The 112831-nt window shown below is 64.3% G+C and carries 93 protein-coding genes and 2 pseudogenes (1 of these 95 running past the window's edge); 51 read left to right on the top strand and 44 right to left on the bottom strand.

Features of this window, described 5'->3' with window-relative positions; all coding sequences use genetic code 11:
• The first annotated feature begins 223 nt into the window (after positions 1-223).
• The 6 genes from QCM77_RS12240 to QCM77_RS12215 are packed head-to-tail and all read left to right on the top strand — an operon-like array spanning position 224 to position 6510.
• The gene (locus tag QCM77_RS12240; protein ID WP_279683821.1) at positions 224-1099 is read left to right on the top strand and encodes a branched-chain amino acid ABC transporter permease; all 876 of its coding nucleotides are present in this window, start codon (positions 224-226) and stop codon (positions 1097-1099) included.
• Positions 1096-2094, top strand: a complete 999-nt coding sequence (locus QCM77_RS12235; RefSeq protein WP_279666997.1) for a branched-chain amino acid ABC transporter permease — start codon at positions 1096-1098, stop codon at positions 2092-2094. The genes QCM77_RS12240 and QCM77_RS12235 overlap by 4 nt, the downstream gene beginning before the upstream one ends.
• A complete protein-coding gene (locus QCM77_RS12230; protein WP_279683820.1) occupies positions 2091-2834 on the top strand; it encodes an ABC transporter ATP-binding protein in 744 nt (247 codons plus the stop codon). The genes QCM77_RS12235 and QCM77_RS12230 overlap by 4 nt, the downstream gene beginning before the upstream one ends.
• 9 nt (positions 2835-2843) lie before the next feature.
• Positions 2844-3581, top strand: coding sequence for an ABC transporter ATP-binding protein (locus QCM77_RS12225; RefSeq protein ID WP_279666994.1), 738 nt, complete (start codon positions 2844-2846; stop codon positions 3579-3581).
• A 2-nt stretch (positions 3582-3583) separates the two neighbouring features.
• Entirely contained in the window at positions 3584-4642 is a 1059-nt protein-coding gene (locus QCM77_RS12220; protein ID WP_279683830.1) for a Gfo/Idh/MocA family protein, read from the top strand.
• Positions 4639-6510 carry a bifunctional sugar phosphate isomerase/epimerase/4-hydroxyphenylpyruvate dioxygenase family protein gene (locus tag QCM77_RS12215; protein ID WP_279683818.1) on the top strand — a complete coding sequence of 624 codons (1872 nt, stop codon included), beginning with the start codon at positions 4639-4641 and terminating at the stop codon, positions 6508-6510. Before QCM77_RS12220 ends, QCM77_RS12215 begins: the two co-directional genes overlap by 4 nt.
• Positions 6511-6577: 67 nt before the next feature.
• On the opposite strand, the gene QCM77_RS12210 is transcribed toward QCM77_RS12215, so the two are convergent.
• On the bottom strand, positions 6578-7750 hold the full coding sequence (locus QCM77_RS12210; protein ID WP_279666991.1) for an ABC transporter substrate-binding protein: 1173 nt from the start codon (positions 7748-7750) through the stop codon (positions 6578-6580).
• 316 nt (positions 7751-8066) lie between these two features.
• Here QCM77_RS12210 and QCM77_RS12205 point away from each other — a divergent pair, with 316 nt between their 5' ends.
• Positions 8067-9332, top strand: a complete 1266-nt coding sequence (locus QCM77_RS12205) for an NAD(P)/FAD-dependent oxidoreductase (protein ID WP_279683817.1) — start codon at positions 8067-8069, stop codon at positions 9330-9332.
• A 174-nt stretch (positions 9333-9506) separates the two neighbouring features.
• Here QCM77_RS12205 and QCM77_RS12200 read toward each other — a convergent pair whose 3' ends face one another.
• From QCM77_RS12200 to QCM77_RS12190, 3 genes are all read right to left on the bottom strand, one after another.
• On the bottom strand, positions 9507-10718 hold the full coding sequence (locus QCM77_RS12200) for an ABC transporter substrate-binding protein (protein ID WP_279683816.1): 1212 nt from the start codon (positions 10716-10718) through the stop codon (positions 9507-9509).
• Between the two features lie 89 nt (positions 10719-10807).
• Positions 10808-11131 (bottom strand): 2Fe-2S iron-sulfur cluster-binding protein, encoded by a 324-nt coding sequence (locus QCM77_RS12195; RefSeq protein WP_279683815.1) that lies wholly within the window; start codon positions 11129-11131, stop codon positions 10808-10810.
• 11 nt (positions 11132-11142) lie between these two features.
• Positions 11143-12363, bottom strand: a complete 1221-nt coding sequence (locus QCM77_RS12190) for a cytochrome P450 (RefSeq protein ID WP_279668826.1) — start codon at positions 12361-12363, stop codon at positions 11143-11145.
• A gap of 83 nt (positions 12364-12446) precedes the next feature.
• On the opposite strand from QCM77_RS12190, the gene QCM77_RS12185 reads away from it, so the two are divergent.
• Entirely contained in the window at positions 12447-12953 is a 507-nt protein-coding gene (locus tag QCM77_RS12185; RefSeq protein WP_279683814.1) for a MarR family winged helix-turn-helix transcriptional regulator, read from the top strand.
• 390 nt (positions 12954-13343) lie between these two features.
• Here the strand turns inward: QCM77_RS12185 and QCM77_RS12180 are convergent, their stop codons facing one another.
• A complete protein-coding gene (locus QCM77_RS12180; RefSeq protein WP_279683813.1) occupies positions 13344-15194 on the bottom strand; it encodes a feruloyl-CoA synthase in 1851 nt (616 codons plus the stop codon).
• 152 nt (positions 15195-15346) lie between these two features.
• Between QCM77_RS12180 and QCM77_RS12175 the strand changes: the two genes are divergently transcribed.
• Together QCM77_RS12175 and atzF are read left to right on the top strand one after the other, a co-directional pair.
• Positions 15347-15841 (top strand): MarR family winged helix-turn-helix transcriptional regulator, encoded by a 495-nt coding sequence (locus QCM77_RS12175; RefSeq protein ID WP_279668824.1) that lies wholly within the window; start codon positions 15347-15349, stop codon positions 15839-15841.
• Between the two features lie 207 nt (positions 15842-16048).
• Positions 16049-17854 carry an allophanate hydrolase gene (atzF, locus tag QCM77_RS12170; protein ID WP_462804315.1) on the top strand — a complete coding sequence of 602 codons (1806 nt, stop codon included), beginning with the start codon at positions 16049-16051 and terminating at the stop codon, positions 17852-17854.
• 60 nt (positions 17855-17914) lie between these two features.
• Here the strand turns inward: atzF and QCM77_RS12165 are convergent, their stop codons facing one another.
• The 12 genes from QCM77_RS12165 to ugpB all read right to left on the bottom strand — a co-directional run bounded on the left by QCM77_RS12165 (position 17915) and on the right by ugpB (position 30292).
• Positions 17915-18610 carry a hemerythrin domain-containing protein gene (locus QCM77_RS12165; RefSeq protein WP_279683811.1) on the bottom strand — a complete coding sequence of 232 codons (696 nt, stop codon included), beginning with the start codon at positions 18608-18610 and terminating at the stop codon, positions 17915-17917.
• A gap of 44 nt (positions 18611-18654) precedes the next feature.
• A complete protein-coding gene (locus QCM77_RS12160; RefSeq protein WP_279683810.1) occupies positions 18655-18870 on the bottom strand; it encodes a hypothetical protein in 216 nt (71 codons plus the stop codon).
• Positions 18871-18965: 95 nt separating this feature from the next.
• Complete coding sequence (locus QCM77_RS12155; protein WP_279668820.1) at positions 18966-19688, bottom strand: GntR family transcriptional regulator; 723 nt, start codon at positions 19686-19688, stop codon at positions 18966-18968.
• A 4-nt stretch (positions 19689-19692) separates the two neighbouring features.
• A complete protein-coding gene (gene hpxZ / locus QCM77_RS12150; RefSeq protein WP_279668819.1) occupies positions 19693-20085 on the bottom strand; it encodes an oxalurate catabolism protein HpxZ in 393 nt (130 codons plus the stop codon).
• A 1-nt stretch (position 20086) separates the two neighbouring features.
• On the bottom strand, positions 20087-21481 hold the full coding sequence (locus QCM77_RS12145) for an AtzE family amidohydrolase (RefSeq protein ID WP_279668818.1): 1395 nt from the start codon (positions 21479-21481) through the stop codon (positions 20087-20089).
• Positions 21482-21488: 7 nt separating this feature from the next.
• Positions 21489-21668, bottom strand: coding sequence for a DUF4089 domain-containing protein (locus QCM77_RS12140; RefSeq protein ID WP_279668817.1), 180 nt, complete (start codon positions 21666-21668; stop codon positions 21489-21491).
• 19 nt (positions 21669-21687) lie between these two features.
• Complete coding sequence (locus QCM77_RS12135; protein ID WP_279683808.1) at positions 21688-23433, bottom strand: dipeptide ABC transporter ATP-binding protein; 1746 nt, start codon at positions 23431-23433, stop codon at positions 21688-21690.
• 109 nt (positions 23434-23542) lie between these two features.
• Positions 23543-24442, bottom strand: coding sequence for an ABC transporter permease (locus tag QCM77_RS12130; RefSeq protein WP_279683806.1), 900 nt, complete (start codon positions 24440-24442; stop codon positions 23543-23545).
• A gap of 215 nt (positions 24443-24657) precedes the next feature.
• Positions 24658-25671, bottom strand: a complete 1014-nt coding sequence (locus QCM77_RS12125) for an ABC transporter permease (RefSeq protein ID WP_279668814.1) — start codon at positions 25669-25671, stop codon at positions 24658-24660.
• A gap of 215 nt (positions 25672-25886) precedes the next feature.
• On the bottom strand, positions 25887-27509 hold the full coding sequence (locus tag QCM77_RS12120) for an ABC transporter substrate-binding protein (protein ID WP_279683804.1): 1623 nt from the start codon (positions 27507-27509) through the stop codon (positions 25887-25889).
• Positions 27510-27789: 280 nt separating this feature from the next.
• On the bottom strand, positions 27790-28749 hold the full coding sequence (locus tag QCM77_RS12115; RefSeq protein ID WP_279683802.1) for an aminoglycoside phosphotransferase family protein: 960 nt from the start codon (positions 28747-28749) through the stop codon (positions 27790-27792).
• 217 nt (positions 28750-28966) lie between these two features.
• Positions 28967-30292 (bottom strand): sn-glycerol-3-phosphate ABC transporter substrate-binding protein UgpB, encoded by a 1326-nt coding sequence (ugpB, locus tag QCM77_RS12110; RefSeq protein WP_462804313.1) that lies wholly within the window; start codon positions 30290-30292, stop codon positions 28967-28969.
• A gap of 202 nt (positions 30293-30494) precedes the next feature.
• Here ugpB and QCM77_RS12105 point away from each other — a divergent pair, with 202 nt between their 5' ends.
• The 10 genes from QCM77_RS12105 to QCM77_RS12060 all read left to right on the top strand — a co-directional run bounded on the left by QCM77_RS12105 (position 30495) and on the right by QCM77_RS12060 (position 41994).
• Entirely contained in the window at positions 30495-31490 is a 996-nt protein-coding gene (locus QCM77_RS12105; RefSeq protein ID WP_279683800.1) for a TRAP transporter substrate-binding protein, read from the top strand.
• Positions 31491-31544: 54 nt separating this feature from the next.
• On the top strand, positions 31545-33575 hold the full coding sequence (locus QCM77_RS12100) for a sensor histidine kinase (RefSeq protein ID WP_279683828.1): 2031 nt from the start codon (positions 31545-31547) through the stop codon (positions 33573-33575).
• Positions 33545-35290, top strand: a complete 1746-nt coding sequence (locus QCM77_RS12095; RefSeq protein ID WP_279683799.1) for an ATP-binding response regulator — start codon at positions 33545-33547, stop codon at positions 35288-35290. The genes QCM77_RS12100 and QCM77_RS12095 overlap by 31 nt, the downstream gene beginning before the upstream one ends.
• 10 nt (positions 35291-35300) lie before the next feature.
• Positions 35301-36038, top strand: a complete 738-nt coding sequence (locus QCM77_RS12090) for a response regulator (protein ID WP_211395338.1) — start codon at positions 35301-35303, stop codon at positions 36036-36038.
• A 412-nt stretch (positions 36039-36450) separates the two neighbouring features.
• Positions 36451-37062 (top strand): sigma-70 family RNA polymerase sigma factor, encoded by a 612-nt coding sequence (locus tag QCM77_RS12085; RefSeq protein WP_279665132.1) that lies wholly within the window; start codon positions 36451-36453, stop codon positions 37060-37062.
• A 447-nt stretch (positions 37063-37509) separates the two neighbouring features.
• A complete protein-coding gene (locus QCM77_RS12080) occupies positions 37510-38208 on the top strand; it encodes a cytochrome c biogenesis CcdA family protein (RefSeq protein WP_279683797.1) in 699 nt (232 codons plus the stop codon).
• A 31-nt stretch (positions 38209-38239) separates the two neighbouring features.
• On the top strand, positions 38240-38803 hold the full coding sequence (locus tag QCM77_RS12075) for a thioredoxin family protein (protein ID WP_279683795.1): 564 nt from the start codon (positions 38240-38242) through the stop codon (positions 38801-38803).
• An 85-nt stretch (positions 38804-38888) separates the two neighbouring features.
• Positions 38889-39863 carry a hypothetical protein gene (locus QCM77_RS12070; RefSeq protein ID WP_279683793.1) on the top strand — a complete coding sequence of 325 codons (975 nt, stop codon included), beginning with the start codon at positions 38889-38891 and terminating at the stop codon, positions 39861-39863.
• Between the two features lie 445 nt (positions 39864-40308).
• On the top strand, positions 40309-40902 hold the full coding sequence (locus QCM77_RS12065; protein ID WP_279665138.1) for a L,D-transpeptidase: 594 nt from the start codon (positions 40309-40311) through the stop codon (positions 40900-40902).
• 54 nt (positions 40903-40956) lie between these two features.
• Positions 40957-41994 (top strand): amino acid ABC transporter substrate-binding protein, encoded by a 1038-nt coding sequence (locus QCM77_RS12060; protein ID WP_279683827.1) that lies wholly within the window; start codon positions 40957-40959, stop codon positions 41992-41994.
• 257 nt (positions 41995-42251) lie between these two features.
• Here QCM77_RS12060 and QCM77_RS12055 read toward each other — a convergent pair whose 3' ends face one another.
• Both QCM77_RS12055 and QCM77_RS12050 read right to left on the bottom strand, forming a co-directional pair.
• Positions 42252-43391 carry an acyl-CoA dehydrogenase family protein gene (locus QCM77_RS12055; protein WP_279683791.1) on the bottom strand — a complete coding sequence of 380 codons (1140 nt, stop codon included), beginning with the start codon at positions 43389-43391 and terminating at the stop codon, positions 42252-42254.
• 174 nt (positions 43392-43565) lie between these two features.
• Positions 43566-44777, bottom strand: coding sequence for an acyl-CoA dehydrogenase family protein (locus QCM77_RS12050; RefSeq protein WP_279683789.1), 1212 nt, complete (start codon positions 44775-44777; stop codon positions 43566-43568).
• A gap of 136 nt (positions 44778-44913) precedes the next feature.
• On the opposite strand from QCM77_RS12050, the gene QCM77_RS12045 reads away from it, so the two are divergent.
• Both QCM77_RS12045 and QCM77_RS12040 read left to right on the top strand, forming a co-directional pair.
• Complete coding sequence (locus QCM77_RS12045) at positions 44914-45459, top strand: carboxymuconolactone decarboxylase family protein (protein WP_279683787.1); 546 nt, start codon at positions 44914-44916, stop codon at positions 45457-45459.
• Positions 45460-45549: 90 nt separating this feature from the next.
• The gene (locus QCM77_RS12040) at positions 45550-46044 is read left to right on the top strand and encodes a VOC family protein (RefSeq protein ID WP_279683785.1); all 495 of its coding nucleotides are present in this window, start codon (positions 45550-45552) and stop codon (positions 46042-46044) included.
• Here the strand turns inward: QCM77_RS12040 and QCM77_RS12035 are convergent.
• Both QCM77_RS12035 and QCM77_RS12030 read right to left on the bottom strand, forming a co-directional pair.
• Positions 45995-47287, bottom strand: a complete 1293-nt coding sequence (locus QCM77_RS12035; RefSeq protein WP_279683783.1) for an MFS transporter — start codon at positions 47285-47287, stop codon at positions 45995-45997. The genes QCM77_RS12040 and QCM77_RS12035 overlap by 50 nt on opposite strands.
• 141 nt (positions 47288-47428) lie before the next feature.
• Positions 47429-48676, bottom strand: coding sequence for an MFS transporter (locus QCM77_RS12030; protein ID WP_279665147.1), 1248 nt, complete (start codon positions 48674-48676; stop codon positions 47429-47431).
• Positions 48677-48884: 208 nt separating this feature from the next.
• On the opposite strand from QCM77_RS12030, the gene QCM77_RS12025 reads away from it, so the two are divergent.
• Positions 48885-50954: a prolyl oligopeptidase family serine peptidase gene (locus QCM77_RS12025; RefSeq protein WP_279683781.1), complete on the top strand. Its 2070-nt coding sequence runs from the start codon at positions 48885-48887 to the stop codon at positions 50952-50954.
• 185 nt (positions 50955-51139) lie between these two features.
• On the opposite strand, the gene QCM77_RS12020 is transcribed toward QCM77_RS12025, so the two are convergent.
• Positions 51140-51811 (bottom strand): DUF938 domain-containing protein, encoded by a 672-nt coding sequence (locus QCM77_RS12020; protein WP_279683779.1) that lies wholly within the window; start codon positions 51809-51811, stop codon positions 51140-51142.
• Between the two features lie 259 nt (positions 51812-52070).
• Here QCM77_RS12020 and soxX point away from each other — a divergent pair, with 259 nt between their 5' ends.
• From soxX to QCM77_RS11970, 10 genes are all read left to right on the top strand, one after another.
• Positions 52071-52424 (top strand): sulfur oxidation c-type cytochrome SoxX, encoded by a 354-nt coding sequence (gene soxX / locus QCM77_RS12015; RefSeq protein ID WP_279665150.1) that lies wholly within the window; start codon positions 52071-52073, stop codon positions 52422-52424.
• 25 nt (positions 52425-52449) lie between these two features.
• Entirely contained in the window at positions 52450-52941 is a 492-nt protein-coding gene (gene soxY / locus QCM77_RS12010) for a thiosulfate oxidation carrier protein SoxY (protein ID WP_279683777.1), read from the top strand.
• Between the two features lie 15 nt (positions 52942-52956).
• Positions 52957-53268, top strand: a complete 312-nt coding sequence (soxZ, locus tag QCM77_RS12005) for a thiosulfate oxidation carrier complex protein SoxZ (protein ID WP_279683775.1) — start codon at positions 52957-52959, stop codon at positions 53266-53268.
• Positions 53268-54131 carry a sulfur oxidation c-type cytochrome SoxA gene (gene soxA / locus QCM77_RS12000; RefSeq protein ID WP_279665156.1) on the top strand — a complete coding sequence of 288 codons (864 nt, stop codon included), beginning with the start codon at positions 53268-53270 and terminating at the stop codon, positions 54129-54131. The genes soxZ and soxA overlap by 1 nt, the downstream gene beginning before the upstream one ends.
• Positions 54128-54433 carry a hypothetical protein gene (locus QCM77_RS11995; protein ID WP_279683773.1) on the top strand — a complete coding sequence of 102 codons (306 nt, stop codon included), beginning with the start codon at positions 54128-54130 and terminating at the stop codon, positions 54431-54433. Before soxA ends, QCM77_RS11995 begins: the two co-directional genes overlap by 4 nt.
• Before the next feature lie 55 nt (positions 54434-54488).
• The gene (gene soxB, locus QCM77_RS11990) at positions 54489-56240 is read left to right on the top strand and encodes a thiosulfohydrolase SoxB (RefSeq protein WP_279683771.1); all 1752 of its coding nucleotides are present in this window, start codon (positions 54489-54491) and stop codon (positions 56238-56240) included.
• Positions 56237-56695, top strand: a complete 459-nt coding sequence (locus tag QCM77_RS11985) for a DsrE family protein (protein ID WP_279665342.1) — start codon at positions 56237-56239, stop codon at positions 56693-56695. Before soxB ends, QCM77_RS11985 begins: the two co-directional genes overlap by 4 nt.
• 257 nt (positions 56696-56952) lie before the next feature.
• Positions 56953-57990 carry an MBL fold metallo-hydrolase gene (locus tag QCM77_RS11980; protein ID WP_279665163.1) on the top strand — a complete coding sequence of 346 codons (1038 nt, stop codon included), beginning with the start codon at positions 56953-56955 and terminating at the stop codon, positions 57988-57990.
• A gap of 87 nt (positions 57991-58077) precedes the next feature.
• Positions 58078-58251, top strand: coding sequence for a hypothetical protein (locus QCM77_RS11975; RefSeq protein ID WP_279683769.1), 174 nt, complete (start codon positions 58078-58080; stop codon positions 58249-58251).
• 182 nt (positions 58252-58433) lie between these two features.
• Positions 58434-59639: an MFS transporter gene (locus QCM77_RS11970; RefSeq protein WP_279683767.1), complete on the top strand. Its 1206-nt coding sequence runs from the start codon at positions 58434-58436 to the stop codon at positions 59637-59639.
• Positions 59640-59795: 156 nt separating this feature from the next.
• On the opposite strand, the gene QCM77_RS11965 is transcribed toward QCM77_RS11970, so the two are convergent.
• Positions 59796-61121: an MFS transporter gene (locus tag QCM77_RS11965; RefSeq protein WP_279665167.1), complete on the bottom strand. Its 1326-nt coding sequence runs from the start codon at positions 61119-61121 to the stop codon at positions 59796-59798.
• A gap of 145 nt (positions 61122-61266) precedes the next feature.
• Between QCM77_RS11965 and QCM77_RS11960 the strand changes: the two genes are divergently transcribed.
• The 4 genes from QCM77_RS11960 to QCM77_RS11945 are packed head-to-tail and all read left to right on the top strand — an operon-like array spanning position 61267 to position 65865.
• A complete protein-coding gene (locus QCM77_RS11960; RefSeq protein WP_279683765.1) occupies positions 61267-61920 on the top strand; it encodes an ABC transporter ATP-binding protein in 654 nt (217 codons plus the stop codon).
• Positions 61917-64379: an FtsX-like permease family protein gene (locus tag QCM77_RS11955; RefSeq protein WP_279683764.1), complete on the top strand. Its 2463-nt coding sequence runs from the start codon at positions 61917-61919 to the stop codon at positions 64377-64379. Before QCM77_RS11960 ends, QCM77_RS11955 begins: the two co-directional genes overlap by 4 nt.
• Positions 64369-65451, top strand: a complete 1083-nt coding sequence (locus tag QCM77_RS11950; RefSeq protein WP_279683762.1) for a lipocalin-like domain-containing protein — start codon at positions 64369-64371, stop codon at positions 65449-65451. Before QCM77_RS11955 ends, QCM77_RS11950 begins: the two co-directional genes overlap by 11 nt.
• Positions 65452-65478: 27 nt before the next feature.
• On the top strand, positions 65479-65865 hold the full coding sequence (locus QCM77_RS11945; protein ID WP_279665173.1) for an MAPEG family protein: 387 nt from the start codon (positions 65479-65481) through the stop codon (positions 65863-65865).
• A gap of 61 nt (positions 65866-65926) precedes the next feature.
• On the opposite strand, the gene QCM77_RS11940 is transcribed toward QCM77_RS11945, so the two are convergent.
• From QCM77_RS11940 to QCM77_RS11930, 3 genes are all read right to left on the bottom strand, one after another.
• The gene (locus tag QCM77_RS11940; protein WP_279683761.1) at positions 65927-67120 is read right to left on the bottom strand and encodes an ABC transporter substrate-binding protein; all 1194 of its coding nucleotides are present in this window, start codon (positions 67118-67120) and stop codon (positions 65927-65929) included.
• 275 nt (positions 67121-67395) lie between these two features.
• Positions 67396-70560, bottom strand: coding sequence for an efflux RND transporter permease subunit (locus tag QCM77_RS11935; RefSeq protein WP_279683760.1), 3165 nt, complete (start codon positions 70558-70560; stop codon positions 67396-67398).
• Entirely contained in the window at positions 70557-71774 is a 1218-nt protein-coding gene (locus tag QCM77_RS11930) for an efflux RND transporter periplasmic adaptor subunit (RefSeq protein ID WP_279665178.1), read from the bottom strand. The genes QCM77_RS11935 and QCM77_RS11930 overlap by 4 nt, the downstream gene beginning before the upstream one ends.
• A 271-nt stretch (positions 71775-72045) precedes the next feature.
• On the opposite strand from QCM77_RS11930, the gene QCM77_RS11925 reads away from it, so the two are divergent.
• The 7 genes from QCM77_RS11925 to QCM77_RS11895 all read left to right on the top strand — a co-directional run bounded on the left by QCM77_RS11925 (position 72046) and on the right by QCM77_RS11895 (position 80548).
• Positions 72046-73200: an iron-containing alcohol dehydrogenase gene (locus QCM77_RS11925; protein WP_279683758.1), complete on the top strand. Its 1155-nt coding sequence runs from the start codon at positions 72046-72048 to the stop codon at positions 73198-73200.
• Between the two features lie 18 nt (positions 73201-73218).
• Positions 73219-74769, top strand: coding sequence for an AMP-binding protein (locus QCM77_RS11920; protein WP_279683757.1), 1551 nt, complete (start codon positions 73219-73221; stop codon positions 74767-74769).
• A 297-nt stretch (positions 74770-75066) separates the two neighbouring features.
• The gene (locus tag QCM77_RS11915) at positions 75067-76665 is read left to right on the top strand and encodes an ABC transporter substrate-binding protein (RefSeq protein ID WP_279683756.1); all 1599 of its coding nucleotides are present in this window, start codon (positions 75067-75069) and stop codon (positions 76663-76665) included.
• 42 nt (positions 76666-76707) lie between these two features.
• Positions 76708-77655: an ABC transporter permease gene (locus QCM77_RS11910; RefSeq protein WP_279683755.1), complete on the top strand. Its 948-nt coding sequence runs from the start codon at positions 76708-76710 to the stop codon at positions 77653-77655.
• A gap of 9 nt (positions 77656-77664) precedes the next feature.
• Positions 77665-78558, top strand: coding sequence for an ABC transporter permease (locus QCM77_RS11905; RefSeq protein WP_279665185.1), 894 nt, complete (start codon positions 77665-77667; stop codon positions 78556-78558).
• A complete protein-coding gene (locus QCM77_RS11900; protein WP_279665187.1) occupies positions 78558-79565 on the top strand; it encodes an ABC transporter ATP-binding protein in 1008 nt (335 codons plus the stop codon). The genes QCM77_RS11905 and QCM77_RS11900 overlap by 1 nt, the downstream gene beginning before the upstream one ends.
• The gene (locus QCM77_RS11895) at positions 79562-80548 is read left to right on the top strand and encodes an ABC transporter ATP-binding protein (protein WP_279683754.1); all 987 of its coding nucleotides are present in this window, start codon (positions 79562-79564) and stop codon (positions 80546-80548) included. Before QCM77_RS11900 ends, QCM77_RS11895 begins: the two co-directional genes overlap by 4 nt.
• Positions 80549-80693: 145 nt before the next feature.
• On the opposite strand, the gene QCM77_RS11890 is transcribed toward QCM77_RS11895, so the two are convergent.
• From QCM77_RS11890 to QCM77_RS11860, 7 genes are all read right to left on the bottom strand, one after another.
• Complete coding sequence (locus QCM77_RS11890) at positions 80694-82670, bottom strand: acetyl/propionyl/methylcrotonyl-CoA carboxylase subunit alpha (RefSeq protein ID WP_279683753.1); 1977 nt, start codon at positions 82668-82670, stop codon at positions 80694-80696.
• Entirely contained in the window at positions 82667-84283 is a 1617-nt protein-coding gene (locus QCM77_RS11885; RefSeq protein WP_279683752.1) for an acyl-CoA carboxylase subunit beta, read from the bottom strand. Before QCM77_RS11885 ends, QCM77_RS11890 begins: the two co-directional genes overlap by 4 nt.
• A 96-nt stretch (positions 84284-84379) precedes the next feature.
• Positions 84380-85246 carry a beta-keto acid cleavage family enzyme gene (locus tag QCM77_RS11880; protein ID WP_279683750.1) on the bottom strand — a complete coding sequence of 289 codons (867 nt, stop codon included), beginning with the start codon at positions 85244-85246 and terminating at the stop codon, positions 84380-84382.
• Positions 85247-85389: 143 nt separating this feature from the next.
• On the bottom strand, positions 85390-86190 hold the full coding sequence (locus tag QCM77_RS11875) for a helix-turn-helix domain-containing protein (RefSeq protein WP_279683749.1): 801 nt from the start codon (positions 86188-86190) through the stop codon (positions 85390-85392).
• A 286-nt stretch (positions 86191-86476) separates the two neighbouring features.
• Positions 86477-87133 carry a glutathione S-transferase family protein gene (locus QCM77_RS11870; protein WP_279683748.1) on the bottom strand — a complete coding sequence of 219 codons (657 nt, stop codon included), beginning with the start codon at positions 87131-87133 and terminating at the stop codon, positions 86477-86479.
• Between the two features lie 62 nt (positions 87134-87195).
• Positions 87196-88356 carry an acyl-CoA dehydrogenase family protein gene (locus tag QCM77_RS11865; RefSeq protein ID WP_279683747.1) on the bottom strand — a complete coding sequence of 387 codons (1161 nt, stop codon included), beginning with the start codon at positions 88354-88356 and terminating at the stop codon, positions 87196-87198.
• A 15-nt stretch (positions 88357-88371) separates the two neighbouring features.
• Positions 88372-89508, bottom strand: a complete 1137-nt coding sequence (locus tag QCM77_RS11860) for an acyl-CoA dehydrogenase family protein (RefSeq protein WP_279683746.1) — start codon at positions 89506-89508, stop codon at positions 88372-88374.
• 281 nt (positions 89509-89789) lie between these two features.
• On the opposite strand from QCM77_RS11860, the gene QCM77_RS11855 reads away from it, so the two are divergent.
• Positions 89790-91340 (top strand): acyl-CoA synthetase, encoded by a 1551-nt coding sequence (locus tag QCM77_RS11855; protein WP_279683745.1) that lies wholly within the window; start codon positions 89790-89792, stop codon positions 91338-91340.
• A 160-nt stretch (positions 91341-91500) separates the two neighbouring features.
• A pseudogene (locus QCM77_RS11850) lies at positions 91501-91743 on the top strand (ABC transporter substrate-binding protein); the annotation flags it as partial.
• A gap of 72 nt (positions 91744-91815) precedes the next feature.
• On the opposite strand, the gene QCM77_RS11845 reads toward QCM77_RS11850, so the two are convergent.
• On the bottom strand, positions 91816-93354 hold the full coding sequence (locus QCM77_RS11845) for a glycosyltransferase family 2 protein (protein ID WP_279683744.1): 1539 nt from the start codon (positions 93352-93354) through the stop codon (positions 91816-91818).
• 20 nt (positions 93355-93374) lie between these two features.
• Positions 93375-94145, bottom strand: coding sequence for a helix-turn-helix transcriptional regulator (locus QCM77_RS11840; protein ID WP_279683743.1), 771 nt, complete (start codon positions 94143-94145; stop codon positions 93375-93377).
• Positions 94146-94330: 185 nt separating this feature from the next.
• Between QCM77_RS11840 and QCM77_RS11835 the strand changes: the two genes are divergently transcribed.
• The 5 genes from QCM77_RS11835 to QCM77_RS11815 all read left to right on the top strand — a co-directional run bounded on the left by QCM77_RS11835 (position 94331) and on the right by QCM77_RS11815 (position 101897).
• Entirely contained in the window at positions 94331-96592 is a 2262-nt protein-coding gene (locus tag QCM77_RS11835; protein ID WP_279683742.1) for a marine proteobacterial sortase target protein, read from the top strand.
• 200 nt (positions 96593-96792) lie between these two features.
• Complete coding sequence (locus QCM77_RS11830) at positions 96793-97362, top strand: class GN sortase (protein ID WP_279683741.1); 570 nt, start codon at positions 96793-96795, stop codon at positions 97360-97362.
• Positions 97363-97512: 150 nt separating this feature from the next.
• A complete protein-coding gene (locus tag QCM77_RS11825) occupies positions 97513-98493 on the top strand; it encodes a glycosyltransferase family 2 protein (RefSeq protein WP_279683740.1) in 981 nt (326 codons plus the stop codon).
• Positions 98494-98652: 159 nt separating this feature from the next.
• Positions 98653-100872, top strand: coding sequence for an acetate--CoA ligase family protein (locus QCM77_RS11820; protein WP_279683739.1), 2220 nt, complete (start codon positions 98653-98655; stop codon positions 100870-100872).
• Between the two features lie 194 nt (positions 100873-101066).
• Positions 101067-101897, top strand: a complete 831-nt coding sequence (locus tag QCM77_RS11815) for an MlaD family protein (protein WP_279683738.1) — start codon at positions 101067-101069, stop codon at positions 101895-101897.
• Between the two features lie 3 nt (positions 101898-101900).
• Here the strand turns inward: QCM77_RS11815 and QCM77_RS11810 are convergent, their stop codons facing one another.
• From QCM77_RS11810 to urtA, 9 genes and pseudogenes are all read right to left on the bottom strand, one after another.
• Positions 101901-104990 (bottom strand): autotransporter outer membrane beta-barrel domain-containing protein, encoded by a 3090-nt coding sequence (locus tag QCM77_RS11810; RefSeq protein ID WP_279683737.1) that lies wholly within the window; start codon positions 104988-104990, stop codon positions 101901-101903.
• Positions 104991-105273: 283 nt separating this feature from the next.
• Positions 105274-106314, bottom strand: coding sequence for an aliphatic amidase (locus QCM77_RS11805; protein ID WP_279683736.1), 1041 nt, complete (start codon positions 106312-106314; stop codon positions 105274-105276).
• Between the two features lie 59 nt (positions 106315-106373).
• Entirely contained in the window at positions 106374-106751 is a 378-nt protein-coding gene (locus tag QCM77_RS11800; protein ID WP_279665229.1) for an FmdB family zinc ribbon protein, read from the bottom strand.
• 92 nt (positions 106752-106843) lie between these two features.
• Entirely contained in the window at positions 106844-108073 is a 1230-nt protein-coding gene (fmdA, locus tag QCM77_RS11795) for a formamidase (protein WP_279665232.1), read from the bottom strand.
• A gap of 28 nt (positions 108074-108101) precedes the next feature.
• Positions 108102-108791, bottom strand: a complete 690-nt coding sequence (gene urtE, locus QCM77_RS11790; protein ID WP_279683735.1) for an urea ABC transporter ATP-binding subunit UrtE — start codon at positions 108789-108791, stop codon at positions 108102-108104.
• A 69-nt stretch (positions 108792-108860) separates the two neighbouring features.
• Positions 108861-109616, bottom strand: a complete 756-nt coding sequence (urtD, locus tag QCM77_RS11785) for an urea ABC transporter ATP-binding protein UrtD (RefSeq protein WP_279683734.1) — start codon at positions 109614-109616, stop codon at positions 108861-108863.
• 64 nt (positions 109617-109680) lie between these two features.
• Positions 109681-110823 carry an urea ABC transporter permease subunit UrtC gene (gene urtC / locus QCM77_RS11780; protein ID WP_279683733.1) on the bottom strand — a complete coding sequence of 381 codons (1143 nt, stop codon included), beginning with the start codon at positions 110821-110823 and terminating at the stop codon, positions 109681-109683.
• A gap of 19 nt (positions 110824-110842) precedes the next feature.
• Positions 110843-111769 carry an urea ABC transporter permease subunit UrtB gene (gene urtB, locus QCM77_RS11775; RefSeq protein WP_279665242.1) on the bottom strand — a complete coding sequence of 309 codons (927 nt, stop codon included), beginning with the start codon at positions 111767-111769 and terminating at the stop codon, positions 110843-110845.
• A 132-nt stretch (positions 111770-111901) separates the two neighbouring features.
• Positions 111902-112831: pseudogene (urtA, locus tag QCM77_RS11770) on the bottom strand (urea ABC transporter substrate-binding protein) (it continues 328 nt past the right edge of the window).

Below are 112831 nucleotides of genomic sequence, written 5' to 3'. Positions count from 1 at the left end.
GTCAAAACCCGCCGGAAGCTGCGCACTCACCTCCGGCCAATGATCCAAAATCTCAGGACGAATCTTCATCCCAAGCTTGAATCATATCGAGATTCTTTGTGTCCAGAGCTAAACCTAGCGCGAATGACCCCAACCCTCTCCCCGTAAGAACGGGGAGAGGGAAAAAAAAGAGAACGGGGAGAGGGAGAGGAAAGAGCCGGGGCGAGGGATAAGAGAGGGGAAAATGTCCAATCTGTTCGATCTTCTGGTCGCGGGACTTGCCACCGGCGCGATCTATGCGCTGGTCGCGGTCGGCTTCACGCTGCTGTGGCAGACCTCGCAGACCATCAATTTCGCGCAAGGCGAGTTCGTGATGCTGCCGGCGTTCCTGATGCTGGCGGCGATGCATGCCGGCGCACCGTTCTGGCTCGCGATCATCCTCGGCATCCTGCTCTCGATGATCCTGCTCGGCCTCGCCTTCAAGATGCTGCTGGTCGATCCGATGATGCGGCACGGCGTATTGCCGCTCGCGATTGCGACCATGGCGCTGGCGATCGGCATCAAGGAGGCCGTAAAACAGTTCTTCAGCGCGGAGGCCTCGCCCTTCCCGTCGATCGTACCGACGGGCGATATTGCAATCCTCGGTCACAACGTGTCGCTGCAAAGTATCGGCGTCCTCGTCCTCGCCATCCTTGCCGTCTTCGGCTTGACCGCGCTTCTCAACCGCACCTCGCTCGGCCACCAGATGCAGGCGGCGGCGCAGAACCCGACTGTGGCACGCATCATCGGCGTGCCGGTCGAGCGGATGATCCTGCTGACCTTCCTGATCAACGCGTTCCTGGTCGCTCTCGCCTCGCTGTTGATCACGCCGATCTACCTCGCGAAATTCACATCCGGCGAGGTGCTGGGCCAGGCCGCCTTCATCGCCGCGATCGTCGGCGGGTTCAACCAGGTGCGCGGCGCGATCGCGGGCGGGCTCCTGATCGGCGTGCTCGACAATCTCGCGGCCGCCTACATCTCGACGCAATACCGCGCCGCCGTGCCGATGATCTTCCTGATCGCCGTCATCCTGTTCCGGCCGCAGGGCTTGCTCGGCCGCGCCGAGGAGCGCACCGTATGAGCGGCTTCGCCAAACCTCTGAAGATCGCGCTCGGCCTCATCGTCATCGCTGCGCTGATCGTCGTCCCCATGAACTTCAACCGCTATGGCCTGTTCATCCTGAGCCAGTGGGCGGTGATGGCCATCGCCGCAATGGGCCTCAACCTCACGCTCGGCTATGCCGGCCAGGTCTCGCTGGCGCAGGGCGCCTTCGTCGGCATCGGCGCCTACGCGGCAGCGATCATGACCACCCATGGCTGGCCGCTGCCGGCGGCGATCGTCGTCGCGATTGGCTTGAGCTTCGCGGTCGGCTGGGTGCTCGGCTATCCCGCGCTGCGGGTGCAGCACCACTACCTCGCCTTCGTCACGCTCGCCTTCTCCACCCTGGCCTTCCTGGTGTTCCGCAATGAGAGCTGGCTCACCGGCGGCATCTACGGCATCTCCAATATCCCCCGCCCCCATATTTTCGGGATCGCGACCAGCAAGCCGCTGCCGTTCTACTATGTCTGCCTCGGCTCGCTCGCGATCGTCTCGCTGGCGGTGTGGTGGCTGATCCGCTCGCCCTGGGGCCGCGCCTTCATGGCGCTGCGCGAAAATCCGCTGCGCGCGCAATCGCTCGGCGTCGACACGCGCCGCTATACGCTGATGGCGTTCGCGATCGGCTCGGCGCTCGGTGGCGTCGCCGGCGCGCTCTATGCACCGCTGACGCAATATATCGATCCCGTGCCGTTCAACCTGTCGCTCTCGCTCGACCTGCTGATGATGGTGATCGTCGGCGGCGCCGGATTCTTCCTGGGTCCGTTCCTCGGCGCGATGATCGCCGTGCTGCTGCCGGAATGGCTGCGCTTCACCGAGGGCTATTATCTGATGCTCTACGCGATCGCGGTGATGGGGCTGCTGATCTGGTCGCCGACCGGCATTTTGGGAATCCTCGATCGCTATCTCGCCGAACGCCGCACCAAGGCGGCCTCCGCGCTGCGCGCCGTCGCGAAATCCCGGCTGGAGACGGTGCAATGAGCGCGGTCCTCGAAGTCACCGACATCAAGAAGAACTTTGGCGGGATCAGCGCCGTCGGCGGCGTCTCTTTCGACGTCCGTGAGGGTGAGATCCTCGGCCTGATCGGGCCGAACGGTTGCGGCAAGTCGACCCTGTTCAACTGCATCCTCGGCCAGCTCACGCCAAGCGGCGGCGAGGTCAAGCTCGACGGCAAGGTCGTCACGGGCTTGCGCCCCGCCGAGCTCAACAAGCTCGGCGTCAGCCGCACCTTCCAGCTGTTGCAGGTGTTTCCAAAACTCTCGGTGCGCGAGAACCTGATCCTCGCAGGCCAGGAGCACCAGGGCAACATGGCCTCGCGCCTGATCGGCCGCTCCGATGCCGGACTGACGGAGGCCGCCAACCAGATGATCGGATTTTTCAAGCTCGATCATCTCGCCGACGAGCCGGCCGGCGGTTTGTCCTATGGCCAGCAAAAACTGCTCGACGCCGCCATGGCCTTCATGGGCGGACCGCGCCTGGTGCTGCTCGACGAGCCCGCCGGTGGCGTCAACCCGTCGATGCTGACGGACCTGAAGGAGCGGCTGGTCGCGATCAACCGCGAGAAGAATGCCACGTTCGTCGTGATCGAGCACAACATGGAATTCGTGATGTCGCTGTGCTCGCGGGTGATGGTGATGGCGGAAGGCAAGGTGCTGGCGATGGGACGGCCGGACGAGGTCCGCAAGAACCCCGCCGTGATCGAAGCCTATCTTGGACATTGAGGAGTGGAGATGAGCGACACGATCCTCTCGGTTCACAATCTCGTCGGCGGCTACGGCAAGATGACGATTTTGAACGGCACCACCTTCGCCGTGCCGCAGGCGACCATCACCACCATCATCGGCCCGAACGGCGCCGGCAAGTCGACCGTGTTCAAGGCGATCTTTGGCCTGTTGAAGCTGCGCGAGGGCAAGATCAGCTTTGCGGGCCGCGACGTCACCAATTTGAGCCAGCGCGCGCTGCTCAACGCCGGCATCTGCTACGTGCCGCAGGGGCGCAACATCTTTCCCGAGCTGTCGGTGCGCCACAATGTCGAGCTCGGCGGCGTTTCCGCGGACAAGGGCATCGACCTGCAGAGCCGGATCGAGGCCGCGCTCGACCTGTTCCCGGCGCTGCGGCGGAAATCGACGCAGCAGGCTTCCACGCTGTCCGGCGGCGAGCAGAAGCAGCTCGAAATCGCCCGCTCGCTGCTGCTCGAGCCAAAGCTGGTGCTGATCGACGAGCCCTCGATCGGCCTGTCACCGTTGATGGTGCAGCAGACTTTCGATATCCTGAAATCCCTGCGCGACCGCGGCGTCACCATTCTGATGATCGAGCAGAACGCCCGCTCGGCGCTGGAAATTTCCGACATCGGCATCGTGCTCGAGCTCGGCCAGACCCGCATGATCGACAAGGCCGAGCGTATCCTGAACGATCCGCGCATCGGCCAGCTCTTCCTCGGCGGCGCCATGGAGGAGAGCGCGGCATGAGCATGAGCATGCGCTTGCGCATCGGCGTTGCCGGCGCCGGCCTGATCGGCCGCCGCCATATCGCGCTGATCGACGCCTCTCAGGATTGCGTGCTCGCCGGTATTGCCGATCCCTCACCGGCCGCGAAGGACCATGCGCAGGCGCGCAACACGCCCTGGTTTGCGGACCATCGTGCGCTGCTCGCGGAGGAGAAGCCGGACGGGCTGATCATCGCCTCGCCGAACGCACTGCATCTCCAGATGGCGCTCGACTGCGCGGAGGCCGGCGTGCCGGCGCTGATCGAGAAGCCGGTGACCGATACGGTCGCGGCCGCGCAACGACTGTGCACCACGATCAAGCGGAGCGCCGTTCCGATGCTTGTCGGCCATCACCGCCGGCACAACCCGATCATCAAGGCCGCGCGCGAGACGGTCGCGAACGGCAGGCTCGGCCGGCTCACCACAATCGTCGGACTGTGGCTGCTCAGGAAACCCGACGACTATTTCGAGGTCGCCTGGCGGCGTGAGCAGGGCGGCGGGCCGCTACTCATCAATCTCATCCATGACATCGACAATCTCCGCTTCGTCTGCGGCGAGATTGTCGAGGTGCAGGCGCTGACCTCGAACATGGTCCGCGGCTTTGCCGTCGAAGACACCGCCGCATTGCTGTTGCGCTTTGCCAATGGCGCGCTGGGGACAGTGACGGGGTCGGACGCGACCCCGGCGCCGTGGAGCTGGGAACTGACGTCGGGCGAGAACCCCGCCTACACCCAACAGGACCAGCCCTGCTACATCCTCTCCGGCACCGCGGGCTCGCTCGCCGTGCCGACCATGGAGCTGTGGTCTTATTCCGGCAATTCCGGCTGGCACACGCCGCTGTCACGCGAGACCATTGCTCCCCCGTCATTGGATCCGCTGGCCGAGCAGCTTCGGCATTTCTGTGCCGTGATTGCTGGCCGCGAGCAGCCTCTGATCTCAGTTGAAGATGCGATGGGAACGCTCTCCGTCGTCGAGGCCGTCAGCGAAGCCGCGCGCACGGGCCAAAAGGTATCACCAGGGCGGATCATGGAGCAGGCAGCATGAACAAGCGCTCGATCGCAACGGTCTCCCTCTCCGGCGCCCTGGACGAAAAGCTCCGCGCCATCGCGTCCGCCGGCTTCGACGCGGTCGAAATTTTCGAGAACGATCTGCTGTCGTTCGGCGCAAGCCCGCGCGAGGTGGCGCAGCTGTGCAAGGACCTCAATCTCGAGATCTGTGCATTTCAGCCGTTTCGGGATTTCGAGGGTATGCCGGAGCCGCAGCGGTCGCGCAATTTCGCCCGCGCCGAGCGCAAATTCGACGTGATGCAGGAGCTCGGCACCGATCTGCTGCTGATCTGCTCCAACGTGTCCCCCAGCTCGCTCGGCGGCATCGACCGCGCCGCGGATGATTTTCGCGAGCTCGGCGATCGCGCCGCAAAACGGTCTTTGCGGGTCGGCTACGAGGCATTGGCCTGGGGACGCCACGTCAACGACTACCGCGACGCCTGGGAGATCGTGCGGCGCGCCGATCACCCCGCGATCGGCATCATTCTCGACAGCTTTCATGCGCTGGCCCCGGGCTTTCCGGTTCGCGCGATGGCCTCGATCCCCGGCGACAAGATCTTTCTGGTCCAGCTTGCGGATGCGCCGAAGCTCGAGCTCGACATCTTGTCGTGGAGTCGGCACTTCCGCTCCTTCCCCGGCCAGGGCGATCTGCCGGTCGGCGAGTTCATGGCGGCGATCGCGGCGACAGGTTATGCCGGGCCGCTGTCGCTGGAGATCTTCAACGACCAGTTCCGCGCCGGCTCGGCCGTGCAGACCGCGGTCGACGGCCTGCGTTCGCTGATCCTGCTGGAGGACCAGCTTGCACCGGATTGGCCAAAGCTCATCAGCGAGCCCTTGGCGCCGAAGGCCAAAAGCCGCGGCACGGGCTTCATCGAGTTTGCCGTCAACGAGACCAAGGCCGGCGAGCTCGCCCGCCTGCTTTCGCAGCTCGGCTTCCGCAGAAGCGGCAAGCACCGCAGCAAGGCGGTGGAGCGCTGGTCGCAAGGCAAGGTCGAGCTCGTCATCAACTCCGAGACCGATGGCTTTGCGCACTCGCACTATGTCACGCATGGCCCCGGCGTCTGCGCCATCGCGCTCGATGTCGACAATGCCGGCCTCGCGATGCAGCGCGCCGAGACACTGAAAGCGCGCACCTTCTACCAGCCGGTCGGGCCGGGCGAGCTCGAGATTCCCGCGATTCACGGCGTCGGCGGCAGCCTGCTGTATTTCCTGGATCAGGCCGGCAAGAACTGGGACACGGATTTCGAACAGGTACCGAGCGATGCCGGCGTGGACGCCCTACTGGCCGTCGATCACATCGCGCAGTCGATGCCCTATGACGAGATGCTGTCCTGGCTGCTGTTCTACACCGGCATACTCGACCTCAAGCGGCTGCCGCAGATGGAGATCGCCGATCCCAGAGGCCTCGTGCAGAGCCAGGCCGTCATCAACGGCGACCAGAGCCTGCGCTTCGTGCTCAACGGATCATCCGCCAACCGCACGCTGCCGGCCCGCTTCATCTCGGAGTTCTTCGGCTCGGGCGTGCAGCACGTCGCGTTCACATGCCGGGACATTTTTGCGACGGTCGCGGAGATGCGCAAGCGCGGCGCGGACTTCCTGGATATCCCGGATAATTACTACGACGACATCGAAGCCAAATACGACCTCCCGCCGGAGCTGATGGCGCAGCTACGCGCCAACCACATTCTCTACGATCGCGAAGGCGACGGCGAATTCTTCCAGGTCTATACGCACATCTTCGACGAGCGATTCTTCTTCGAGATCGTCGAGCGAAGGGATTATCAGGGCTTTGGCGCGGCAAACGCCGGGATCAGGCTCGCCGCGCAGGCCCGCGAAGTGCGGCCTGCGAGCATGCCAAGAGTGTAGGAGCCTCTTCTCTTCTTCCCTCTCCCCTTGTGGGAGAAGGGCAGCGTGCATCGCGGCTACTCCGAGCTCACTTCATCGCGCATTTGTCGTGGAAGCGATCCTGATCGTTTTCGACGATGGTCGCGACCGTCTTCAGCGAGAGCTGGCCTTCGCCGTCCTTGACCACGTCCTGGAGGTAGAAGCTCTGCACCGGGATGTGGTTCTTGCCGTACTTGAAGGGACCGCGCAGCGACTTGAAGTTGGCCTTCTCCATCTCGGCCTTCATCGCGTCCTTCTTGCTGGTGTCGCCCTTCACCGCGACCACCGCGCTGTTGATGAGCTGGGCCGCGTCATAGGCTTGCGCGCCGTAATAGGTCGGGCGGAGGCCGGTGTACTTCTTGCGATAGTCGGCGACGAAGCGCTTGTTCTGCTCGTTGGGCAAATCGTTCACCCATTCCTGCGCGCCGGGAACACCGAGCGCGTTCTCCTTCTGCAGCGGCAGCGACAGCTCGTCGACGGTGAAAGCCGTGTAGAGCGGCATCGTGCTCTTCAGCCCGGCCTGCGTATATTGGTTGAGGAATTGCACGCCGGCCGCACCGGGATAGAACACGAAGATCGACTCCGCGCCCGAGGCGCGCGCTTTGGACAGCTCGGCGGAGAAGTCGAGCTGGCTCGGCCAGACCGTGTATTCCTCACCCTTGACCTCGCCCTTGAACGTGCTCTTCACGCCCGCGAGCATGTCCTTGCCGGCCGCATAGTTCGGCCCGATCAGGAAGACGCTCTTGACGCCCTTCTGGTTCATGTAGAGGCCCATGGCGGCCGGCGTCTGGTCGTTCTGCCAGGATGTCGAGAACACGTAGGGCGAACAAAGATCGCCCGCGAGCTGCGACGGGCCGGCATTGGCCGAGATCAGGAAGGTCTGCGAATCCACCGCGGTCTTGAGCGAGGCCAGCAGCACGTTCGACCAGATATAGCCGACGATGAAATCGACCTTGTCGGACTGCACCAGCTTCTCGGTCTTCTGCTTGCCGACGTCGGGCTTCTGCCCGTCGTCCTCGTAGATCACCTCGACCGGCTTACCGCCCATCTTGCGGCCGATGTGATCCAGCGCGAGCTCGAACGAGTTGCGCATGTCGTTGCCGATCACGGCGGTCGGGCCGCTGAAGGTCGAAACGAAGCCGATCTTGATGGTGTCGCCGGCGAATGCCGGGCTTGCCAGCACCAGCGCCGCTGCGCCCGCCAGCCAGAATGCCGTCCTCATAGCCACTCCCCTCCGTATTATCATGCCCGGAAGCGGGGTGATCGCCGCCCCGGGTCGTCTCTTTAGAGCGCATAATCCGTCGAGCCGCCAATGGCTCAGCGCCTGCCCTGCACCATATTTCGCCCCAATCGGCGATAGCAAGAAATATAATTCTACTCACTTCGATCGAGGCTGCGGCGCTTTTTCGCGGAATATCGATACACTCGATACACTCGATGCCCTTGGCCTATTCGGCGATTGATGACCGCTATTGGACCGCGGCGCCCAGTTCGCACTTAAATGGAAGAGCACAGCAGCGAGATTCGAGGGCCGCATCATGACCACGACACCGCACCGCGTCGTCATCGTCGGAGCCGGCTTCGGCGGGCTGGAGACGACCTACCGGCTGGCCGGCAGCCCGGTCGAGATCACGCTGATCGACCGCCGCAACCATCATTTGTTCCAGCCGCTGCTCTACCAGGTCGCGACCGCCTCGCTCGCCACCAGCGAGATCGCCTGGCCGGTCCGGCACCTGATGCGCGACCGGCGCGACGTGACGACGCTGTTTGCGACCGTCAGCGGCGTCGATGCCGACAGACGCTGCGTGCTGATCGACGACGGCAGCGAGGTGCCTTACGACACGCTGGTGCTCGCCACCGGCGCGCGGCACGCCTATTTCGGCCACGACGAATGGGAGCAGTTCGCGCCGGGGCTGAAGACGCTGGAGGACGGCACCACGCTGCGCCGTCACATCCTGGTGGCGTTCGAGCGCGCTGAGCGCGAGACCGATCCGGAAAAACGCGCGGCGCGGCTGACCTTCGTCATCGTCGGCGCCGGCCCGACCGGCGTCGAGCTCGCCGGCACCATCGCCGAGATGGCGCATCACACCTTGCCCGGCGACTTCCGCAACATCGACACGACCAAAGCGCGCGTGGTGCTGATCGAGGCGGGGCCGCGCGTGCTCGCAGGTTTCGCCGACGACCTCTCGGCCTACGCACAGGAGTCGCTGGAAAAAATCGGCGTGGAGGTCATATTGGGACAGCCCGTCACCGAGATCAATCGCGAGGGCGTGGTATTCGGCGGCAAGCTGCTCGAGGCAAAGACACGAATCTGGGCCGCCGGCGTCCGCGCCTCGCCCGCGGCCGAGTGGCTGGGCGCGCCGGCCGACCGCGCCGGGCGCGTGCAGGTCGAAGACGACCTCACGATATCAGGTCGTCCCGAAATCTTTGCGATCGGCGACACCGTTGTGATCAACGCCTGGGAGGGCAAGCCTGTGCCCGGCATCGCGCCGGCCGCCAAGCAGCAGGGACGTCATGTCGCCGACACCATCAAGGCGCGGCTGCGCCAGGAGCCGACCGGCCCGTTCCGCTACAAGCACTCCGGCAGCCTCGCGCAGATCGGCAAACGGCTCGCGGTGATCGACTTCGGCCGCATCAAGCTGCGCGGCACCATCGCGTGGTGGATCTGGGGCATCGCCCACATCTACTTCCTGATCGGCTTGCGCCACCGCCTCAGCGTCGCCCTGAGCTGGCTCTGGATCTACGCCCGCGACCAGCGCGCCGCGCGGCTGATCACGCAGGGATCGAGCAAGGTGGTGGGGTGACGCCTCTTCTCCCTCTCCCCGCTTGCGGGGAGAGGGTCGGGGTGAGGGGGAGTCTCCGCGGGGACGATGAGATTTGAACACGCGGAGAGCCCCCCTCACCCGGATCGCAAGAGCGATCCGACCTCTCCCCGCAAGCGGGGAGAGGTGAAGGGAGAGCGGCGCTCGCGGCTACGGCTACTTCACCAACTCACACCCACCCTCTCCGAGCGGACGGAACGCCTGCTCCGCCGAAATGGTCGAGACCAGCTTGTAATAGTCGTACGGATATTTCGACTCCTCCGGCTTCTTCACCTCGAACAGATACATCGGATGCACGACGCGGCCGTCCTGGCGGATCGTGGTGTCGCCGAACAGCTTGTCCTTGCCCCTGAACTTCTTCATCTCGGGCACGGCGTCCTTGGCATTGTCGCTGCCGGTCGCGGCGACCGCGTTGAGATAAGCGAGCGTGGATGCATAGACCCCGGCCTGGTTGCCGCTCGGCATCTTGCCGTTCATGCCGGGTCGCGCGGCGAAACGCTTGGCGAAGGCGCGGGTGTCGTCGTTCATGTCCCAGTAGAAGGCTTCCATGAGCTGCAGGCCCTGGGCAACCTTGATGCCCATGCCGTGGACGTCGTTGATGAAGAGCAGGAAGGCGACGAGCTTCTGTCCGCCCTGCTGGATGCCGAACTCGGCGGCCTGCTTCACCGCGTTGATGGTGTCGCCGCCGGCATTGGCGAGCCCGATCACCTGCGCCTTCGAGCTCTGCGCCTGCAACAGGAACGACGCGAAGTCGGACGTGCCGAGCGGATGCTTGCTGGATCCGATCACCTTGCCGCCATGCGCTTCGATGTATTTCTGCGCCTCCGCCTCGATGCCCTTGCCGAGCGCATAGTCGACCGTGAGGAAATACCAGTCCTTGCCGCCTCGCGACATCATCGCGGCAGCCGTGGTGTTGCCCGTGGCCCAGGCGTCGTTGACCCATTGAATAGTATTGGGCGAGCAGGCCTTGCCGGTGAGATCGGAGCTCGCGGTGGACGATGCCAGGAACGTCATGCGGCTGTCGCGCAGCAGCGTGTTGATGGAGAGACCAACGGCCGAGTTCGGCACGTCGACGATGGCGTCGACGCCCTCGATGTCGAGCCATTTGCGCGCGATGGCGTTGCCGACATCGGCCTTGTTCTGGTGATCGGCATAGACGATCTCGACCTTGATGCCTTTGCCGCCGCCGTTGAAATCCTCAGCCGCCATGCGCGCGGCCTCGACCGAGCCCATGCCATTGGTGTCCTGGAAGATGCCGGAGATGTCGTTGAGCACACCGACGCGCACGACATTGTCCGAGATCTCGGCAGTTGCCGCGCCGCCAATCAAGCTCGCGGCCAGCGCAAGCGTCCACTTCAGATATTTCATGATTCCCTCCCCTGTTGATGTGTTGCCGCGCCGGTCGTTGCCGGCGCGTCTGAAAACTTAGACTTCTCGAAAATCGGACCTGTCGAAAATCAGACTTGTCGTTCCGGCAGTTTCAGCACGAGCCCGTCGAGCGCGGGCGTGATCATGAGCTGACAGGACAGCCGGCTATTCGGCAGCCGCTCGGTCGCGGTGCCGTCGAGCAGCGCGTCCTCGTCATCACCCACCGCCGGCAGGCGCGCGAGCCAGGCGTCGTCGACATAGACGTGGCAGGTCGCGCACATGGCGTTGCCGCCGCATTCGGCCAGAATGCCGTCGAGACCGTGACGGGTCGCGGCCTGCATGGCGCTCTCGCCGTCGCTGGTTTCGATATGGTCGGACTTGCCGTCGGGATGGATGAAGGTGATGGCGGGCATAAAACTCCTCGTCAGGCCGGGGTGATGGTCACAGGCAGGCTGTCGAGCCCGCGCAGCGTGTTGTTGAAGCGGCGTTTCGGCTCGCCCGTGATCTCGATCCCAGCGATGCGCTTCGCCAGTGCGGTCAGCATCACCTCGCCCTCGAGGCGCGCGACGAGCTGGCCGACGCACATGTGGATGCCGGAGCCGAAGCCGACATGGCCGGAGCTGCGACGCGTGATGTCGTAGCTGTCGGGCTTGTCCCAGCGCCGCGGATCGCGGTTAGCGGCGGCGAGGAACATCAGCACCTTCTCACCCTCGCCGATCGTCGCGCCGGACAGTTCGACCTCGCGCGTGGTGGTGCGAAAGAACGTCTGCACCGGGCTCTCGAAGCGCACCGCTTCCTCGAAGGCGTTGCGCGCGAGCGTGAGATCATCGCGCAAGCGCTGCCACTGGTCGGGAAAGCGCGCGAGGCAATAGACGGCAGCACCAATGCCGTTGACGGTGGTGTCGAGGCCGGCGGACAGCAGCGAGCGCACCAGCAGCGGCGCCTCGGTCGCGGTGATCTCGCCGTCGTCGACACGGGCGTGAATGCAGGCGCCGAAGCCACCAGGCGCGAGATTGTCCCGCTGGCACTGCTCGGTGACATAGGCCTGATGCGGCGCCGAGCGCGCGATCGCGTCCTGCCGCAGCTGGTTGGGCGGACCGAAGGCGTTGAACACCAGGCTTGCATAGGGAATGAGATGCTCGCGACCTTCGGGCTTCAGGCCCAGCGCATCCGGGAAGATCGAGAGCGGATAGGCCTCCGCGAGATCGGTGATTGCATCGAAGCTCCGCTTCTCCAGCAGCGCGTCCACCCGTTGCTCCGCCGCGGCGGCAAAACGATCGCGCACCTGCTTCATCACGGTCGGCGACAGCACTTTTGACAGCACGGCGCGGGTGCGGGTGTGCGCGGGCGGATCGGCCTCCAGGATCAGGCTCGGCGGCCGCCATGGCGTCTCCTTCTTGAAGTCGGAGAGGCCGACGCCGCGGCTGGAGCAGAAGGTCGCGGGATCATTCAGGACGGCATGAACTTCGGCATAGCGCGCCACGCCATAGACGTTCCACTTGTCGAGATAGACGACAGGTCCCGCCTCCCGCAGCAGCTCATGCGTGGGATAGGGGTCGGCAAAAAAATCCATCGCGAAGGGATCGACGTCGAGATGCGGGACAGCGGACGAACCGGTGATTTCCGGGGAGCTGGAAGTGCTCATTGAGGTCCTCCGTCATTTTGATCTTGTGAAAGGGCCGCGCTTACCCTTAGGTCTTCCGGCACGCAGCGAGACAGAATCCCGATATGCCGCCGTCTTCGACCAGAGCCCGCCAAAAACCTGCGCCCGCTGAGACGGGACCGACCCTCGATCTCGACCGCTACGTCCCCGCGTTCATTACCTTCATCGCCAACAAGCTCTCGAACAGCGCCACCGCGTTCTATCAGCGGCAGTTCGGCGTCAACGTCACGGAATGGCGGATCATGTCGCTGCTGGCGATCGAACCCGGCATTCCCGCCTCGCGCATCTGCCACGTCATTGGTTTCGACAAGGGCCCGGTGAGCCGGACGCTTGCCGGCCTGGAAAAGCGGGGGCTGATCTCGATCCGCACCGACCCCAACGACGGGCGCACCCATTCGATCTCGCTGACGGCGAAGGGCCGCGCCATCCATGACAAGGTGATCGTCGCGGCATTCGAGCGCGAGCGGCGCCTGTTGTCCTGCCTCAACAAGGACGAGCGCGAGGTGCTGATCGACCTGTTGCGCCGCCTGCACGAGAATCTCGGCGCGGTGACCGGCAGCACCGAAACCTGACGGCCCGCGCACCGGGCGTCGGCCCCTGTCATTTCCAGGCATGCGCCGGCATTCGCCCGCGGCACCCTCTCTGCCGAGCATTGCTTCCTCCGAGATCCGACGCGGCGGTTCCTCCCGCCGTCATCCTTGTCTGGAACGGTTCGCATAAATTAGTTGCTTAGGCAACAAAAGAATCAAAAGCGAGAATGCGGCAGGGCGGCTGGCTTATTGCGAGCTGCCTCACTCCCTCTCCCCGCCCTTCGCGGGGAGAGGGTGGGGTGAGGGGCCTCTCTCCGCGTATGAAAGTGCTGTGAGACCTGTCCCCCCTCATCCGGATCGCAAGAGCGATCCGACCTCTCCCCGCAAGCGGGGAGAGGTTAAGGGACGAGTTCCGCCTTAATTAGTGAACCGCTACAGAGCGATCCACTCGTCCGACATATCGTCATTCAACCGCATCACCGCATCGGCACGGCGCATCAGCACGGCGCGCTGGTTGATGTAACCCTTGTCGGTGATCTCGCCGCCATCCACCGACGGCGGCTCGGCGAGCAGCAGTGCGCGCGTGGCGTGGCCGGAGGAGTTGGCGCCCTGTTGCTTCAGTTTCGCGAGACCCTGCGCGATCGCGGCTCTGACCTTGTCATGCGCGAGCGCGTCGTTCACGGCTGCGGTCTCGGGCAGGCCCGCATGCGCGCGGCAGGCAGCGATGTTCGGAAACACCAGGAAGCGCACCTCGTCGCCGCCGTGGCCGGTGACGACGATGTCCTGCGCGAGCGGCGCCAGCGCGGCGATGCCGGCGACGCGCAGCGTGCCGACGCTGACCCAGGTGCCGGAATTGAGCTTGAAGTCCTCCGCGACGCGGCCGTCGAAGAACAGGCCGCGCTCGGGCCGTCCGGCGTCGGCGAACTTCACGGCGTCACCGATGAGATAAAAACCCTCGTCATCAAAGGCCTGCCTGGTCAGCTCCGGCGCCTTCCAGTAACCCGGCGTGACATTGGGGCCGCGTACGCGCACCTCCAGCTTGTCGCCGGAGGGGACGAGCTTCAATTCGGTGCCGGGTATAGGCACGCCGATATTGCCCGAGCGCTCCGCGAGGAAATGGCAGTCGGTCGCCAGCGGCGACGTCTCGGTCGAGCCCCACGCCGAGACCATCGGCATCGCGCGGCCAACGGTCTTGACGGAGAGCTCTTCGAGCGCGTCCCAGAGATTTTGCGGCAGCGCGGCACCGGCGTAGAACGCGAATTTCACCTCGCCGAAGAAGCGGCGGCACAGCTCCTCGTCGCCGCGCAGCGCCGCGATCAGCATGTCGAAGCCGCGCGGCACGTTGAAATAGACCGTCGGCATCACGCTTCTGAGGTTGGCGAGTGACGTCGCAAACAGACCGGGCGCCGGCTTGCCGCCGTCGATATAGAGCGAGCCGCCATTGCGCAGCACGAGATTGAAATTGTGATTGGCGCCGAACGTATGGCTCCAGGGCAGCCAGTCGAGAATGACGAGATCGTCGCGCCCCTGTTCGAGAAAAGTCCAGGTCTGCGCCTTGGCCTGCTGGCTGGAGGTCAGCATGCGCTGGGTGTTGACCACGGCTTTCGGCGTGCCGGTCGAGCCCGAGGTGAACAGGAATTTCGCGATCGTAGCGGGCGTCACCGCGGCGAAGGCCTTGGCGACGTCGGGGCTCTCGGGCGTTGCCGCGATGGTGCGGAAGGCCAGCGCATCGGTATCGTCTGCATTGCCGCTGATGATCTGCGCACTATGCAGGAGCTTGATCGCGGCCAGCGCCGCCGCAAACGGCTTCGTCGCGGAGACATAGATCGCGCCGGGCTCAAGCAGCGTGATCATGCTCTTGAGTTTGTCAAAATCCTTTGACATCAGTGAATAGGCCGGCGAGATCGCCGCCGAGGGCACGCCGACATGCTGGGCCGCAAGTGCCAGCAGCGCATGATCGATGCCGTTGTCGGAGAGGATCGCGAGCGGGTGGTCTGCGCTGAGACCTTGCGCCAAAATCCAGGACGCTGCCGCGCGCACCTGGCGCAGCGCCTGCGCATAGGTAACGGCGGTCCACGGCGCTTCGGTGCTGCTGCGCTCCGCGAGGAAAATCGCATCGGGCCTCTGCCGCGCCCATTGCTCCAGCCAGTCGCCGATGCAGCGTGCGCCATCGCGCAGGGGCTCGGGCGAGCGCAGCACGATGCTGCCGTCGGCGCGATGCTCGGCAACGGTTCTGGGTGTCGCGAACAGACTCGAAGCATCACCGCGTGAGGCGGCTGTCATGGTTTCCTCCTCGCCCGGAAGCCGGGATCGGCCGCAGCCTCGTCGCGGGCCGCGTTGGCCACAATGTTGGGCATGGCAATTGTTGTCGTCAACAACAAACTTCCGCTGACGCGGCGAAGACGCTACAAGAATGGCCCGACGGGAGACGCGACGTGACAGCCATTGCAGCCCAGACTTCCCCACGCAAACGCGCCGGCAACGGCGCCGCGCGGCGGATCGACGCCGAGGGGATCGGCCTCGATGCGCTGGTCGGCCACGCCGGCTATGCGGTGCGACGCTTCCAGATCTGGATTTTCCAGGACTTCGTCAAAACGCTCGGCAATGTCGACATCCGGCCGACGCAATATTCGGTGCTGACGGTGATCGGCGCCAATCCCGGCCTGTCGCAGATGGCGGTGGCCAAGCGCCTCGGCATCGAGCGCGCGCGGCTGGTGCATCTGCTCGACAGCCTCGAACAGCGCAAGTTGGTGAAGCGGATCAAGTCGAAGACGGACCGGCGCTCCCACGCCCTGCACCTCACGGCGCAGGGCGAGACGGCGCTGGCAAAATTCAAGCGCCTCGCCGCGGAGCACGAACGGCATGTCGAGGCGAAGATCGGCAAGGAGAACCGGGAGCGGCTGCTGCGAATCCTCGCTGACTTCACCTGATCCAGACTGCCTAATATTTGCGCAAATTCTCCGTCGCAGGGCGATGGCATGACGGCCCGACCGATCCTCGAAATATCCCACAAGCCACTGATCTCTCGATAATATCCGCAGCACTTGTCCTGCCCGGATTCTGTACACAATGGCACATCGCTTGCTTCGATCCGGGTGAAGAGACGTAGCCGGAGTTTTGTCGCCATGAGGGCTGAAATGGGGGCTGAGCAGCCTGAAACGATCGCCGCGATTGTGGCCGCGCATCGCGCGGGCACGCTCACGCCGGCGCAGACGGTCGCGCGCAGCTATCAGCGCATCCGCGACCACAACGATCCCGCCGTGTTCATCAGCCTGCGCGACGAAAAGGACGCGATCGCGGAAGCCGAGAAGCTCGCCAAGAAGGACGCCGCCAGCCTGCCGCTCTATGGCGTGCCGGTCGTGGTGAAGGACAATATCGACGCGCTGGGATTTCCGACCACGGCGGCCTGCCCGGCCTTCTCGTACACCCCGACACATGACGCGACCGCGGTTCAGCGGCTGCGCGCCGCCGGCGCCATCATCATCGGCAAGACCAATCTCGACCAGTTCGCGACCGGCCTCGTCGGCGTGCGCTCGCCCTACGGCATCCCCAGGAACGCGATCCGGGAGGATCTCATTCCCGGCGGATCGAGCTCGGGATCGGCCACCGCCGTCGGCGCCGGGCTGGTGCCGCTGTCATTGGGCACCGACACCGCGGGCTCCGGGCGCGTGCCGGCAATGCTCAACAACATCGTCGGCCTGAAGCCGAGCCTCGGCATGATCTCGACCGCTGGCCTGGTGCCGGCCTGCCGGACGCTCGACTGCATCTCGGTGTTCGCTCTGACCGTGGACGACGCTGCGCTGGCGCTCTCCGTGATGGCAGGTCCCGACCAGGCCGATCCGTTCTCGCGCGATCGGCCGCTTGGCCCAATCACGCCGCTCCCGACAAACCTCCGTCTCGGCGTGCCGCGCAACGGACAGTTGATCTTCTTCGGCGACAAGAAGGCGGAAGCGGCTTACGCCGATGCGTTGAAGCGCTGGACCGCGCTTGGCGCAACGCTCGTCGAGTTCGATCTCGAGCCGTTCTATGAGACTGCGCGGCTGCTCTACGAGGGACCGTGGATCGCAGAACGCTATCTCGTGATCCGCGACCTGCTCGCCTCCGCGCCGGATGCGATCCATCCGGTGACGCGCGAGATCACCACGGCCGGTGCGCGGCTGACGGCGGCGGAAACTTTCTCCGCGCTCTATCGCTTGCAGGGTCTGCGCAAGATCGCCGAACGCACCTTCACCAATATCGACGCGCTGGTGCTGCCGACGGCGCCGACGGCCTATACGACCGCGCAGGTGCTGGCCAATCCGATCGAGCTCAACAGCCGGCTCGGCATCTATACCAACTTTGTCAATCTGCTCGATCTCTGCGGTCTCGCGCTGCCGGCGTCGATGCGCGCCGATGGCATTCCGTTCGGCATCACGCTGCTTGCGCCCGCCGGCCACGACGCGCTGCTCGCGGGCATCGGGCGCGTGTTTCATGCGGATACCAAGTTGACGCTTGGCGCAAAGGGCGTGGCGCAAGCTGCGCTGGCGCCACTTGCCGCAGGCGGCATCGACGAGATTCCGATCGCCGTCGTTGGCGCGCATCTGTCCGGCATGGCGCTGAACGGCGAGTTGAAAGCGCTGAACGGGCACCTGATCGAAGCGACCAGGACGGCGCCGGACTACAAGCTCTACGCATTGAAGACCACGCCGCCGAAGCCGGGCATGCTGCGCGTCGAAGCCGGCAAGGGCGCGTCGATCGAACTCGAGATCTGGTCGCTGTCGTCGTCCGCCTTCGGCAAGTTCGTCAACGCGATCCCCGCGCCGATGGCGATCGGCACGATCCGCCTCGCGGATGGCCGCAGCGTGAAGGGCTTCCTCGTCGAGCCGGAAGTGCTGGGCGACGCCCGCGACATCACGGCGTATGGTGGCTGGCGCGCGTATATGGCGGAAGCGGCGACGGCGTAGGCGCATCATGGAGAGACGGCGCGGCAGCGCCTTCTCAGGATGACGATTTCTCGTGCGCATTCAGGCCGGCGTGAACTGCGCGAGATCGCCGATCCCGATCTGCCGTTCGAGGCTCGCCACGCGGTGAACCATCATCTCGAAACCGTCGCCGCCGAACTGCTGATGCTCCTTCTTCTCAAAGTCCTCCGCCATCGCATCATATTCGTTTGGCGAGACGATGGTCTTGAGCAGCGGAAAGAGATCGGTGTCCTCACGCGCGGCGTGCGGACGGTACATCGCGATGAAGGCGCGGATTGATCCGACCAGCTGGCGGCGATCATCGCCGTCCTTGCGGCTTCCCGGCGCCGTCTTCAGGATCATTTCGGTCAAGCGGCGTCCGGCCTTGTGCTGGGCCACCAGCGTGTCGACGAGCGTCACGAGTTTTCCCGCCTGTTTGAAGCGCGGGAAGACCGCATGTTCCTCGGACTCTTCGTGGTAGTTTTCGATGAAGTCGCGCACGATTCGTGCGGCGCTGGCGAGGACGGCAGGATCGAAATCCTCGCGCGCGTCGAATTTGCCCAGGGCGGCCTCATAGACCAGAAGGACCCGGTCGAGCACGCCATGCTCCCGCATCAGATCCTCGGGCGGCGTAACCTTGGGTTCCCGTTGCTTCTCGACCATTTCCCTGCGCGCCGCCTTGGCGTCGCCGGCGGACAACAATCCACCGGCGACAATCGCGGCAGGCACCAACGTCAGGAGCTTTCGTCTTCGCGGCAAGACCGCATCCGTAGCCGCGTCGCAAGCCAGAAAACCCGTCATGATCACGCCGATTTGCGCCAGGCGGCCTCGTTCTTCTTCTCGTAATCGTCGAACGCCTTGACGAGACCGGACAGAACCTCGGCCGAAGTTTCGAACATCGCTGCGAGCTGCGGCTCATCGACTTTGCGGATGTCCTCGCGCAGATGCGTCACGGTCTCCTGGAGACGCTGCTTCATCTTCTGGGTGTGGTGCTTGGGGTTCGTCTCGGAGGAAGCCATGGGTTTCTCCTCATCTCGTCGACAAAGGAAAACGAACTGCGCAGGAACGGGTTCCTACCAGCCTGCAGCGGTCTTTCACCTGATCGTGAGGAAGCTTACACCGACACCGCGTAGATCTCGTACTCCCCGCGCACCAGCTCGATATGCGCGCGCATCGCGGCGGCGGCGCCCTGCTTGTCGCCGCGCATGATGGCGACGACGACGCGGTCGTGCTCGGCTTGGGATTTGGCGAGGCGACCGAGATTGCGGAACTGGGCGCGGCGGAATGGCTGCACGCGCACGCGCGTCGCCAGCGTGATCTCGGCGATGTAGCCGTTCTGCGAGCCGGCATAGATCGCATTGTGGAAGCGCTCGTTGACCTCGTGGAAGCGATCGGGATTGCCGGTGTAGCTGAGAACCCGCAGCTCTTCGTGGATCGCCTCCAAGCCGTGGCGCTCGACGGCAGACATGCGCTCGGCCGCGAGACCTGCACAGAGCGCCTCGAGCTCCGCCATCGCCTCGAACATGCTCGTCAGCCGCTCGATCGAGGGCTGCGCCACCACCGCGCCGCGATGGGCGCGCGCTTCGACCAGGCCGCTTGCCACCAGCTGACGCAGTGCCTCCCGCACCGGCGTGCGGGAGACGCTGAAGCGGCGCGCGATATCGGTCTCGTCAAGCGGTGAGCCGGGCGCCAGAGCTCCGCGCACGATCTCGTCGGCAAGCTGCAGGCGCAGCTCCTCGGCGCGCGTGACCTTCTGCACCGACGGCGACGCCCGGTCGACGCGCGGCACCACCGGCTCAGCCGGCAATGCTCCGGGCGGAAAGTCGTCAAGCGTCATACGATCAGGTCTCTTTCGACTCGTCGATGATGCTGACATGGGCGGCGACGACGCGCCAGCCCTCCGGGAATTTTACCCAAGTCTGCATCTGCCGGCCGACCTTACCCGGCATCGTGTCGCGATAGAACAGGGTGGAGGCGACGGCGGTGTCGCGCCCATAGCTGGTTATCACGGTTTTCGCAGTGCGGCGGTTGAGGCCGACCGGCGAGCGCCCGGCTCGAAAGCCGGAGATCGCCTCATAGCCGTAGAGGTTCTCGCCGATGCCATAGCGCAGCGTGCGGGGATCGTTGCGGAAGAGCTCGCCGAGCACGGCGACGTCGTTGGTGATCAGCGCCTGCTCATAGCGCTCGAACGCGGCTTTGACTTCCGCGATCACGTCGGGGAGATCGATCTCCATCTCAAAATCCTCTTGGGCTGGGCGCGGCGACGACGCCCATCTTCTCCAATGCGTACGCAACGCGCAACGCGATGTCCTCGCGCCATGGCGCGGCGATGATCTGTACGCCGATCGGCAGCGGCTCGAGCGGCACCGGCACCGCGACCACCGGCAGGCCGATGAACGAGATCGGCTGGGTGTGGATGCCGATATTGGCGCGCACCGGCAGCTCGACGCCGTCAAGGTTGAAATTGACCTGGCCGAGCTTCGGCGCGACGCAGGGCGTGGCCGGCGCGATCAGCACGTCGACGGACTTGAAGACCTCGGCAAGCTGCGCGCGGTACCAGCGGCGGAACTTTTGCGCGCGGTCGACCAGCGGCGCCGGCACCATGGCGCCGGCGATCAGCCGGTCACGCACGGCCGGGTCGAAATCGTTCGGGCGCTTGCGCAGCCGGTCGAGATGCAGCGAGGCGCCTTCGGTGGTGGTGATGACGTAAGCCGCCGCGCGGGCGCGCGCGGCTTCGGGCACGTCCACCACTCGCGTTGCGCCCAGCGCCTTGGCGACGCGGCTGACGGCTTCGACGGCTTCCGGAAACAAATTGGTTTGGAAGTACCCGCCGGCGATCGCGATGCGCAGGTCCGAAACCGGATTGGCGAGCAGCGGCAGCGTCGGCTCCAGACCACGCGTGGTGCAGGCGGCATCGTCCGCATCCGGTCCCTGCATCGCATCATAGGCCAGCGCGAGATCGGCGGCGGAGCGCGCGAACGGGCCGAGATGATCGAGGCTCGCGACGAACGGGAAAGAACGCGCGCGCGAGAGCCGACCATAAGTCGGCTTCAGGCCAAAAATGCCGCAGAACGAGGATGGCACGCGGATCGAACCATTGGTGTCGGAGCCGAGCGCGATCGGCACCAGCGCGCCGCCGACGGCGCTGCCCGAGCCGCCGGAGGAGCCGCCGCTCATCCGCGTCGTGTCATGCGGATTGCGCGAAGGACCGTCATGGACGTTCTCGCCGGTGAAGTCGTAGGCGTATTCGCCCATGTTGAGCGCGCCGACCAGCACGGCGCCGGCGGCCTCCATCCGCTCGATCAGCGTGGCGTCGCGCCTGGCGGGTGCGAGGTCGCGGTTGATCTTGGAGCCGGCGCGCGTGGGCAGGCCCGCGACGTCGAACAAATTCTTCACCGCAAAAGGGACGCCCGCGAGCGGGCCGACGGTCTTGCCGGCGGCGATATTGGCATCGATCGCGCGCGCCTTGGCACGGGCGCGATCGGCGGTGACGTCGGTGAAGGCGTTGATGATGGTGTCGTGCTGCTTGATGCGCGCGAGCGCTGCTTCGGTGGCATCGAGCGCGGACAATTGGCCGCCGGCCACCGCCTTGGCGATGTCAGCAGCCGTCATCTCAGGCTTGGTCGTCATGGCGGCGTCAGGCGGTGTACACGGGCGCCGGCTCGGTCTCGTCCGGCAGCGCGAATTCGTCGACGAGGCGGCCGAGCCGCAGCGAGACCTCGAGATTGGCGCGAATCGCCGGCCTCCAGGCGTCCTCGACCGGCAACGCCAGCGCTTTCGTGACAACGTCGATATAATCGTCCAGCGGTTCGGCCATCACGCTCCCAAACAATCTCTCAGTGTGCGCCTAGTGTCTGCAGCGGCGGATGCGGGATCGCCGTCAACAGCTCCTTGGTGTAGTCGTCCTGCGGATCGCTCAAGACCCTCTCGGAAGAGCCTTCTTCGACGATTCGACCCGACCGCATCACAATGACACGATCGCACAACAAGCGCACTACGTTCAAATCATGCGAGACGAACAGATAACTCATACCTAGCCGCGCCTTGAGGTCCTGGAGCAGATTGAGGACCACGGCCTGGACCGAGACGTCGAGCGCCGCGGTCGGCTCGTCCAGGATGACGAGTTTTGGGTGCAGGGCGATGGCGCGGGCGATGCCGACGCGAGCCTTCTGGCCGCCCGACAATTGATGCGGGAAGCGATCCAGCAGATTGTACGGCAGGCCCACCATGGTGGCGAGCTCCTCGCAGCGGGTGCGCAGCGCATCGCGCCCCCTGATGTCGCCGAGCTGCATGATCGGATCGGCGATGGCGCGCACGGCGGTGAAGCGCGGATTGAGGCTGTCGGTCGGGTCCTGGAACACCATCTGGATGCGGCTGCGCTGCGGCAGCCGCGCGAAGGAGGCAGGCTGAATGCCGCCGATGTCCTCGCCGTCGAACTGGATCAGGCCCGAGGTCTGGTCCAAGAGCCGCATCACCATCATCGACGTGGTCGATTTGCCGCAGCCGGATTCGCCGACCAGGCCAACGCTCTCGCCGTGACCGATCGAGAAGCTGATGCCGTCGACCGCGCGGAACACGTCCGGCTCCACCGGCGGCTTGCGGCCGAACAATTTGCCGAGCGTGGCAGTGGCGCCCTGGCGGGGATATTCCTTGACCAGCTTGTCGATGAGGAGGAGGGGCTGCTCGCTCTTCTTGGCCTCGCCTTGCGAAGCCTGATGGACGGCCGGGTCAGGCCCGGCCATGACAGCTGAGCCCTCCTCCTCCGGCAGCAGATCCCGCAAGCTGACGCCGAGCCGCGGCGTCGCGCGCATCAGCTTCTTCGTGTAGGGGTGCTGCGGATTGGCGAAGATGTCGGCGGCCTTTGCGGTCTCGACCACCCGGCCCTTTTCCATCACCACGACGCGGTCGCAATAGGCTGCCGCGAGACCGAGGTCATGCGTGATCAGGATGGTGGACATCGCCTTGCGCTTGGTCAGCTCGACGATCAAATCCATCACCGCCTTCTGCGTGGTGACGTCCAATCCAGTCGTCGGCTCGTCCGCGATCAAAAGCTGCGGATTGCAGGCGAGCGCGAGCGCGATGACGACGCGCTGGCACATGCCGCCGGACAATTCGAACGGATAGGCGTGATAGCGCTCGCGCGGGCGGGCGATCTTGACCTGCTCCAGCGCCTCGATCGCCTTTTCTCCGCGGTCCGAAACCATGGCCTGCTGCACATGGGTGCGCAGCACGTCCTCGATCTGGTCACCGACCTTGCGGATCGGATTGAGCGCGGCGCGCGGGTTCTGGAAGATCATCGAGACTTCGCGGCCGCGCAAATCGCGCATCTGGTCTTCGGTCGCGGCCTTGACGTCGATGCCCGAGAACATCACCGAGCCTTCGGCGATACGCCCGGCACGGTCGAGGATGCGCATCACCGCATAGGAGGTCACCGACTTGCCGGAGCCGGACTCGCCGACGATGGCGAGTGTCTCGCCCTTGGCGACGGAGATGTTGACGTGTTGCACCGCCTTGACGATGCCGCGGCGGGTGGTGAATTCGACGGTGAGGTCCTGGACATCGAGCAGGGGCTGGGCGGTCATGGGTGCCTCCCAACCAAAAATGTCAAAAACAACCCCATGCACAGTAGAATGGCATTGAAATCATTTGGGAATTTCGACCGCTGCAGAGCGGAGAATCTTGAAACAGTCATCACGTCCTCCGCTGCGGGTCGACGATGTCGCGCAGGCCGTCGCCGAGGAGGTTGAAGCAGAACACGGCGATCATCAGAGCGAGGCCCGGGAACAGCGCGATCCACCATTCGCCGGAGACCATGAAGCCGGCGCCTTCGGCGACCATGATGCCCCATTCCGCCGTCGGCGGACGGACGCCGAGGCCGATGAAGGACAGGCCGGCGGCATTGAGGATGGCGTAGCCCATGGTCAGCGACATCTGCACGATCATGATCGGCATGATGTTCGGCAGGATATGCACGAGGAGAATGCGGAACTCGCCGTTGCCCGACAGCCGCGCCGCCTGCACGAAGCCGGCGTTGCGGCGCACGTTGGCTTCGGCGCGCGCGACGCGGGCATAGAGCGGGAAGTTCACGATCGCCGTCGCCAGGATGATGTTCTGCACGGTGTTGCCGAGTGCCGCGACGATGCCCATCGCCAGTACGAACAGCGGGAAGGCCATGATGGTGTCGGCGATGCGGCCGACGATGCGGTCGGTCCAGCCGCCGAAATAGCCGGCCGCGATGCCCGCGAGCCCGCCCATCAAAAACACCAGCACGACGGAGGCGACCGCAATGAACGTATCGAGCCGCGTCGCCACCACGACCCGGCTGAAGATGTCACGGCCCAATTGGTCGGTGCCGAACCAGTGCGCGGCCGACGGCGGCTTCAGCGACGCCGCAGTGTCGGACGCCAACGGGTCATACGGCACCACGTAGGGGCCGAAGATCGCGGCAAGGAGGATCACGACCAGCAGCGCGAAGGCAAAGCCGGTGACCTTGTTCTCGCCGAGCACGTAGCGGGTCTGGTCGAGGATTGCGACGAGTCCCGAGGTCCGCGCGGGACCGACGGGTTCAACAGCAGGCGCAACGGTGCTCATGGGACCATCCGGATGGTGTTTGATCGAACCAGCAAGCCGCGGGGGTGTCTTACCTCTCCCGCTTGCGGGGGAGGTCGGCGCAACGCGCCGGGTGGGGGCTCTCTCCACATCGGGACTCTCGCCCGCGGAGATACCCCCTCCCCAACCCTCCCCCGCAAGCGGGAGAGGGGGCGCACCTTCGTCGGAGTTTGCATCGGACGAAACCTCAACATGGTTCAGCCCTCCAGCCGCACGCGCGGATCGATCACGCCATAGAGAATGTCGATCACCAGATTGAGCAGCACGTACATGACCGCCATGGTCAGCACGAAACCCTGCACCGGCGCGAAGTCCGACGAGATCAGCGCTTCGACCGCGTAGGAGCCGATGCCGGGCCAGGCGAACACTTTTTCGACCAGCACGTTGGCACCGAGCAGGAACGAGAACACCATGCTGAGCGTGGTGATGACGGGAAGCATCGCGTTGCGGAAGGCGTAGGTGACGATGACGGTCGCGGGCGACAGGCCGCTGGCGCGCGCTGTGCGGACGAACTCGGAGGAGAGCACCGCCAGCATCGAGGCGCGCGTCATGCGCGCGATCGGCGCCAGCGAGAAGATCGCAAGCGTCGTCGCCGGCAGAATGAGCTGACTGCATGCCGAACGGAACGCCTCGAGGTCGCGTGCGATCAGGGTGTCGATCAGATAGAAGCCTGTTACCGTCGGCGGTGCGCTGTAGAACACATCGAGCCGGCCAAGCGGCGCGGGCGACCAGCCAAGCTGGAAATAGAAGACATAAACCAGCACGAGGCCGGTGAAGAACACCGGCAGCGAGACGCCGGCCGTCGTCGTCACCCGACAGAGATGATCGACCCATGATCCCGGCCGCGTCGCCGCCAGCACACCGAGCGGAATGGCGATGACGATCGAGACGACGAGGCCGAGCAGCGTCAACTCCGCGGAGGCCGGCAGGCGATTGCGGATCTCGGCTGCGACCGGCTGCCCCGTCGTGAGCGAGTTGCCGAAATCGCCATGGGCGAGATCGTTGGTGTAGCGGAAGAATTGCTCGATCAACGGCCTGTCGAGGCCGAGCTTCTTGCGGATCTGCTCGACGGCTTCCTTCGTTGCCGCGGGACCTGCGAAATACGCGGCGGGATCACCCGGCAGCGCGCGCGTGAGCAGGAAGGTGACGATGACGACCCCGATCAGCGACGGGATCGCGAACATCAGGCGCTTGCCGATCATGGTCAGCATGGCGTGCTCCTCGTGCGCGCTGAATGAATCCGAGACGCCGCCACTCGCTCCGCTACGTTCCCTCCCCCCTTGTGGGGGAGGGTTAGGGAGGGGGGTGGCTCCAAGCGAGGTCGGAGTTCGTGGCTACCCCTCACCCTGCCCCTCTCCCACAAGGGGAGAGGGAATGAGGGAGGCGTGCTCACCTCACTCCGAAGGACAGCGCGCGCCATGACGCCTCACCCCTTCGCCATCGCGCGGTAATCCAGGCGGCGGTGGAACCAGTATTGATAGCCGCTGATGTTCTTCTGCATCGCGACGTTGACGAAGGGCTGGTACAGCGGGATGCGCGGGATGTCGCTGTAGGCGAGATCGACAAAACCCTTCACGTCGGTGTCGTAGGTCGCGATGTCGCCGGTCGCGGCCGCAACGCGGGCGCCGTCGATGAGCTTGTCCATCTCCGCCGACTTGTAGCTCATGGTGTTGAAGACGGAATTGTTGCCGTGATAGCACCAGTAGAAGAAGTACTCGGGGTAATCGAGCCAGCCCGAGAACACGTTGGTGAACAGCGGCATCTCCTTCTTGTTCAGCTCGGTGCGCCAGTTGGCGCCGGGCACCTTGTTGATGGTGGTCTTGATGCCGATCTGGGCCAGGCTCTCCTGCACCAGCACGCAGAGCGGCTCGTTGACGCCCGCGAAGTTGAGGTCGAACGAGATCGTGGTCTCGAAGCCGTTGGCGTAGCCGGCCTCGGCCATCAGCGCCTTCGCCTTCTCCATGTCGGTGTTGTATTTGTGCGGCTGCGGCCAGGCGACTTCGGTCGGCTTGTCCTTTGCCGCGCCGAACATCGGGTTTGCCAGCCCGAACATCACGGCGTCCATGATCTTCTGGTAGGGAATCGCGTAGGCGACCGCCTGACGTACTTTGGGATTGTCGAACGGCGGCTTGGTCACGTTCATGCCGATGTACTGGATGCCGTTGGAGAACGGCAGCGACACCACGTTGAGCTTGCCGCTCGCCTTCATCTCCTGGAAATCCTTGAACGGCAGCTCGTAGGAGATGTCGGCGTCGCCCCGCTCCAGCAGCGCCCGGCGGTTGCCGGCCTGCGGCACCATGCGCCAGATCACGCGCTTGATCTTCGGCAAGGGCCCGCCGACCCAGTCGTCGTTGCGCTCCATGACCACTTCGGTGCCGGCGGTCCACTTCGTCACCTTGTAGGCGCCGGAGCCCGCGGTCTGCTGTTTCGTGAACTCGAGACCCCAGGGGTCCTTCTCGCTGGCGTTCTTCTTCACCAGCTCGGAGTTGATGATGCAGGGCACGATCACCGCGAGATCGGGGATCGTCAGCCTGTCCTTCTTCAGGAAGTCGACACGCACCGTGTAGTCATCGATCACGACGAACTGCTCGGGTTTCGTGAGCGAGCCCGCGCTCATCTGGAAGGTGGGGAAGCCGCCGACGCTGACGGCGCGATCGAGCGACCACTTCACGTCCTTGGCGGTGACAGGCGCGCCGTCGTGGAATTTGGCGTTCTTCTTCAGCTTGAAGGTGACCGACATGTCGTCGATCTTGATGTCCTCGGCCAGCTCGCCCTTGAACTTGTCGCGGTCGTAATAGGGCACGCCGCCGGGGCCGGTCTTCATCTCGTGGCTGATCAGGCGGTCGTAGCAATTCCAGGAGACTTCGTAGCCGGGCACATTGGTGCCGACGCCGTGGATGTCGAGATTGTTGGGGCCGCCTTCCGAGACGATCAGCAGCGTCTCCGAGCGCGCATCGGCCTTGGCGGACGGGATCACCGAAGGCATGGCCGGAAGCGCCGCGCCTGCGGCCAATCCGGTGGCGGACTTGAGGAAATCGCGGCGTTTCATGAAAATGCTCCAACACAAAAGTTTCTGGTTGGAACAGGGATTCGCAAGGTTCGTGCCAAAGCTTAATGAGGAATTACCCGAGACCTAAGCTATTAAAATTGCGAGATAATATTACTCCACAGCCAAGCTGGCGATCAGAAGCCAAGTCGGAGGCATTGCATACAAAGCTGCGCGCTTGCACATAAATTGGTCTTGCGAAACGCCGCGCTCATTTAGGGGGCACACCTCCCGCCGTTGCCCGGGCGAAGGCCAGGACGACGCCGGTGGTGATCACCGGCGATCACCCCGGCCAGATCAGCTCCTGAAGCGCGATGAGATCATCCGCCTGCTCCTGCCAGCCATCGATGCAGATGTGGCTGTTGAGATCGCTGGCGCGGTGCAGCAGCATCAGGGCCATCAGCCGACGCTTCAGCGCGTAGTCCGGTTTCGCATAGCCAAAACCTTCGAACAGGCTGCGCACGCGACCCGGCCGGCCCGCCGCCATGAAGGCGCCGGGGCCGAGCAGATCGTAGTCGCGCCACCCCGCCAGCACGTCGCCGAAGTCGAACAGGCCGGCGAGCGACCATTGATCGTCATGGCAGGCGAGCAAGAAGTTCTCCGGAATGTATTCGCCGATCAGAATCACCGGCGGCGCGTTCATCGGGATCAGCTCGATTGCGTCGCGCAGGAGATCGTCGAGGCCGGCGAGAAATTTTGGCGCGAGGCCGAGCCGCGCGTGCCGCGCCTTGCAGCCCTCGATCTGCTTGCGCATGAACGCATCCCAGCGCGGCTCGATTCCAGCGAGCGGTCCGAGCGGCGCGCGCTGCACGGCGGCGATGGTCTCGCCGATCTGGCGCAGCAGGCGCTCCTTCTGGTCCTCCGGCAAGGACGGCCAGACCTCCGAGCCGAGCGTGCCGGCAAGGCGCGTGATGATCAGATAAGGCCAGCCGTCGCGCATCCCTTCGGCGACGATCTCCGGGATCGGCAAATGAAGGCGGCCTGCGAGTTGCCTCAGCGAGCCGCGCTCGGAGACGAACTGCGCGCGCAATAGCGGCGGGAAGATTTTCAGAATCAGCTTTTCGCCGAGCCCGACCACGAGATTGGTGCCGGTCGAAAACACATGCGGCGAGCTGGCATCGAGACCGTGGCTGCGCGCGATGTCGAGCGCGATCGGCAACCATCGCGGGGAAGCGGGGCGCCAGGCGCGGAAGCTTTCGGCGTCGGCGAAGGGAGGCAGTTGTTGCGTTGGAACGTTTGTCATCCGCACTCGCTCACGCAGGACAGGCTTGAGTTGATCCGGCACACGCCCAGAACGCGGTGCACCTCTCCCGCTTGCTGGGGAGGTCGGCGCGAAGCGCCGGGTGGGGGCTCTCTCCTCTTGGGGATTGTCCCGTTGCGGAGACACCCTCTCCCCAACCCTCTCCCGCAAGCGGGAGAGGGAGCGCACTTCATTCGCGGTTGCGGAAAGGCCAAAATCGCTACCGGTCCGGGCTGGCGCGCTCGAACTGGCGCAGCAGCTTGTTGCCGCGATCGACCGCGGAATCGAGCGCTCCTTGCGCGCTCTTGCGGCCGGCAAAGGCCTGCTCCAGCTCGTCCTCGATCGCGCCGCGGATCAGCACGAAGGAGCCGAGCCGGATGCCCTTCGAATTCTCCGTCGGCGGATGCAGCGTGATCTCCTCGAACGAGATCGCCGAACCCGGATTGCGCTCGTAAAACCCTTGCGCGCGCGTCAGCTCGAAGGCGGCGCGGGTAACAGGCAGATATCCGGTGTTCTGGTGCCAGGCGGCCTGCACGCCGGGCTGCGACAGATAGGCGAAGAATCGCGCCACACCCTTGTATTCCTCGCGCGGCCGGTCGCGCAGCACCCACAGCGTGGCGCCACCGATGATCGAGTTCTGCGGCGCGCCCTTCACGTCGGGCCAATACGGCATCATGCCGTAGCCGATCTCGAACTTCGAATTTGCCTTGATGTCGGCGCGCGTCGCCGAAGAGCCGATGAAGATGCCGCATTCGCCGTTCTGGAAGCGCGGCTCGGCCGACTGGCCGCGGCCGCTATAGTCGAACACCTTGGTCTTCTGCCACTCGCTGAGCTCGGCGACGTGACGCACCAGAGACGGATTGTTGATGGTCAATTCCGCATCCAGCCCGGCAAAGCCGTTCGCCCGCGTCGCCAACGGCAGATTGTGGAAGGCGGAGAAATTCTCGACATGGATCCAGGACGGCCAGGACGTGGTGAAGCCGCACGCCGCGCCGCGATCACGCAGACGTTTTGCGGCAGCGCCAAGCTCCGGCCAGGTCTTCGGCGGCGTCTCAGGATCGAGGCCGGCGTCGCGGAACATGGTCCTGTTGTAATAGAGGATCGGCGTCGAGGAATTGAACGGGAAGGACAGGAGATTGCCGGCCGCATCGGTGTAGTAGCCGGAGACCGCGGGAAGATAATCGCCCAGCGAGAACGGCTCGTTCATGTCCCGCATCAGGCTGAACACCGGATAGATCGCGCCCCTGGCCGCGGTCATGGTGGCGGTGGCGACCTCGTTGACCTGGACGATCGCGGGCTGGCTGCGCGAGCGAAACGCGAAGATCGCCGCCGTCACCGTCTCGGTGTAATTGCCCTTGTAAGTTGGCACGATCCGATAATCGGACTGCGAGGCGTTGAAGTCGGAGGCGAGCTTCTCGAGCTGCTTGCCGAGCTCGCCCGACATGGCGTGCCACAGCGCGATATCGGTGGCGGCGCGCGCCGGCGCGGCCAATGAGAGGGCCGCAAAGGCGGCGACGATCTGCAAAAGGCGCGATGCTGAAGTCACGATGGCTCTTCCCGTGCCGCACGACGAAAAGGCGGCTGTCCCTGCTTAAGGCGCGGCATTTGCGGTTTCAACCGGGAATGAGCGCCGGCCGCGTCGCACAATCACGCCGCGGCGCCGTGCAGCATGGCCTTCCCTCAACCATCTGCTAGATTGCATTGAACCTTTTCCTCCCACCATAGACTCCACCACTGAGGGGTTGAGTGTGCCAGTGTTGAACCGTGCCGAACGCTCGCGGGCCGGGGTGGTTTTCGTCGCGCTTCTGATCGCCATCTGCGCGACAGGCGCCGTTGCGCGCGAATTCCGCGCCGCCGACACCCAGACCGAGGATTACCCGACCGTGCAGGCGCTGCGCTACATGGGCGCCCTGATCGCCGAGCGCAGCGGCGGCCGGCACGAGATCAAGGTGTTCCACTCCCGCCAGCTCGGCGAGGAGAAGGAGACCATCGAGCAGACCCGGGTCGGCGCGATCGATCTCAACCGGACCAATGTGGCGCTGATCGGCAATTTCGTTCCGGCGATGAACGTGCTTGCGATGCCGTTCCTGTTCCGGTCCATCGAGCACATGCAGAAGGTGCTGGACGGGCCGATCGGCAGCGAGATCCTCGGCAGCTTCGAGCCCTACGGCTTCGTCGGGCTCGCCTTCTACGATTCCGGGGCGCGGTCGATCTACAACGGCGCCCGCCCGGTCAGAAACGTCTCGGACCTCAAGGGATTGCGGATCCGGGTGCAGCAGTCGGAGTTGATGAGCCAGATGATCCGCTCGCTCGGCGCGGAGCCGGTCGAGATGCCCTATGGGCAGGTGCTCGCCGGGCTTGCCAACCATCTGATCGACGGCGCCGAGAACAACTGGCCATCTTTCGTCACGACGGACCACTACAAGCATGCCGGCTACCTTGCGCTCACCGAGCACACGATGAGCCCGGAAGTGCTGGTGATCTCGCTGAAGGCCTGGGAAAGCCTGTCGGCCGACGACCAGACCGTCTTCAGGGAAGCCGCAATTCGTTCCAGCCGATTCATGCGCGAGAAGTGGCGCGACCTCGAGGAGCAGTCGCAGCGCAAGGCGGAAGAGGCGGGCGTCACCATCGTCAGGGATATCGAGCGCAAGCCGTTCGAGGACGCGATGGCCGCGATCTACACCAAGGCCGGACAAGATCCGGTCGCGGCCGCGCTGATCGAACGCATTCGCAAGGTGGAGTGAGGCCTCTTGCCCGGGCTTGGACACAGCGAGCATGCAGACAGGTCGCCCGGCCCGATCGGGCGGCTGCGCGCGCGGCTCGTCGGCGCGCTCCGCGCGGTGCCGATCCGCTGGCGCATCCTGTCGATCGCGGCGCTGAACTCCGCCGTGGTGGTGGTGCTGGTCGCGCTGATCTGGAACGGCTCGCAGGTGCTCAGCTCGGCCTGGGACGACGTGCGCCAGGTGCGCGAGTCCGACCGGATTCTGGCGCTGCTCGAAAGCGAGACCGGGCGGCTGCACAATCTGATCCACCGCTACATCAACCAGCCGAGCCCCGACCTGTTCGCCGAGATCCTGCTGCTGCGCGAGGCGGTGCTGGGCACGCTGACCAACCGCGCCGCCAAGGACCCGATGCTGTCGGGCTCGGTCGAGGAGCTGGAGCGCACCACCGACCGCTTCCTCAACGGCTTTGGCGAGCTGCGCGGCGTGCAGGCCACCATCGCCAGGACCTATGAGGAGCAGGTGCAGGGACCGGCCAGGGACATGGCCGGCCTCTACTCCATCATCGAAGGCGCCACCGGCCATCGCGACGCGCTGATCTGGCCTTCGCTCGGCAAGTCGCGCGAGGCCTTCACCGCGATGCTGGTCGCGGCCAATTCCTACTACCTGTCGCTGTCATCGGGGGCGGCCGACGACGCGCGCCGCAACACCGAGACGATCGAGAAGACCATCCCCGTGATGATCGATCTCGCCGACAACGATCTTCAGCGCATGGCGCTGCAACGGCTTGGGGCCCGCACCGCCGCGCTGCGCGAGGGCTTTGCAAAGCTCTCCGAGCAGCTCACGAGCCGCACCGAGCTGCTGCGCAACACCATCGACGCCAACCAGGCCGAGGCGATCGGCGCCATCGACGACCTCTCCACCAAGATGCGCCAGCGCGAGCAGAAGGCGCAGGAGAGGTTTGACCGCGCGCTGGCGGACATTTCCCGTCGTGTTCTTTCCATCGCCGTGATCTTCCTCGGCATCATCCTCACCGCCGGCGTGCTGATCGCGCTGTCGATCCGGCTGCCGCTGCAGCAGATCATGGCGGCGATGCGCGCGATCACGCTCGGCGACCTCGACCGCGAGGTGCAGGGCACGCGCGCACGTGACGAAGTCGGCGCCATGGCGCGCGCGGTGGAGGTGTTCCGCGAAAACGCGATCGCGAAGCGTGAGACCGAAGACGAGCTGCGCGCGTCCAAGGAGAAAGCCGAGAGTGCGCTGCTCGAGCTCAATACCGCGCAGCAGAATCTGATCGATGCCGAGAGGCTCGCAGCCCTCGGCGGCCTCGTCGCCGGCGTCGCGCACGAGGTCAACAATCCGATCGGCATCAGCCTCACCGTTGCTTCGAGTTTTGCCCGGCGCACCGAGATCTTCGAGGCCCAGCTCAAGGGCGAAGGCGGCCTGCGCCGCTCGCAGCTGGAAGAATTCGTGCAGTCTTCGCGCGAAGCCTCGCAGCAGCTCGTCGCCAACCTCCAGCGCGCCGGCGAACTGATCCAGTCGTTCAAGCAGGTCGCGGTCGACCGCTCCCGTGCCGAGCGGCGGCAATTCTCCCTGAGCGAAGCCACCGACCAGATCATCGCGAGCCTGCGCCCGGTGCTGAAGCGCGCGCCGATCACGCTCCATGTCGACATGCCCGAGGGGCTGCTGCTCGACGGCTATCCCGGCTCCTACGGCCAGATCCTGACCAACCTGTTCCTCAACGCCGCCAATCACGCTTTTGCCGACGGCCGCGCCGGCACGATCACGATCTCGGCGCGGCCGCGCGGGGCCGACGACGTCGAGATCATCTTCACCGATGACGGGGCCGGCATGACCTCCGACGTGCAGCGCCAGGCCTTTGACCCATTTTTTACCACAAGGCGCAATGAAGGTGGCACGGGACTCGGCCTGCATATCGTCTATAACCTCGTCACCCAGCAGCTCGGCGGTCGCATGATGCTGGAATCCAAGCTGGGACAAGGCACTACTTTTCGCATTATCATGCCCCGGGTCGCCAAGGGCGGCGCGCAAAGCACAGAGACTGACGGGACTTCTCAATGGCCGAACAGGACGATGTCCTCCACCTGATCGACGACACCGGTACCGCGTCGGAGGATATTGACGCCCGGAAATGGAAGATCGCCGTCATCGACGACGATCCGGCCGTGCATGACGGCACGCGCTTCGCGCTGTCCGATTACAGCCTCAACGGCCAGGGCCTGGAGATTCTCTTCGCCCATTCCGCGGCGGAAGGTCGCAAGCTGATGGCCGCGCACAGCGACATCGCCGCCGTGCTGCTCGACGTCATCATGGAGACTGACGTCGCCGGCCTCGATCTGGTCGAGTACATCCGCAACGAGCTCAAGAACGAGACCGTGCGCATCATCCTGCGCACGGGACAGCCAGGCCAGGCGCCCGAGCGGCGCGTGATCGTCCAGTACGACATCAACGACTACAAGGCCAAGACCGAGCTCACCGCCGACAAGCTGTTCACCTCGCTGACCGCGGCGCTGCGCTCCTACCAGCAGCTCGAGCGCATGGTGCAGACCCGGCGCGGCCTCGAGATCATCATCGACGCTGCCTCGACGCTGTACGACTTCAAGTCGATGCAGCGGCTCGCCGAGGGCGTGCTGACCCAGCTCGCCTCGCTGCTCAACGTCGATTGCGCCGGTATACTGGTCCTGCGCGACAATGGCGGCATCGATCCCGAGCTCTCGGTGCTCGCCGGCAGCGGCTGCTACAGCCGCTTCATCGGCACGACCTCGTCGAAGGCGCTCGATCCCGATCTGCGCGCGATGGTGGAAGCCGCCTTCCAGGGCCGCAAGAACGAATTCGCCGACCACCGCAGCGTGATCTACCTGCGCACCGGAAGCGGCCGCGAGGTCGTGGTGCTGCTCCAGGCCGAGCGCGAACTGTCGGAGACCGACCGCTCGCTGGTCGAGATCTTCTCCAGCCGGCTCTCGATCGCCTTCGATAATGTCATCCTCTACCAGCAGCTCCAGGCCGCCAACACCCAGCTGGAAGACCGCGTCGCCCAGCGCACCCGCGCGCTGATGCAGGCCAACCGCCGCCTCTCGGCGCAATGGCTGCGGCTGCAGCGCGCCAACGGCTTCAAGAACGAAATCCTTGGCACCGTCGCGCATGATTTGAAGAACCCGCTCGGCGTCATCCTCGGCCGCACCGAGATGCTGAAGGAGCTGATCGCGACCGGCGCGTCGTCCAGCGGTGTGGTCGCCCAGGTCGATCACATCCGCGATGCGACGAAGCGCCTGACCACGATGGTCGACCACCTGATCTCGGACGCGATGGCCGATGCCTTCGACATCACCATCCGCCGCGAGCCGGTCGACGTCGCGGCCCTGGTCAAGGAGGTCGCCGAGGCCAACCAGCCGCTCGCCGTCAACAAGCAGCAGGCGATCAGCGTCACCGCGCCCCTCAACGTCGTCACCATGTGCGACACCGACCGCATCCGCGAGGCGATCGACAATCTGATCAGCAACGCCATCAAATACTCACCGATCGGCGGCAAGATCGGCGTCGTCGTCAGCCATGACGGCGGCGACACCATCGTCCGCGTCGGCGACGAGGGCGCCGGCCTGTCGCCGGAGGATCTCGGCCGCCTGTTCGGCCGGTTCCAGCGGTTGTCGGCAAAACCGACCGCCGGCGAGAGCTCGACGGGACTTGGGTTGTCCATCGTCAAGCGTATTATCGACATGCATGGCGGCGAGGTGACCGCCGACAGCGAGGGCCCCGGCAAGGGCTCGACCTTCACCATCACCCTCCCCGCGACCGAAATCCCGTGATCTCAAGACCATGACCCAAAGCCAGCACATCATGATCGTCGACGACGAGGCCCCGGCCCGGGAGATGGTCGGCGATTACCTCAAGATGCACGGCTTCACCGTGACGCTGTGCGACGGCGGCAAGTCGTTGCGCACAGCGATCGACGGCAGCATGCCCGACCTCGTCGTGCTCGACCTCAACATGCCCGAGGAAGACGGGCTCTCGATCATCCGCGACCTCAAGAGTCGCATCAACGTGCCGGTGATCATGCTCACGGCGACCGCGAGCCCGATCGACCGCGTCGTCGGCCTCGAGCTCGGCGCTGACGACTACGTGGCAAAGCCGTGCGAGCTGCGCGAGTTGATGGCACGCATCCGCTCGGTGCTGCGCCGGAGCACGCCGGCGAAAGCCGTGGCGGCGGAAGCGGCGGCTGCGAAATCGGACAAGGACCAATTGGTACGGTTCGGGACCAAGTGGCTCGATCTCGAAGCGCAGGCCTTGCGCGACGACGAGGGCAACGAGCACCCGCTGACCGCATCCGAGTTCGGGCTCTTGAAGGTGTTCGCGGCCAATCCGAAGCGCGTGCTGTCGCGCGAGCGCCTGCTGGAATTGGCCAACGCGCGCGACGCCGAAGCCTTCGACCGCGCCGTCGATCTGCGCATCATGCGCATCCGCCGCAAGATCGAGCCCGATCCCACAAAGCCCGCCGTGATCCGCACCATCCGCGGCGGCGGCTATCTGTTCTCGCCGGCGGGCGAGAAGGCGTAAGGCCCCCCTTGTCGTCCTGGCGAAAGCCAGGACCCAATACCCCGACGGGTAATTTGGGAGACGGCTGGTGATCGCCAGTCGTCGTCAAACTACTCCCTGGGGTAATGGGTCCTGGATCAGCGCTCGCTCCGCTCGCTGGTCCAGGACGACGGAGAAAATGTGGGCCGTCCCGAACGCAAAAGCCCGAAATACGTTCCTCACCCCGCCTAGCCCCTCAACCCCGCATTTTCCGTACATTGAAATTCCACGCTTTTTTGCCCCGAATGTTTCGTCGCACCCGCTCCGACGAAACAATTTGGCGGCGCACGAAACCATTTTCCTCTTTTCGTGCAGACGTCCCGAAACGTTGGCTCATTAACACTTTGGTCCAAGGAAACGCCGCTCGGTTGCGGCGCTACGGGGAGCCAAGTCAATGCCGAACGTCATCGCCATCAACGCCCAAGCCAGCCAGGGCATCATTGCCGCTCAGGCGACCTCGGACGACATGCTTCTCGAAAGCATTGCCGACGGCAACCGGACGTCGATGCACATCCTCTATTGCCGTCACAATGTGCGCGTCTACCGCTTCATCCTGCGGATCGTGCGCGACGCCACCACGGCGGAAGACCTCGTCAGCCAGGTGTTTCTGGACGTGTGGAGGACCGCCGGCCAATTCCAGGGCCGCTCGCAGGTCTCGACCTGGCTGCTGTCGATAGCGCGCTTCAAGGCGCTGACCGCGATGCGCCAGCGCCGCTTCGAGGACATCGACCAGGAAGACGTGCGCCAGATCGCGGATGGCTGCGACACGCCGGAGACCTCGCTCGACCGCAGCGACACCAGTGCAATCCTCCGCGCCTGCGTTCAGAAGCTGTCACCCGCGCATCGCGAAATCATCAACCTCGTCTACTACCATGAGAAGTCGGTGGAGGAGGTCGGACAGATCATCGGCATCCCGCAGAGCACCGTGAAGACCCGGATGTTCTACGCCCGCAAGCAACTGGCCGAATTGCTTAAGGGCGCCGGCGTTGAGCGCTTCGCTGCCTAAACCTTAGGGAATTCAAGACGATAGGACCGCCCATTGGGCCCTATCGCCGGACACGGAAGTGTTACAGCCGACGAAACAATTGAAACAAAGCACAACATCAGGCGGAAAAACTTCGCTCCCATAAAGCTCACATACGGTTTCCTTAAACCTCCCAAGACCTCCAACGACCCGGACGGGATGCCCCCCTCCGGGTCGTTTTGTATTTGGGGGTGGTTGAGGTGCCGGCCTTATGGTTCGAGACGCCCGCTGCGCGGGCTCCTCACCATGAGGGTTTGACATTTCGCCGCGCAACAGGACCTCATCCTGAGGAGCCCGCGCAGCGGGCGTCTCGAAGGATGGCGACAACAACCGCGTCCCGCGGCGACCACCCGTCACGAAGGCGTGACGCAGCGTAACGACTGCCTCTCCTATCCCGAACAGCCCTCGTGACCCCATTCACGAGTGCCCATGCTCGAACTTCTCTTCGCCGTCCTCGCCGGGATCCTCACCATCGCCGCGCCCTGCACGCTGCCGATGCTGCCGATCCTGCTCGGCGCCTCGATCGGCCGCGCGGGGCATCTGCGCCCCGCCATGATCGCGCTCGGCTTCGTCGTCTCGTTCTCCGCGACCGCGCTGTTGTTAGGTGCGATCACGCGGCTGTTCGATTTCGATCCGAACGTGCTGCGCGAGGCGGCATCGATCCTGCTGCTCGGCTTCGGCCTGTTGATGCTGTGGCCAGCGCCGTTCGAATGGCTGTCGATCCGGCTCAACGGCTGGCTCGATCTCGGCAACTCCAGCGCCACGCAGCGCGAGGGCGCGCTCGGCGGGCTCGTGCTTGGCACCACGCTTGGGCTGGTCTGGACGCCCTGCGCCGGCCCGGTGCTCGGCTCGATCCTGACGCTGGTCGCGACGACGAAGAACGCGACCTGGGCCGGCACGCTGCTGGTCGCCTACGCGATTGGCGCGGCGATTCCGATGCTGGCGATCGCCTATGGCGGACAGGCCGCCACCACGCGGGTGCGCAGTCTTGCGCGCATCTCGCCCAGGCTGCAGCAGGGCTTTGGCGTCGTCGTGATCGGCTTCGCGCTCGCCGCCTACTTCCAATATGACACGCTGATCGTGGCGTGGCTCACCGGATTCTACCCCACCGGCCAGATCGGCCTGTGATCATCGCGCATCTCAACCGGAGGACTCGTCCATGACTTTCAAACTGCTCGCCGTCTCCGCCGCACTGATCGGCATCGCTGTGACCGGCGCCGTCATCCCCGGCATCTGCGACGAGGCCGCGCGCGCTGTCCCTGTCGTCACTGCCGCCGCCAACCAGGAGGCCGCGCCCGACTTCGCCGGCATCAACACCTGGTTCAACTCGAAGCCGCTCAATATCGCCGATCTCCGCGGCAAGGTCGTGCTGGTGGATTTCTGGACCTATGGCTGCGTCAACTGCGTCAACACGCTGCCGCACGTCACCGATCTCTATGCCAAGTACAAGGACAAGGGCCTCGTCGTAGTCGGCGTGCACACGCCGGAATTCCCGTTCGAGCGCTCGGCGTCCAATGTGCAGGCGGCGCTGAAGCGCCACGGCATCACCTATCCGGTGGCACAGGACAATGAGTCCAAGACCTGGAACGCCTACAGCAACCAATATTGGCCGGCGCAATACATCATCGACCAGAACGGCAAGATCGTGTTTCGGCACGCAGGCGAAGGGCGTTACAACGAGATCGACCGCACCGTGGCGCGACTGCTGAACGCCAGCAGCTAATACCGGGTTGCGGCGGTCTCGCCGTTGTTGCTTGACTCCACGGACCCGTCCGTGGAGTTTGCAGCCTCGGAATCAGCCGCCCGCGATGGACGACGCGATCACCAGCACCGACATTCGCCTTCGGGAAGGCGCCTCGATCGCGCAGCGGCTGGTCATGTCCGGCTTTGCGGCCGCCGTTGCGCTTTGCTTCACGCCGGGCCTGTTCACCCACGATACACTGGAGGTGACCATCTCCGTGGTCGCGCTGTTCGTGGGAGCAGCGTTCGTCGGCGTCATCATGCTGGCGCCCGCAGTGGTGTGGATCATCACGCCGGACGAGATCTTGATCGGGGAGCAGCGCCCGTTCGGAAAACTCCGCACCCGGGTCGTCGCCAAGGACGACATCAGAGGATTGCAGGTTCCCGGCAGCAAGAGGGCGAAAGCACGCTTCCAACTGGCCTTCACGCTGGCCTCCGGAGAACGCCTGACCTCCCCGCCGATCGCCGATGTCACCCATGTGCGCGAAACGGTGGCGCGGATCGCCACGCAATTCGACGTTCCCGACGTCGAGTCTCCCGTCAATCCGCTCGATGCCAGCAATCCCGAGATGCGCCTCGGCGACCCCCTCGAGCCGTTTTCCGCGAGGGACATAAGGATCGTCGCACTGATCGTCGTCACGCTATGCGCCGTTCCCTACGCCTACAAGCTCTGGCGTGGCCTGTCGCCCGGGCCGGTCGACATCATGCTGCTGCCGGTTGGCGCGATCGCCGCTTTCGCCGTGCACAGATACGCCAATCTCGTGACGGGCGCCTTCTGGATCATCCGGCAAGGAGATATTCGCGTCGAGCGCTTATGGGGCGACGGCCGCTTGCGTGCCGACCACATCGCGGGGCGCGACGTGAAAGCGATCACGGTCGAGCGCCGCGGCCGCTCCGAGGACGAGCACTGCATCGTCGTGATCCGATTGCAGTCCGGACAACGATTTCGCAGTCCCCGCATCGGTTCGCGGCCCGAGGCCCGGGCCGTGGGCACCGAAATCGTCCGGCGGCTCGGGATTGCGCCGGAGAACAACCGGATCTAGCTCTCCCGTTTGCGACAGTGCGCTCGTGTTTGAAGAAGAGCCGACAAGTCGCCTGCAGCCATCCTTCGAGACGCCCGCCTGCGGCGGGCCCTCAGGATGAGGACGGAGTCCGCGGCGGCGATTTGGCGGGCACCGATGCGTCTTAGCCTCATCCTGAGGGACCGCGGAGCGGTCGTCTCGAAGGACGAGGCGCGCGCTCAGGCCGCCGCCAGGAAGTCCTATCCGGCCGGCTGCCCCGCAAGCGGGGCAGGGAGCGCACTACCACCGCGGCAGCAATCTGGGCTTTTCGCGCCATCCCCCGTTTGTGGCATTGCCCGGGCCCGTCAAAAAAACCAAAGCATTCTCGTGACATACCAGCCGGGCGCGCCATCAACTTGCCATGAAGCTGCCCCTGAGTTCAGATGGTTCCGAATGATATGCGCTGCGGCAGCGGGGAGAGCTTGAAATGACGGATTTTCGTCGCCTGACGGGGATGTTTGTGGCTGCGATCGGCCTGATCCTGGCCATCCCGCATGCCTCCGCCCAGCAGCCCGATCGCGGCGACGAGCCGGGCCTGGTCGCCGACGACGCCTACGAGCTCGATCCGGAATGGCAGAAGCAGGTGGTTTACTTCCGCACGACGGAGCCACCGGGCACCATCATCATCTCGACCTCGGAGCGTCACCTCTATCTGGTGCAGCCAGGCGGACGCGCCATCCGCTACGGCATTGGCGTCGGCCGTGACGGCTTTCAGTGGCAGGGGCTGCTGAACATCGCCAACAAGAAGGAATGGCCGGACTGGACGCCGCCGGCGGAGATGATCCAGCGTCAGCCCTATCTGCCGCGTTTCATGGCCGGCGGCCCCGGCAATCCGCTCGGCGCCCGCGCCATGTATCTCGGCACCACCGTCTATCGGATCCACGGCACCAACCGTCCCGACACGATCGGCACCAAGGTCTCTTCGGGCTGCTTCCGGCTGGTCAACCGCGACGTCGCCGATCTCTACGATCGCGTCCCGGTCGGCACCAAGGTCGTGGTGCGGCAGAAGCCCGAGCTCTGATCTTCCTACCTCCTCCAGAATTCCTTTTCCCGATTATTTCGAGAGAGCAACATGATGCGCACTTTTCGAGGCGGCCTGCTGATCGGGCTCGCGATTGCCGTGCTGGTCGGCGTCCTGGCGGTGATCTACGAGTTTTACGACACCCGCACGCTGAAGCGCACCGTGCGCCGCGGCGAAGTGCTGTGCGGGGTCAACAAGGGCCTGCCTGGCTTCTCGATCCCCGACGACAAGGGCAACTGGACCGGCTTCGACGTCGATTTCTGCCGCGCGGTGGCCTCCGCGATCTTCAACGACCCGAGCAAGGCGAAGTTCGTCGCGCTCGATGCCAGCGAGCGCTTCAAGGAATTGCAGAGCCGGAAAGTGGACATCCTCTCGCGCAACTCGACCTGGAGCATGGCGCGCGAGCTCGACTACGACCTCTATTTCCCCGCGGTCGCCTATTACGACGGCGCGGGCTTCATGCTGCCGCGCGCGCGCAACAAGGAGACCGCGCTGGATCTGACCGGCAGCAAGGTCTGCGTCCAGACCGGGACCACCACGGCGCTCAACGTCGCGGATTACTTCCGCGCCAACAACATGAAGTATGAAGAGGTGAAGTTCGACAAGCTGGACGACGTCGTGAAAGCCTACGATACCGGCAAATGCGACACGCTGAGCGCCGACGTCTCCCAGCTCTACGCGCTGCGGATCAACCTGTCGAAGCCCACCGACCACATGATCCTGCCGGACATGATCTCCAAGGAGCCGCTCGCTCCCGTCGTGCGCCAGCGCGACGACGACTGGATGATGATCGTGAAGTGGACGCTCTACGCGATGATCAACGCCGAGGAACTCGGCGTCTCCTCGGAGAACATCGACGAGGCCCTGAAGTCGAAGAAGCCGGAAGTGATGCGGCTGGTCGGCACCGAAGGAAATTACGGCGAGCAGCTCGGCCTCACCAAGGATTGGGTCGTCCGCATCATCCGTAACGTCGGCAATTACGGCGAGATGTACGAGCGCAATATCGGCGAGAAGTCCAAGCTGAAGATCCCGCGCGGGATGAACCAGCTGTGGAACGCGGGCGGTGTGCAGTACGCGCCGCCGGTGCGGTAACGGGTCCCTCCGCCGTCATCCGCGGGGGTGCAAAGCGACGGAGCAATCCAGAAGCCCTCCGCGGTGAAGTCTGGAATCTTCGCTTCGCTCGCAATGACGAGCTTGGGGCAAGCGCTTTCCACTTGCTCAACTATCATCGCCCGGCTTGACCGGGCGATCCAGTACTCCGAGACATCAATCGTATACTGAGGGGCCGCGGCGTACTGGATCGCCCGCCTTCGCGGGCGATGATACCGAATGCGACGCGACGGTGCGCCTCAATACCCCCGCGCCCGCGCCAACTGCTCGGTGTGGTAATTCGCGTCCCCGAACAATTCCTCGCACACACGCGCGCGCTTCATGAAGAAGCCGATGTCGAACTGGTCGGTCATGCCCATGCCGCCATGCATCTGCACGCCTTCCTGCACCGCGCGCGTGGCGGTGGTACCGGCGCGGGCTTTGGCCACTGCGACGGCCGAGGCGGCCTTGGCAACGTCCGCATCCAGCACCTGAAGCGCCTTCATCACGGCGGCGCGGGTGATCTCGATGTCGACATAGAGCTCGGCGGCGCGATGCTGCAGCGCCTGGAATTCGCCGATCAGCTTGCCGAACTGCTTGCGGCTCTTCAGGTATTCGACGGTGCGGTTGAACACCTCTTCGCTCAGGCCCACCATTTCGGAGGCCACCGCGCCGCGTCCGATATCGAGCACGCCGTCGAGCAGGCCAGTGCCCTGGTCGACTTCGCCGAGCACGCTGTCGGCATTGACCTCGACATTGGCCAGCTCGATCCGCGCCGCGTTGTGCGCGTCGACCATGATGGTGCGCTCGATCGCAACGCCCTTGGCCTTGGGGTTGACCAGGAACAGCGTCAGCCCCTCGCGCTCGCCGGCCGAACCTGCGGTGCGCGCGGCGACGATGAGGAGATCGGCGACATGACCGTCGACCACCAGCGCCTTGGCGCCGGAGAGCCTAAAACCGTTGCCGGCACGCACGGCCCGAAGGCTGGTCTGAAGCGGGCGATGCTTTGCGCCCTCGTCGATCGCGAGCGTCGCGAGCAGCGAGCCGCTGGAGATTTTTGGCAGATACTCCGACTTCTGCGCGGCATTGCCGCCGCGGTTCAGCGCCGAGGCCGCGACTACGCTGGTGGCGAGGAAGGGCGACGGCATCAGCGTGCGGCCGATCTCCTCCATCACGACGCCGGCCTCGACAAAGCCGAGACCGCTGCCGCCGAACTCTTCCGGCACCAGCAAGCCGGCGAAACCCATCTCGGCGAAGGAATGCCAGAGTTCTTTCGAGAAGCCGGTTGGATCCTTGGAATCGCGCAAGCCGCGCAGATGCGATACCGGCGCCTTGTCGCTGATCAGTCCGCGCGCAGAGTCGCGAAGCATCGATTGTTCTTCGGTGAGGACGAGGGCCATGGTGGGCTCCAACTAAGTGCGGTTCGGCTGAATTCGGTGGTGACCCTCATGGTGAGGAGGCGCCACCGGGTCCGCGCTATGCGCGGCCCGATGATAAACTCCGCGCCGTCTCGAACCACGAGGCCATCCTTCGAGACGCGGCCTTGCGGCCGCTCCTCAGGATGAGGGTTCTTGCTAGGCCCCCGGCAGATCGAGGATGCGCTTGGCGACGATGCCGAGCATGACCTCGGTCGTGCCGCCCTCGATCGAGTTGGCCTTGGTGCGCAGCCAGGCGCGCGGACGGGCTCCTTGCTTCGAGCGCTCGCTCTCCCATTCCAGCGCATCGACACCTCCGGCCGACATCAGGATCTCATAACGGCGCTTGTTCAGCTCGGTGCCGTAATATTTCATCGCCGACGAGAACGCCGGATGCGCCTGACCCGCCTTGGCGAGATCGACCGCGCGCTCGGCACAGGCCGCAAGTGCGGCTTCATCGACGTCGAAGCTGGCGATCCGGCCACGCAACATCGCATCGTCGAGCCGTCCCAGCGCATCGGTGCCGACGGAATCGGCCGCGATCTGACCGAGCGGGCGGCCGACGCCACGCTCGCCCATGCCTGAGATCATCGCGCGCTCATGCTGCAGCAGATATTTTGCGACGTCCCAGCCGCGGTTGACGGTGCCGACCACATGCGATTTCGGTACGCGGACGCCGTCGAAGAAGGTCTCGCAGAACGGCGAGTAGCCGGAAATCAGGAGGATCGGCTTGGTCGTCACGCCTTTCGAGGTCATGTCGAACAGGATGAAGCTGATGCCGTCATGCTTCTTCGCGGCCGAATCAGTGCGGACCAGGCAGAAGATCCAGTCGGCGTAGTTGGCGTAGGAGGTCCAGATTTTCGACCCAGTGATGACGAAATCATCGCCGTCGCTCTCGGCACGGGTCTGGAGCGAGGCGAGATCGGAGCCGGCGTTCGGCTCGGAATAGCCCTGGCACCAGCGGATCAGGCCCGCCGCGATGTTTGGCAGGTGCTCCTGCTTCTGCGCCTCGTTGCCGTATTTCAAAAGCGCCGGCCCGAGCATCCAGATGCCGAAGCTCGACAGCGGCGGGCGCGCGCCCATCCTGGCCATTTCCGCGCGCAACACCTTGTGCTCGGCCGCGCTCAATCCGCCGCCGCCATACTCCTTCGGCCAGTCCGGTACGGTCCAGCCCTTGTCGCGCATGCGCTCGAACCAGATGCGCTGCGGCTCGGACGAGAATTTTGCGTTACGCCCGCCCCAGAACACGTCGGCGTCGGAGGTCGCGGGCTTGCGCATTTCCGGCGGGCAATTGGCATCGAGCCAGGCACGCGTCTGCTTGCGGAATTCTTCGAGATCGGCCGTCTCGGCATCGCTCGTTTTGTCGCTCATGGATCGTTTCCATCAATCTATATCGGCTTGTTGAGCGCGACTCTGGGCCATCGCCTCGTGGAATTCAACCACTTCCGTGTCACGCATCGGCTATAGTCGCGGCACCGGCGAGCTTGAAAACAAAGAGGAAACAACAATGCGCCTGAAGCTTCTTTCGCCTGGCGAAATGAACGAGAGCCAGCGGCAGACCTATGACGAGTCGATTGCCGGCAAGCGCGGCAAGCCGCCCGCGCCGATGATGGCCTGGCTCAACAGCCCCGAGATGGCGCGACACGCCACGCGGCTCGGCGAGGTCCTGCGCTACGACACGATATTCCCCGCAAAGCTCTCGGAGATCGCAATCCTGGTGACGGCGCGGCACTGGACCGCGCATTACGAATGGTACGCGCATAAGCGCCTGGCGCTTGCCGGCGGCATGGATCCGGAAATCATCGACGCAATCCGCGATCGCCGCACGCCTGTCTTCGACGATCCCAAGGCTGGGATGATCTACGACGTCGCGAAGTCGCTGCATGAGGGCCATGGCGTCGCGAAGGGCCTCTATGATGCGGCGGTGAAGCTGCTCGGCGAGCGCGGCGTCGTCGAGGTGATCGGGCTGTGCGGCTATTACACGCTGGTGTCGATGACGCTGAACACATTCGAGTTCGGCCTGCCCGAGGGCGAGATCTCGGAGCTCTCATAGTTTCGCATATGGAAACGATGGGTTTCAGGATAGGCCAGTAGCACTGTTCCGAGGCCCGCCTTATGTGGGGGTTGTCAACGGAGCAGCCACATGTCGGACAACCAAGCCATCGCCGCCGGCACCCGGATCGGCCACGTTCACCTCAAGGTCGCCGATCTCGATCGCGCGCTGGGCTTCTATTGCGGCGTGCTGGGCTTCGAGCTGATGCAGCGGATGGGCTCGGGCGCAGCCTTCATCTCGGCCGGCGGCTATCATCACCACATCGGGCTCAACACCTGGGAGAGCAAGGGCGGGTCGCCGCCGCCACCAGGCACGACCGGTCTCTATCACACCGCGATCCTCTATCCGACGCGGCCCGCGCTGGCGGATGCGCTGCACCGCGTGCTCTCGGCCGGCATTGCGCTGGATGGGGCGAGCGACCATGGCGTGTCCGAAGCGCTGTATTTGCGCGATCCGGACCAGAATGGCGTGGAGCTGTATCGGGACCGGCCCAGGGAGCAATGGCCGTTTGGGCCGGACGGGAAGCTCGCGATGGTCACGAAGCGGCTGGATCTGGAGGAACTGCTGAGGCAGCGCGAGGCGTGAGGCCTACGAGAGCTTTCGCTTTGGGTTTCCCGCGCACCATGATCAACGCCGCCGCCACCACCTCCAGCGCGATGCAGAGATAGAACGGCAGCGCATAGCCGCCCGAAAAGTCTCGCAGGAAGCCGACTACGCCGGGGCCGAATGCATACGTCACCTGGTTGATCGCGGTGTTGAGGCTGATCAGCACGCCGAACGAGGCGGAATCGAATTCCTGCTGCACGATCAGGGACGGCAGCGTGATGAGGTTGCCGACCGAGAAGCCGAACACTGCGCAAGCGGCGATCAGCACGTAATCATTGTGCAAATTGACCACAACGAGAAGTGCCACGGCCTGGCTCAGGAACGACAGCGCCGAGGCGAGCCGCTGGTTGAGGCGGTCGATCACCAGCGAGAACAGCACCCGGCCGATCACCGCCATCGCCGTCAGCACCGCGACGGCCACAGCGGCGCGCTCGCGCCCGATCACGGGATCGAGGAACGAGATCAGGTGCACGATGAAGCCGACCTGCGCGAACAGCACCAAAGCAAAGGCAATGGTCACGGTGAGGAAGCCGACATCGCGCAACGCCCCCGCGCGGATCTGCGCCGACGATCGCGGCTTCGCCTTCGTCGTTACGCGCCGACCATGGAGATCGGGCGGGCGGCCGACGACAATCAGGATCACCGGCAGGAGCAGCGCCAGCATGGCGCCCGCGACGATAAACATCGCGCTGGCGAAGCCGATATGACCGATCAAGGTCACCAGCAGCGGCACGCCGACGATGCCGCCGAAGCTTGCGCCATTCAGCGCAAGACTGATGGCCATGCCACGCTTCTGATCGAACCACAGGCTGATCGTGTTGGTGATCATCGCCAAACTGGTGCCGGCCCAGCCGAAGGCGAGCACGGCGTTCGCGAGATAAAGCTGCCACGGCTCGCGCACCGCGCCAATCGCGACCGCTGCAGCCGACATCGCCAGCGTGCCCGCGATCAGCCCGAGGCGCGGGCCGTACTTGTTGACGGCCTCGCCGACGAAGACGACGAGCAGCGCGCCGAACAGATAGAAGAACGTCGTGGCAGATGAGATCAGCGAGGCCGACCAGCCGTGCGCGCGCTGGAGCTCGGCGACATAGACGCTCTGGCCGTAGAAGCCGAGGCCCCAGCCGAAGGTCGCGAGCAGGAAGCAAACCGCAACGATGCGCCAGCCTTCGTAGCGGAGAGAGGATTCGTCGATGGATGCGTCGTGCCGGGGGTTGTCGAGCATTTGCGCTTGTCCTTCGTTTCCCCCGCGAGCGCCGTGCTTCACGCCCGCCTGTTCATGACGAGCATCATGTAACAACCCAAGCCCCGGCAATCACTTCGATCTGGATCGAAGCATCAACGCTGCTGACAGCATCCTGCCATCTCAGATCGCATCCGGGAACTCGCCCATGGCCTCGTCCAGCCGCGCTTTGCGGCGGCGGGCCCAGGACGCCAGCGAGAGCACGGCGAGGCCGAGCAGCACCGGCGGGAACACCACCATGTTCACCGCGGACCAGCCGTAATTGGCGAGCAATTGACCGGACGAGAACGAGCCGATCGCCATCATGCCGAACACCAGGAAATCGTTGAAGGCCTGCACCTTGTTGCGCTCCTGCGGCCGGTGCGTCTCCAGCACCAGCGCAGAGGCGCCGATGAAGGAGAAATTCCAGCCGATACCGAGCACGATTAGCGTGGCCCAGAAGTGCATCGCGGTGATGCCGGACAGGCCGATGCCGGCCGCACCGGCCTCCAGCAGCAGGCCGGCGGCAACGATCCTCCGCGCGCCGAAGCGGGCGATCAGCGCACCCGTGAAGAAGCTCGGCCCGTACATGGCGACGATGTGCCATTGAATGCCGAAATTGGAGTCGGAAACGCTTAAGCCGCACAGCTTCATGGCGAGCGGCGCCGAAGTCATCACCAGATTCATCATGGGGTAGGAGATGACGCCGCACAGCGCCGCCGCGATGAAGCGCGGCTGGGTCACGATGTCGAGTAGCGGCCGCCCGCCGTGAAGATCGGCCGGCGCCGGCCTCGGCATGTCGACCCCGGCGACGATGCCCATCGCGACCAGCGCGACAGCAGCCTGGACCAGGAAGCTGAAGGCGAACAAATAAGGCTGCCAGACATCCATGGTCCATTGCACGAGCTGCGGACCGAGCACGCCGGCGAACACACCGCCCGCCATCACCCAGGACACCGCCTTGGGCCGATAGGCAGCACTGGCGCCGTCGGCGGCAGCGAAGCGATAGGACTGCGCCACCGCGCCGTAGAGGCCGCCAAGAAACGTCGCCAGACAGAACAACGGAAACGAAGCGTGCAGGATTGCGAAGGAGCCGAGCAGACCGGTCAGCGTGCCCACACCGGTGCCGACGACGAAAGCCATGCGGCGGCCGAAGCGGCGCGAGATCGCGCCGGTCGGCAGCGTGCCGGCGGCGAGGCCGAGCACATACATCGAGATCGGCACGGTTGCGAACGAGACGTCTGGCGCGAGCGTGGCGCCGACGATCGCGCCGGTGGCGAAGATCACCGCCGAGTTGGCGCCGGTCAGCGCCTGCGCGGCGGCAAGGCGCACCACATTGGCGCGCACGCGCGCGTCGGCGGCGATCTCATTGGCTGCAGTCACATCTAACATCGGCATTTCCGCCCCAAGGGGCTTTTAAGGGGCTTTCAAGAGGCTCCGTTGATTCCCGGCACTATGGCGGGGCGCGGGAGGGCGGGCAACCGGCGCAAACGGGCGCAGGCCATGCCTCTGACGCAATCGGGCGGATGATAATGGGCCACGCACTTGACGGCTTGCGCTCGATCAAATCCTATCCGCCGCGATCTCAGGAGTTTCGTTCATGTCCGTCGACGACCGGCCTACGCTCAGCGCTCCCGATGACGATCCCTGGCTCTGGCTGGAGGAGATTGAGGGCAAGCTGGCGCTCGATTTCGTCGCGCGGCAGAACAGCCTGACGCGCGATGCGTTTGGTGGAAAGGCCTTCGAGCGCGATCGCGACATCCTCGCGGCGATCTACGATCGTCCCGACAACATTCCCTATGTCAGCCGGCGCGGCACAGATCTGCACAATCTCTGGAAGGACGCGGCAAACCCGCGCGGCCTGTGGCGGAGGACTTCGCTTGCGGAGTTTCGCAAATCGCGTCCGGCGTGGGAGATCATGCTGGATGTCGACCAGCTCGCCGCGCGCGAAGGCGAAGACTGGCTGCTGAGCTCGATCACCACGATGCCGGGAAGCGCGCGCGCCATTTTGAGCCTTTCGCGCGGCGGCAGCGACGCCGTCGCCTTGCGGGAATTCGACCTCGACACGAAGAGTTTTGTTGAGGACGGTTTTGCACTGTCGGAAGCCAAGGGCGGCGCCGATTGGCTCGATGCCGACACGTTGCTGCTGTCGAGCGCCCATGGCGAAGGCATGGCGACGAGCTCGGGATATTCGCGGACGGTTCGCGTGTGGCGACGCGGCCAGCCTGTCGATCAGGCACAGATGATCATCGAGACCACGGCCGATCATATGGCGATCTCCGGCATGGCCGACGACACCGCTGCGGCCCCACGCAGCTGGATCGTCGACCAGATCGACTTCTTCAATCATGCGATCTGGCTGCGCGACGCAGACGGCACGACGACGAAGCTCGATCTGCCGACGGGCATCTGGATGCAGGCGCATGGCGACTGGTTCGCGATGAAGCTGCGCGAAGCCTGGTCGATCGAGGGGAGAAGCTATGCCGCCGACACCGTGCTCGGCATGTCGCTCTCGGCGTTCCTGGCCGGCAGCCGGGATTTCGCGGTCCTGTTCGCGCCGGAACCGCGGCGCGCGTTGCAGGGTCTGTTCTGGGCGGCGGACAAGCTGGTGCTCTCGATCCTCGACGAGCTCCAGCCGCAATTCGAGATCTGCACGCCGTCCGCCACAAGCTGGAGCCGCGAGACCTTGGGTGGCCTCCCGCAAATCGGCGTCGTCGACATCTGGCCGCTCGACCGCCATCCCTCCGAGAGCAATGGCGACCTGCTCGCCAATGTGCAGGATCCACTGACGCCGCCGTCGCTGCTGCTGATGGAGCGCGGCGTCGCAAGCCCGATCGTGTTGAAGCAGGCGCCGAAGATTTTCACCGCCGACGGGCTCGTGGTGACCCAGCACGAGGCGATCTCGATCGACGGCGAGCGCATCCCCTATGTGCAGACCGGCCCCACCGGCGAGACCGGCGATGCACCGGTCTATATGAGCGCCTATGGCGGCTTCGCCCTTTCGGTGAAGCCGTACTACAATCCGTCGCTCGGCAAGCTGTGGCTCGAGCGCGGCGGCACGACGGTGCAGGCGAATTTACGCGGCGGCGGCGAATTCGGCACGCGCTGGCACGATGCCGGCCGGCTCGCCGGTAAGAAACTTTCACACGACGATTTTGCCGCGGTCGCCGCCGATCTCGTCCGCCGCGGCGTGACGACAGCAAAGCGCATTGCCGCACAGGGTGGATCGAACGGCGGCATCCTCATCACCAACATGCTGGTGCGCTACCCCGAACGTTTCGGCGCGCTGTTCTGCACCATCCCGCTGATCGACATGCGCCGCTACACAAGACTGCTCGCCGGCGCGAGCTGGATCGCGGAATATGGCGATCCTGACAAGCCGGAGGAGTGGGACTGGCTGAAGACCTACTCCGCCTATCACAACGTCAAAGCCGGCCAGCCCTATCCGCCGATCCTGATCGCCACCACGCGGCGCGACGACCGCGTCCATCCCGGGCATGCGCGCAAGATGGCGGCAAAGCTCCAGGCCATGGGCTATGAAGCCTGGTTCTACGAACCGGAAGCAGGCGGCCATGGCTACGGCAAGGACAACAAGGAGCGCGCCGGCTTCGAGGTGCTCGGCTTCCGGTTCTTGAAGGACAAGATCGGCTGGCGGGATGGGGAAGCGTGACCTTGATTTGATCGCTGCGCGCCACGGGCGACGCTTACCTCTCCCGCTTGCTCGCGGGAGAGGTCGACGCGCTCGAAGAGCGCGGCGGGTGAGGGCTTTCTCCTCTAGGGGATTGTCCCGTTGTTGAGACACCCTCTCCCCGACCCTCCCCCGCACGCGGGGGAGGGAGCGCACCTCCTGTGTAGCTAGCGCGCGAACACCAGCGTCAGGTTATTTGCCGGCATCTCGATTGTATCGACGAGGCGAAGACCTACGCCGCGCGCGAGCGCCTCGACGTCGCTGATGTCGCGCACGCCCCAGTCGGGATTGCCTTCACGCAAGGACGTGTCGAACACGGCGTTGCTGAGCGCAATGTGCTTGCCGCCGCGCTTGAACGGGCCGTAGAGGAACAGCTTGCCGTCGGCCCGCAAATAGCGGCCGGCGCCGGCGAACAGGCCCTCGGCGACGCTCCATGGCGCGATGTGGATGACATTGGCGCAGAACACGGCGGCAAGACTTGACGGCGCCTGTCCGCTTTTCATCTCCGGGCACCAGTCGGGATCCGTGAGATCTATCCGCAGCGGGCTGCGGATGTTTTGCAGGCCGGCATGAACGCGCCAGGCCTCGATGCTCTTGAGGTGGCGCTGATTGAGGTCGCTGGGCCACCAGATCAGACCGGGCGTATGGCGGGCGAAGTAGACCACGTGCTGCCCGGTTCCGCTGCCGAGCTCGACCACGTTGCCGGTGCAACCGACGAGATGCTTTTCCAGTGCCGCCCAGAGCGGCTCGTGATTGCGATGAAATGCCGGCGCATCGAGCCGCCCATCCGGCTCGACGCGTCCGCCATCCCCGCCAAATTCGACGACATATTCAGCCAAGTGAGGTCCCCTTGAAAAAACGAGAACACGATGAAAACAGGATGAGCGCCCAAAACGCCCTGGAAACAGCCGGCCCGCGCCACGGCCCTAACTCTTCGGACCAAATCGGCCCAACAAATACTCTCTTCAGTTGCAATGCGGAAGATATTAACTCCATTTTGTCGCGTACATGGTCTTGATTGTCAGGCGATGCCCTTTGTGCTTTGGAACGCTATATTCCGCGAACGAGATCATCGACATAACGCCTTGGAATGATGCCTTGACCGCCCTTGCCCGGAAGCCTCTGTTCCTCATGCTGGCCATTGTCGCCGGCCTCGCCGCGAGCCCGGCGCGGGCGCAATCCGCTGTAGCCGACGGCCAGAAACTCGCCTTCGACCGCGGCAAGGGCAATTGCCTGACCTGCCACGTCATCAAGGGCGGCGACCTGCCGGGAACGATCGGGCCGGAGTTGAAGGACATCAAGGCGAAATACCCCGACCGCAACGAGTTGGTCGCGATCCTGTTCGACGAGACCAAGCGCAATCCGCAGTCCATGATGCCGCCGTTCGGCCGGAACCGGATTTTGACCGACCAGGAGATCAGCGCAATCGTTGATTTCCTGCAAACCCTGTGACGGCCGGCACGCCAGGAGACCTCAGATGACCACACTCACCGGCCCTCTCGCGACGCGGCGCCTGATCCTTCAGGGCGCAGCCTCTGTCGCGCTGATCGGCTTCGGCAATCTGCCGTTCGGCGCCGCTCCCGCGCGCGCGGCCGCCAACGACAAATATCCGGAAGAGGCCTTCAGGCAGAAGAGCGAAGCCGACGCCATCAAGGCGCTCTATGGCAAGACCGCCGAGCCGTCCGACAAGGTCAAGCTGGATGCCCCCGAGATCGCCGAGAATGGCGGCGTCGTGCCGATCTCGGTGACGACGACGCTCGACAAGGTCACCTCGATCTCGCTTTTCGTGGCCGAGAATCCGAACGCGCTCGCGGCAAGCTACAAGATTCCTGATGGCACGATCCCTGGTGTCGCCAACCGGCTGAAGATGGCCAAGACCACCAACGTGACCGCGATCGTGGAGGCCGACGGCAAGCTCTACAGCGCGACCAAAGAGGTCAAGGTCACCGTCGGCGGCTGCGGCGGTTAAGCGAGGAAGATCGAGATGGCATCCAGCATTCGCGTACGGGCCACCGCCAACGGCGACATCACCGAGGTGCAGGCGCTGATCCAGCACCCCATGGATACCGGCTTCGTCAAGGACGCCAAGGGCGAGCTGATCCCGGCGCACTTCATTCAGGAGCTGAAGTTCGAACATAACGGCAAGGACGTCTTCGTCGCCGATTGGGGCACCGCGGTCTCGAAGGATCCCTACGTCAAGTTCAGCTTCAAGGGCGCCAAGAAGGGTGACGATCTCAAGATCTCCTGGACCGACAACAAGGGCGGGTCGGACACGACCACCGCGAAGATCGCGTGATGAAGGCCCGCATCTCTCTCCTGCTTGGTTCGTTGAGCGCTGCGCTCGTCGCGTTCGCCCTCACCTCTCCGCACGTGGTCGCGGCCGACAAGGTCGATCCCGTTGCCGATGCCAGGGCGTTCCAGAATTTCTTCTTCCAGAAATTCCCGAACGTGAAGCACGAGGATTTCGTCAACGGTCCTTATTCCATGAACGAGGACATGAAGCGTCAGTGGCAGGAGAAAGAGGAATTCCCGCCTTACGAGTTCGCGCTCGACGCCGGCAAGGAGATGTTCGCCACCCCGTTCAAGAACGGCAAGAGCTATGCCGACTGCTTCCCGAACGGCGGCATCGGCGTCCGCCAGAACTATCCTTATTTCGACGAGAAGGAAGGCAAGGTCGTCACGCTGGAGCTGGCGCTCAACCGCTGCCGCGAGGCCAATGGCGAGGCGCCCTATTCCTACGTCAAGGACGAGATGGCCTCGCTCACCGCCTACATGGCCTTCACCTCGCGCGGCAAGCCGATGGACATTAAGATCCCCGACGATCCCCGCGCGCTCGCAGCGTTCGAGAACGGCAAGCGCTATTTCTACACGCGCCGCGGCCAGATGAATTTCTCCTGCGCGAGCTGTCATGTGCAGAGCCCGGGCGAGCGCATCCGCGCCGAGATCCTGGCGCCGGCGCTCGGCATTCTGAACGCGATGCCGATCTACAGGTCCGAATGGAGCGGCATGGGCACGACCAGCCGCCGCTTCGTCACCTGCAACAGCCAGACCCGCGCGGTTCCGCTGGAGCCGCAGGCGGATGAATATCGCGACGTCGAATATTTCCTGTCCTACGTCGCCAACGGCCTGCCGATATCAGGACCGGGAGCGCGGCCATGAAGCTGTCACTTCCTCTCGCCATGCTACTTGCCCTAAGCCTCGCGCCGGCGGCGCGCGCGGCAAATGAGGCAGACTACAAGACGGCCTATTCCGCCGCCGAAGCCGCATCAAAGGAGGCTGCCAGCTTGCGCCACCAATGGACCGTGACCGTCTCGGCGCTGGCCGCCGCGAAGAAGGCGGCCGACGGCGGCGATTTCGACCGCGCCGTAGCCGCAGCCAAGGAGGCCGAGGCGCTGGCCAAGGCGTCGATCTTCCAGGCAATTTCCGAAAAAGAAGCCTGGAAGGCGATGGAAATCCGCTAGACTGTTCGCTCGTGCAACAGTCTTGCGACCATTAGAGGGCGCGGAGAATTTCTGGATGGCGATCCGCCGCCGCGATTTCCTTAGGAGTGCGGGCCTTGCTGCCGCATCGCTCAGCCTGCCGCGGCTTGCGCGCGGAACTGAAGCCGCGAGCATTTACGACATCGAACGGTTCGGCAATGCGCGTATCCTTCACCTCACCGACACGCATGCACAACTCAATCCGGTCTATTTTCGCGAGCCCAGCGTCAATATCGGCATCGGCGAGATGGCGGGACGGCCGCCGCATCTGGTCGGCCGCGCCTTCCTCGAACGTTTCGGCATCCGGCCCGACAGCGCGGATGCCTATGCCTTCAGCTGCTTCGAATTCGAGAAGTCCGCAGGCCGCTTCGGCAAGCTCGGAGGCTTCGCCTATCTGAAGACGCTGATCGACCGCTTGCGCGGCGATGCCGGCGAAAAACACTCCGTTCTGGTTGACGGCGGCGATCTCTGGCAAGGCACGGGGCTCGCCAACATCGTGCAGGGCCGCGACATGGTCGAGGCCGCAAACCTGCTCGGTATCGAGGCGATGACCGGGCATTGGGAATTCACCCATGGCGAGCAGGCGCTGCGCGACAATCTCGAGCGCTTCAGGGGCGAGTTTCTGGCGCAGAACGTTTTTCTTACCGAGGAAGCCGCATTCAACGACGCCCCCGTCTTCGACAAGGCGACGGGGCGCGTGTTCAAGCCCTCCGTGATCAAGGAGCTCGGCGGCCATCGCGTCGCGATCGTCGGCCAGGCCTTCCCTTACGTGCCGATCGCGCATCCCAAACGATTCACGCCGGACTGGACCTTCGGCATTCGCGAGGAAGAGCTCCAGAAGCATGTCGATGGCTTGCGCGGCACCGACAAGGTCGATGCAGTCATCCTGCTGTCGCACAACGGCATGGATGTCGATCTCAAGCTTGCAAGCCGCGTCACCGGCATCGACGTCATCCTCGGCGGCCATACCCATGATGCGATCCCGCAGCCGATCGCAGTGAAGAACGCGAGCGGCACGACGCTCGTCACCAATGCCGGCTCCAACGGAAAATTTCTGGCCGTGCTCGACCTCGCGCTCGACAAGGGCAAGGTCAGCGACGTCAGGTACCATCTGCTGCCGGTCTATTCCGAGCTGTTGAAACCCGATCCCGCGATGGCCGAACTGATCGGCCGGTTGCGGGCGCCCTTCGTCACCGACTGGTCGGAGAAGATCGCAACGCCCGATCGCCTGCTGTATCGCCGCGACAATTTCGCCGGCCCGGTCGACGAGCTGATCTGCACCGCGCTGCGCACCGAACTCGACGCCGAGGTCGCGTTGTCGCCGGGCTTCCGCTGGGGCGTCACCGCGCTGTCCGGCCAGGCGCTGACGATGGAGGATTTGCTCGCGGAAACCGCGATCAGCTATCCCGAGACCTATGTGCAGGAGATGACCGGCGCCCAGATCAAGGACGTGCTGGAAGACATCTGCGACAATCTCTTCAACGCCGATCCCTATTACCAGCAGGGCGGCGACATGGTGCGCGCCGGCGGGCTCAGCTACACTTGCACGCCGACGGCTGCGATCGGCAGCCGCATCTCCGAGCTGCAGCTCAATGGCGGCAAGGCGGTTTCCGCAAACCACCGCTACAAGGTCGCGGGCTGGGCCTCGGTCAACGGCCAGCAAGGCGCGCCGGTGTGGGATGTGGTGGCCAAATATCTGCGCTCGGGCCGGATGTTTCCGGAGCGGCTCGGCTCCGGCGTGACACTGAAAGGCGTCGAGGGCAATCCAGGCATCGCAGGACAGGGATAATGCGATCGCAAATCTTATCCGCAATGCTGCTGGCGCTGCTCGCCTTCGTTGCCACGCCGCTCGCTTATGCCCAGCAGGTGCCGCTCCAGGACAAGCCGTTCGCCGAGCACAAGATCGTGCTGCAGCTCTCCGACGGCGATGCCAGGAAGCAGGCGCTGGTGCTGAGCGTCGCCAACAATTTGCTGAAGGCCTACGACCCCGACAAGGTCGCGATCGAAATCGTGGCCTTTGGTCCCGGCATCGATCTCCTGTTCGCCGGCAGCGAGCGCCGCAAGCAGGTCGAAAGCCTGATCGCGCAAGGCGTACGCTTCGACATCTGCCTCAACACCGTCGACACGATCGAGCGGGAGACGGGCAAGCGGCCGGAGTTCATCCCCGCCGCTACGCCGGTGCAAGTGGGCGTCGGGCAGATCCTGTTTCTGGCGGAGAACGGGTACACGGTGGTGCGGCCGTAGAGGCTATGCCGCCGCCTCACCCACCGCTGTCATTCCCCGCGTAGGCGGGGAATCCAGTACGCCGCGGCTTCTCCGTACCCCTTCCCGCCTCTGGAATACTGGATCGCCCGCCTTCGCGGGCGATGACAGCACCGGTGAAGCGGCCAGTTATCCAACAATAAAAATCTTCTAAATCTTCATGTCGACACAGTGAATTGCTTCTCTTTTTTGCCGCTTGCGTAGTAGAATTTGAAATCAGTTCCACGCCGGGTCTTGCCATGATCTTCCGCCAGCTCTTCGACAGTGTTTCGGGCACCTACAGCTATCTCCTGGCGAGCCGCCCCGGCGGCGAGGCGCTGATCCTCGATCCAGTGCTGGAGAAGGTCGACCGCTACTGTCAGCTGCTGCGTGAGCTCGACCTCAAGCTGGTCAAGGCGGTGGACACGCATCTCCACGCCGACCACGTCACCGGCCTCGGCGAGCTGCGCGACCGCACCCATTGCATGACCGTGATGGGCGACCAGACCAAGGCCGACGTGGTCGCGATGCGGGTTGCCGACGGCGACAAGGTGACGATCGAGGGCCTGTCGCTCGACGTGATGTACACGCCTGGCCACACCGACGATTCCTATTCCTATCTGATGGGCGACCGCGTCTTCACCGGCGACACGCTGCTGATCCGCGGCACCGGCCGCACCGATTTCCAGAACGGCTCTTCACGCGCGCAGTACGATTCGATCTTCAACCGCCTGCTCAAGCTGCCCGACGAGACGATGGTGTTCCCGGCGCATGACTACAAGGGCGACACCGTCTCCACCATCGGCGAGGAAAAGCGCTACAATCCGCGGCTCCAGGTGCGCTCGGTCGACGACTATATCGAGCTGATGGCCAATCTGAAGCTGCCCAATCCGAAGATGATGGACGTCGCGGTGCCCGCCAACATGCATGTCGGCCTGCATCAGGAGGAGCTCGAGAAGGAGGGCCGCGCGCTCAGCGCCGTCGAGGCGATCCGCTCGCTCGGCCGTCCTGATATCCTGCTGGTCGATTTGCGCGAGACCAATGAGCGGATGAAGCACGGCACGCTCGAAGGCGCGCTGCATACGCCCTATCCGTCCGTTGAAGAGAGCCTCAAGCCGGGCGGCATGCTGCGCGAGGTCGCGGCCGCCACCGGCCGCCGCGTCGTGTTCTTCTGCGCATTCGGCGAACGCTCGGCGATGGCGGTGGCCGCCGCCAAGGCGACCGGGCTCACCAACACCGCGCATATCGCCGGCGGCATCGATGCCTGGAAGAAGGCCGGCGGGCCGGTGATGCACTGACGGCCTCGCCGCCGTTCTTGAGATAAATCAGGAACCGCCCATATATTCCGGCTAGGACGGATGCAGCATCACCATCCGGGAACAGCCATGGCCAAGATCGGCAAGCCGAACGAACCGCCCAAAATTGCGGACAACAAGCCAGCGGAAGACAAGGCGAAGCGGCCCCCGCCTCCGCGCGACATCGACGACGATGATCACGAAGACGGCGACATCGTGACGCCGAAGCGCGACCGCTACGGCCCGGATGACGAGCCGTTGTGAGTAGCGCTAGGCGGCGCGCGTTTTCATCGGGCTCGCGCCTCCTCTCCGCCGTCGTCCTGGCGAAAGCCAGGACGACAGCGGGAATCGCCTTGCCCGCGCTACTGCCATGCGCCTGCGTTCATGGACAAATAACCGCTGTGCCCGATAGTTTGCGCTCCCTTAGGGAGTGAAACGGAACTGCAATGGTCGATGTTCTCGCCGCACCGCAGCAAGGCAAGGCGGAGAGCGCGCTGCGCACGCTGACGGGAATTTCGATCGCGCATTGGGTCAGCCATTTCCATCTGCTGGTCCTGCCGATGCTGTTCCCGTTCCTCAAGAGCCAGCTCGGCGTCGGCTATGTCGAGCTTGGCTTCGCGCTCACCGTGTCCGCCGTGGTATCGGGGCTGACGCAGGCGCCGACCGGCTATCTCGTCGACCATTTTGGCGCGCGAAAGATTTTGCTGGGTGGCCTCACCCTCGGCGGGGTCGCGCTGATCCTGCTCGGCCTGCACCTCAGCTACGCTTCACTGATCGCCTGTGCCGTGCTGCTCGGGCTCGCCAACAGCGTCTACCATCCTGCCGATTACGCCATCCTCGCCGAGCACATGGACGAAGCGCGGATGGGCCGCGCCTTCTCGATCCATACCTTTGCCGGCTATTTCGGCGGCGCGGTGGCGCCGGCGATCGTCGCCGCGCTGGTCACCGTGTCTGGCGGTGCCGGCGCCCTGATCGCATCGGGTGCAATCGGCGTTGCGGTGGCACTGCTGCTGGTCGTCATGAACATCCCCGATGCCGGCGCGCACAAGGCGAAGCCGGGCAACGAGAACGCACCAAAACCGGGCGTGATCACGCCGGCGCTGATCACGCTGACGGCGCTGTTCATGCTGCTCAGCCTGTCAGTCGCCGGCATCAACAATTTCGGCGTGGTGGCGCTGATGAGCGGCTATGGCACATCCTACTCCGCCGCCAATATCGCACTCACCGCGTTTCTTGGCGCCAGCGCTGCCGGCGTGCTCGCGGGCGGCTTCCTTGCTGACCACACCGAGCGCCACGGCTACGTCGCCGCGGCGTGCTTTGCCGCGAACGCGGCGATCGTGCTGCTGATCGCTTTGGTCACGCTGCCGGGCTGGGCGCTGACCGCCACGATGGCGACCGCGGGATTTCTCTCCGGCGTGATCGCGCCCTCGCGCGACATGCTGGTGCGCAATGCAGCACCTCCCGGCGCGGCCGGCCGCGCCTTCGGCATCGTCTCCACCGGCTTCAATCTCGGCGGCATCGTCAGCCCGCTGCTGTTCGGCTGGATCATGGATCAAAGCGCGCCGCACTGGGTGTTCGGGGCGTCGGTAATCTTCATGGTCGCGACGGTGGTGTTGTCGCCGTTCACGGAGCGGAAGAAAGGCAATTCGTAGCCAACAATTCAACCGTCGTTCCGGCGACGGCTGTATTTGTGGCTAAAGCGCGATGAGATGAGGATGAATCATCATCGCGCTTTAGGTTGTTGTTTGAGCATGATCTTTTCGGAAAACCGCTTCGCACTTTTCCGGATCATGCTTTAGCGGACCGATCTACGTCGGCGACACCGCGCCCTTCAGCTCGCCGGTCCGCGGCGCGGCGGTGCCGGTCAGCCTGCCCTTCTCCGTGTTCGGCCAGAGCAGGAGCAGCCCGAGCAGGCCGGAGCCGACCATGATCGCGGCGTTGATGGTGAAGCCGGTCATGTAGCCGTCGAGCATGCTGCCGGCACGCTGGATCACGGTGCCCATCACGGCGGGCGCGATGATGCCCGAAAGCGTATAGAGCGCGCCGTAGATCGCGAGGATCGCGCCGCGCTGCGACGTCGGCGTGAACTCGCCGAGCATGGGCGGGCAGACCACGTAGATCGCTCCGCACAAGCCCGTTCCAATCACAAGCAAGGTGAGCTGAAGGCCCGCGCCCTGGACATGCGGCATCGCAGCCAGGATCAGGCCACCGATGACCAGCGGCACGGAGCCGAGCACGCCGCGGGCGACGCGCGTGGTCGAGCCGCGGGCCATCATCAGTTGGGAGATCCAGCCGGTCAGGATCACGATGGTGGCGCCGAACACCCAAGGCAGGGTCGAGATCCAGCCAGCCTGGCTCTGCGAGAAGCCGAGGCCCTTGATGATGAACGGGGTGAACCAGGTCAGCCCGAGCGATAGCGCCCAGTAAGCGCCGAAGGTTGCCGCGACGCAGCCGAGGAAGGTACGCGAGGTGAGAAGCTGAACGTAGGGAATCTTCGTCTCGGCCGCCGCCTGAGCATGTGTGTCCTCGAGCGGGCCTTCCTTGCCGAGCGCGAGCCAGGCACAGACCCAGATCAGGCCGACGACGCCGAGCGCGCCGAACGCATAGTGCCAGGAATGGTTGACGATGATCCAGTTCAGCGCCGGCACAGCGAGGATGACGCCGAAGGCCGAGCCCTGCGACAGGATCGCGGTCGGCAGCGTGCGCTTCTCGTCGGGGAACCATTTGTAGATCGCATGGGCAGCGACCGAGAAGGCCGGGCCTTCGCCGGCGCCGAGCACGATGCGGCAGATCAAGAGCGTGGTGAAGGAGACGGTGCCGACCATCGGAAACTGCGCCAGCGCCCAGACCACCGCGAGCGCGAGCAGCACCCAGCGCGTCGGCACCCTGTTGACGATGAAGCCGACCACGATCGCAGAGATCGAGAACAGGAAGAAGAACGAGGAGCCGAGCAGACCGAACTGCTCCGGCTCGAGCTTCAGCTCTGTCATGATCGGCACGCCGGCGAGACCGACGACGATCTTGTCGGCGAAGTTTACCAGCATGAACAGAAACAGCAGAAAAGTGACCGCCCAAGCGCCCTTTGGCGTTTCGGTCGTCTTGCCCGCCACCTTGGGCGTTCCCTGAGCGCTCATGATTCTCCCCCGTCGTCCTTTTTGGCACTTTTTTGATTTGGCCGTCTTGTGAGCTAACAACGGCTTCGAGACCAACGCAACCCGGCATTTCCGCAGCAAGTGTGCTACGCAGCAATTCCGTTAATTCCGTCCGGCGCCATGCATCGTGCTGAGCATCCGAAACCTCTCCAAGACGTTCTCTTCGGCCGGCGAACCGGTCCATGTGCTGCGCGGCGTCGATCTCGACCTCAAGGCCGGCGAACGCGTCGCGCTGACCGGCGAATCCGGCAGCGGCAAGAGCACGCTGCTGCACCTGATCGCAGGGCTCGATGCCGCCGATGACGGCACGATCCGGTTGGAGGACACCGAGATCACCAAATTGTCGGACGCGGGGCGCGCTGGGCTGCGGCGCGACCGGATCGGCCTGGTGTTTCAGCAGTTCAACCTGATCCCGAGCCTGTCGGTTGCGGATAATCTCGCCTTCCAGGCGCGGATCGCCGGGCGGGACGACGCAGCATGGTCCAAGGAGCTGATCGAGCGGCTCGGGCTCGACGGCCTGCTCAAGCGTTATCCAGAACAATTATCAGGCGGACAGCAGCAACGGGTCGCGATCGGGCGGGCGCTGGCGACAAAGCCCTCGCTGTTGCTGGCGGACGAGCCGACCGGCAATCTCGACGAGGCCACCGCCGAGGACGTGCTGGCCCTGACGCGCGACCTCGTCACGCGTACCGGCTGCGGCTTCCTGATGGTGACGCACAGCCTGCATCTGGCCGCGACACTCGATCGCCAGGTCCTCCTGCATGCAGGGCGGATCGCATGAGGCGCGCGCTGTGGGTCCTCGCCGTGCTGCTCAGCCATTGGCGGCGCCACAAGATGCAGTTCGCGACGCTCCTGATCGGGCTGATCTCGGCAACCGCGCTGTGGAGCGGCGTGCAGGCGATCAACCAGCAGGCCCGCAACGCCTATGACCGCGCCGCAGCAACCTTCGGCGGCGCGCGCACGCCGATGCTGGTCGCACCTGATGCCGCGACCTTTTCGCAGGAGCTGTTCGTCAAGCTCCGCCGCGCCGGCTGGCCGGTCTCGCCGATGCTGGAGGGACGGGTCCAGATCAACGGACGCTCGCTGCGATTGCTCGGGATCGAGCCGGTGACGCTGCCGGCCGACGTCGGCAACGCGCCGCGCCTCGGTGCTTCGGATCTGAGCAGCTTCGTCGCGCCGCCGGGCCAGACGCTGGTGGCGAAGGAGACGCTGAGCGATTTGCAGGAGCAGGAGGGTGCAGCGCCGCCGATCAGCAACGGCGCAATACTGCCGCCGCTGCACGTGCAGCCGCAGCTCGTGCCCGACGTGCTCGTGGTCGACATCGGCGTGGCGCAGCGTCTGCTGAACAAGCCGGACCAGATCTCGCGACTGCTGATCGGCAAACCGAAGGGCAAGCCCGCGCCATTGGCGGGCGTCGTCGGCGACCAGTTGCAGCGGGTCGAGCCGAATGCGGAGACCGAACTGGAGCACCTCACCGACAGCTTCCATCTCAACCTCACCGCGTTCGGCCTGCTGTCGTTCTTCGTCGGTCTTTTCATCGTCAATTCGGCCGTCGGCCTTGCCTTCGAGCAGCGGCTGCCGATGCTGCGCACCTTGCGGGCCTGCGGCGCGTCGGCGCGACTGGTCAACACCGTGCTGGTGGTCGAGCTCGTGGCACTGTCGCTGGTCGCAGGCCTGATCGGGCTTGCCTGCGGCTATTTCATTGCGGCCGCGCTCTTGCCCGACGTCGCGGCGTCGCTGCGTGGACTCTATGGCGCGCAAATTCCGGGGCAGCTCAGCTTGCGACCTGAATGGTGGCTCGCCGGGGTCGGCATCAGCATTGCCGGCGCGATGGTGGCCGCGGCGACCAGCCTGATCAAGGCGATCAGGATGCCGGTGCTGGCGACCGCACAGCCGCGCGCCTGGCAGCAGAGGCAGCGCCGCTGGCTGATCCTGCAAAGCAGTGCCGCCTGCGCCGTGTTCGCGGTCGCGCTGTTGCTGCTCCACTACGGGCAATCACTGATCGCGGGCTTTGGCGTGCTGGCAGCGCTGATGTTTGGCGCCGCGTTGATCCTGCCGGCCTTCCTCGAACTCATCCTGCTGGCCGGGCAGCGTTTCGCGCGACAGCCGCTCGCCCTGTGGTTCTGGGCGGACAGCCGGCAGCAGCTCTCGGGCTTGTCGCTGGCGCTGATGGCGCTGCTGCTCGCGCTCGCCGTCAATGTCGGGGTCTCCACCATGGTGGAAACCTTCAGCCGCACCTTCATCGGCTGGCTCAACGGGCGGCTCGCCGCCGATGTCTACATCAGCGCCTCCGACAATGCGAAAGGCGTCGCGATCCGCAACTGGCTGAAGGAGCGCAGCGATGTCCAGGCGATCCTGCCGGGCGGGCGTGCCGAAACGCAGGTGCAGGGCCAGCCGGTGGAACTGCTCGGCCTGCCCGATCACGCGCTCTATCGCGAGCGCTGGCCGCTGCTGGAAGCCGCGCCCCGTGCCTGGACCCAGCTCATACCCGGCAATGCCGCCTTCATCAGCGAGCAGCTGAGCCGCCGCCTCAACGTCCGCGTCGGCGATGTCATCGAGGTGCCGGCGCAGGGCGGGACCTGGGAGCTCGACATCGTCGGCATCTATGCCGATTACGGCAATCCCAAGGGACAGCTTGCGGTGAACGTCGCGGCGCTGATTCGGCAATTTCCGCAGACGCCGCAGACGCGCATCGGCCTCATCGTTGCGAAGCAAAATATCCCCGGCCTGATCGCGGCACTACAGCAGCAGTTTGCGCTCGACGACCGCAACGTCGCCGATCAGGCGACGGTGAAAGCGGAATCGATCCGCATCTTCAACCGCACCTTTGCGGTGACGTCGGCGCTGAACGCGTTCACGCTCGGCGTCGCCGGCATCGCGCTTTTGACCAGCCTTTTGACGCTGGCGAATTCCCGCCTGCCGCAGCTCGCACCGCTCTGGGCGATCGGCATCACGCGGCCGCGCCTTGCCGCGATCGAACTGACCAAGACGCTGTCGGTTGCGCTGTTCACGTCGCTGCTCGCCGTACCGCTCGGGCTGTTGGTGGCGTGGTGCTTGATCGCAATCGTGAACGTGAAAGCGTTCGGTTGGCGGCTGCCGTTCCATGTGTTTCCGCTGCAACTGGTCGAGCTGGTCGCGGTCGCGCTGATCGCCTCGTTGCTTGCCGCCCTGCTGCCGATGATACGACTGGCCCGGATGCAGCCGGCGAGCCTCGTCCAGGTGTTTGCCAATGAGCGCTGACAGGATCTCGCGGCGCACCTTCGCCGGCGCCATCGCCGCGCTCGTGGCTGCCCGCCGCGCGGGCGCGCAAGGCTATGCCGGGCTCGGCGAGACGGCCGATGGCTTTGCGAAGGTAACGCCCGGAAAGACGTTCGCCTTTCCGGGCGATCACGGGCCTCATCCGGAATTTCGCATCGAGTGGTGGTATCTCACGGCGAATCTCGTCGACGGCAGCGGCGCTCCTTGCGGCCTGCAATGGACGCTGTTCCGCCAGGCGACGCAGCCGGGGCCGCAAGGCGACGGCTGGGCCAACCAACAGGTGTGGATGGCCCACGCCGCGGTGACGCGCGCCGACACTCACCGCTTCAACGAGCTGTTTTCACGCGGCGGTGTGGGGCAGGCCGGCGTCACGGCAAAACCGTTCGCGGCCTGGATCGACGATTGGGAGATGAACGGATCCGAGCGCACCGGCGATCGAGCCCTGGCGCCGCTGACGCTGAAGGCCTCGGGTGCCGATTTCAGCTACGCGCTGACGTTAGAGGCGGATCGTCCAGTGGTGTTGCAGGGCGATGGCGGCTACAGCCGCAAGTCAGAGCGCGGGCAGGCCTCCTACTATTACAGCCAGCCGTTCTATCGCGCCCGCGGCACGCTCACCATCGACGACCGGCCGGTCGATGTCTCCGGCCGGGCCTGGATGGACCGCGAATGGAGCAGCCAGCCGCTCGACGCCGACCAGACCGGCTGGGACTGGCTGTCGCTGCATCTGGCGTCCGGCGACAAGCTGATGCTGTACCGGCTACGCCAGAAGGACGGCCAAAATCATCCGTTCGGCAACTGGATCTCCGCCGCGGGCGACACGCAAATGATTGCGGGCGACGACATCCAGATGAGCCCGAAAGCGACCGCCGAGGTCGCGGGACACAAGCTGCCGGTGGAATGGCAGATCGCGATCCCCCCGCGGTCGTTCTCGATCCTGTGCAAGCCGCTCAATCCGAAGGCGTGGATGGGGACCGGCTTTTCCTATTGGGAAGGGCCGATCAGCTTTGCCGGCACGCATGACGGCGTTGGCTATCTCGAGCTGACCGGCTATTGAACCGGGACCTCTTCGAAGGGACTAGCGATGTATCACCTCACCGCCCTCGTCACGCTGCTGGCGATCCTGTTCTATTTCTTCACTTGCATCAACGTGTCGCGCTCGCGCACCAGGACCGGCGTCAAGGTGCCCGCGATGTCGGGCCATCCGGATTTCGAGCGCGCCTTCCGCATCCAGATGAACACGCTGGAATGGATGCCGATCTTCCTGCCGTCGCTCTGGCTGTTCGCGGTTTACATCAGCGACGCCGGCGCAGCGGCGATCGGCGCGATCTGGATCGTCGGTCGCATCGTCTATTTCATCGGCTATTCGAAGGCCGCCGCAAAACGCGGCCCAGGCTTCATGATCCAGGGCATCGCCGCCATTGCACTGTGGGCGGGCGCGCTGGGAGCGTCGGTGCTGCGGCTGGTGTGAGGCCGAGCTGCGACGACACACTCAGTGTCGTCCTGGCTTCGCCAGGACGACATAAACACCCTTACTTCGTCAGCGGGCAGCCGCTGTCCTTGGCGGTGAAGAATGCCTTGTCGCCGGGAACGACCGCGAGCTGCTTGTAGTAATCCCAAGGCTTTTTCGATTCCGAGGGCTTCTTGACCTCGAACAGATACATGTCGTGGACCATGCGGCCGTTCTCGAGCACCTTGCCGCCTTGCGCAAAATCGTCGTCGACCGGCAGCTCCTTCAGCTTCTTGGCGACCGCATCCGGATCCTTGCTGCCGGCGGCCTTGACCGCCTTGAGATAGCTCAGCGTCGCCGAATAGGTGCCGGCCTGGATCATGTTCGGCATCCGCCCGGTGCGCTTGAGAAAGCGTTCGCCGAGATTGCGCGTGCGGTCGTTGACATCCCAGTAATAGCCCTCGGTCAGCACCAGGCCTTGCGCGGCCTGCAAGCCGAGCCCGTTCACTTCGGCCAGCGTCATCAGCAGGCCGGCGAGCTTCTGGCCACTGGCGACGATGCCGAACTCGGACGCCTGCTTGATCGAGTTGGTGGTGTCGAGGCCGGCATTGGCAAGACCAACGATCTTCGCCTTCGAGCTCTGCGCCTGGAGCAGGAAGGAGGAGAAGTCCGAGGAGTTGAGCGGCACGCGCACCGAGCCGAGCACCTTGCCGCCATTGGCGGTGACGATCTCGCTGGTGTCCTTCTCCAGCGCGTAGCCGAAGGCGTAGTCCGCGGTGAGGAAGAACCAGGTGTCGCCGCCGGCCTTGGTCAGCGAGCCGCCGGTGCCGACCCCGAGCGCGCGGGTGTCATAGGCCCAATGGAAACCGTAGGGCTGGCAGGCATCGCCGGTGAGGCGCGAGGTCGCAGCGCCGACGACGATGTCGATCTTCTTCTTTTCCTTGGAGAGTTCGTGGATCGCGAGCGCGACCGATGAGGTCGTCAGCTCCGTGATCATGTCGACGTTCTCGACATCATACCAGCGGCGCGCGATCGAGGTCGCGAGATCCGGCTTGTTCTGGTGGTCCGCGGTGACAAGCTCGATCTTCTGGCCCAGCACCTCGCCGCCGAAATCCTCGATCGCCATCTTGGCGGCTTCGACCGACCATTTGCCGCCGTAATCGGCGTAGACGCCGGACTGGTCGTTGAGGATGCCGATCTTGACGCCTTGCGCGGAGGCCGGCGCGGCCAGCAGCAAAGCCGACGTTGCGACAGCGGCCAAAAGTGCTGATTTCATAGGTTAGCTCCCAGCAGTTTTCTGTTTTGAAATCGCGCGGATACTAGTGAAGAACCCCGCGCCTGCCCATCCATTTCATGTTGGTCGTTAGTATGGGCGCGGCCTTCTTGATGATGAGCTGCCGTCGTCCTGGACAAGCGAGCGGAGCGAGCGTTGATCCAGGACCCATTACCCCAGGGAGCTGTTTGGCTAAGTCTCGGAGTTAGCAGCTCGCACAGCAACCTCTCCCTGGGGTAATGGGTCCTGGCTTTCGCCAGGACGACGTTGGGGGAGCATCAGCCCACCGCCTTCGGCTTTCCGTCGTTCTTCCCCTCGGCGAGGTTCCTCACCACCACGTAGAAGATCGGCGTGAACAACAGCCCGAACAGGGTGACGCCGATCATGCCGAAGAACACGGCGACCCCGACGGCTTGCCGCATTTCCGAGCCCGAGCCGGACGATATCACCAGTGGCAGCACGCCGAGGATGAAGGCGAAGGACGTCATCAGGATCGGCCGCAGGCGCAGGCGGCAGGCCTCGATCACGGCCTCCAGCCGCGGCTTGCCTTCGTTCTCGATGTCGCGGGCGAACTCGACGATCAGGATCGCGTTCTTCGCCGCCAATCCTACCAGCACGACAAAGCCGATCTGGGTGAGGATGTTGACGTCCTGCCCCATGATGCGCACGCCGATCGTGGCGGCCAACAGGCACATCGGAACGATCAGGATCACTGCGAACGGCAAGGTCCAGCTGCCATATTGCGCCGCGAGCACGAGATAGACGAACAGCACGCAGATCGGGAACACGTAGAGACCCGCATTGCCGCCTGTGACCTGTTGATAGGAAAGGTCCGTCCATTCGAAGGTGAAGCCGCTCGGCAAGGTGTCGTCGGCGAGCTTCTTGATGGCGTTGAGCGCGGTGGTCGAGCTGGTGCCCGGCGCCGGCTCGCCTTGCAGCTCGGACGCCGCATAGAGATTGTAGCGCGCGACGCGGTCGGGGCCGGAGACGTCCTTGAACTCGACCACGCTGCCGAGCATCACCATGTCACCCGACGCGTTGCGCGTGCGCAGCCGCGAAAGATCGCTCGGCTCCTTTCGGAACGGAAAGTCGGCCTGTGCGGTGACGTGATAGGTGCGGCCGAACAGGTTGAAGTCGTTGACATAGGTCGATCCGAAATAGGTCTGGATCGTGTCATTGATGTTGGCGATGGGGACACTGAGCTTCTGCGCCTTGGTGCGGTCGATGTCGACGAACAGCTGCGGCGTATTGGCCGAGAATGGCGAGAACACCGTGGGACCGAGCAGCGAGGGCGATTTGCGCGCCGCGGCGACAAGCTCGTCGGTGGCCGCGGCAAGCAGCTCCGGCCCGCGGCCCTGGCGGTCCTGGATGCGGATGGTGAAGCCGCCGCCGGTGCCGATGCCGGGCACGGCCGGCGGCGGAATGACGATGATGAACGCGCCCTGGATCACGGCGAGCCGCTTGCGCAGCTCGGCCGTGATGGCGTTCGCCGTCAGCCCCTTCTTCAGGCGCACCTCGGGTTCATCGAACACCGGGAACAGTGCGGCCGCGTTGCCGGCCTGCGTGCGCGTCGCGCCGGAGAAGCCCGCGAAAGCGGCAACGCGGACGATACCCGGCGTATCCAGCGATATCCGCTCGATCTCGCGGACGATCTCCGTGGTGCGCGCCAGTGACGCGGCGCCGGGCAATTGCACGGAGACGATGACATAGCCGCGGTCCTGCGCCGGAATAAAGCCTTGCGACGTGGTCCCGATCAGCCAGCCGGCGCTGCCGATCAGCGCGACATAGATCAGGATCATCACCACCGAGTGCCGGATCACGAAATTGGCGAGGCCGGCATAGCCGTGTGCGAGACGGTCGAACACGCGGTTGAACACGCCGGTGAAGGCGTTCCAGCCGCGCGCGATGAGATTCCAGGCGGCGGGCGGCCGTTTCTCCTCATGCGGCGTAAGGATCTGCGAGGCCAGCGCCGGCGACAGAGTCAGCGAGCAGAAGCAGGAGATCGCGGTCGCCACCGCAATGGTGACGGCGAATTGCTGGAAGAACTGCCCGGAAATGCCGCCGAGAAATGCGGTCGGGACGAACACCGCGCACAGCACCAGCGCGATCGAGACCAGCGCGCCGCCGACCTCCTCCATGGTCTTGAGTGCGGCATCGCGCCGGCTCATGCCGTGCTCGAGATGGCGCTCGACATTCTCGACCACCACGATGGCGTCGTCGACCACGATGCCGACGGCGAGCACGAGGCCGAACAGCGTAAGATTGTTGATAGAGAAACCGAGTGCCGCCATCACCGCGAAGGTGCCGACCAGCGAAACCGGGATCGCGATGATCGGAATGATCGCCGGTCGCCAGCCCTGCAGGAACACCAGCACCACGATGACCACGAGCAGCATGGCCTCGTAGATCGTCTTGATCAGCTCATGGACGGACTGCGCGATGAATTCGGTCGGGTTGTAGCCGATATTGTAATCGAGGCCCTTCGGGAAGCTCGCCTTGAGCTTCGTCATCGTGTCGGAGATGTTTTTTGCCGTCGCGAGCGCGTTCGATCCCGGCCGCTGCGTCACCAGCATGGCGACTGCCGATTTGCGCAACAGGAAGCTGTTGGTCGAGTACGCCAGCGCACCGAGCTCGATACGGGCGACGTCGCGCAGGCGCACCGTGCGGCCGTCGGAACCGGCCTTGATCAGGATGTCCTCGAACTGCTTCTGGTCTTTCAAACGCCCGGTGAAGGTGAGGTTCGGCTGGAAGGCGCGATCTGCAATCGGCGGCTCGGCGATCTGGCCGCCGGCGATCTGCACGTTCTGCGCACGGATCGCGGCGAGCACTTCGGTCGAGGTCAAGCCGAGATTGGCGATCCGGTCAGGGTCGAGCCACAACCGCATCGAATAATCGCGTGCGCCGAAAATCTGGATGTCGCCGACGCCGTCGATCCGCAGCAGCTGGTCGCGGACCTGGAGCAGCGCGTAATTGGAGATGTAGAGCTGGTCGAACGTGTCGTCGGGCGACAGCATGAACACGACCATCAGGATGTCGGGCGAGTTCTTGCGGGTGACGACGCCGTTGCGCTGCACTTCGTCCGGCAGTTGCGGCTGCGCGATCGCGACGCGATTCTGGACCAGCACCTGTGCCTTGTCGAGGTCGGTGCCGAGCTTGAAGGTGACGGTGATCGTCAATTGCCCGTTCGAGGTCGCCTGGCTGTAGAGATACAGCATGTCCTCGACGCCGTTGATCTGTTGCTCGATCGGAGCGGCGACGGTGTCGGATACGGTCTGCGCGGAGGCGCCCGGATATTGCGTGGTGACGACGACGGTCGGCGGCACCACTTGCGGATATTCGGAGACCGGCAGCGTGGTATAGGCCAGCGCGCCGACGATCAGCAGCACGATCGACAGCACCATCGCCAGAATGGGCTGGTTGATGGAGAGACGGCCAAGATTCATGATTTGTCACCGGGCTTGCCACCGGCTGGCGCTTGCGCGGCAGACGGAGCGACCTTGGCGCCGACACGGGCGCGCTGGATGCCGTTGACGATGACGCGGTCCTCCGCCTTCAGCCCCTCGCGGATCACGCGCAAGCCCTCATCGAGCGGTCCGAGCACCACCGGACGCGCCTCGACGGTGTCGTCCGGCTTGACCACGAACACGATCTTGCGGGACTGGTCGGTGGCGACCGCGACGTCCGGAATCAGCAGCGCCTCATAGGGCGCACTGCCGATCAGCCGGACGCGGCCGAACTGGCCGGGCAGGATCGAGAGATCGGTGTTCTTGATCACGGCGCGGCTGCGCAGCGTACCGGTCGAGACATCGAGACGGTTGTCGAGGAAGTTGATCGAGCCGTCATGCGACGGCTTGGTCTCGCCGGCGAGCGTCACCTGGACCGGGTTCGCGGTCTCGCGCGAACTCGGGCGCCGGCCTTCGAACCACAGCTTGCTGTATTTGATGAAGGTCGCCTCATCCATGTCGAAATAGACGTAGATCGGATCGAGCGTCACGATCGAGGTCAACAGCGTCGACGTACCGGTGTCGCTGCCCTGCACAAGGTTGCCGGGGCTGACGAGATGGCGGCTGACGCGGCCCGTCAGCGGCGCCGTCACATGCGTGAACTCGATATTGAGCCTGGCGGCCTTCAGCGCGCCTTCGGCCTGCACTTCCGCAGCGTGCGCGGCCTGCAAGGCCTGGCGGCGCTGGTCGACGACCTGCTCGGACACTGCGCTGGTCTGGACCAGGTTCAGTCCACGGTCGAGCTCGCGCTTGGCGAGTTCCACCTTGGCGCGTGCGTCCGAGAGCTGGCCGTCCGCCTGCTCGGCCACCGCCTCGAACGGACGCGGGTCGATGACGTAGAGCAGATCGCCCTGATGCACGATGGCGCCGTCCTGGAACTCGACCGAGTTGACGAAGCCGCCGACGCGGGGGCGCACCTGCACCTCCTCCGTCGCCTCGAAGCGACCGGTGAATTCGTCCCAATCGGTGACAGTGCGCTTGACCGGCTGGGCGACGGTCACCGGCGCAGGCGGCGGTGCCGCGCCTTGCGAGGCCGGCTGGCCGCAGCCGGCGAGAGCGAATGCCGCGGTGAGAAGCCCGGCGATCGCGCGAGGTCGAGGCGAAACGAAATCGTGCTTTTTGACAAACTGCTCGCTTCCGTCCGGTCCACTCATCCCAGGTCCTCGCATAAAAACCGCAGAAACAGCAGGGTACGCCTCTACCCGCGGGCGCCACAAGATGGGTTTCAATGATGAACTCTTCAAGACCAATGAACGCGCAATGCTCGGAAGAATGCCCTGGCCGGATGGCGGGTTGACAGGGCTTGTTCGGCTCTCCCGCCTGCGGGAAAGAAGAGCGGCCAGCGTCTTCGCACATGACGGGCGGAGCCGGCTCGGCTAGATTACCCTCATAAAAAACAAGACGAATTGTCCGGGGAGGACAGGCATGCACCAGGGACGTGTCGTTTACGGCGCGATCGAGGAGGTTGTGTTCGGTCATCCCGCAGCCGAGGCGATTGTCGCGCAGATGGACCGGCTGGGGACGCGCCGCGCCTTCCTGATGGTCTCCGGCACGCTCAACCGGCAGACCGACGAAATCGCGAAGATCAAACAGGCCCTGGCCACGCGCTGCGCGGGCGTCTTCGATGCCATGCCGGCGCACACACCGCGCGAGGCGGTGATCGCCGCCACCAATGCGGCGCGTGAAGCGGGCACTGACCTGATCGTCACCGTGGGCGGCGGCTCGATCACTGACGGCGCCAAGGCGGTGCAGCTCTGCCTTGCCAACGGCATCGACGATGTCGACGGCATCGAGCGTATCCGCGTGCACAAGGGTGTCGCGCCCGAGATGACGGCGCCGACGGTGCGCCAGATCAGCGTGCCGACCACGATCGCCGGCGGCGAGTTCAGCTCGATCGCGGGCGTCACCGACCGCACCACCCATGTGAAGCAGATGCTACGGCATCCGCTCGTGGTGCCGCGCGCGACGATCCTCGATCCCGCCATGACCGTGCACACGCCGGAATGGCTCTTCCTCTCCACCGGCATCCGCGCCATCGATCATTGCGTCGAGGCGATCTGCTCGCGCGAGACGCACCCCTATGCCGACGCACAGTCGGTGAAGGGCCTCGCCATGCTCGCCGACGCGCTGCCGCGGGTGAAGGCCGATCCGTCCGATCTGGACGCGCGGATGGATGCGCAGATCGGCACCTGGCTGTCGATGGGCGCGCTCGCCGCCGGCGTGCCGATGGGGGCAAGCCACGGCATCGGTTACGTGCTGGGCGCGGCCTTCGACGTACCGCATGGCTACACCTCCTGCATCATGCTGCCGGCCGTGATGCGCTGGAATGCGCGCGACAATGCCGATCGCCAGACGATCGTCGCGGCCGCGATGGGCTTTCCCGGCCACAAGGCGGCCGATGTGCTCGATGCCTTCATCCGCTCGCTCGGCATGCCGCGCAGCCTCGCTGACGTGCGCGTCTCGCCGGAGCATTTCGACGCCATCGCGGAAGCTGCGATGCGCACGAACTGGATCCCGCGCAACCCGCGCAAGATCGACGGCCCGGCGCAGTTGCGCGAAATCCTGCTTCTTGCCGCATGATCTAAAGCCGGAGGACCGATGTACCCAGGTCAGCATACCCGCCTGCGCCCGCTCCAGCCCGCCTTCATCATGGCGGCGACCGGCGAGACCGTCACCTATCGCGAGCTCGATGCGCGCAGCAACCGGCTTGCGCACCTGTTCCGCAAGCACGGCTTGAAGCGGCTCGACCACTGCTCGATCTTCATGGAGAACAATTCCCGCTATCTTGAAGCCTGCGGCGCGGGCGAGCGCTCCGGTCTGTACTACACCTGCATCAACTCGTTCCTGACGCCGGGCGAGCTCGCTTATCTCCTCGTCAACAGCCAGTCGAGAATCCTGATCACGTCGGTTGCGAAGCTCGATATCGCCCGCGAGGCGATCGAGGCCTGCCCCGATATCAAGCTGTGCATCGTCGCCGACGGCCCGGGCGAGAGTGAACGCATCGTCGACCTCACTGAGGTGACCGCCGACCTGCCGGGGACGCCGATCGCGGACGAGTGGCTCGGCACCGCCATGCTTTACTCGTCGGGAACGACGGGACGACCGAAAGGCATTTTGCGGCCGCTGCCGGAGGAACCGCCGAAGCACGTTCTTCCGCTGTTCGAATTCCTGACAAAGCTCTGGCAGTACCGGGAGGGCATGATCTATCTGTCGCCCGCGCCGCTCTATCACTCGGCGCCGCAGGCCGCCGTGAACCTGACGATCCGGATGGGCGGCACCGTCATCATCATGGAAACGTTCGATCCCGAGCGTTATCTCCAGTTCGTGCAGCAATGGGGCATTACGCATACCCAGCTGGTGCCGACGATGTTTTCGCGCATGCTGAAGCTGCCGGAAGAGGTGCGCACGCGCTACGACCTCTCCTCGCTTGAGATCGCCATCCACGCCGCTGCGCCCTGCCCTGCGCTGGTGAAGGACGACGTCATTAAATGGTGGGGCCCGATTATCCACGAATATTACGGCGCGACCGAAGGTCTTGGCTTCACCGCCTGCAACAGCGCGGAATGGCTCGCCCATCGCGGCACGGTCGGCAAGGTGCTGCTCGGCGACCTCCATATCCTCGACGAGAACATGAAGGCGTGCCCGACGGGAACGCCAGGCCAGGTCTGGTTCAAGACGGCCTCGCCATTCGAATATTTCAACGACCCGGAGAAGACGAAAGAGGCGCGCTCGGCCGACGGCAGCATGAGCACGGTCGGCGACGTCGGCTATGTCGACGAGGACCGCTTCCTCTATTTGACGGATCGCGCGACCTTCATGATCATCTCCGGCGGGGTGAACATCTATCCGCAGGAGTGCGAGAATCTGCTGATCACCCATCCGAAGGTCGCGGACGCCGCGGTGTTCGGCGTGCCCAATCCCGATCTCGGCGAAGAGGTCAAGGCGGTGGTGCAGCCGATGCCCGGCGTGGTGCCGGGGCCGGCACTGGCCGAAGAGCTTATCGCCTTCTGCGGGGCGCAGCTGTCGCGGCAAAAGGTGCCGCGCTCGGTCGATTTCGAAGAGGAACTGCCGCGACTGCCGACCGGGAAGCTGTACAAGCGGCTGCTAAGGGACCGGTATTGGGGGAACAAGGCGTCGAGGATTGTGTGAGCCCGCTGTCGTCCTGGCGAAAGCCAGGACCCATACCGCGTGATCTCCCGATTGTGGTCGGTGGCAGTACCGAACGACTGGTCTTCGCCAAACTCCTCCCTGGGGTAATGGGTCCTGGCTTTCGCCAGGACGACGCCGGGGGAACCATCACTCACATCGTGAGAAGGAGCCACGTGCGGCCTTACGTCATCCAAATTGCCAAGGCCGTAACGAGCGTTGGCCGTTGCCTCCCTCCGCCCGCGTCGCTATCGTCTTGTCAAACAGGCCGCAAAAGGCCGATGTCCAGGGAGGACGAGGATGCGGAGCGTACGGGCGCTCGCCGCAACGGCGGTGCTATCTTTGCTTGCGTTTTCGACCATTGCACTCGCCGGCGAGCCCAAGCAGGGCGGGATTTTGCGGATGTACCACCGCGACAGTCCTGGCAATGCCTCGATCCATGAAGGCGCGACCTACTCGCTCAACGTTCCCTTCATGCCTGTGTTCAACAACCTCATCATCTACAAGCAGGACGTGGCGCAGAACAGCATGGACACCATCGTGCCCGAGCTCGCCGAGAGCTGGGCCTGGGTCAACGACAACAAGACACTGACCTTCAAGCTGCGCCCGGGCGTGAAGTGGCACGACGGCAAGCCGTTCACCTCGGCGGACGTCAAATGCACCTTCGACATGTTGATGGGCAAGTCGCAGCAGAAGTTCCGGCAGAATCCGCGCAAGACCTGGTACGAACAAGTTAACGACGTCTCCACCAACGGCGATCTCGAGGTCTCCTTCAACCTGAAGCGGCCGCAGCCTTCGCTGCTGGCCCTGCTCGCCTCGGGCTACACGCCGGTCTATCCCTGTCACGTCTCGCCCGGCGACATGCGCACGCATCCGATCGGCACCGGGCCGTTCAAGTTCGTCGAGTTCAAGGCCAATGAATCGATCAAGCTGACCCGCAATCCCGACTATTGGCGCAAGGGCCGGCCCTATCTCGACGGCATCGAGTTCACCATCATCCCGAACCGCTCGACGGCCATCCTCGCCTTCGTCGCCGGCAAATTCGACATGGCCTTCCCGACCGAGGTGAGCATTCCGCTCCTGAAGGACGTCAAATCGCAGGCGCCGAACGCGGTCTGCGTGGTCGAGCCCAACAATGTCGCGACCAATATCATCGTCAATTCGTCCGCACCGCCGTTCGACAATATCGACATCCGGCGCGCCATGGCGCTGTCGCTGGATCGCAAGGCCTTCATCTCGATCATGTTCGAGGGCCAGGGCGACGTCGGCGGCACCCTGCTGCCGCCGCCGAACGGGCTGTGGGGCATGCCGAAGGAGATGCTCGAGACCATTCCGGGCTACGGCCCCGATATCAACGCCAACCGCGACGAAGCCAGGAAGCTGATGCAGAAGGCCGGCTACGGACCGGACAAGCACCTCGCCGTCAAGGTCTCGACCCGCAACATCCCGGTCTACCGCGATCCCGCGGTGATCCTGATCGACCAGCTCAAGAGCATCTATATCGACGGCGAGCTCGACGTGGTCGAGACCGCGAACTGGTTCTCGAAGATCGCGCGTAAAGACTACATGCTCGGCCTCAACCTGACGGGCAATGCCGTCGACGATCCCGACCAGTCGTTCTACGAAAACTATTCCTGCGGTTCCGAGCGCAACTACACCAATTACTGCAACAAGGAGATCGAAAAGCTGTTCGACGCGCAGTCGCAGGAGACCGACGTCAACAAGCGCAAGAAGCTGGTGTGGGACATCGACAGGAAGCTGCAGGAGGACGTCGCCCGCCCGATCATCTTCCATGCGCGGACCGGCAGCTGCTGGCAACCTTACGTCAAGGGCGTGACGGTGATGTCGAACAGCTCCTACAACGGATACCGGTACGAGGATGTCTGGATGGACAAGTAGCGCGGGCCACGGGCAGCTGACGAGATCGGCAGGAGGCGAGAGATGTTTGCCTATCTGGTACGGCGCCTGTTCCTGATGCTCGTGACCCTGTTCGGGATCTCGATCGTCATCTTCTTCCTGCTGCGCGTCGTTCCCGGCAACATCGTCGACATCCTGTTCGCCGCGGCCGGCTATGTCGATCCCGCCGACAAGGCCAATCTGGAGAAGGAGCTCGGCATCGACCAGCCGCTGGTGGTGCAATATTGGCACTGGATCAGCGGCTTCCTGCGCGGCGATTTCGGCTACTCCTACGTCTCCGAGAAGCCGGCGCTTCAGGAGATCCTGCCGCGGATTCCGATCACCGCACGGCTCGCCGGCCTGGCGTTGTTGTTCTCGGCGTCGATCGGCATTCCCTTGGGCGTCATCAGCGCGGTGAAGCAGGGAACAAGGCTCGATTACGCGCTCCGCGTCGTAAGCCTCAGCGGATTGTCCCTGCCCTCGTTCTGGCTGGGCCTGCTCATCCTCACCGCGTCGGTGGCGATGTTCGGCCAGATGCCGATCTTCAATCCCAATCCGCAAACATATCTCGAGGCGTTTGCGACCTACGCCGTGCCCGCCGCCGCCGTCGGCTTCCGCAGTGCTGCGCTGACCATGCGCATCACCCGCTCCTCGATGCTGGAGGTGCTGCGGCAGGACTATATCCGCACTGCCCGCGCCAAGGGCGCATCGGATGCCGCCGTGAACTATCGGCATGCGCTAAAGAACGCGATTTTACCCGTCATCACCGTGATCGGCATCGAGGCGGCGTTCCTGATCGGCGGCCTCATTGTCACCGAGACCGTGTTCAACATCCCCGGCGTCGCCCGCTTCCTGGTCGAGGCGATCCGCTGGCGGGACTATCCGATCGTGCAGAACCTCGTGATGCTGATTGCGGTCGTGGTGGTGAGCGCGAATTTCATCGTCGACATGCTGTACGCCGTGTTCGACCCGCGCATCCGGTACACCGATTAGGAGAGCTGTTTGGCCGCGATCGACTATGACGTTGAACTGAGGCGGGCCGGGGCGCACGCGACCGGCGGCTGGCGACGCGTGCTGTTTTTGGCGCAGCGGCATGTGCTGGGCGCGGCCGGGCTCGTCATCATGACCCTGTTCGTGTTCACCGCGATCTTCGCCGATTTCATCGCGCGCTACGATCCCCTGACGATCGACGCCGCCCGGGCGCTGGCGCGCCCAAGCCTGGCGCACTGGATGGGCACGGACTCCTTCGGCCGCGATGTCTTCAGCCGCATCATCCACGGCGCCCGGATCTCGCTGGCGGTCGGGATCGGCTCGACGGCGCTCGGCGGCAGCATCGGCGTCATCGTCGGTCTGACATCGGGCTATCTCTCCGGCTGGGTCGATCTGGTGTTCCAGCGCGTCTCCGACGTCCTGCAGGCGCTACCGCTTCTGGTGCTCGCCCTGATCATGACTGCCGCACTCGGTCCGTCCTTGCCGAACGTCATCATCGCGATCGCCATTCCACTGATCCCGACCGTCTCGCGCGTCATCCGCGCCAACACGCTGGCGCTACGCGAGCTGCCATTCATCGAGGCGGCCAAGTCGATCGGCATGAGCGAAGTGCGCATCGCGCTGCGTCATGTGCTGCCGAACACGCTGGCGCCGCTGATCGTGCTCGCGACCGCCCAGCTCGGCTCGACCATCCTCACTGAAGCCTCGCTCTCCTTTCTCGGCCTCGGCATTCCCGAGCCTTATCCGTCGTGGGGCCGCATGCTCTCTGAATCCGCCGCCGAATATGTCCGCACGGCGCCATGGCTGGTGATCTTCCCGGGCATCGCCATCAGCCTCGCGGTGTTCGGCACCAATCTGTTCGGTGACGCCTTGCGCGACATCCTCGATCCACGGCAGCGCGGCTGATGGCGGAAAAATCCGATCTCGTGCTCGATGTGAAGAACCTGAAGACGGTGTTCTTCACGAACTCCGGTCTATTCAAGGCTGTCGACGACATCTCATTCTCCGTGAGGCGCGGCGAGACGCTGGCCATCGTCGGCGAATCCGGCTGCGGCAAGAGCGTAACTGCGCTCTCCCTGATGCGGCTGGTGCCGGATCCGCCCGGCCGCATCGTCGGCGGCTCCGTCACGCTCGAAGGCACCGACCTGCTGGCGCTCGACGAGGCAGAGATGCGCGCTGTCCGGGGCAACCGCATCTCCATGATCTTCCAGGAGCCGATGACCTCGCTCAATCCGGTGATGCGGATCGGCGACCAGATCGTCGAGGCGGTGCGGCTGCACCGGGCGACGTCGACCAGAGAGGCCCGCGACATCGCGGTCGAGATGCTGCGCCTGGTGCGCATCCCCGAACCGGCGCGGCGCGCGCGGGAGTATCCGCATCAGCTGTCCGGCGGCATGCGCCAGCGCGCCATGATCGCGATGGCGCTGGCCTGCCGGCCCGCGCTGCTGATCGCGGACGAGCCGACCACCGCGCTCGACGTCACCATCCAGGCGCAGATCCTGGCGCTGATCCTGGACCTTCAGAAAGAGCTCGGCACCGGGCTCGTGCTGATCACGCATGATCTCGGTGTCGTCGCGCAGACCGCGCAGCGCGTCATCGTGATGTATGCGGGACGGAAGGTCGAGGAAGCGAGTGTCGAGGCACTGTTCGCTGCGCCAAAGCATCCCTATACGCGCGGATTGATGGCATCGATCCCGGCGGTGCCGGCGTCGGGCGTTGCCGCGCAGGCACGGCTGAACGAAATTCCCGGCACGGTTCCGTCGCTGGTGCGACTGCCGAAGGGCTGCGCCTTCGCGCCTCGCTGCAAGCTCGCGATCAAGCGCTGTGAGGCCGAATATCCGCCGCTCGCAGATTGGGGCGGCGGCCATCTCGCTGCATGCTGGCGCGCCGGCGAAGTGGCGGAGGTGGCATGACGGAGGCTCTGCTCGAAGTCACCGATCTCACGAAGCATTACCCGGTTCGCGCCGGCGTGTTGCGCCGGCAAATCGGCACGGTGCATGCGGTCGACGGCGTCTCCTTTTCGGTTGGGGTCGGCGAGACGCTGGGCCTTGTCGGCGAATCCGGCTGCGGCAAGTCGACGGTGGCGCGCAGCGTGTTGCGGCTGGTCGAGCCGACCTCGGGCCAGATCCGCCTCGAAGGCGAAGACATCACGCATCTCTCCAAGACGGCGTTGCGCCCGCACCGCCGCTCGATGCAGATCGTGTTCCAGGATCCGTTCGCCTCGCTCAACCCGCGCATGACGGCCGGGGACATCGTCGGCGAGCCGCTCGCCGTGCATGGGCTCGCGACCGGCAAGGCGCTGGAGGCGCGCACTGCAAAGCTGTTCGAGCAGGTTGGCTTGCGGCCTGACCAGATGCGCAACTTCCCGCACCAATTCTCCGGCGGCCAGCGCCAGCGCATCTGCATCGCCCGCGCGCTGGCGCTCGAGCCGCGTCTGATCGTCTGCGACGAGCCCGTCTCCGCGCTCGACGTCTCGATCCGGGCGCAGGTGATCAACCTGTTGATCGATTTGCAACGGCAGCACGGCTTCTCCTATCTCTTCATCTCGCACGACCTCGCGGTGGTCGCCCATATCAGTCACCGCGTCGCCGTGATGTATCTCGGCCGCATCGTCGAGATTACCGACAAGGACGAGCTGTTCCGCAATCCGCGCCATCCCTACACGCAGGCCCTGCTCGCCTCCGTGCCGGTCGCCAACCCACTCGCCAAAAGGCTCGCGCCGCTGGTCGACGGCGACGTGCCAAGCCCGGTCAATCCGCCGTCCGGATGCGCGTTTCACACCCGCTGCCGGTTTGCGATGGAGCGGTGCAGGACGGAACGGCCGGCGCTGGTGGATGCGGGCGATGGTCACCAAGTGGCGTGTTTACTCAATGAGGGGACGGGGCGGAGCCAGTAGCTCCGCTGTCGTCCCGGCGAAGGCCGGGACCCATAACCCCAGGGAGTGGTTATGACGCGAGCTGATAACTCCGAGTCTTCGCCAAACCCAATCCTGTGATTATGGGTCCCGGCCTTCGCCGGGACGACTAATTGAGCTTGCGGCGCTAACCCGCCCCGATCTCCGCCACGATCCTGCCCGCCGTCACCTGCTCACCCTCGGCGACGTCGATTGCGGCGACGACGCCGTCGATGCCGGCCTTGTGGACGTGCTCCATCTTCATGGCTTCCAGCGTCATCACCGGCTGACCGGCGGTGACGCGGTCGCCCGGCTTCACCAGCACGGCGACGACGCGGCCATTCAAGGCGGCGCGGACTTTTCCATCGCCGCCGTTACTTGCGGCGGCCTTCGGTGCGGCGAGGGTGAGATCGGTGACCTCGAGCGAAATGCCGCGGTGCTGGAGATAGAGCTGATCGCCATCGCGCAGGAATCTGGTGCTGTCCATCACGCCGTCATGGCGGAAGCGGATCACGTCGAGATCGAGCTGGTCGATCTCGAACTTGTCCTGCCGGCCGTCAATGGCGACGGTGTAGCTGCCGTCGCGTTCGCGCCAGACTTCGAGCTCAAGCGCGTGGCCCGCGATCTCGACTTTCGCCGGCAGCGGGAACGTTGCTGCGAGGCTCCGTCCGCTGCGCCACGACGGTGCCTGCGGGTTCGTGACGTAGAGCAGCAGGCCGGCCAAAGCCATATTGAATGCGGCATCCGCACGCGGCGCCAGCAACTCGTCGCGATGCGCACCAATGAACGCCGTCGTCGCCTCGCCTTTGGCGAAGCCGGGATGACGCAGGCAGGACATCAGGAACGCCTGATTGGTGGTCACACCGAATCCGGTCAGTTGCTCCAGGCCGACGATCAGCCGCCCCCTCGCCTCCTCGCGGGTCGCGCCATGGCTGATCACCTTGGCGATCATGGAATCGTAGAACGGCGGAATCTCAGAGCCCGATTGCAGCGCATGCTCGACGCGAATGCCATTAGGCACTTTCCAGCACGCCAGACGCCCGGACTGCGGCATGAAATCATGCGCGGCATCTTCGGAGCACAGCCGCACCTCGATGGCGTGGCCCGTGAAGCGAATCTCCTGCTGCTTCATCGGCAATTGCTCGCCGCGCGCGACGCGCAGCTGCAATTCGACGAGATCAAGCCCGGTGATCGCCTCGGTCACGGGATGCTCGACCTGGAGGCGCGTGTTCATTTCCATGAAGTAGAACTCGCCGCTCGGATCGAGCAGGAATTCGAGCGTGCCGGCGCCCTCGTAACGCAGCGCCTTCACCGCGGCGACCGCGACCTCGCCCATTTTCGCGCGCAGGCCCGGCGTCACCGCGGGCGACGGCGCCTCCTCGATCAACTTCTGGTGCCGCCGCTGTACCGAGCAATCACGCTCGCCGAGATGGATGGCGTTGCCGTGACTGTCGCCAAACACCTGGATCTCGATGTGGCGTGGATTCTGGATGGCGCGTTCGAGGATCACGGTCGGATCGCCGAACGCCGCCTTCGCCTCGGACCGCGCGCCACGCAGCGCATCGGGGAACGAATTGGCATCCGTCACGAGCCGCATGCCGCGTCCACCGCCGCCGGCGACCGCCTTGATCATCACGGGGAAGCCGATCTTTTTGGCCTCCGCGAGCATGACCTCATCGCCCTGATCGGCGCCCTGATAGCCGGGCACGACGGGCACGCCGGCCTTCCTCATGATCTCCTTGGCACCGGCCTTGTTGCCCATTGTCTCGATCGCCTGCGGCGACGGGCCGATGAAAACGAGGCCGGCATCCTTGCAGGCCTGCGCAAAATCCTCGTTCTCGGCGAGGAAGCCATAGCCGGGATGAACGGCATCCGCGCCGCTGGCCTTTGCGGCCGCAATGATCGCGGCGATGTTGAGGTAGGATTGCGCCGGCGGCGCTTCGCCGATGCGCACGGCCTGGTCGGCCTGTTGCACATGAAGCGCGTCGCGATCCGCATCCGAATAGACCGCGACGACGCCGAGGCCGAGCTCCCGCGCACTGCGCATCACGCGCAGCGCGATCTCGCCGCGATTGGCGATCAAGACCTTGAAGAACGGCCGATGCTGCACTGATCCGTTCCTCATGGGCGAGCCACTGAAAACTGCATGCGCTGGGGCGTGCGCGCATCGCCCTCGCGGCCGATCGCGAGCACTTCCGACAGCACCGCGCGGGTGTCGCGCGGATCGATCACGCCATCGTCAAGCACGCGCGCGCTGGTCGAGAACACGTCCATCTGGCCATCGAACACGCCGACGATCTGCGCCTTCATGGCATCGAGCTTTTCCTTTTCGACCGGTTTGCCGCGCCGTGCTGCGGCGGCTTCAGTCACGATCGCCATGGTCTCGGCGGCCTGCTCGCCGCCCATCACCGCGGTCCTGGCGTTGGGCCAGGAGAAGCAGAAGCGTGGATGGAAGCCGCGCCCGCACATGCCGTAATTGCCGGCGCCGAAGGAAGCGCCGCAATAGATGGTGATCTGCGGCACCGTCGCCGAGGTCACCGCCTGGATCATCTTCGAGCCGTGCTTGATCATGCCGGCTTCTTCGTAAGATTTTCCGACCATGTAGCCGGTGGTGTTGTTGAGATAGAGCAGCGGCGTGCGGGTTTGGCAGCAAGCCTGGATGAAATGCGTCGCCTTGTTGGCACCCGCCGGATCGAGCGGGCCGTTGTTGGTGATGATGCCGATCGCCTGGCCTTCGATGCGGGCATGGCCGCAGACAGTGGCCGGGCCGTAATTCGGCGCCATCTCGGTGAAATCGGAATCGTCCACGATGCGGGCGATCACCTGCTTCATGTCGACCGGGCGCTTGTGGTCCATCGGCATGATGCCGAGCAGCTCATCCTGGTCGTAGCGGGGCAACTTGACTTGCGTAGCCACCCTGCCGGGCCGCTGCCATTCGAGTGCCGCCATGATCTCGCGCGCGATGCGCAGGGCGTCGCGGTCGTCTTCCGCGAGATAATCGCCGAGGCCGGAGACCTGGGTGTGCATCTCGGCGCCGCCAAGTTCCTCCTCGGTCGCGATCTCGCCGGTCGCGGCCTTCAGCAGCGGCGGCCCCGCGAGGAAGGCGCGGGTGCGGCCGCGCACCATGACAATGTAATCGGAGAGACCGGTCTGATAGGCGCCGCCGGCGGTGGACGAGCCATGGGTCACGGTGACGACCGGTAGCCCGGCCGCCGAGAGCCGCGCGAGATTGCGAAAGATGTTGCCGCCACGGACAAAATCTTCGACGCGGTAGCGCAGCAGATTGGCACCGGCGCTCTCGACGAGCTGGACGTAGGGCAGCTTGTTCTCCAACGCGAGCTCCTGCACCCGCAGCGTCTTGTCGAGGCCGTAGGGCTGGAGCGCGCCGGCATCGATACCGGAATCGTTGGCGCTGACCATGCAGCGGATGCCCGAGACGAAGCCGATGCCGGCGATGACGCCGCCGCCGGGCACGCTTTTGTCCGGATCCGGCACGTCGAACATGTAGCCGGCGAGCGTCGACAGCTCGATGAAGGGCGCGCCGGGATCGAGCACCAGCGCGACGCGCTCGCGCGGCAGCAGCTGGCCGCGCTTGTGGAAGCGATCCTTCGCGGCCGCTGACGCCGCGCGCGTGCGCTCTTCCAGCGCGCGCATGCGGTCGATCAGGCCGAGCATGCCGTCGCGGTTGGCATGATAGGTGGCGCTGCCGGGGGAGATGGTGTTTTCGAGAATGGACATCACTCTATCCTACTCGTCATTGCGAGGAGCGACTTGTCCGCCGCAGCTCGAAGAGCGAAGGCGGAAGCGACGACGCAATGACGGCTGGGGCAGTACCTACCTGTTCGTCCCAAAAATCTTCCGCGCTTCCGCCGGGCTCGCGATCTCGCGGCCCGCACGGCGGGCGCAGGCGGCGATGGCCTCGATCAGCTGGCCGTTCGACGTCACCTTCTTGCCGTCGGCGAGATAGAAGGCATCTTCGAGACCGGTGCGCAGATGACCGCCGAGCTCGGCGCAGCGCTGATGCAGCGGCCAGATTTCTTCGCGGCCGATCGCGGTGACCTGAAAATGCGCCTCGGGACGCTTCAGCTTGATCAGGATCGGCAGCAGATCGGGATCCGACGGCATGCCGGAGGCGACGCCCATCACGAAGTTATACTCGAGCGGGCCCTTGTACATGCCGACCTGGCGATACATGCCGACGCAACGGACGATGCCGACGTCAAAACATTCGAATTCGGGGATGGTACCGACCGCGTTCATGACGTCGAGATAGACCTTCACCTTCTCGACCGCGTTGTCGAACATCATCGGCGGCCAGGCCCAGCTGTTGTCGGACTTCACCTTCAAATAGTTCAGCGAGCCGGCATTGCAGGCGGCGATCTCAGGCCTGGTCTCGCGGATGCAATCCAGCGCACCGCTGTAGTTCGGCCCGGAGACGCCGGAGGTGTGGTTGATGATCACGCCGGGGCAGGCTTCGCGGATCGCCTGCTGGATTTCCTTGCTGACGTTCACTTCCCAGGACGGTAGATGCCTCTTGTCCGGCGCCTGCTGGCGCAGATGGATGTGCATGATGGACGCGCCGGCATCGAACGCAGCCTTGGCCTCGCACGCCATCTGCTCGGGCGTCACAGGCACGTTGTGCTGCCTGGGGTCGGTGAGCACGCCGTTCAGCGCGCAGGTGATGACGGCCTTGTCGCTCATGCCTTGAATGTCTCGCACGTTGATAATTCAACGTTTGCGATCATGTGATGGGCGGCATGAGGCTTCTTGCGCGGAGAAGCTGGAAAAAAGCGAGAAATCGGAGGGTGGGTTGGCCGAAGGCGTAACCCACCCTACGAGAGCAATCAGCTCGCCTCCGCCAGCCTCACCGTCTCGCTGCTGCGATAAATCGCGAGATCCCGCGAGCCCACGAAGATCGCGCGCGGCTTCAAGCCGTAGAAGCGGCGGATCGAGTGGCTGAAATGGGTGGAATCGGGATAGCCGATGTCCTGTGCGAGATGAGCGAGATTGAGGTCCTGGTTGGCGAAGTGCAGCAAATGACGCGCGCGCTTCCAGGCGCGGAAGGAGCGGAACGAGATGCCGGTCTCTTCCTTGAACAGATGCAGGAAACGCGAAGCGGAAAGTCCGGCGTCCGCCGCACAAGTGTCCGCTGTCACGGGCTCGCCTGTGAAGCGACCGATGCGGGCGACGGCGCGCATCACCCGCGGATCGAGTACGCGGCGCGGCAGCGCCACGCCAAAACACATCTCGTCGAATTCGGCGGTGGTGATGTCGCCATAGCGGCGCTGGCGCAGCAGCGCATAGGCGGCGAGGATCTTGCGGGCATAGACGGCCCGGTCGGGGCCGGTCAGCCGCTCCGCCAGAGCCTCGATCACGCCGTCCGGCATGCTTTCGGGCTCGAGGGTCACGCTGATCGCAGTGCGGTAGTCGCTGGCGATGGAGTGCCGCTGGTTCGGCAGCGTGACGAACAGCTCGCCGGTGGCGAGGACGTCGTCGATCGTCAGATGCAAATTGCCTTTCACCGCCACATAGACGTGACAGCAGCCGGGGGTCCGCTTGCGGGGGCGGCCGAGCAGACCGGCGTAAAACACCCGCTCCGGCGTGATCAGCATCAGATGGTCGGATTCGCGACCGTTATCTTCCATGGGGGGATCCTCCTCGCGCGGCTCTTTGGCCGCTGCGGACGGAGGTCACCTTAGCGGAAATTTGGGCGCTGTCACGGCGGGATAGCGCTGTCATCGAGCGCAAAACGGCGGCAGTCCGGGAGGGGTGGTGGACGACTCGGAACTCTTCAACAACCGTCGTCCCGGCGAAGGCCGGGACCCATACCGCGAGGTCTATCGATGGGGGCGGTGCTGATCCCGAACGAGCAATCTTCGCAAAACATCTCCCTGGGGGTATGGGTCCCGGCCTTCGCCGGGACGACCAGTCTTACGCCCTTACCCGCGGCACGATGTTCTGCTCGATTCCTGCTTTCTGCTCCGCAGCAACCGCGCGCTTGAAACCATCCCGCTGCTGCAAGCGCGCCCAATAGGCTGCGACATTTGGCCCAAAATCCTTGGCAAGCCCGATATTGTCGGCGAGGCGGAGCGCGTAGCCGATGACGATGTCGGCGGCAGTGAAGCGGCCGGCGCACAAGGTCTCGGCATTCGCGGTCGCTGCCTCAACGGCGCGCAGCCGGCCCAGAAACCATTTGGCATAGTCGCTGGCGACTTGCGGATTGCGGCGCTCCTCCGGCTCGAGCTGGCTGTATCGGAGCACCAGCGTTTGCGGGAAGGTTAACGTGGCGTCGGAAAAATACATCCAGTTCAGGAAGGCGCCATAGGCCGGATCCTCTGGTCCCACCATCAACGGCGTCGGCCCGTGCTTGACGCCGAGATAGTGGCAGATGCCGGAAGACTCGGTCATCCGTGCGTCACCGTCGATCATGAACGGAATGGTGCCAAGTGGATTGATGCCGAGATAATCCTTGGCGAAGACCCGCGGCGGGAACGGCAGCATCTTCAATTCGTAACGAAGGCCCATCTCCTCCAGCATCCAGAGCGGACGGAACGAGCGCGCGGCGTCGCAGTGATAGAGCGTGATCATCAGGAATTTCCCCTAGAGCCGGATCCGGAAAAGTGTGCAGCGGTTTTCCGAAGAGATCGTGCTCAAACTTTAGTGCTGCCGGGCAGCGTACCCATCATCTTGCACAGGACCATCAGCATGACCTCGTCGGCGCCGCCGCCAATTGATGTCAGGCGGCTGTCGCGATAGGCGCGGCTGACCGGCGTCTCGTTGATAAAGCCCATTCCACCCCAATATTGCAAGCAGGCGTCGGTAAGCTCGCGGCCGAGCCGCCCGGCCTTCAGCTTGGCCATGGTCGCAAGTTTTGTGACATCCTCGCCCGCCACCAGCGCCTCGCCGGCGCGGTAGATCAGCGCACGCAACAGCTCGACCTCGGTCTGCATCTCGGCCAGCTTGAAGTGAACGACCTGGTGGTCGAGGATCGACTTCCCGAAGGCCTTTCGGTTGCGGGTGTATTCGACGGTCTCGTTGATGATGTATTCATGCGCCTTCAGGCAGGCGGCCGCGCCCCATAGCCGCTCCTCCTGGAACTGGATCATCTGGTAGGTAAAACCCTTGCCCTCCTCGCCGATCCGGTTGCGCTTGGGCACGCGGACATTGTCAAAGAAGATTTGCGCGGTATCCGACGAGCGCATGCCCATCTTGTCGAGCTTTCGCGCGACGGTGACGCCCTTGGTCTTCATCGGCACGCAGATCAGCGACTTGTTGCGGTGAACGGCTCCGTCGCCGGTATTGGCGAGCAGGCAGATCCAGTCGGCCTGGGTGCCGTTGGTGATCCACATCTTGCCGCCATCGATGACGTAGTCGTCGCCGTCCGAGCGCGCATTGGTCTTGATCGAGGCCACGTCTGAGCCCGCGCCGGGTTCGGAGACGCCGATGCAGGCGACGAAATTCCCCGCGATCGAGGGGCTGAGGAATTCGCGACGCACCTCGTCCGAGCCGAATCGCGCCAGCGCCGGCGTCGCCATGTCGGTCTGCACCCCGATCGCCATCGGCACCCCGCCGCAGGTGATGGCGCCCAGTTCCTCCGCCATCATCAGCGCATAGGAATAGTCGAGCCCGGAGCCGCCGAATTCGACCGGCTTGTTCAGCCCGAGAAAGCCGAGGCTGCCCATCTTCCTGAACAGCTCGTGCGCCGGAAAGATGTCGGCCTTCTCCCACTCATCGACATGAGGATTGATCTCGTTGGCGATGAATTTTTGTAAGGAACGGCGGATCTCGTCGTGGTCGGCGGTGAACAGCATTTCTTCCTCTCGTCGTCACAACCCCATCTGCCGCGACGCCAGATCCTTCATGATCTCCTCGGTGCCGCCGCCGATGGCGTTGACCTTGACCTCGCGGTAGATGCGCTCGGCCTTGATGCCGCGCATGAAGCCTGCGCCGCCAAAAATCTGCACGGCTTCAGAGGCGCAGAACGCCATGGTCTGGGTCGCCTGGTTCTTCATCATGCAGATTTCGGCGACCAGGCTTTCGCCCTGCTCCAGCCGCCAGGCCAGCAGCTCCAGCATCGCTTGCGATGCCGCAACCTTCTGCGCCATGTCGACGATCTTGTGGCGGATCACCTGGTGCTGCGCGAGCGGCTTGCCAAAGGTCTTACGCTCCTTGGCGTAGGCAATCGCTTCGTCGAGGCAAACACGCGCGAAGGCGGTGCAGCCCGCCGCCATGCCCATGCGCTCGCTGTTGAAATTTCGCATGATGATCTTGAAGCCCTGGCCTTCCTCGCCGATCAGGTTTTCGGCCGGCACGCGGCATTCGTCGAAATGCAGCGTCGCGGTATCGGAAGCCCACCAACCCATCTTCTTCAGCTTCGTCCGCGACAGGCCGGGCGTATCTCCCTCGATCAGGAGCAGGCTGACGCCGCCGGCGCCCTCGCCGCCGGTCCGCACTGCAACGGTCAGATAGTCGGCGCGCATACCCGAAGTGATGAAGGTCTTCTCGCCGCTCACGACGTAGTGATCGCCGTCGCGCCGCGCCTTGGTCCGGAGGCCCGCGACATCGGATCCGCCGCCCGGCTCGGTGATCGCGAGCGCGGAGATCTTCTCGCCGGCGAGCACCTGCGGCAGCACGCGTACCCGAACCTCGGGCCGCGCTGCCCGCGCGATCGGCGGCGAACCGATAGTATGGCTCATCAGGCTGGCGCTGACGCCGCCGGCGCCGGCCCGCGCCAGCTCCTGGCTGGCCACGATCTTCATGAACTGGTCGGCGGCGATCCCGCCATATTCCTCGGGGAATCCGAGCCCCAAGAGCCCGATTCCGGCCGCCTTGCGATAGAGCGCGCGGGGGAATTCGCCGGCCTCGTCCCACTCATGGGCGAAGGGCGCAATCTCCTTGTCGACGAAGCGGCGCATCACCTCGCGAAAGGCGTCATGCTCGGCGGTATAGAACGGACTCTTCATCGCACTCTCGCCTTGCTGGCGGATTCGTCTCGTCCACCATGGCCGGAACCTTGGCGGCTCACTTGCGCGGAGTGGCTGGCCGGGGCCACCCCTCCGAGCAGGACTTCCCTCTAGCAACTCAACGCAAGACGATTTTCGCCCCTCGCGCGCCAACTCCAGATCAAAAAAAGACGTGTCAAAAAAGACGTGGCGCACAAACTCCGGCTGGCCCAAGGGCCATGCCGGGCATGGTGCATGGCAATAGGGACGCGGGCGGCATAAGACCGCCGAGGGAGGAATTTTTGGCCGTTCGTTACTATGACTGGATCGCCCACCATGGCCGCCGCACACCTGGCAAGGTTGCGGTGATCGACCTCGCGAGCGAGCGCCGCTTCACCTATGCGCAGCTCGATGCGCGTATCTCGCGTCTCGCTTCGTTTCTGCGCGAGACGCTGAAGGTCTCGCGCGGCGACCGCGTCGCGGTGCTGGCGCTGAACACGACCGATACGCTGGAGGTGCAGTTTGCCTGCGGCCGGTTAGGTGCGATCTTCGTGCCGCTGAACACCCGCCTCACCGTTCCCGAGCTCCAGTTCATCACCGGCGATTGCGCGCCGAAGGTGATGATCCACGACACCGATCTCGCCGAGACGGCGCTTGCCGTGGCGAAGCTCTGTGGCATTGCGACGAGCCTGCTGCTTGGTCCCGGCGGGACCTATGAGGCCGGCATCGCCGCCGCAAAGCCACTTGAGAAAATCGAAGAGGTCACGCTCGATGATGTCTCGACCATCATGTACACCTCGGGCACGACGGGTCATCCCAAGGGCGCGACCATCACCCATGGCATGACCTTCTGGAATTGCGTCAATCTCGGCGGCCCCGCCTGCATCGGGCCGTCTTCGGTGCTGCTCACCGTGCTGCCGCTGTTCCATACCGGCGGTCTCAATTGCTACACCAATCCGGTGCTTCATGCCGGCGGTGCCGTGATGATCATGCGCGCCTTCGATCCCGGCACGGCGCTCGGCCTGATCAACGATCCCGCGCACGGCATCAACGTGTTCTTCGGCGTGCCCGCGATCTACCAGTTCATGGCCCAGCATCCGACCTTCGCGACCACCGACCTCGGTCGGCTGATCGTCGGCGGTGTCGGCGGCGCACCAATGCCGGTGCCGCTGCTGAAAGTCTGGGAGGCACGCGGCGTTGCGCTCCAGCAGGGCTACGGCATGACCGAGACCTCGCCGGCCGTGCTGGTGCTCGACCGCGAGGATGCGGCACGGAAAGCCGGCTCCGCCGGCAAGCCGGTGCTGCACACGGAAGTGCGGATCGTGCGGCCCGACGGAAGCGATGTCGAGATCGGCGAGCTCGGTGAGCTCTGGGTTCGCGGGCCTAACATCACACCCGGCTACTGGAACAGGCCGGAAGCGAACAAGACGTCGTTCACCGACGGCTGGCTGCACACCGGCGACGCCACGCGCGTCGACGAGGAAGGTTTTTACTACATCGTCGACCGCTGGAAGGACATGTACATCTCCGGCGGCGAGAACGTCTATCCGGCCGAGGTCGAGAACGTCCTGCACCAACTCAACGCCATCGCGGAAGCCGCCGTGATCGGCATTCCCGATGCGCAATGGGGGGAAGTAGGCCTCGCCATCGTCGCGGCCAAGCCCGGCCAGCGGCTGACCGAGGCCGATGTCTTCGCGCACTGCGCGGCGAATCTCGCGCGCTTCAAATGCCCGCGCCAGGTCTGCTTCGTCGATGCGTTACCCCGCAACGCCACCGGCAAGATCCACAAGCCGACCTTGCGCAAGGAATTCTCAGGCGCCTCGGAAGTCGACAAGAAAGCCGCCAACACCTGATCGAAGCGCCCCTCTCGCGGGCGCTTTTCTTTTCCGACGTGCCTGCTCCAAACCGAGAAGGACCCCAAGGGAATTTAAGGAATTCTCATGAACAAGAAACTCTCCCTGCTTGCCGCAGCAACGGCGTTGGCGCTACTCACAACCCAAACCGCGTATGCGCAACTTCTATGCCAACGACGATTTCGGCAAGGACTACCTCGCCGGCATCAAGGACGTGTTCGGTGACAAGGCATCGAAACTCATCGTGGCCGAAGAGAGCTACGAGACGTCGGAGCCTTCGATCGACGCCCATATCGTCAAGCTCAAGGGCACCGGCGCCGATGTCTTCGTCAACATCGCAACCCCGAAATTCGCGGCGCAGGCGATCAAGAAGATCGCTGAGCTGGAATGGAAGCCGATGCATCACGGGCGGCTAGTTCGACTGAACGCGGCAGCCTGAGAAAGTCGAATAGCCGCCGAAGGGCCGCTATTCTTTTCAAGCGAGCGCGGAGGACGTTCCCGCGCTTTCGATCGCGAGCACGTCATGGCCGACGTCAATCGCCACGATCGACAGGCCGAGACGACGCGAATCACCGACGCCCCTGAACACGGGGCATGCCCAGGCGAGCGTGACGATGCCTGACGGCGGCAGATCGAGGCTCAGCGTGTAGCCGTCACAGCCGGTCACGACCGCTTCGGGATCGACGGGCGCGCCCTCGACATAGAAGCGCGTGCCGATCGTATCCAGCGGCGCGCGAAGTGCGGGGCTTCGAATGCGAACAACGTTGCGGCCCGGCGTCCCCTTGATCCGCACGGCAGCCTGCGGCTCGCTCCAGCGGAATGTGTGACCCGCGGAGAACTCCTCGGCGTGGAATCCGACCGACGCGATCACATCGCCACCCAATGGCTGCGAGGCGGGCCCGGTGCCCTGCTGCCGCTGCCGATGGATGCAGTCGAGCCTTTGAATGCGGATCAGGGACGCGATATAGCGCTTCATCCACCGCGCGCCGGCTTCGCTTGATCCTACCACGGTCATCGCGATCAGGACCGCGCGCGTGTGCCCAGCCACGAGACGCGCCACGATGCGCGCGCAAAGATCGCCGAACAGTGCCGGCCCGATCCAGCGCAATAAGACGCGCAGCTTCTCGTCGGTTCGTTTCCAACCCTGTCCCGCGAGGCCATAGCGCACCAGTGCGTTCATCGCATGGCGCGCAAGCGATGCATCGAACTGGTCTCGCTCGCTCCATTCGGCCGGAATTTCGAACAGCTCGCTACCGGGATCCCTGCGCGCCTCGCTGAGATAACGGATCTCGCCTTGCACGAAGTCCAGCGTAAACGCCTTAAGTTCGTCCAGCCTGCCGATGTAATGGTGATGGACGCGAGCCTCGTCGAGATAGCCGATGACCTCACCGGCGGCATAATAGCGGGCGGCGAGCACCCATTCGGCAAAATGGCCCAGATCCGTGCGCAGGCCGCCGCATTGCTCGTAGGAAGCACGTCGTGTCACGAAGCACTGGTCAAGCACTTTGAGCCAGGGATGCTGCTTCATGCCGAATTCGATGTCGGATTGATACATCGCCGCTTCGGCTTCCGACAATGCATTATGGCAGCTTGGAATCGAGCGACAAGAAAAGCCCGACCAATCGGGATGATCCGCGATGGCGCGCATGCAGAGTTCGAGCACGTCAGGCTCGGGACGGCAGTGCGACTCCGTGAAGAACAGATAGCTGCCGCGGGCCATCGCCGCACCGAGCGCGCTCAACTCGATGTCATGACTGGATTCGCTGTATTCGACACGCGCCTCGCCGCCGACGAGCGCCTCGATATCCGCCCGGAGCACGGCGTCCGGCGGCATGACGAGGATGATCTCATAGAGCGATGTTTCTATGGTCTGCGATTTCCAGCCGAGCCAGGATTGACGCCATCGCCCGCGGTGATCGTCGAGCGGGATGATGACGGAGAACAGCGGAGATTCGGCGCCGTATGGTGCAGGCACGTCCGGCATGCCCTCTTTCATAGACGCTTGCGATGTCATTCCGGACTATTTCCCGTGGATCAAACCGACAGAAACAACGCGAACGATTCATCCACCGTGCGGCGCAGATGCTTTTGATACAATTCATGATTGGCGTCACTAGGCACGACCCGTCCCAGCGAGGGCTTCGGGAAGTTCCGGAGCGGCACGTAGGCGATCGGCGCTGCGATCGGCGTTAGCTGCGAACCGGGCCCGGCGCGGAGCGTGGAGATGATCCCATACATCTCGCCGGCAACCGTCGGCCGCGACACCGTGATCACGCGATGCTGACCGTGCTTGATGATGACGAGATAGATGAAGCCGGACTGATGCGGCACCGCAACCTCGCCGGTGTGCTCGTAGGCGGCATCGGTCCGCTCACCCTCGCGGAACACCAGTGAGGAGACCTTCGGCTCCCAGACGATCTCGGTACGGTAGGCGAAGATAGCGTCCTTGTCGCCGAACGACGGTCGCAGCGTGATGTAGACGTCCTCGAGCCAGGTCACCGCGCGATGTGCATAGGAGCCGAGGCTGTCGGGCGCGACATCGCTTGCGGCCGGAGGCGTCACCACGACGGCGCTTTTGCGCAAGGAGACCCCCAGCGCCTGCTCCAGGCGCACCGTGGTCGCCAGCGTGAACGGCCGTCGGCCGCCGAGCACCTTCTCCAGCGTCGACAGGCTGAGCTTGGCCTGCTCGGCCAGCGCCTGCCGGGAGATCCGGCGTCTGGCGAGCTCCTCGCGAATGGTCTCCGCGATCTCGCGGCTCTGCTCGTCCGAGAGCTGCTTGTCGGTGAACTTGTCCTGCGTCTGCATCGTGGCCCTGCTCCAGCATGGCCACTCTAGCAGGGCGGACAAACCAGCACAAAACCACACTTCGCCACGCAGAGGCGGACCGCGCGGGCCGGACGCGGCGGAACATTGCCGATCATTCTGCTCGCGAAATCGGGCTATCCCGGCGGATGCTGAGGGCCAGCAAACATCCTCCGGGAGCAGGCCAAATGGACACCTACGACACAACGGACAGCGACGAACACCCCATGCTGAGCCGGCTGATCAGGCTCGGATTGTTTCTTCTGGTGCAGGGCGTCGCGGTGATGCTGGTCGCCTTCATGGCCCTGCTGGTGAGCTTCGAGCCGGGCTGGTCGGCGACGACGGAGCGGGCCAGCCTGCTCCAGCCCGGCGACGCCAAATCCGGGTCTCTCCTCCTCAAGGAGGACGGCGCCTACACGGAAGCGATCCGCCTCGGCATCGACGTCGACATCACGGTATCAGGCCCGACGCTGCGCGCCCGCGTCACCCAGGTCTTCCGCAACCCGACCAAGGACTGGGTCGAGGCAACCTATGTCTACCCGCTCCCCACCGGCGGTGCCGTCGATACGCTGAAGATGGTGGTCGGCGACCGCGTCATCGTCGGCGACATCAAGGAGCGGCAGCAGGCGCGCGTGATCTACGAAGAGGCGCGTCGCGCCGGCCAGAAGGCCGCGCTCACCGAACAGGAGCGGCCGAACATCTTCACCAACTCGGTCGCCAATATCGGCCCCGGCGAAACCGTGCTGGTGCAGATCGAATATCAGGAGCCGGTGCACCAATCCGGCAACGAATATTCGCTGCGCGTGCCGCTGGTGGTCGGGCCGCGCTACAATCCGGCGCCGATCGTCCAGAGCGTCGACTTCCGCAACGACGGCTCCGGTTGGGGCGCGACGAATTCTGACCCGGTGCCGGACCGCGACCGCATCTCGCCGCCCGTGCTGGATCCCGCCAAAAATGCGCCGGTCAATCCAACCAGCATCACGGTACGCCTGAACGCCGGCTTTGCGCTCGGCGAGGTCAAGAGCCCCCACCATAACGTCAAGGTCGGGAGCCCGGACAACACGACGCGAATCGTCACGCTTGCCGACGGTGCAGTGCCGGCCGACCGCGATTTCGAACTGACCTGGAAGCCGGCCGCTGTGAAGGCGCCGTCGGTCGGTTTGTTCCGCGAGCGCGTCGGCGGCGCCGATTATCTGCTCGCCTTCGTCACCCCGCCCACCATCGAGCAGGCAACGCAGAAGCCTTCGCCGCGCGAAGTGGTGTTCGTGATCGACAATTCCGGCTCGATGGGCGGCACGTCGATCGTTCAGGCCAAGGCGAGCCTCACTTATGCGCTCTCTCGTCTCCAACCGGCCGATCGCTTCAACGTCATCCGCTTCGACGACACCATGGACGTACTGTTTCCGACCTCCGTGCCGGCCGACGCCGCGCATGTTGGTGAAGCCACTTCATTCGTCAGCGCCTTGCAGGCGCGCGGCGGCACCGAGATGGTGCCGGCGATGCGGGCCGCGCTGACCGACAAGCTCGGCGACACCAGCATGGTTCGCCAGGTCGTATTCCTGACCGACGGCGCGATCGGCAACGAGCAGCAATTGTTCGAAGCGATCACGGCGATGCGCGGCCGCTCGCGCGTGTTCATGGTCGGCATCGGATCCGCGCCCAACACCTATCTGATGACGCGCGCCGCCGAGCTCGGCCGTGGAGCCTTCACCCATATCGGCTCCGTCGAGCAGGTCGAGGAGCGTATGCGCGGCCTGTTTGCCAAGCTTGAGAACCCGGCCGTGACCGGCCTCAGCGCAAAGTTCTCCGAAGCCAAGGCCGACGTCACACCGGCGATCATTCCCGACGTCTATCGCGACGAGCCGCTGGTGCTGGCGGCAAAGCTCGACAAGCTCGCGGGCTCGCTCGAGATCAAGGGCCGCGTCGGCGACCGCCCATGGTCGGTGACGCTGCCGCTGCAAAATGCGGCCGAAGGCAAAGGCCTGTCGAAGCTTTGGGCCAAGCGCAAGATCGACGATGCCGAAGTGGCGCGCACCCTGCGCGAGATGACGCCCGAAGAATCCGACAAGGCGATCCTGGCGCTCGCGCTCGACCATCAGATCGTCACGCGGCTCACCAGCCTCGTCGCGGTCGACAAGACGCCGAGCCGTCCCGAAGGCGAGCCGCTCAAGCTCAGCGAATTGCCGATCAACCTGCCGGCCGGCTGGGATTTTGCGAAGGTCTTTGGCGAACGACCGCAGGTCCCGGCGCAGCTCCGCGAGCGTCACGCCGATGCGCGCAGCCAACCGGCCACGAGGCGGCCGACGCCCGCCACACCCGATGCGATCCGCCTGCCCAAGACCGCGACCTCGGCCGAGCTGAAGATGACCGCAGGCCTGATCCTGGTCGTACTCGCCCTGATCCTGTTCGTGTTCAACCGGCGTCAGTCCTTGCTCACTGACGCCGCTTGAGAGAGGAGTCCCCCCGATCTCCTCTGTTAGCGCGCGCGGCTGCCCGTCCCACACCAACGGCCGCGCGCGCCTTTTTTTGAACACGCCGGCTCAACCGAATTCGTCAGTGCGAGCGAAGCGAAGCAATGCAGAAATCCATCCAGGGAGGCAGTCTGGATTGCTTCGTCGCTTCGCTGCTCGCAATGACGGGAAAATGTGCCATGCCCCGCTTCATCTCTCCCCTGGTTCTCGCCCTGATCGGCGTCATCCTGTTCGGCGACGGCGCCTACATCCATGCCAAGGCGTGGCTCGCGCAGGTGCTGCTGGAGCGCGCGTTCGACCGGAGCGTTGCGACCGGCGAGGTGGTCAAGCCATGGTCATGGGCCGACACCTGGCCGGTCGCGCGGATCGAGGTGAAGCGGATCGGCGCCAGCGCGATCGTGCTGGAAGGTACGAGCGGCCAGGCGCTTGCTTTTGGGCCCGGCCATATCCACCAAACGGCTGATGCGGGCGAGCGCGGGGTTGCCGTATATGCCGCGCATCGCGACACACATTTCCGTTTCTTGCGGAATGTTTCCGTTGGTGACGTAATCGATGTCACACGCAGTGACGGCAAACACTTCCGCTATCGCGCGGATTCCTCCGCTGTGGTTCGTTTCGATGCATCGGGTATCGGTCTCGCAACGCGAGGCTTTGAGCTCGTGCTCGCGACCTGCTGGCCGTTCGACGCCATCGCGTCCGGCCCTGAGCGCTACATCCTGCATGCCACCCTGATCGGAACCGATGAATAGCGGTTCGCAATCGGTCCGCCCCTCTTGGAACCGCGCCTGATCTCTTGGCCAATCACGCTTGATCGAACCGCTGAACTGGCGGCGTCGGCCGGAGACCTATAGGAATGGTCCATTGAGTATTTTGCGCTGCAATTTGCGAGAAGAACGGTGATGGACGAGGAGTTCAGGCAGCGTCTCGAACAGCTCGAAAACCGCGTCGTGCTCCTGGAGAGGAACCAGGATCTTATTGCCGCCGGGCAAAGACGCTCCTCGCTTCGGAGCCTCTGGCGCCGCCCGCCGATGTGGACCTTCGAGCAATATCCGCCGCGCCTGCTCAACCTGACGGCTTTCCCGCCGGCGCCTGCGATCCATTCGAATGCGCCCCGGATCGCGATGGTCACGCCGAGCTACAATCATGCGCAATATCTCGGCGCCACGATCGACAGCATCGTCAGCCAGAACTATCCGAACCTGTATTATCACGTGCAGGACGGCGCCTCGATCGACGGCACGCTTGATCTCCTGAAGAGCCGCGGCGAAAGCCTGAGCTGGAAGAGCGAACCGGACAAGGGACAGTCCAGCGCCATTAATCTCGGCTTTGCCGGCATCGAGAGCGAGATCATGGCCTATCTCAACAGCGACGACATGCTGCTGCCCGGGACACTCGCTTATGTCGCAAATTACTTCATGGCCCATCCGCATGTCGACGTCGTCTACGGCCACCGCGTCTTCGTCGATCGCGAGGGACTCGAGGTCGGCCGCGCCGTGCTGCCGCGCCATGACGGCAAGGCGTTGCGATATGCCGATTACATTCCGCAGGAGACGATGTTCTGGCGCAGGCGTGTGTGGGACAGGATCGGCCCGATCGACGAGAGCTTCCACTACGCGATGGACTGGGACTTCATCCTGCGGGTGCAAGCCGAGGGATTCAAATTCGCACGCTTGCCGCGATTTCTCGCCTGCTTTCGAATCCATGACGCACAGAAGACGGCATCCACCTATGCGGTCGGCGTCAGGGAGATGGGCATCCTGCGCCGCCGCGTTCTCGGCTTCAATCCGACACAGTTGCAGATCCGGCGCGCCATCGCTCCCTATCTCGCGAAGCAGCTGGCCTATCACTACGCCTACAAGCTCAGCATCCTGAGATACTGAACGATAGCGCGAGCCGTGATCCGAACATGTCGATCACCAGTGCTTGATGCGCGTTCATTCCATCGCACGGCATACCCACCCATGAGGTTGCCAGTCCGAAGAACTCGCCATAGAACAGAGTGACGCGCCGCCAACAAGAACAACAGGTGAGGTCACGCCATGGAAGCTCGCGTATCTGCCGCGTCCGGTTCTTCGCATCCATGGTCTCCAACGCCCGACGCCGGCGACATCGTCAAGGGCATCCACGCCATGCTGCATCCGCACAACATCGTGCTGGTGGGCGCGACCGACAAGCCCGGCAACTACGCCGAGCGCATCTGGAACAATCTGGTCAAGTACGGCTACGAGGGCGGGCTCTATCCGGTCAATGCCAAACGCGCCACCATCTGGGGTGTCCCCTGCTACAAGGACTTTGCCAGCCTCCCGGAAAAGCCCGATCACGTGCTGGTGCTGGTGCCGGCGCGCTTTGCCGTGCAGGTGATCCGCGATGCCGCCGCGGCCGGCGCGCGCTCGGCCACCATCGTCACCTCGGGCTTCAGCGAGTTGCAGGATGAGGAGAGCCAGAAGCTCGCCGCCGAACTGCAGGCGGCCGTGCGCGAGACGGGATTGGCGGTCACCGGCCCGAACTGCCTCGGCAATTTGAGCGCCGGCGAAAAGCTCTTCACCAATATCGACGACCGTGTCGTCACCATGGAACAGGGCGCGGTCGCCATTGCCGGGCAATCCGGCGCCATCGTCATGGCGATCCGCCAGGCACTGGAAGATCGCGGCGTCGGGGTCGGCTACATGGTGACGACCGGCAACGAGGCCGGGCTCGAGACGCCGGACCTGATGCGCTATTTCGCCGAGGATCCGAGCATCAAGGTGATCGTGGTCTACCTCGAAGGCGTGCGCAACACCAAGGCATTCCGGGACGCCTGCAAGGCGGCGCGCGCCGCGAGCAAGCCGGTGATCGCGCTCAAGCTCGGGGCATCCGAGGGTGGCCGCGCGGCGGCGATGGCACACACCGGCGCGCTCGCGGGCTCGATCGAGACATTCGACGCCATCGCAACCCGCGAGGGCGTGATCCGCGTCGGCGGGCTCGACGAGCTGATCGAGACCACCGAATGCTTCGTCCACGCCACCGTGCCCGGGGGCGACCGGCTCGCGGCGGTCACGCTATCCGGCGGCAAGCGCGGCATGCTGATCGATGCCTTCGATGCAGAAGGCCTGAATTTTGCGCCGCTCAGCTCGCATGTCAGCTCGGAGCTGGCAAAAATGCTCGGGCCGGGCTCGATCGTCGGCAATCCGCTCGACGCCGGCTTTGCCGCGGTGGTCGATCCCTCCGTCTACATGAAATCGATCGAGCTGATGATCGACGACCCCGATATCGACATCGTCATCGTCGATGCCGAGCTGCCAAAGGCGCCGCACGAGCTGCGCCAGCGTAACTTGCGGATCGTCAACGAGATGGCGAGCCGGGCCGGCAAGCCAGTGATCTATATCAGCGCGATGTCGATCGGCTTCACCGAGTCCACCAAAACCTTGCGCAAATCGCTGCCGCATCTCGCAGTCATGCAGGGCATGGATCGCGCGGTGACCGCGATCAAGTCGCTGCTCGACTACGCCAAGCTGCGCAAGGAAGTGCCCGATATCGTCTCGAGCTCGAAGCCTGCCGCGCGTGTCGTGCTGGAGAAGGCGCTGAAATCGGCAACCGGCGCCGCGCTCGACGAGGTCGCCTCCAAGAAGCTCCTGAAGGCCTACGGTATCCCGATCTCGAAGGAGGCTATCGCAAAGACCGCAGCCGAGGCCGTGAAGATCGCGAAGCAGATCGGCTTTCCGGTCGTGGCCAAGGTCGTCAGCGCCGAGATTCTGCACAAATCCGACATCGGCGGCGTGGTGCTGAATCTCAACAACGCGGCCGAGGTGAAGAAGGCGTTCGCCGATATCACCGCGCGGGTGAGCAAGCTGAAGGGCAAGCCGAAGCTCGACGGCATCCTGATCGCGCAACAGGTCAAGGCCGATCTGGAGCTCGTGGTCGGCGCCTCACTCGATGCCGAAATGGGTCCCGTCGTGCTGTTCGGCACCGGCGGCATCGACATCGAGCTTATGAAGGACGTGGCGCTCGCCGGTGCGCCGCTGGACGAGGCCGAGGCGCGCCTCCTAATCGATCGCACCAAGGCCGGCATCAAGATGCGCGGCTATCGCGGCAAGCCGGCCTTGCACGAGGCCTCCGCCCTGAAAGCGTTGGTCGGCCTGTCCAACCTGATCGCGGATGCCGGCGACCGGATCGCCTCGATCGACGTCAACCCGTTCCTGATCAATGCCAAAACCGGCGTCGCCGTCGATGCCCTCATTGTGCTGAACAATGCCGCAGCAAAACGCGCCGCCGGGCATTGATCTCGCGCAGGGCGCATTAGTTAGCGCAGCATAATCCGCCAGTCCTCACAACAAACGCGAGAGGCAGTGGCGGGTTACGCTTCCGCCTTCGCTCTTCGAGCTACGGCGGACAAGTCGTTAACCCGCCCTGCGTAACATGACGGCCGCAGCATCATCCTTCCAACTTCTCCACTTTGGCCGTAAAATCACCCTGCATGGCACGCGCGAGCAATCTGGTGATCGGAACGGCGACACTGGCGGTGATCGCCGTGGCGTTCGGCGGCCTGCTCGGCGTGCAGAAATGGCGCACCCTCCAGAGCCGCAGCCAATTGCGCGTGGTGTTCGAGGGCGGCTCCGCCAGCGGACTGCGCCGCGGCGGGCCGGTCAATTTCGACGGTGTTCCCGCGGGCCAGATCCTGTCGATCAAGCTGGACAATCCGCGCAAGACCGTGGCGCTGGTGATGCTCGACAACACCGCGCCGATCCGCAAGGACACCGTCGCGGGCATCGAGTTCCAGGGTCTCACCGGCGTCGCCGCAATCTCGCTGATCGGGGGCGCTCCCTCCGCGTCGCCGGTGCCGCTCGACTCGGACGGCGTCCCCGTGCTGACCGCCGATCTCAGCGACGCCGAATCCATCGTCGACACTCTGCATAGTGTCGATCGCACCATCGTGAGCAACGCCCCAGCAATCAAGGAGGGCCTGCGCACGTTCGAGAACCACACCGCCGATCTCAGGAGCAAGGGCGGCGAAATCGACACGGTCATGGTCAAGGTCGACAGCGCCTTCGCGGGCTTCGACAAGGCGGTCACAAAGATCGAGGGCGTGGTGCCCGGCTTTGTCGATGGCAAGGCGGATGAGCTGTTCGAAAAGATACAGGATTTGCACGAGCTCGCCGACACCATGAAGAAGAAATCGGCGAACTTCCTCGAGGACATCCGTCGCTCGTTGCTCGACCTCAGCGAGGCCGCCAACAAGATGAGCGGGACGCCCGCTTCCGCCGCCGCACCGCGCCCGCCGCGCAAGCCCACGCAGCAAAAGCGGTAGAGCCTACCAAGCGTAGCGGACGACGCCCTTGCCGGCGTAGGAGCGGGTGACGTTCGAGAACTCGCCCTCGAAGGTCGCTGACGCAGACCAGCCGCTCATCCAGCTCATCTGTACCGCCGCCGTGGTCAGTGCGGAATCGCGCGCCTGGGCGGCACCGTTCACGACGAACGCCGATCCCGGCAACGTCTGGAATACCGCGCCGACGGTGCGGTCCGGATTGTAGTCATGCGCCCAGGCGACGCGGCCGCGCAGGGTCATCAGGCCGCCGGCCGCGGCGAACGACTTATCCGCGCGCAGGCCGAGTTCGGTGCGGGTGCTGGTCACGTTCTTGGCGGCATAATTCAGCGCGAAGACGTTGCTGCCGACCACAGCGAACTCTGAATAGCTCGGAAGGCTGAACATGGCGGCCTGGAGCGCCGCATAGGGCGTGAGGCCGATCCACTGCGTGGCATGGCGATAGCCGCCCTCGATCCGGCCCGAGAGCGCGTTGGCGTTGAACTGTGCACGCAACTGATCGACACCGGCAGCAGTGACGATGCGGTTTGTCGTGACGTCCTGCCAGCCATAGGCCAGCGCGGCCGTGATATAGGCCGGTCCGGCGGTATGGCGCACGAAGGCGCCGGCCTGGAACAGGTCGGAGCGGCCCCAGCCGAGCCCGTTGACGTTGAATCCGGTGCCGCCGCCCGCAAGCGCAAAGCCGGCGATCGTCGACGGCGAGAAGCGATAGTCGAGGCCGACGGCGGTGCCGTAGACGCTGCTGGAGGTGTGATTGGAGCCGAGAGCAACGCTGCCGTCGGTGGTCTGCGAGCCACCATAGCCGGCGGCCCACACATCCCAGCGCTGCTCAAACGTCGTAGTCGGCGCCTTGCGGTAGATCGAAGCAAACGCGTCGCGTGCGCTCTTGTCACGCGCACTCTTGCCGGTCGCGGCATACGCATTCGCGCTCGTCTCGTCGACGAAGGGCGTCGCACCCGGTGTGCCGCTGCGCCCTGAGCCGAACACGTCGGTCAACAGGCCGAGGAACAGGTTCATCGCGTTGAACGTCGTCTGCTGCGAACCCGTTGCCGACTCGCCGGAAGTCTGCGTCAGGCCGGCCGGCGAAAGGTTCGCCAGCACCACGGGCAGGCTGCCGGTGCTATCGAAATAACGCGCCAGCGCGTTGGCGACGTTCTGCTGGTTGACGTTAAGACCCGAACCGTAGCTCAGCGAAAGATCCAGGAAGACGTTGTTCGGGTCGTAGCTCAGGACGGCCTTCAGGTTCGACGAGAGCCCCGCAACGACCGGATTGAACTTATCGGGGAGAGTTGACGCATTCAGGATCGTGTAGTGCTTCGCGATCGTGCCGGTCGGAACGACCACCACGGTGGCGCCGCCGAGCGTCGCCGTTCCGGTCACGGCCGTAAGGCCGCTGCTGGCACCCGAGACCCGCACCATGTAGCTCGACGCGCTCGTGAACGACAGATCGCCGGACACGGTGAGCGTCCCGGTCGGCTTGCCCGGCGCCAGCGTGCCGCCATTGACGACGGTGTTGCCGACCGTGCCGATACCGCCGAATGTGCCGCCGGCGGCGACGGTCACATTGCCGTTGATGGTTCCGGCGAGGATGAGCGTGCCGCCGAGCACGTTCCAGTCCTGATTTCCAGTGCCTGTCACCGTCCAGGTCGAGCTGTCGACCTTGTTGAAGGTCGAGAAGCCGTCGTACTGGAGGCCGGTACCGATCAAGCTGAGATCGAACGTGTCCTTGCCAGTGCCGCCAAGCTGGAACGTGTCGGTACCGGTGCCGAGAACCAGGCCGTTGATGATGCTGCCGGGCCCGAGCGTAAGCGTGTTCGGGCCGCAGATACAAAACTCGATCGCGGCAAAGCCGGTCGCGGCGTTGATGGTGCCGGAGTTGAAGACGCTCGCTCCGCCATTCACGCTGATGCCGACACCCCCGGCCCCGACAGTGATGGTGCCGGTATTGACGACCTGGTTGCCCGTTGTGAACGCGCTCACGTCGATGCCGATGCCGGAATCGCCGACGGTGATCGTGCCGCTGTTGGTCACGGTGTTGGAATCACCGAAAGCTATGATGCCCTCGGCGAAATCGGCCCCCGCGATCCGTCCGCTGTTGGTGATCGTGGAGGACAGGCCCGTAAAGGCGATGCCCGCACCGCCCAGGCCGACATTGATCGTCCCGCTCTGGCTGATGACGGCCCGATCGCCCTGCACCGAAATGCCCGCCGATCCGCTGTCGCCCGTCGTGATCGAACCGCCATTGGTCACCTTGGCGTCATCGCCGAACACGGCAATGCCGACGCCAAAGTCGCCGGCCATGATGGCGCCGAAATTGCTGACGGTTTGGAAGTTCCCCTGCATGAAGATACCGGCGGCATTCTGCCCGACCGAGATCGTACCGGTGGCCGTGTTGGTGACCGTGTTGTTGTCATTGATCGCGAGAATGCCGCCTGAGAATCCACCGGAATCGCCAATCGTGATCGTACCGGCATTGGTCACGGTCGCGCCGCCGAAGGCGTAGATGCCGATCGAATCGCTGCCTCCGGTGATCGTGCCGGTCACGGTATTGGTGATCGTATTGTTCAGGCCCGCGAAGATGCCCGCGCCCGATACGCCCACCGACACGGCCCCGCTGTTGGTGACGGTATTGTTATCGCCGACCGAGAGCGCGATGCCGCCGTCGCCGGTGGTGATCGTGCCGGCATTGGCAATGATGTTGTGATCCAGCGCGGAGATGCCCAGGCCATTGTCGAGCACCGTGATGACGCCGTTATTGGTCACGGCGTTCGAGTTACCAATGCTGATGCCGATCAGGCCCGAGCCTGGCGACAGCGTTCCGTTGTTGGTGACGGTGCTGAAATCGTTGACGCCGATCGACACCGTGCCGTTGTCCTGGACAGCAGCTCCGTGCAGCACATTGACGATGAGGCTGTCGACCCCGGCTCCGGCCTGAAAGCCGTCGATATCGGAGCCGCTGCAGGTGACGGTCTGGCCGCTCAAGGCGGGATCGGGGACGCATTGCGCGCTGGCCGATGTCGTCGAAAGACCAAGGCCAAACACAATGGTCAGGATTGCCGATGCGCCGACGGATGACACGGCGCCGCCCCGGCGCAGTCGATCCTGCCGCCTCCGTAGCCCCTCGCCCCTCACGTCACGCGCTCCCCATTCCCTGCAGTTCCGCCGGGAACTTAGGCCATCAGGAGGCCCCGCAATACTACGCTCCGCCCGAATGCGTCCGTTTGGCGCACAACCGGGATGGAATCCGGCGGGCATGTTGCAACCGGGCCACGGTTTTGCGACTCAAACTTCCCATTTTGCGCGTGGTGCGCCTCACTCCGGCCGGCCGCGACGCCGCCCATCCTACGGCATCCGCAATGGCTCAGTAATTGGTGGCCGCCGCTTCATTCGGGATGCCGTCGATCGGGCATTCCGCGGTCCCCGGCGTCGAGCGGGTCATCGCCTCGACCATGTCCCGGGTGCCTTCGGGATCGGCAATCCAGTTCTTGTAGAAATCATAGGGGCAGGCCGCGACGCCGCGCGGGCTTTCGCCGGAATTGATCATGCCGGTGTAGCCGCGATGGACCAGCTTGTAGAGATGGTTCTGCGACTGACCGTTGCGACGGGCATCGCGGATCAGATGTTTCGACAGCTGGGCATACTGGATGCCGTAGTCCTCCTCGCCGCACTCACCGAGCGTGCGGCCGTCGAAACCGATGATCGCGGAGTGACCGAAATAGGAATAGACCCCGTCGAAGCCGGCGGCATTGGCGACCGCGACATAGACATTGTTGGCCCACGCCATCGCCTTGGAAATCAGGATCTGCTGTTCCTTGGCCGGATACATGTAGCCCTGGCAACGCACGATCAGCTCGGCGCCCTTCATGGCGCAGTCGCGCCAGATCTCCGGGAAATTGCCGTCGTCGCAGATGATCAGGCTGACCTTCATCCCTTTCGGGCCATCGGAGACATAGGTGCAATTGCCGGGATACCAGCCCTCGATCGGCACCCACGGCATGATCTTGCGGTACTTCTGCACGATCTCACCCTTGTCGTTCATCAGGATCAGGGTGTTGTAGGGCGCCTTGTGCGGATGCTCCTCGTGGCGCTCGCCGGTGAGCGAGAATACACCCCACACCTTGGCCTTGCGGCAGGCCTCCGCAAAAATCGCGGTCTCTTCACCGGGCACCGCGCAAGCGGTCTCATACATCTCCTTGGAATCGTACATGATGCCCTGGGTGGAGTATTCCGGAAAAATCACCAGATCCATGCCGGGAAGGCCGGTCTTCATGCCCACCACCATGTCGGCGATCTTGCGGGCGTTATCGAGCACCTCGGCCTTGGTGTGCAGGCGGGGCATCTTGTAGTTGACCACCGCGACGCCGACGGTGTCGTTGCTGCTGGAGATGTCACCGTGAAGCATTTTGGCCGCTCCTGTACTTTATTTGTTTGAGATTGCCGCCGGTAAGTCAGCCGCGTGAATCAGTGGCTGATCATCCAGGGCCGCGCGGTCGGAAAACCCTTGGCACCGCTCCTGGTCTTGGTCACCAGCCGCGCCGGCTTTTTCTTGTCCGATGAGTTCTTGTCCGACGAGTTTTTTCCCGTCGAGCAGCAGCCGCAGCCGGGGCCATGCGAGGCCTTGTATTGCGCAAGCGTCTGCGGCGCGTGGGTGCTGCGCTCGTTGACGGCGTGTGCTTTTCGCTTTTCCGAGGGCATGCAGAAGAAATTCGGCGCGGTCAGAATCACGCGAGGCGCCATGGTCTCGCAACTTGGACAGGCCTGCGGATCGTCGTATTCGGCCATCGGCCTGAGGTCCTTGAACGGACCGCAATCGTCACAGAGATATTCATAGACCGGCATCGCATCATCCCTACGCTGTTGCCTGTGAGAGACTGTCCCGCGGCGGATGCGGGGCGGCAGTTACGCCGTCCCGCATCCGCCTCGTGCAGGGATTACTTGTCGGGCGAGATCGGCATCTGGATATCGCCCTTGATGTGCTTGATAGGCCCTGCCGACGACGGCATCACGTCGAAGTCGAAGATCTCCGTCGGCAGCCAGAGCGTGGCGCAGGCATTGGGCACGTCGACCACGCCGGAGATGTGCCCCTGGCACGGCGCGGTGCCGAGGATCGAATAGGCCTGAGCGCCTGAGTAGCCGAACTTCTTCAGGTACTCGATGGCGTTGAGACAGGCCTGGCGGTAGGCGATGTGGACGTCGAGATAATGCTGCTTGCCGGCCTCGTCGACCGAGATGCCCTCGAAGATCAGATAGTCCTTGTAGTTCGGCGTGATCGGCGACGGCTTGAAGATCGGGTTCTTGATGCCGTATTTCGCCATGCCGTCCTTGATCACCTCGACCTTCAGATGCAGCCAGCCGGCCATCTCGATCGCACCGCAGAAGGTGATCTCGCCGTCGCCCTGGCTGAAGTGCAGATCGCCCATCGAGAGACCGGCACCGGGCACATAGACCGGGAAGTAGATCTTCGAGCCGCGCGAGAGGTCCTTGATGTCGCAATTGCCGCCGTGCTCGCGCGGCGGCACGGTGCGCGCGCCTTCCGCGCCGATCTTGTCCTTGACGTCGCCCTTGGCGCGGCCGCCATGAGCGGTCGGCGCGAATGGCGGATTGGCAAGGCCGGGCACGCGGGTCGGGTTGGTCGCGATCAGCTCGGCCTCGCGCTTGTTCCAGGTGTCCAGCATCTTCGGATCGGGCAGACAGCCGATCAGGCCGGGATGGATCAAGCCGGCGAAATTGACGCCGGGTACGTGGCGCGACGAGGTGTAGAGGCCCTTGATGTCCCAGATCGACTTCTGCGCCAACGGGAAATGGTCGGTGAGAAAGCCGCCGCCGTTCTGCTTGGAGAAGAATCCATTGAAGCCCCACAGGCTCTCCTTCATCGGACCGACGTCGAGCAGATCAACGACGAGGAGGTCGCCGGGCTCGGCACCCTTGACGCCGATCGGGCCGGAGAGGAAGTGAACGATCGACAGATCGATGTCGCGTACGTCGTCGGCGGAATCGTTGTTCTTGATGAAGCCGCCGGTCCAGTCATAGGTCTCGATGATGAAATCATCGCCAGGATTGACCCAGGCCACGATCGGAATGTCGGGGTGCCAGCGGTTATGCACCATATCATTTTCATAGGGCGACTTGGTGAGATCGACCTTGATCAGTGTCTCTGGCATCGAGATGCTCCCCTTTTTACACGGTTGGTTAGACGGACAGATATTTCGAGACCTGCGCGGCATCGACGGCGTTACGCGGATCGTCGCGCACGATCTCGCCGTTCTCGATCACCAGCACCCGGTCGGCGATATCGAGCGCAAAGCTCAGGACCTGCTCGGACACGACGATCGACAGCCCCTTTTCATCGCGGATGCGCTTGAGCGTGCGCGCCATGTCCTTGATGATCGACGGCTGAATGCCTTCGGTCGGCTCGTCCAGGAGCAGAACCTTCGGCTTGGTCGCGAGCGCACGCGCAATCGCGAGCTGCTGCTGCTGGCCGCCGGAAAGATTGCCGCCGCGGCGGCCCTTCATCTCCAGCAGCACCGGAAACAGTTCGTAGATGTCGGCCGGCACCTCGGTCCCGCCGGAGACCACGAGCCCGGTCTCGATGTTCTCCTTCACCGTCATGGTGGAGAAGATCATGCGGCCCTGCGGCACATAGGCGAGGCCCTTGGCCACCCGCTCGTAGCTCGGCAAATTGCCAAGCTCGGCGCCGTCCATGGTCACCGAGCCACTCTTGGTCGGCAGGATGCCCATCAGCGACTTCATCAGCGTGGTCTTACCCATGCCGTTGCGGCCCATGATCGCCACGATCTCGTTGGGCGCTACCTTGACGTTGAGCCCGTGCAGCACCTCGCTCTGGCCGTAGGCGACGTGGAGGTCTGAAATTGCCAGCATCGGCGTTGCTCCTTATTTCTTGCGCATGATCTTGTCCGGAAACCGGACGCCACTTTCCGGAATCATGCGCTAGTGGCCGAGGTACACTTCGACGACCTTGGGGTCGTTCTTCACCTTCTCCATGGTGCCCTCCGAGAGGATCTGGCCCTGGTGAAGCACGGTGACCTTGTGCGCGATGTCCTCGACGAATTTCATGTCGTGCTCGATCACCAGCACCGAACGGTTCTTGATGATGCGGTTGAGCAGTTCGGCGGTCTTGGCACGCTCCGACACGCTCATGCCGGCGACGGGCTCGTCGAGCATCAGCAGGTCCGGATCCTGGATCAGCAGCATGCCGATCTCGAGCCATTGCTTCTGGCCGTGACTGAGCAGATCGGCATTCACGTTCAGCCGATCCTTCAGGAAGATCATTTCGGCCACTTCATGCACCCGGTCGCGCACGGCGGCGTCGCGCGTGAAGGTCAGCGCGCCGAACACCGAGCGGCCGCGCGGGTACGAAATCTCCAAATTCTCGAACACCGTGAGATCGTCATAGATCGACGGATTCTGGAACTTGCGCCCGACGCCGGTCTTGACGATCTCGTTTTCTCTCATCCGCGTGCGCTCCTTGCCGCGGAACTGGATCGAGCCTGACGTTGCTTTGGTCTTGCCGCAGATGAGGTCGAGCACGGTGGTCTTGCCGGCGCCGTTCGGCCCGATGATGACGCGGATTTCGTTCTCGTCGACGTAAAAGGAGAGATCGTTGACCGCCTTGAACCCGTCGAATGACACGGTCAGCGCTTCGACGGCGAGCAGGAATTCCTTGGGCTGATGACCGACGAGCATGATCTATCTCCTCACTGCCAGCGTGGCATCGGCATCGTGGTGACCTACGAGCATGATGATCTCCTCACTCCGCCGGGGCGCCGTCGGCGACCGAGCCTTCGGTCCAGCCGGCGGGTTTCGGTTTGCGCGACGAGATCAGGCCGTCGATGCGCGGCTGCACATAGTCGCCCCAGATCCCGGCAAGGCCGTTCGGAAAGGCCAGGACCACGGCGATGAACAACCCGCCCAGTCCGAACAGCCACAATTCTGGAAATGTTTCCGACAGGCTGGTCTTGGCAAAGTTGACCAGCAGCGTGCCGTAGACCGCGCCGAGGATCGACAGCCGGCCGCCCACCGCGGTGTAGATCACCATTTCGATCGACGGCACGATGCCGACAAAGGACGGCGACATGAAGCCGACATTGAGCGCAAACATGGCACCGCCGATCGCGGCGAAGATTGCGGCGATACAGAAGGCAAAGATCTTGAAGTTCGCGACGCTATAACCGGAGAAGCGGACCCGGTCCTCTTTCTCGCGCATCGCGACCAGGATGCGTCCGAGCTTGGAGTGCCGGATGAACTGCGCGATCATAATGCAGACGAACAGGCATCCGACTTCGAAAAAGTACAGCACGACCTTGGCGTGGTCGGGCCGGATGTCCCAGCCCTTCAGCGTCCGCAGATCGGTCATGCCGTTGATGCCGCCGGTGTAGCCCTGCTGGCCCACGATCAGGATGGTGAGAATGGCCGCGACAGCTTGGGTGATGATCGCGAAATAGGTGCCGCCGACCCGGCGCTTGAACATCGCGGTGCCGATGATCCAGGCGAAAATGCCGGGCACGAGAATGATGGCGGCGATCGTGAAGGTAAGGCTGTTGAAGGGCTTCCAGAACAGCGGCAGCGAGGTGATCTGATTCCAGTCCATGAAATCCGGAATACCGGGCGTCGACTGGATCTTGGTGTTCTCCACGCTCGATGCCTCGAGCTTGAGGAACATCGCCATGCAGTAGCCGCCGAGCCCGAAGAACACGCCCTGGCCGAGGCTCAGAATGCCGCCGTAACCCCAGCAGACCACCAGCCCGAGCGCGACGAAGGCATAGGTCAGATATTTCGCGACCAGATTGAGCCTGAAGACGTCGAGCGTGAGCGGAAGGATCACCACAAGGAAGACCGCGAGCAACAGAATTCCGATGAGCTCCGATCGGTTGAAGAAGCGGTTATCGGTCATTGCATCAGCCTTCCGTTTCTCACTTGCGGACCTTGAGGGCGAACAACCCCTGCGGCCGCAGCATCAGGATTCCGACGACGGCGAGCAGTGTCAGCACCTTGGCCATCGAGCCCGACAAGAAGAACTCGAGGGTGGATTGCGTCTGCGAGATCGAGAAAGCCGAGGCGATGGTGCCGATCAAACTCGCGGCGCCGCCGAACACGACCACCAGGAATGTGTCGACGATGTAGAGCTGCCCGGACGTCGGCCCGGTAGAGCCGATCATGGTGAAGGCGCTGCCGGCGACGCCGGCGATACCGCAGCCGAGGCCGAAAGTGTAACGATCGACCTTTTCGGTGTTGATGCCGACCGCGCCGGCCATGATGCGGTTCTGCACGACGGCGCGCACCTGCCGACCCCAGCGCGATTTATACATCACGTAGGCGACGGCGACCGTGATCAAGACGGTGAGGCACATCACGAAGACGCCGTTGATCGGCACTTCGATGCTGTCGCTGACGTGCAGCGAGCCGAGCATCCATTGCGGCAGCTCGACGCCGACCTCGCGCGCGCCGAACACGGAACGATAGGCCTGCTGCAGGATCAGGCTGAGGCCCCAGGTCGCGAGCAGCGTATCCAGCGGGCGCTTGTAGAGATGCCGTATCAGCACCCATTCCACCAGCATTCCCAGCGCACCGGATGCGACAAAGGCCAGGATCATCGCGAGGAAGAAGTAGCCGCTGAACAGGCTCGGCAAATAGGACTGGAAGAAATTCGAAGTCATCCAGGTGACGTAGGCCCCGAGGATCATGAACTCGCCATGGGCCATGTTGATGACGCCCATCTGGCCGAAGATGATCGCAAGTCCCAGCGCCATCAGGACGTAGACCGAGAACAGGATCAGTCCCGCAAAGCCCTGCATGACGAAGATGGAGCCAAGATCACCAAGCGAATAGTCGCCGAACATCGATGTCCTCCGTCGGGGAAAGGGTCCCGCGTCGCGAGCAGGTTCGCGACGCGGGGGTCTTGGGCGTGGATTTGCGGTCCACGCCAGGGAGAGGCTTGGTCTCAAGGGAAACCGAGGGCGACGTCGCGGCTGTTACTGGTAGCCTTTGGGGAATGGATCCGGCTCGACGAGATCGGCGGTCTCGAAGATCAACTCGAACTGGCCATCGAGCTTGGCGCGCCCCACCCGGGTCTTGGACCAGAGATGATGATTTTCGTGGATGCGCACATAGCCTTCCGGAGCGCCCTTGAACTCGACGCCCGGCGAAGCTGCCGCGATCTTGTCGACGTCGAAGGAGCCGGCCTTCTCCACCGTCAACTTCCACAGCCACGGGCCGAGATAGGCAGCCTGGGTGACGTCTCCAATCACGGTCTTCTCGCCCCACATCTTCTTGAACGCCGGCACGAAAGTCTTGTTGTTCGGATTGTCGAGCGACTGGAAGTACTTCATGCAGGCATAGGCGCCCGCGATGTTCTCGCCGCCGATGCCGTCGATCTCGTCTTCGGTCACCGAGATCGTCAGCAGCGCCTGCTTGGAGAGGTCGATGCCGGCGGCCTTGAGCTGCTTGTAGAACGCCACGTTCGATCCACCGACGACGTCGGTGAAGATCACGTCGGGCTTGGTCAGCTTGATCTTGTTGATGACCGAGTTGAATTGGGTGTTGCCGAGTGGATAGTACTCCTCGCCGACGACCTTGCCCTTCAGCACGTTCTCGACATGCTTGCGCGCGATCTTGTTCGAGGTGCGCGGCCAGATGTAGTCGGAGCCGACGAAGAAGAACGACTTCGCGCCCTTTTCCTTGGCAATCCAGTTCAGGCCGGCGAGGATCTGCTGGGTGGCTTCCTGGCCGGTGTAGATCACGTTCTTGGACTGCTCGAGACCTTCGTAGAAGGTCGGGTAATAGAGCATGCCGTTGTACTGCTCCATGACCGGCAGCACGGCCTTGCGGGATGCCGAGGTCCAGCAGCCCATGATCGCCGCGACCTTGTCGTTGACGAGCAGCTTCTTGGCCTTTTCGGCAAA

It is taken from the genome of Bradyrhizobium nivariense (assembly GCF_029846695.2).
Taxonomy (GTDB): domain Bacteria; phylum Pseudomonadota; class Alphaproteobacteria; order Rhizobiales; family Xanthobacteraceae; genus Bradyrhizobium.
This window is presented reverse-complemented; position numbering and strand designations above follow the sequence as displayed.

Bases quoted from the DNA above. Each gene is read 5' to 3' on its own strand.
- fmdA (WP_279665232.1), bottom strand. From the start codon at position 108,073: ATGCCAGAGACACTGATCAAGGTCGATCTCACCAAGTCGCCCTATGAA.
- QCM77_RS12210 (WP_279666991.1), bottom strand. From the start codon at position 7,750: ATGAGGACGGCATTCTGGCTGGCGGGCGCAGCGGCGCTGGTGCTGGCA.
- QCM77_RS11820 (WP_279683739.1), top strand. From the start codon at position 98,653: ATGGAAGCTCGCGTATCTGCCGCGTCCGGTTCTTCGCATCCATGGTCT.
- QCM77_RS11975 (WP_279683769.1), top strand. From the start codon at position 58,078: ATGGCCAAGATCGGCAAGCCGAACGAACCGCCCAAAATTGCGGACAAC.
- QCM77_RS11955 (WP_279683764.1), top strand. From the start codon at position 61,917: ATGAGGCGCGCGCTGTGGGTCCTCGCCGTGCTGCTCAGCCATTGGCGG.
- QCM77_RS11890 (WP_279683753.1), bottom strand. From the start codon at position 82,670: ATGAGGAACGGATCAGTGCAGCATCGGCCGTTCTTCAAGGTCTTGATC.
- QCM77_RS11815 (WP_279683738.1), top strand. From the start codon at position 101,067: ATGGCACGCGCGAGCAATCTGGTGATCGGAACGGCGACACTGGCGGTG.
- QCM77_RS11925 (WP_279683758.1), top strand. From the start codon at position 72,046: ATGCACCAGGGACGTGTCGTTTACGGCGCGATCGAGGAGGTTGTGTTC.
- urtE (WP_279683735.1), bottom strand. From the start codon at position 108,791: ATGCTGGCAATTTCAGACCTCCACGTCGCCTACGGCCAGAGCGAGGTG.
- QCM77_RS11900 (WP_279665187.1), top strand. From the start codon at position 78,558: ATGGCGGAAAAATCCGATCTCGTGCTCGATGTGAAGAACCTGAAGACG.
- QCM77_RS12095 (WP_279683799.1), top strand. From the start codon at position 33,545: ATGGCCGAACAGGACGATGTCCTCCACCTGATCGACGACACCGGTACC.
- QCM77_RS11845 (WP_279683744.1), bottom strand. From the start codon at position 93,354: ATGACATCGCAAGCGTCTATGAAAGAGGGCATGCCGGACGTGCCTGCA.
- QCM77_RS11965 (WP_279665167.1), bottom strand. From the start codon at position 61,121: ATGAGCGCTCAGGGAACGCCCAAGGTGGCGGGCAAGACGACCGAAACG.
- hpxZ (WP_279668819.1), bottom strand. From the start codon at position 20,085: ATGGAGATCGATCTCCCCGACGTGATCGCGGAAGTCAAAGCCGCGTTC.
- QCM77_RS12050 (WP_279683789.1), bottom strand. From the start codon at position 44,777: ATGAGCGACAAAACGAGCGATGCCGAGACGGCCGATCTCGAAGAATTC.
- soxY (WP_279683777.1), top strand. From the start codon at position 52,450: ATGACCACACTCACCGGCCCTCTCGCGACGCGGCGCCTGATCCTTCAG.
- QCM77_RS12070 (WP_279683793.1), top strand. From the start codon at position 38,889: ATGGACGACGCGATCACCAGCACCGACATTCGCCTTCGGGAAGGCGCC.
- QCM77_RS12040 (WP_279683785.1), top strand. From the start codon at position 45,550: ATGTCGGACAACCAAGCCATCGCCGCCGGCACCCGGATCGGCCACGTT.
- QCM77_RS11910 (WP_279683755.1), top strand. From the start codon at position 76,708: ATGTTTGCCTATCTGGTACGGCGCCTGTTCCTGATGCTCGTGACCCTG.
- QCM77_RS12200 (WP_279683816.1), bottom strand. From the start codon at position 10,718: ATGAAATATCTGAAGTGGACGCTTGCGCTGGCCGCGAGCTTGATTGGC.
- QCM77_RS12065 (WP_279665138.1), top strand. From the start codon at position 40,309: ATGACGGATTTTCGTCGCCTGACGGGGATGTTTGTGGCTGCGATCGGC.
- QCM77_RS12220 (WP_279683830.1), top strand. From the start codon at position 3,584: ATGAGCATGCGCTTGCGCATCGGCGTTGCCGGCGCCGGCCTGATCGGC.
- QCM77_RS12195 (WP_279683815.1), bottom strand. From the start codon at position 11,131: ATGCCCGCCATCACCTTCATCCATCCCGACGGCAAGTCCGACCATATC.
- QCM77_RS12115 (WP_279683802.1), bottom strand. From the start codon at position 28,749: ATGACAAACGTTCCAACGCAACAACTGCCTCCCTTCGCCGACGCCGAA.
- QCM77_RS12025 (WP_279683781.1), top strand. From the start codon at position 48,885: ATGTCCGTCGACGACCGGCCTACGCTCAGCGCTCCCGATGACGATCCC.
- soxA (WP_279665156.1), top strand. From the start codon at position 53,268: ATGAAGGCCCGCATCTCTCTCCTGCTTGGTTCGTTGAGCGCTGCGCTC.
- QCM77_RS12180 (WP_279683813.1), bottom strand. From the start codon at position 15,194: ATGACAGCCGCCTCACGCGGTGATGCTTCGAGTCTGTTCGCGACACCC.
- QCM77_RS12085 (WP_279665132.1), top strand. From the start codon at position 36,451: ATGCCGAACGTCATCGCCATCAACGCCCAAGCCAGCCAGGGCATCATT.
- QCM77_RS11840 (WP_279683743.1), bottom strand. From the start codon at position 94,145: ATGCAGACGCAGGACAAGTTCACCGACAAGCAGCTCTCGGACGAGCAG.
- QCM77_RS12030 (WP_279665147.1), bottom strand. From the start codon at position 48,676: ATGTTAGATGTGACTGCAGCCAATGAGATCGCCGCCGACGCGCGCGTG.
- QCM77_RS12125 (WP_279668814.1), bottom strand. From the start codon at position 25,671: ATGCTGACCATGATCGGCAAGCGCCTGATGTTCGCGATCCCGTCGCTG.
- QCM77_RS11825 (WP_279683740.1), top strand. From the start codon at position 97,513: ATGGACGAGGAGTTCAGGCAGCGTCTCGAACAGCTCGAAAACCGCGTC.
- QCM77_RS12055 (WP_279683791.1), bottom strand. From the start codon at position 43,391: ATGGCCCTCGTCCTCACCGAAGAACAATCGATGCTTCGCGACTCTGCG.
- QCM77_RS11865 (WP_279683747.1), bottom strand. From the start codon at position 88,356: ATGCTGTTCACCGCCGACCACGACGAGATCCGCCGTTCCTTACAAAAA.
- QCM77_RS11930 (WP_279665178.1), bottom strand. From the start codon at position 71,774: ATGAGTGGACCGGACGGAAGCGAGCAGTTTGTCAAAAAGCACGATTTC.
- QCM77_RS12230 (WP_279683820.1), top strand. From the start codon at position 2,091: ATGAGCGCGGTCCTCGAAGTCACCGACATCAAGAAGAACTTTGGCGGG.
- QCM77_RS12120 (WP_279683804.1), bottom strand. From the start codon at position 27,509: ATGAAACGCCGCGATTTCCTCAAGTCCGCCACCGGATTGGCCGCAGGC.
- QCM77_RS11875 (WP_279683749.1), bottom strand. From the start codon at position 86,190: ATGGAAGATAACGGTCGCGAATCCGACCATCTGATGCTGATCACGCCG.
- QCM77_RS11945 (WP_279665173.1), top strand. From the start codon at position 65,479: ATGTATCACCTCACCGCCCTCGTCACGCTGCTGGCGATCCTGTTCTAT.
- QCM77_RS12205 (WP_279683817.1), top strand. From the start codon at position 8,067: ATGACCACGACACCGCACCGCGTCGTCATCGTCGGAGCCGGCTTCGGC.
- QCM77_RS12155 (WP_279668820.1), bottom strand. From the start codon at position 19,688: ATGACGCTTGACGACTTTCCGCCCGGAGCATTGCCGGCTGAGCCGGTG.
- atzF (WP_462804315.1), top strand. From the start codon at position 16,049: ATGGGGGCTGAGCAGCCTGAAACGATCGCCGCGATTGTGGCCGCGCAT.
- QCM77_RS12185 (WP_279683814.1), top strand. From the start codon at position 12,447: ATGCCGCCGTCTTCGACCAGAGCCCGCCAAAAACCTGCGCCCGCTGAG.
- QCM77_RS12045 (WP_279683787.1), top strand. From the start codon at position 44,914: ATGCGCCTGAAGCTTCTTTCGCCTGGCGAAATGAACGAGAGCCAGCGG.
- QCM77_RS11805 (WP_279683736.1), bottom strand. From the start codon at position 106,314: ATGCTTCACGGTGACATCTCCAGCAGCAACGACACCGTCGGCGTCGCG.
- QCM77_RS11940 (WP_279683761.1), bottom strand. From the start codon at position 67,120: ATGAAATCAGCACTTTTGGCCGCTGTCGCAACGTCGGCTTTGCTGCTG.
- QCM77_RS12160 (WP_279683810.1), bottom strand. From the start codon at position 18,870: ATGGCTTCCTCCGAGACGAACCCCAAGCACCACACCCAGAAGATGAAG.
- QCM77_RS11885 (WP_279683752.1), bottom strand. From the start codon at position 84,283: ATGTCCATTCTCGAAAACACCATCTCCCCCGGCAGCGCCACCTATCAT.
- QCM77_RS12060 (WP_279683827.1), top strand. From the start codon at position 40,957: ATGCGCACTTTTCGAGGCGGCCTGCTGATCGGGCTCGCGATTGCCGTG.
- QCM77_RS12145 (WP_279668818.1), bottom strand. From the start codon at position 21,481: ATGACGACCAAGCCTGAGATGACGGCTGCTGACATCGCCAAGGCGGTG.
- QCM77_RS11970 (WP_279683767.1), top strand. From the start codon at position 58,434: ATGGTCGATGTTCTCGCCGCACCGCAGCAAGGCAAGGCGGAGAGCGCG.
- QCM77_RS11980 (WP_279665163.1), top strand. From the start codon at position 56,953: ATGATCTTCCGCCAGCTCTTCGACAGTGTTTCGGGCACCTACAGCTAT.
- QCM77_RS12225 (WP_279666994.1), top strand. From the start codon at position 2,844: ATGAGCGACACGATCCTCTCGGTTCACAATCTCGTCGGCGGCTACGGC.
- urtC (WP_279683733.1), bottom strand. From the start codon at position 110,823: ATGACCGATAACCGCTTCTTCAACCGATCGGAGCTCATCGGAATTCTG.
- QCM77_RS12135 (WP_279683808.1), bottom strand. From the start codon at position 23,433: ATGACCGCCCAGCCCCTGCTCGATGTCCAGGACCTCACCGTCGAATTC.
- QCM77_RS11880 (WP_279683750.1), bottom strand. From the start codon at position 85,246: ATGAGCGACAAGGCCGTCATCACCTGCGCGCTGAACGGCGTGCTCACC.
- QCM77_RS11870 (WP_279683748.1), bottom strand. From the start codon at position 87,133: ATGATCACGCTCTATCACTGCGACGCCGCGCGCTCGTTCCGTCCGCTC.
- QCM77_RS12140 (WP_279668817.1), bottom strand. From the start codon at position 21,668: ATGGCCGAACCGCTGGACGATTATATCGACGTTGTCACGAAAGCGCTG.
- QCM77_RS12215 (WP_279683818.1), top strand. From the start codon at position 4,639: ATGAACAAGCGCTCGATCGCAACGGTCTCCCTCTCCGGCGCCCTGGAC.
- QCM77_RS11835 (WP_279683742.1), top strand. From the start codon at position 94,331: ATGGACACCTACGACACAACGGACAGCGACGAACACCCCATGCTGAGC.
- urtB (WP_279665242.1), bottom strand. From the start codon at position 111,769: ATGTTCGGCGACTATTCGCTTGGTGATCTTGGCTCCATCTTCGTCATG.
- QCM77_RS12235 (WP_279666997.1), top strand. From the start codon at position 1,096: ATGAGCGGCTTCGCCAAACCTCTGAAGATCGCGCTCGGCCTCATCGTC.
- QCM77_RS12035 (WP_279683783.1), bottom strand. From the start codon at position 47,287: ATGCTCGACAACCCCCGGCACGACGCATCCATCGACGAATCCTCTCTC.
- urtD (WP_279683734.1), bottom strand. From the start codon at position 109,616: ATGCTCGTCGGTCATCAGCCCAAGGAATTCCTGCTCGCCGTCGAAGCG.
- QCM77_RS11830 (WP_279683741.1), top strand. From the start codon at position 96,793: ATGCCCCGCTTCATCTCTCCCCTGGTTCTCGCCCTGATCGGCGTCATC.
- QCM77_RS12240 (WP_279683821.1), top strand. From the start codon at position 224: ATGTCCAATCTGTTCGATCTTCTGGTCGCGGGACTTGCCACCGGCGCG.
- QCM77_RS11800 (WP_279665229.1), bottom strand. From the start codon at position 106,751: ATGCCGGTCTATGAATATCTCTGTGACGATTGCGGTCCGTTCAAGGAC.
- QCM77_RS11895 (WP_279683754.1), top strand. From the start codon at position 79,562: ATGACGGAGGCTCTGCTCGAAGTCACCGATCTCACGAAGCATTACCCG.
- soxZ (WP_279683775.1), top strand. From the start codon at position 52,957: ATGGCATCCAGCATTCGCGTACGGGCCACCGCCAACGGCGACATCACC.
- QCM77_RS12080 (WP_279683797.1), top strand. From the start codon at position 37,510: ATGCTCGAACTTCTCTTCGCCGTCCTCGCCGGGATCCTCACCATCGCC.
- QCM77_RS12130 (WP_279683806.1), bottom strand. From the start codon at position 24,442: ATGAGCACCGTTGCGCCTGCTGTTGAACCCGTCGGTCCCGCGCGGACC.
- QCM77_RS11950 (WP_279683762.1), top strand. From the start codon at position 64,369: ATGAGCGCTGACAGGATCTCGCGGCGCACCTTCGCCGGCGCCATCGCC.
- QCM77_RS12075 (WP_279683795.1), top strand. From the start codon at position 38,240: ATGACTTTCAAACTGCTCGCCGTCTCCGCCGCACTGATCGGCATCGCT.
- QCM77_RS11915 (WP_279683756.1), top strand. From the start codon at position 75,067: ATGCGGAGCGTACGGGCGCTCGCCGCAACGGCGGTGCTATCTTTGCTT.
- QCM77_RS11935 (WP_279683760.1), bottom strand. From the start codon at position 70,560: ATGAATCTTGGCCGTCTCTCCATCAACCAGCCCATTCTGGCGATGGTG.
- QCM77_RS11995 (WP_279683773.1), top strand. From the start codon at position 54,128: ATGAAGCTGTCACTTCCTCTCGCCATGCTACTTGCCCTAAGCCTCGCG.
- QCM77_RS12190 (WP_279668826.1), bottom strand. From the start codon at position 12,363: ATGAGCACTTCCAGCTCCCCGGAAATCACCGGTTCGTCCGCTGTCCCG.
- QCM77_RS11920 (WP_279683757.1), top strand. From the start codon at position 73,219: ATGTACCCAGGTCAGCATACCCGCCTGCGCCCGCTCCAGCCCGCCTTC.
- QCM77_RS12090 (WP_211395338.1), top strand. From the start codon at position 35,301: ATGACCCAAAGCCAGCACATCATGATCGTCGACGACGAGGCCCCGGCC.
- QCM77_RS11860 (WP_279683746.1), bottom strand. From the start codon at position 89,508: ATGAAGAGTCCGTTCTATACCGCCGAGCATGACGCCTTTCGCGAGGTG.
- soxB (WP_279683771.1), top strand. From the start codon at position 54,489: ATGGCGATCCGCCGCCGCGATTTCCTTAGGAGTGCGGGCCTTGCTGCC.